The sequence below is a fragment of the Priestia sp. YIM B13489 genome, from assembly GCF_042787645.1.
In the GTDB taxonomy this organism is placed as follows: domain Bacteria; phylum Bacillota; class Bacilli; order Bacillales; family Bacillaceae_H; genus Priestia; species Priestia megaterium.
This window is the reverse complement of the sequence record NZ_JBHZOQ010000053.1, coordinates 2,294,189-2,409,531: the sequence shown is the minus strand read 5'-3', so window position 1 is coordinate 2,409,531 and position 115,343 is coordinate 2,294,189. Positions and strand designations below refer to the sequence as shown.

At 38.3% G+C, this 115,343-nt stretch carries 114 protein-coding genes (2 of these 114 running past the window's edge); 87 read left to right on the top strand and 27 right to left on the bottom strand.

What is annotated here, in order from left to right:
• Positions 1 to 1,558: the 5' portion of a PTS transporter subunit IIBC gene (locus ACFX4W_RS18090; RefSeq protein WP_025752447.1), read on the bottom strand. It extends 80 nt beyond the left edge of the window; the window shows 1,558 of its 1,638 coding nt (coding positions 1-1,558); it begins with the start codon at positions 1,556 to 1,558; its stop codon lies beyond the left edge, outside the window.
• Positions 1,559 to 1,833: 275 nt separating this feature from the next.
• Between ACFX4W_RS18090 and pgmB the strand changes: the two genes are divergently transcribed.
• Positions 1,834 to 2,541, top strand: coding sequence for a beta-phosphoglucomutase (pgmB, locus tag ACFX4W_RS18085; protein ID WP_162215113.1), 708 nt, complete (start codon positions 1,834 to 1,836; stop codon positions 2,539 to 2,541).
• 88 nt (positions 2,542 to 2,629) lie between these two features.
• Entirely contained in the window at positions 2,630 to 3,499 is an 870-nt protein-coding gene (locus tag ACFX4W_RS18080) for a Cof-type HAD-IIB family hydrolase (protein WP_043977539.1), read from the top strand.
• Between the two features lie 33 nt (positions 3,500 to 3,532).
• Here the strand turns inward: ACFX4W_RS18080 and pdxK are convergent, their stop codons facing one another.
• Positions 3,533 to 4,357: a pyridoxine/pyridoxal/pyridoxamine kinase gene (pdxK, locus tag ACFX4W_RS18075; RefSeq protein WP_280560603.1), complete on the bottom strand. Its 825-nt coding sequence runs from the start codon at positions 4,355 to 4,357 to the stop codon at positions 3,533 to 3,535.
• A gap of 262 nt (positions 4,358 to 4,619) precedes the next feature.
• Between pdxK and ACFX4W_RS18070 the strand changes: the two genes are divergently transcribed.
• On the top strand, positions 4,620 to 5,411 hold the full coding sequence (locus tag ACFX4W_RS18070) for a hypothetical protein (protein WP_043977537.1): 792 nt from the start codon (positions 4,620 to 4,622) through the stop codon (positions 5,409 to 5,411).
• Positions 5,412 to 5,473: 62 nt separating this feature from the next.
• Here the strand turns inward: ACFX4W_RS18070 and ald are convergent, their stop codons facing one another.
• The gene (gene ald, locus ACFX4W_RS18065) at positions 5,474 to 6,607 is read right to left on the bottom strand and encodes an alanine dehydrogenase (protein WP_013059863.1); all 1,134 of its coding nucleotides are present in this window, start codon (positions 6,605 to 6,607) and stop codon (positions 5,474 to 5,476) included.
• Between the two features lie 251 nt (positions 6,608 to 6,858).
• Positions 6,859 to 8,094 carry a PucR family transcriptional regulator gene (locus ACFX4W_RS18060; RefSeq protein ID WP_028409727.1) on the bottom strand — a complete coding sequence of 412 codons (1,236 nt, stop codon included), beginning with the start codon at positions 8,092 to 8,094 and terminating at the stop codon, positions 6,859 to 6,861.
• Between the two features lie 395 nt (positions 8,095 to 8,489).
• On the opposite strand from ACFX4W_RS18060, the gene gndA reads away from it, so the two are divergent.
• Positions 8,490 to 9,902, top strand: coding sequence for an NADP-dependent phosphogluconate dehydrogenase (gene gndA, locus ACFX4W_RS18055; RefSeq protein ID WP_013059861.1), 1,413 nt, complete (start codon positions 8,490 to 8,492; stop codon positions 9,900 to 9,902).
• Between the two features lie 42 nt (positions 9,903 to 9,944).
• On the opposite strand, the gene zwf is transcribed toward gndA, so the two are convergent.
• Together zwf and ACFX4W_RS18045 are read right to left on the bottom strand one after the other, a co-directional pair.
• Positions 9,945 to 11,447: a glucose-6-phosphate dehydrogenase gene (gene zwf, locus ACFX4W_RS18050; RefSeq protein WP_013059860.1), complete on the bottom strand. Its 1,503-nt coding sequence runs from the start codon at positions 11,445 to 11,447 to the stop codon at positions 9,945 to 9,947.
• Positions 11,448 to 11,752: 305 nt separating this feature from the next.
• Complete coding sequence (locus ACFX4W_RS18045) at positions 11,753 to 12,199, bottom strand: staygreen family protein (protein WP_043977531.1); 447 nt, start codon at positions 12,197 to 12,199, stop codon at positions 11,753 to 11,755.
• A gap of 177 nt (positions 12,200 to 12,376) precedes the next feature.
• Here ACFX4W_RS18045 and ACFX4W_RS18040 point away from each other — a divergent pair, with 177 nt between their 5' ends.
• The 3 genes from ACFX4W_RS18040 (at position 12,377) to ACFX4W_RS18030 (ending at position 13,859) form a co-directional block, all read left to right on the top strand.
• A complete protein-coding gene (locus ACFX4W_RS18040) occupies positions 12,377 to 13,051 on the top strand; it encodes a uracil-DNA glycosylase (RefSeq protein WP_043977528.1) in 675 nt (224 codons plus the stop codon).
• A gap of 103 nt (positions 13,052 to 13,154) precedes the next feature.
• The gene (locus tag ACFX4W_RS18035) at positions 13,155 to 13,472 is read left to right on the top strand and encodes a YwdI family protein (protein WP_043977526.1); all 318 of its coding nucleotides are present in this window, start codon (positions 13,155 to 13,157) and stop codon (positions 13,470 to 13,472) included.
• A 15-nt stretch (positions 13,473 to 13,487) separates the two neighbouring features.
• Positions 13,488 to 13,859: a DUF423 domain-containing protein gene (locus ACFX4W_RS18030; protein WP_013059856.1), complete on the top strand. Its 372-nt coding sequence runs from the start codon at positions 13,488 to 13,490 to the stop codon at positions 13,857 to 13,859.
• Between the two features lie 24 nt (positions 13,860 to 13,883).
• Here ACFX4W_RS18030 and gerQ read toward each other — a convergent pair whose 3' ends face one another.
• From gerQ to hemQ, 3 genes are all read right to left on the bottom strand, one after another.
• Positions 13,884 to 14,363, bottom strand: coding sequence for a spore coat protein GerQ (gerQ, locus tag ACFX4W_RS18025; RefSeq protein WP_043977525.1), 480 nt, complete (start codon positions 14,361 to 14,363; stop codon positions 13,884 to 13,886).
• A gap of 26 nt (positions 14,364 to 14,389) precedes the next feature.
• Entirely contained in the window at positions 14,390 to 14,812 is a 423-nt protein-coding gene (locus ACFX4W_RS18020; RefSeq protein ID WP_162215108.1) for a cell wall hydrolase, read from the bottom strand.
• Positions 14,813 to 14,989: 177 nt separating this feature from the next.
• A complete protein-coding gene (hemQ, locus tag ACFX4W_RS18015; protein ID WP_043977523.1) occupies positions 14,990 to 15,733 on the bottom strand; it encodes a hydrogen peroxide-dependent heme synthase in 744 nt (247 codons plus the stop codon).
• 276 nt (positions 15,734 to 16,009) lie between these two features.
• On the opposite strand from hemQ, the gene pta reads away from it, so the two are divergent.
• A complete protein-coding gene (gene pta / locus ACFX4W_RS18010; protein ID WP_013059853.1) occupies positions 16,010 to 16,981 on the top strand; it encodes a phosphate acetyltransferase in 972 nt (323 codons plus the stop codon).
• 33 nt (positions 16,982 to 17,014) lie between these two features.
• Here the strand turns inward: pta and lipL are convergent, their stop codons facing one another.
• Positions 17,015 to 17,866 (bottom strand): octanoyl-[GcvH]:protein N-octanoyltransferase, encoded by an 852-nt coding sequence (gene lipL, locus ACFX4W_RS18005; RefSeq protein WP_043977522.1) that lies wholly within the window; start codon positions 17,864 to 17,866, stop codon positions 17,015 to 17,017.
• A gap of 128 nt (positions 17,867 to 17,994) precedes the next feature.
• The gene (locus tag ACFX4W_RS18000) at positions 17,995 to 18,669 is read right to left on the bottom strand and encodes an RsfA family transcriptional regulator (RefSeq protein ID WP_043977519.1); all 675 of its coding nucleotides are present in this window, start codon (positions 18,667 to 18,669) and stop codon (positions 17,995 to 17,997) included.
• A 201-nt stretch (positions 18,670 to 18,870) separates the two neighbouring features.
• On the opposite strand from ACFX4W_RS18000, the gene ACFX4W_RS17995 reads away from it, so the two are divergent.
• From ACFX4W_RS17995 to ACFX4W_RS17985, 3 genes are all read left to right on the top strand, one after another.
• Positions 18,871 to 19,095, top strand: a complete 225-nt coding sequence (locus tag ACFX4W_RS17995) for a YuzB family protein (RefSeq protein ID WP_013059850.1) — start codon at positions 18,871 to 18,873, stop codon at positions 19,093 to 19,095.
• Positions 19,096 to 19,288: 193 nt separating this feature from the next.
• Complete coding sequence (locus ACFX4W_RS17990; RefSeq protein WP_043977517.1) at positions 19,289 to 20,596, top strand: HD domain-containing protein; 1,308 nt, start codon at positions 19,289 to 19,291, stop codon at positions 20,594 to 20,596.
• A 23-nt stretch (positions 20,597 to 20,619) separates the two neighbouring features.
• Complete coding sequence (locus tag ACFX4W_RS17985) at positions 20,620 to 21,129, top strand: YwgA family protein (RefSeq protein WP_013059848.1); 510 nt, start codon at positions 20,620 to 20,622, stop codon at positions 21,127 to 21,129.
• 46 nt (positions 21,130 to 21,175) lie between these two features.
• Here the strand turns inward: ACFX4W_RS17985 and ACFX4W_RS17980 are convergent, their stop codons facing one another.
• The gene (locus tag ACFX4W_RS17980) at positions 21,176 to 21,361 is read right to left on the bottom strand and encodes a 2-hydroxymuconate tautomerase (protein ID WP_013059847.1); all 186 of its coding nucleotides are present in this window, start codon (positions 21,359 to 21,361) and stop codon (positions 21,176 to 21,178) included.
• Between the two features lie 273 nt (positions 21,362 to 21,634).
• On the opposite strand from ACFX4W_RS17980, the gene ACFX4W_RS17975 reads away from it, so the two are divergent.
• Together ACFX4W_RS17975 and ACFX4W_RS17970 are read left to right on the top strand one after the other, a co-directional pair.
• A complete protein-coding gene (locus tag ACFX4W_RS17975; protein WP_043977515.1) occupies positions 21,635 to 22,279 on the top strand; it encodes a site-2 protease family protein in 645 nt (214 codons plus the stop codon).
• 19 nt (positions 22,280 to 22,298) lie between these two features.
• Complete coding sequence (locus ACFX4W_RS17970) at positions 22,299 to 22,811, top strand: YwhD family protein (RefSeq protein WP_025752469.1); 513 nt, start codon at positions 22,299 to 22,301, stop codon at positions 22,809 to 22,811.
• Between the two features lie 39 nt (positions 22,812 to 22,850).
• Here ACFX4W_RS17970 and ACFX4W_RS17965 read toward each other — a convergent pair whose 3' ends face one another.
• Entirely contained in the window at positions 22,851 to 24,917 is a 2,067-nt protein-coding gene (locus ACFX4W_RS17965; protein ID WP_043977514.1) for a transglycosylase domain-containing protein, read from the bottom strand.
• Between the two features lie 266 nt (positions 24,918 to 25,183).
• Between ACFX4W_RS17965 and speE the strand changes: the two genes are divergently transcribed.
• The 4 genes from speE (at position 25,184) to argS (ending at position 29,260) form a co-directional block, all read left to right on the top strand.
• Complete coding sequence (gene speE, locus ACFX4W_RS17960) at positions 25,184 to 26,011, top strand: spermidine synthase (protein ID WP_013059843.1); 828 nt, start codon at positions 25,184 to 25,186, stop codon at positions 26,009 to 26,011.
• Between the two features lie 75 nt (positions 26,012 to 26,086).
• Positions 26,087 to 26,965, top strand: a complete 879-nt coding sequence (gene speB / locus ACFX4W_RS17955; RefSeq protein WP_013059842.1) for an agmatinase — start codon at positions 26,087 to 26,089, stop codon at positions 26,963 to 26,965.
• A gap of 187 nt (positions 26,966 to 27,152) precedes the next feature.
• Positions 27,153 to 27,593 carry a YwiB family protein gene (locus tag ACFX4W_RS17950; protein ID WP_237075084.1) on the top strand — a complete coding sequence of 147 codons (441 nt, stop codon included), beginning with the start codon at positions 27,153 to 27,155 and terminating at the stop codon, positions 27,591 to 27,593.
• Complete coding sequence (gene argS / locus ACFX4W_RS17945) at positions 27,590 to 29,260, top strand: arginine--tRNA ligase (RefSeq protein WP_014457737.1); 1,671 nt, start codon at positions 27,590 to 27,592, stop codon at positions 29,258 to 29,260. Before ACFX4W_RS17950 ends, argS begins: the two co-directional genes overlap by 4 nt.
• Before the next feature lie 31 nt (positions 29,261 to 29,291).
• Here the strand turns inward: argS and uvsE are convergent, their stop codons facing one another.
• Complete coding sequence (uvsE, locus tag ACFX4W_RS17940; RefSeq protein WP_043977511.1) at positions 29,292 to 30,245, bottom strand: UV DNA damage repair endonuclease UvsE; 954 nt, start codon at positions 30,243 to 30,245, stop codon at positions 29,292 to 29,294.
• 24 nt (positions 30,246 to 30,269) lie between these two features.
• Positions 30,270 to 31,463 (bottom strand): cardiolipin synthase, encoded by a 1,194-nt coding sequence (cls, locus tag ACFX4W_RS17935; protein ID WP_052500286.1) that lies wholly within the window; start codon positions 31,461 to 31,463, stop codon positions 30,270 to 30,272.
• A 198-nt stretch (positions 31,464 to 31,661) separates the two neighbouring features.
• Between cls and ACFX4W_RS17930 the strand changes: the two genes are divergently transcribed.
• The 9 genes from ACFX4W_RS17930 to ACFX4W_RS17890 all read left to right on the top strand — a co-directional run bounded on the left by ACFX4W_RS17930 (position 31,662) and on the right by ACFX4W_RS17890 (position 44,920).
• The gene (locus tag ACFX4W_RS17930) at positions 31,662 to 33,773 is read left to right on the top strand and encodes a (Fe-S)-binding protein (RefSeq protein WP_237075081.1); all 2,112 of its coding nucleotides are present in this window, start codon (positions 31,662 to 31,664) and stop codon (positions 33,771 to 33,773) included.
• 102 nt (positions 33,774 to 33,875) lie between these two features.
• Positions 33,876 to 35,039, top strand: a complete 1,164-nt coding sequence (locus tag ACFX4W_RS17925) for an acetyl-CoA C-acetyltransferase (RefSeq protein WP_043977507.1) — start codon at positions 33,876 to 33,878, stop codon at positions 35,037 to 35,039.
• Between the two features lie 15 nt (positions 35,040 to 35,054).
• Entirely contained in the window at positions 35,055 to 35,909 is an 855-nt protein-coding gene (locus tag ACFX4W_RS17920; protein ID WP_043977505.1) for a 3-hydroxybutyryl-CoA dehydrogenase, read from the top strand.
• Positions 35,910 to 35,921: 12 nt separating this feature from the next.
• Entirely contained in the window at positions 35,922 to 37,049 is a 1,128-nt protein-coding gene (locus ACFX4W_RS17915; protein ID WP_162215101.1) for an acyl-CoA dehydrogenase, read from the top strand.
• A gap of 11 nt (positions 37,050 to 37,060) precedes the next feature.
• On the top strand, positions 37,061 to 38,194 hold the full coding sequence (locus tag ACFX4W_RS17910) for an acyl-CoA dehydrogenase (protein WP_013059833.1): 1,134 nt from the start codon (positions 37,061 to 37,063) through the stop codon (positions 38,192 to 38,194).
• Between the two features lie 27 nt (positions 38,195 to 38,221).
• Positions 38,222 to 38,866 (top strand): TetR/AcrR family transcriptional regulator, encoded by a 645-nt coding sequence (locus ACFX4W_RS17905; protein ID WP_013085484.1) that lies wholly within the window; start codon positions 38,222 to 38,224, stop codon positions 38,864 to 38,866.
• Entirely contained in the window at positions 38,863 to 42,105 is a 3,243-nt protein-coding gene (gene icmF / locus ACFX4W_RS17900; protein WP_280560591.1) for a fused isobutyryl-CoA mutase/GTPase IcmF, read from the top strand. The genes ACFX4W_RS17905 and icmF overlap by 4 nt, the downstream gene beginning before the upstream one ends.
• Before the next feature lie 350 nt (positions 42,106 to 42,455).
• Positions 42,456 to 42,992, top strand: a complete 537-nt coding sequence (gene rpoE, locus ACFX4W_RS17895) for a DNA-directed RNA polymerase subunit delta (protein ID WP_043977497.1) — start codon at positions 42,456 to 42,458, stop codon at positions 42,990 to 42,992.
• 320 nt (positions 42,993 to 43,312) lie between these two features.
• Complete coding sequence (locus tag ACFX4W_RS17890; protein ID WP_043977495.1) at positions 43,313 to 44,920, top strand: CTP synthase; 1,608 nt, start codon at positions 43,313 to 43,315, stop codon at positions 44,918 to 44,920.
• A gap of 39 nt (positions 44,921 to 44,959) precedes the next feature.
• Here ACFX4W_RS17890 and ACFX4W_RS17885 read toward each other — a convergent pair whose 3' ends face one another.
• The gene (locus tag ACFX4W_RS17885) at positions 44,960 to 45,490 is read right to left on the bottom strand and encodes a DUF2529 family protein (protein WP_043977494.1); all 531 of its coding nucleotides are present in this window, start codon (positions 45,488 to 45,490) and stop codon (positions 44,960 to 44,962) included.
• Positions 45,491 to 45,727: 237 nt separating this feature from the next.
• Between ACFX4W_RS17885 and ACFX4W_RS17880 the strand changes: the two genes are divergently transcribed.
• From ACFX4W_RS17880 to fabZ, 40 genes are all read left to right on the top strand, one after another.
• Positions 45,728 to 46,102 carry a response regulator gene (locus ACFX4W_RS17880; RefSeq protein ID WP_087944205.1) on the top strand — a complete coding sequence of 125 codons (375 nt, stop codon included), beginning with the start codon at positions 45,728 to 45,730 and terminating at the stop codon, positions 46,100 to 46,102.
• Positions 46,103 to 46,326: 224 nt separating this feature from the next.
• Entirely contained in the window at positions 46,327 to 47,184 is an 858-nt protein-coding gene (locus ACFX4W_RS17875) for a class II fructose-bisphosphate aldolase (RefSeq protein WP_013059826.1), read from the top strand.
• A gap of 137 nt (positions 47,185 to 47,321) precedes the next feature.
• Positions 47,322 to 47,966, top strand: coding sequence for a fructose-6-phosphate aldolase (gene fsa, locus ACFX4W_RS17870; protein ID WP_043977491.1), 645 nt, complete (start codon positions 47,322 to 47,324; stop codon positions 47,964 to 47,966).
• Positions 47,967 to 48,173: 207 nt separating this feature from the next.
• Positions 48,174 to 49,460, top strand: coding sequence for a UDP-N-acetylglucosamine 1-carboxyvinyltransferase (locus tag ACFX4W_RS17865; protein WP_013059824.1), 1,287 nt, complete (start codon positions 48,174 to 48,176; stop codon positions 49,458 to 49,460).
• Positions 49,461 to 49,985: 525 nt separating this feature from the next.
• On the top strand, positions 49,986 to 51,260 hold the full coding sequence (rho, locus tag ACFX4W_RS17860; RefSeq protein WP_013059823.1) for a transcription termination factor Rho: 1,275 nt from the start codon (positions 49,986 to 49,988) through the stop codon (positions 51,258 to 51,260).
• Between the two features lie 154 nt (positions 51,261 to 51,414).
• Entirely contained in the window at positions 51,415 to 51,615 is a 201-nt protein-coding gene (rpmE, locus tag ACFX4W_RS17855; RefSeq protein ID WP_013085477.1) for a 50S ribosomal protein L31, read from the top strand.
• 204 nt (positions 51,616 to 51,819) lie between these two features.
• On the top strand, positions 51,820 to 52,434 hold the full coding sequence (locus tag ACFX4W_RS17850) for a thymidine kinase (RefSeq protein ID WP_226897604.1): 615 nt from the start codon (positions 51,820 to 51,822) through the stop codon (positions 52,432 to 52,434).
• A gap of 138 nt (positions 52,435 to 52,572) precedes the next feature.
• Complete coding sequence (prfA, locus tag ACFX4W_RS17845; RefSeq protein ID WP_013059820.1) at positions 52,573 to 53,640, top strand: peptide chain release factor 1; 1,068 nt, start codon at positions 52,573 to 52,575, stop codon at positions 53,638 to 53,640.
• A complete protein-coding gene (gene prmC, locus ACFX4W_RS17840; RefSeq protein ID WP_043977488.1) occupies positions 53,640 to 54,491 on the top strand; it encodes a peptide chain release factor N(5)-glutamine methyltransferase in 852 nt (283 codons plus the stop codon). Before prfA ends, prmC begins: the two co-directional genes overlap by 1 nt.
• Before the next feature lie 121 nt (positions 54,492 to 54,612).
• The gene (spoIIR, locus tag ACFX4W_RS17835; protein ID WP_025752486.1) at positions 54,613 to 55,503 is read left to right on the top strand and encodes a stage II sporulation protein R; all 891 of its coding nucleotides are present in this window, start codon (positions 54,613 to 54,615) and stop codon (positions 55,501 to 55,503) included.
• 85 nt (positions 55,504 to 55,588) lie between these two features.
• Positions 55,589 to 56,035 (top strand): GNAT family N-acetyltransferase, encoded by a 447-nt coding sequence (locus ACFX4W_RS17830; protein WP_013059817.1) that lies wholly within the window; start codon positions 55,589 to 55,591, stop codon positions 56,033 to 56,035.
• A 192-nt stretch (positions 56,036 to 56,227) separates the two neighbouring features.
• Entirely contained in the window at positions 56,228 to 57,268 is a 1,041-nt protein-coding gene (locus ACFX4W_RS17825) for an L-threonylcarbamoyladenylate synthase (RefSeq protein ID WP_043977484.1), read from the top strand.
• Positions 57,269 to 57,335: 67 nt separating this feature from the next.
• On the top strand, positions 57,336 to 57,896 hold the full coding sequence (locus ACFX4W_RS17820) for a manganese efflux pump MntP (RefSeq protein WP_013059815.1): 561 nt from the start codon (positions 57,336 to 57,338) through the stop codon (positions 57,894 to 57,896).
• A gap of 230 nt (positions 57,897 to 58,126) precedes the next feature.
• Positions 58,127 to 58,555, top strand: a complete 429-nt coding sequence (locus tag ACFX4W_RS17815; RefSeq protein WP_153252778.1) for a low molecular weight protein arginine phosphatase — start codon at positions 58,127 to 58,129, stop codon at positions 58,553 to 58,555.
• Between the two features lie 80 nt (positions 58,556 to 58,635).
• On the top strand, positions 58,636 to 59,097 hold the full coding sequence (gene rpiB / locus ACFX4W_RS17810; protein WP_013085468.1) for a ribose 5-phosphate isomerase B: 462 nt from the start codon (positions 58,636 to 58,638) through the stop codon (positions 59,095 to 59,097).
• Positions 59,098 to 59,132: 35 nt separating this feature from the next.
• Positions 59,133 to 59,684: a TIGR01440 family protein gene (locus ACFX4W_RS17805; protein WP_372482335.1), complete on the top strand. Its 552-nt coding sequence runs from the start codon at positions 59,133 to 59,135 to the stop codon at positions 59,682 to 59,684.
• A 117-nt stretch (positions 59,685 to 59,801) separates the two neighbouring features.
• Positions 59,802 to 61,046 carry a serine hydroxymethyltransferase gene (locus ACFX4W_RS17800; RefSeq protein WP_013059811.1) on the top strand — a complete coding sequence of 415 codons (1,245 nt, stop codon included), beginning with the start codon at positions 59,802 to 59,804 and terminating at the stop codon, positions 61,044 to 61,046.
• A 213-nt stretch (positions 61,047 to 61,259) separates the two neighbouring features.
• Positions 61,260 to 61,889 carry a uracil phosphoribosyltransferase gene (gene upp, locus ACFX4W_RS17795; protein WP_013059810.1) on the top strand — a complete coding sequence of 210 codons (630 nt, stop codon included), beginning with the start codon at positions 61,260 to 61,262 and terminating at the stop codon, positions 61,887 to 61,889.
• Positions 61,890 to 61,911: 22 nt separating this feature from the next.
• Complete coding sequence (gene wecB / locus ACFX4W_RS17790; RefSeq protein ID WP_280560766.1) at positions 61,912 to 63,063, top strand: non-hydrolyzing UDP-N-acetylglucosamine 2-epimerase; 1,152 nt, start codon at positions 61,912 to 61,914, stop codon at positions 63,061 to 63,063.
• Positions 63,064 to 63,130: 67 nt separating this feature from the next.
• A complete protein-coding gene (locus tag ACFX4W_RS17785) occupies positions 63,131 to 65,326 on the top strand; it encodes a S8 family serine peptidase (RefSeq protein ID WP_280560587.1) in 2,196 nt (731 codons plus the stop codon).
• Positions 65,327 to 65,623: 297 nt separating this feature from the next.
• Positions 65,624 to 65,845, top strand: coding sequence for an AtpZ/AtpI family protein (locus tag ACFX4W_RS17780; RefSeq protein WP_013085464.1), 222 nt, complete (start codon positions 65,624 to 65,626; stop codon positions 65,843 to 65,845).
• 6 nt (positions 65,846 to 65,851) lie between these two features.
• Positions 65,852 to 66,223 carry an ATP synthase subunit I gene (locus tag ACFX4W_RS17775; protein WP_013059806.1) on the top strand — a complete coding sequence of 124 codons (372 nt, stop codon included), beginning with the start codon at positions 65,852 to 65,854 and terminating at the stop codon, positions 66,221 to 66,223.
• Between the two features lie 18 nt (positions 66,224 to 66,241).
• Positions 66,242 to 66,952 (top strand): F0F1 ATP synthase subunit A, encoded by a 711-nt coding sequence (atpB, locus tag ACFX4W_RS17770; protein ID WP_013059805.1) that lies wholly within the window; start codon positions 66,242 to 66,244, stop codon positions 66,950 to 66,952.
• Between the two features lie 90 nt (positions 66,953 to 67,042).
• Positions 67,043 to 67,255, top strand: a complete 213-nt coding sequence (atpE, locus tag ACFX4W_RS17765; RefSeq protein WP_013059804.1) for a F0F1 ATP synthase subunit C — start codon at positions 67,043 to 67,045, stop codon at positions 67,253 to 67,255.
• A 102-nt stretch (positions 67,256 to 67,357) separates the two neighbouring features.
• Positions 67,358 to 67,876, top strand: a complete 519-nt coding sequence (locus tag ACFX4W_RS17760) for a F0F1 ATP synthase subunit B (protein ID WP_013085463.1) — start codon at positions 67,358 to 67,360, stop codon at positions 67,874 to 67,876.
• Entirely contained in the window at positions 67,873 to 68,418 is a 546-nt protein-coding gene (locus ACFX4W_RS17755) for a F0F1 ATP synthase subunit delta (RefSeq protein WP_013059802.1), read from the top strand. The genes ACFX4W_RS17760 and ACFX4W_RS17755 overlap by 4 nt, the downstream gene beginning before the upstream one ends.
• Before the next feature lie 15 nt (positions 68,419 to 68,433).
• Positions 68,434 to 69,942 (top strand): F0F1 ATP synthase subunit alpha, encoded by a 1,509-nt coding sequence (atpA, locus tag ACFX4W_RS17750; protein WP_013085461.1) that lies wholly within the window; start codon positions 68,434 to 68,436, stop codon positions 69,940 to 69,942.
• Between the two features lie 105 nt (positions 69,943 to 70,047).
• Positions 70,048 to 70,905 (top strand): F0F1 ATP synthase subunit gamma, encoded by an 858-nt coding sequence (locus tag ACFX4W_RS17745; RefSeq protein ID WP_013059800.1) that lies wholly within the window; start codon positions 70,048 to 70,050, stop codon positions 70,903 to 70,905.
• Between the two features lie 36 nt (positions 70,906 to 70,941).
• On the top strand, positions 70,942 to 72,363 hold the full coding sequence (gene atpD, locus ACFX4W_RS17740; protein WP_013059799.1) for a F0F1 ATP synthase subunit beta: 1,422 nt from the start codon (positions 70,942 to 70,944) through the stop codon (positions 72,361 to 72,363).
• A 26-nt stretch (positions 72,364 to 72,389) separates the two neighbouring features.
• Positions 72,390 to 72,794, top strand: coding sequence for a F0F1 ATP synthase subunit epsilon (locus ACFX4W_RS17735; protein ID WP_013085460.1), 405 nt, complete (start codon positions 72,390 to 72,392; stop codon positions 72,792 to 72,794).
• Positions 72,795 to 73,068: 274 nt separating this feature from the next.
• The gene (locus ACFX4W_RS17730) at positions 73,069 to 73,305 is read left to right on the top strand and encodes a DUF1146 family protein (protein WP_013059797.1); all 237 of its coding nucleotides are present in this window, start codon (positions 73,069 to 73,071) and stop codon (positions 73,303 to 73,305) included.
• A gap of 160 nt (positions 73,306 to 73,465) precedes the next feature.
• On the top strand, positions 73,466 to 74,206 hold the full coding sequence (locus ACFX4W_RS17725) for a YwmB family TATA-box binding protein (RefSeq protein WP_013059796.1): 741 nt from the start codon (positions 73,466 to 73,468) through the stop codon (positions 74,204 to 74,206).
• Positions 74,207 to 74,237: 31 nt separating this feature from the next.
• On the top strand, positions 74,238 to 75,542 hold the full coding sequence (murA, locus tag ACFX4W_RS17720) for a UDP-N-acetylglucosamine 1-carboxyvinyltransferase (protein ID WP_013085458.1): 1,305 nt from the start codon (positions 74,238 to 74,240) through the stop codon (positions 75,540 to 75,542).
• A gap of 162 nt (positions 75,543 to 75,704) precedes the next feature.
• Positions 75,705 to 76,727 (top strand): stage II sporulation protein D, encoded by a 1,023-nt coding sequence (gene spoIID, locus ACFX4W_RS17715; protein WP_013059794.1) that lies wholly within the window; start codon positions 75,705 to 75,707, stop codon positions 76,725 to 76,727.
• A 162-nt stretch (positions 76,728 to 76,889) separates the two neighbouring features.
• Positions 76,890 to 77,720, top strand: coding sequence for a stage II sporulation protein SpoIIQ (gene spoIIQ, locus ACFX4W_RS17710; protein ID WP_016765919.1), 831 nt, complete (start codon positions 76,890 to 76,892; stop codon positions 77,718 to 77,720).
• 275 nt (positions 77,721 to 77,995) lie between these two features.
• Positions 77,996 to 78,259, top strand: a complete 264-nt coding sequence (gene spoIIID / locus ACFX4W_RS17705) for a sporulation transcriptional regulator SpoIIID (protein ID WP_013059792.1) — start codon at positions 77,996 to 77,998, stop codon at positions 78,257 to 78,259.
• A gap of 186 nt (positions 78,260 to 78,445) precedes the next feature.
• Complete coding sequence (gene mreB, locus ACFX4W_RS17700; protein WP_013085455.1) at positions 78,446 to 79,447, top strand: rod shape-determining protein; 1,002 nt, start codon at positions 78,446 to 78,448, stop codon at positions 79,445 to 79,447.
• Positions 79,448 to 79,561: 114 nt separating this feature from the next.
• Positions 79,562 to 80,386, top strand: coding sequence for a flagellar hook-basal body protein (locus ACFX4W_RS17695; RefSeq protein ID WP_162215097.1), 825 nt, complete (start codon positions 79,562 to 79,564; stop codon positions 80,384 to 80,386).
• Positions 80,387 to 80,409: 23 nt separating this feature from the next.
• On the top strand, positions 80,410 to 81,231 hold the full coding sequence (locus ACFX4W_RS17690) for a flagellar hook-basal body protein (protein WP_043977466.1): 822 nt from the start codon (positions 80,410 to 80,412) through the stop codon (positions 81,229 to 81,231).
• Positions 81,232 to 81,314: 83 nt separating this feature from the next.
• Positions 81,315 to 81,749: a 3-hydroxyacyl-ACP dehydratase FabZ gene (gene fabZ / locus ACFX4W_RS17685; protein ID WP_013059788.1), complete on the top strand. Its 435-nt coding sequence runs from the start codon at positions 81,315 to 81,317 to the stop codon at positions 81,747 to 81,749.
• A gap of 28 nt (positions 81,750 to 81,777) precedes the next feature.
• On the opposite strand, the gene ACFX4W_RS17680 is transcribed toward fabZ, so the two are convergent.
• Positions 81,778 to 82,200 (bottom strand): helix-turn-helix domain-containing protein, encoded by a 423-nt coding sequence (locus ACFX4W_RS17680; RefSeq protein WP_034648293.1) that lies wholly within the window; start codon positions 82,198 to 82,200, stop codon positions 81,778 to 81,780.
• Positions 82,201 to 82,723: 523 nt separating this feature from the next.
• Complete coding sequence (locus tag ACFX4W_RS17675; RefSeq protein WP_014457773.1) at positions 82,724 to 83,161, bottom strand: YwpF-like family protein; 438 nt, start codon at positions 83,159 to 83,161, stop codon at positions 82,724 to 82,726.
• A gap of 96 nt (positions 83,162 to 83,257) precedes the next feature.
• Between ACFX4W_RS17675 and ssb the strand changes: the two genes are divergently transcribed.
• Positions 83,258 to 83,620, top strand: coding sequence for a single-stranded DNA-binding protein (ssb, locus tag ACFX4W_RS17670; RefSeq protein WP_016765913.1), 363 nt, complete (start codon positions 83,258 to 83,260; stop codon positions 83,618 to 83,620).
• Positions 83,621 to 84,156: 536 nt separating this feature from the next.
• On the opposite strand, the gene ACFX4W_RS17665 is transcribed toward ssb, so the two are convergent.
• The 3 genes from ACFX4W_RS17665 to ACFX4W_RS17655 form a co-directional block, all read right to left on the bottom strand.
• Positions 84,157 to 85,203 (bottom strand): C40 family peptidase, encoded by a 1,047-nt coding sequence (locus ACFX4W_RS17665; protein WP_043977459.1) that lies wholly within the window; start codon positions 85,201 to 85,203, stop codon positions 84,157 to 84,159.
• A 297-nt stretch (positions 85,204 to 85,500) separates the two neighbouring features.
• Positions 85,501 to 88,131: a DEAD/DEAH box helicase gene (locus tag ACFX4W_RS17660; RefSeq protein WP_043977456.1), complete on the bottom strand. Its 2,631-nt coding sequence runs from the start codon at positions 88,129 to 88,131 to the stop codon at positions 85,501 to 85,503.
• Complete coding sequence (locus ACFX4W_RS17655; RefSeq protein ID WP_322552504.1) at positions 88,124 to 89,686, bottom strand: replication initiation protein; 1,563 nt, start codon at positions 89,684 to 89,686, stop codon at positions 88,124 to 88,126. The genes ACFX4W_RS17660 and ACFX4W_RS17655 overlap by 8 nt, the downstream gene beginning before the upstream one ends.
• A gap of 241 nt (positions 89,687 to 89,927) precedes the next feature.
• Between ACFX4W_RS17655 and galU the strand changes: the two genes are divergently transcribed.
• From galU to ACFX4W_RS17640, 3 genes are all read left to right on the top strand, one after another.
• Positions 89,928 to 90,812 (top strand): UTP--glucose-1-phosphate uridylyltransferase GalU, encoded by an 885-nt coding sequence (galU, locus tag ACFX4W_RS17650; RefSeq protein WP_016765909.1) that lies wholly within the window; start codon positions 89,928 to 89,930, stop codon positions 90,810 to 90,812.
• A 245-nt stretch (positions 90,813 to 91,057) separates the two neighbouring features.
• Positions 91,058 to 92,341, top strand: a complete 1,284-nt coding sequence (locus ACFX4W_RS17645) for a nucleotide sugar dehydrogenase (RefSeq protein ID WP_013059780.1) — start codon at positions 91,058 to 91,060, stop codon at positions 92,339 to 92,341.
• Positions 92,342 to 92,407: 66 nt separating this feature from the next.
• On the top strand, positions 92,408 to 93,115 hold the full coding sequence (locus ACFX4W_RS17640; RefSeq protein ID WP_013059779.1) for a WecB/TagA/CpsF family glycosyltransferase: 708 nt from the start codon (positions 92,408 to 92,410) through the stop codon (positions 93,113 to 93,115).
• 36 nt (positions 93,116 to 93,151) lie between these two features.
• Here ACFX4W_RS17640 and ACFX4W_RS17635 read toward each other — a convergent pair whose 3' ends face one another.
• Both ACFX4W_RS17635 and ACFX4W_RS17630 read right to left on the bottom strand, forming a co-directional pair.
• Positions 93,152 to 94,681, bottom strand: a complete 1,530-nt coding sequence (locus ACFX4W_RS17635; protein ID WP_377559850.1) for a flotillin lipid rafts scaffold protein FloT — start codon at positions 94,679 to 94,681, stop codon at positions 93,152 to 93,154.
• Between the two features lie 20 nt (positions 94,682 to 94,701).
• On the bottom strand, positions 94,702 to 95,235 hold the full coding sequence (locus ACFX4W_RS17630) for an NfeD family membrane protein (protein WP_013085444.1): 534 nt from the start codon (positions 95,233 to 95,235) through the stop codon (positions 94,702 to 94,704).
• Positions 95,236 to 95,864: 629 nt separating this feature from the next.
• Between ACFX4W_RS17630 and ACFX4W_RS17625 the strand changes: the two genes are divergently transcribed.
• On the top strand, positions 95,865 to 96,917 hold the full coding sequence (locus tag ACFX4W_RS17625) for a glycosyltransferase family 4 protein (RefSeq protein ID WP_013059776.1): 1,053 nt from the start codon (positions 95,865 to 95,867) through the stop codon (positions 96,915 to 96,917).
• Between the two features lie 38 nt (positions 96,918 to 96,955).
• Here the strand turns inward: ACFX4W_RS17625 and ACFX4W_RS17620 are convergent, their stop codons facing one another.
• Positions 96,956 to 97,954, bottom strand: coding sequence for an LCP family protein (locus tag ACFX4W_RS17620; RefSeq protein ID WP_013059775.1), 999 nt, complete (start codon positions 97,952 to 97,954; stop codon positions 96,956 to 96,958).
• A gap of 195 nt (positions 97,955 to 98,149) precedes the next feature.
• Positions 98,150 to 98,785 carry a YigZ family protein gene (locus ACFX4W_RS17615; RefSeq protein ID WP_013085443.1) on the bottom strand — a complete coding sequence of 212 codons (636 nt, stop codon included), beginning with the start codon at positions 98,783 to 98,785 and terminating at the stop codon, positions 98,150 to 98,152.
• Positions 98,786 to 99,224: 439 nt separating this feature from the next.
• On the opposite strand from ACFX4W_RS17615, the gene ACFX4W_RS17610 reads away from it, so the two are divergent.
• From ACFX4W_RS17610 to cudC, 15 genes are all read left to right on the top strand, one after another.
• Entirely contained in the window at positions 99,225 to 100,373 is a 1,149-nt protein-coding gene (locus ACFX4W_RS17610) for a sensor histidine kinase (protein ID WP_013059773.1), read from the top strand.
• Between the two features lie 77 nt (positions 100,374 to 100,450).
• On the top strand, positions 100,451 to 101,134 hold the full coding sequence (locus ACFX4W_RS17605; protein WP_013059772.1) for a response regulator: 684 nt from the start codon (positions 100,451 to 100,453) through the stop codon (positions 101,132 to 101,134).
• 422 nt (positions 101,135 to 101,556) lie between these two features.
• Positions 101,557 to 101,988: a flagellar export chaperone FliS gene (gene fliS, locus ACFX4W_RS17600; RefSeq protein ID WP_280560764.1), complete on the top strand. Its 432-nt coding sequence runs from the start codon at positions 101,557 to 101,559 to the stop codon at positions 101,986 to 101,988.
• A gap of 113 nt (positions 101,989 to 102,101) precedes the next feature.
• The gene (locus ACFX4W_RS17595; protein ID WP_043977443.1) at positions 102,102 to 102,539 is read left to right on the top strand and encodes a YaaR family protein; all 438 of its coding nucleotides are present in this window, start codon (positions 102,102 to 102,104) and stop codon (positions 102,537 to 102,539) included.
• Between the two features lie 106 nt (positions 102,540 to 102,645).
• Positions 102,646 to 103,491 carry a DegV family protein gene (locus tag ACFX4W_RS17590; protein ID WP_043977440.1) on the top strand — a complete coding sequence of 282 codons (846 nt, stop codon included), beginning with the start codon at positions 102,646 to 102,648 and terminating at the stop codon, positions 103,489 to 103,491.
• A 97-nt stretch (positions 103,492 to 103,588) separates the two neighbouring features.
• Positions 103,589 to 105,079 carry an ATP-dependent helicase ComFA gene (locus tag ACFX4W_RS17585; RefSeq protein WP_280560581.1) on the top strand — a complete coding sequence of 497 codons (1,491 nt, stop codon included), beginning with the start codon at positions 103,589 to 103,591 and terminating at the stop codon, positions 105,077 to 105,079.
• Between the two features lie 191 nt (positions 105,080 to 105,270).
• The gene (locus ACFX4W_RS17580; protein WP_280560580.1) at positions 105,271 to 105,768 is read left to right on the top strand and encodes a ComF family protein; all 498 of its coding nucleotides are present in this window, start codon (positions 105,271 to 105,273) and stop codon (positions 105,766 to 105,768) included.
• Between the two features lie 61 nt (positions 105,769 to 105,829).
• A complete protein-coding gene (locus ACFX4W_RS17575) occupies positions 105,830 to 106,243 on the top strand; it encodes a TIGR03826 family flagellar region protein (protein WP_162215092.1) in 414 nt (137 codons plus the stop codon).
• Between the two features lie 159 nt (positions 106,244 to 106,402).
• Positions 106,403 to 106,657 (top strand): flagellar biosynthesis anti-sigma factor FlgM, encoded by a 255-nt coding sequence (gene flgM, locus ACFX4W_RS17570; RefSeq protein WP_014457790.1) that lies wholly within the window; start codon positions 106,403 to 106,405, stop codon positions 106,655 to 106,657.
• 21 nt (positions 106,658 to 106,678) lie between these two features.
• Positions 106,679 to 107,140: a flagellar protein FlgN gene (locus tag ACFX4W_RS17565; RefSeq protein ID WP_241771338.1), complete on the top strand. Its 462-nt coding sequence runs from the start codon at positions 106,679 to 106,681 to the stop codon at positions 107,138 to 107,140.
• An 18-nt stretch (positions 107,141 to 107,158) separates the two neighbouring features.
• Complete coding sequence (gene flgK, locus ACFX4W_RS17560; RefSeq protein WP_230184022.1) at positions 107,159 to 108,682, top strand: flagellar hook-associated protein FlgK; 1,524 nt, start codon at positions 107,159 to 107,161, stop codon at positions 108,680 to 108,682.
• A gap of 2 nt (positions 108,683 to 108,684) precedes the next feature.
• Positions 108,685 to 109,566, top strand: a complete 882-nt coding sequence (gene flgL, locus ACFX4W_RS17555; protein ID WP_043977427.1) for a flagellar hook-associated protein FlgL — start codon at positions 108,685 to 108,687, stop codon at positions 109,564 to 109,566.
• 81 nt (positions 109,567 to 109,647) lie between these two features.
• On the top strand, positions 109,648 to 110,070 hold the full coding sequence (gene fliW / locus ACFX4W_RS17550; RefSeq protein ID WP_043977425.1) for a flagellar assembly protein FliW: 423 nt from the start codon (positions 109,648 to 109,650) through the stop codon (positions 110,068 to 110,070).
• A 25-nt stretch (positions 110,071 to 110,095) separates the two neighbouring features.
• Positions 110,096 to 110,326, top strand: a complete 231-nt coding sequence (gene csrA / locus ACFX4W_RS17545; RefSeq protein WP_013085431.1) for a carbon storage regulator CsrA — start codon at positions 110,096 to 110,098, stop codon at positions 110,324 to 110,326.
• Between the two features lie 228 nt (positions 110,327 to 110,554).
• Positions 110,555 to 111,109 (top strand): choline uptake/conversion transcriptional regulator CudC, encoded by a 555-nt coding sequence (gene cudC, locus ACFX4W_RS17540; protein ID WP_028409671.1) that lies wholly within the window; start codon positions 110,555 to 110,557, stop codon positions 111,107 to 111,109.
• A 42-nt stretch (positions 111,110 to 111,151) separates the two neighbouring features.
• Here the strand turns inward: cudC and gbsB are convergent, their stop codons facing one another.
• Positions 111,152 to 112,354 carry a choline dehydrogenase gene (gene gbsB, locus ACFX4W_RS17535; protein WP_043977419.1) on the bottom strand — a complete coding sequence of 401 codons (1,203 nt, stop codon included), beginning with the start codon at positions 112,352 to 112,354 and terminating at the stop codon, positions 111,152 to 111,154.
• A gap of 21 nt (positions 112,355 to 112,375) precedes the next feature.
• Positions 112,376 to 113,866 (bottom strand): betaine-aldehyde dehydrogenase, encoded by a 1,491-nt coding sequence (gene betB, locus ACFX4W_RS17530; RefSeq protein WP_176521338.1) that lies wholly within the window; start codon positions 113,864 to 113,866, stop codon positions 112,376 to 112,378.
• Positions 113,867 to 114,494: 628 nt separating this feature from the next.
• Here betB and ACFX4W_RS17525 point away from each other — a divergent pair.
• A protein-coding gene (locus ACFX4W_RS17525) for a high affinity choline transporter 1 (protein WP_043977414.1) crosses the window boundary here: on the top strand, positions 114,495 to 115,343 show its beginning. The gene runs 864 nt beyond the window's last position; only the first 849 of its 1,713 coding nucleotides appear in the window; it begins with the start codon at positions 114,495 to 114,497; its stop codon lies off the right edge, out of view.

The window sequence follows — 115,343 nt, the reverse complement described above, 5'->3', positions numbered from 1 at the left end:
TCAAGATTAAACCAAGGGCTCCGTTTTGTTTCCACTCACTTTCTCCTGCAACGGCATGTATATCTTTTACCGTTACACGTAAGCGAGTCATACAAGCATCAACGTCTTCAATATTGTTTTCTCCGCCAAGCAGTCCAATAATGACTGGGGCAAGCGAATCATTTTTCACCTGCTTGCTGCTTGTTGCAGTTGTTTCTTCATCGATATAGTTTCCGTTACGTCCCGGCGTTGGGAAGTTAAAACGTTTGATTAAGAAGTTTGCCACTCCAAAATTTAAGCCAAAGAATACAAGGCAGGCGATGACAAAGTTCATTAAGTCAGCCCATAGTCCGGCTTTGATAATCATTGGTGTACGTGTTAATAGTTCAATTACGCCAAAGGAGTGTACGCGAACATGAACAATATCAACAATGGCAAAAGCCAGTCCAGTCATAATTGCATATACGACATATAAAAGAGGTGCTGCGAACATGAACATAAATTCGATTGGTTCTGTTACGCCTGTTAAGAAAACAGCTAGTCCAGCTGAAAAGAACATTGAACGATATTTTGAACGTTTGTCAGGATCTACGTTACGATACATTGCTAAAGCGATTCCAATTAATGACGCACAAGATAAAATCATCTGTCCTACTTTAAATCGTGCAGGTGTAACGTCATGTAAGAGCTGTTTGTAGCTGTCCATATCTCCTGCAGCGCGGAAATTATTTAAATCTGCAATCCAAGCAAGCCACAAAGGATCTTGACCGGCAACAGTGGAACCTGCTCCAGAACCTGTTAAAATTTTGTACGTTCCGCCTAGCTCCGTGTAGTTCATAGGAACTGTCAGCATATGATGAAGACCAAATGGAAGAAGTAGGCGCTCCAATGCTCCGAAAATAAATGGTGCTAGAATAGGAGCTGTGTCTCTAGATGTTGCAATCCACTGTCCGAAGCTGTTTAATGAACCTTGGATGAACGGCCATACAATGGATAAAAGCAGTGCCGTTACAACTGAACCACCGATGACCACAAATGGTACGAAGCGCTTGCCGTTAAAAAACGAAAGGGCTTCAGGCAATTTATCATAGTTGTAATATTTATTGAATAAATTCGCACCTAAAAACCCAGCGATAATTCCTACGAACACTCCCATGTTAAGAGCAGGAGATCCTAAAATAGATGTGAAGTAGTCTTTTACAACTAATTCTTGTCCAAACAGTGATTGAACCGTTGCTTTTGAATCTGAGAGCATTTCTGCTTTAACTCCGAAAATGGCTCCTGTAATTCGATTAATAAGAATGAATGCGATGAGTGCAGCAAATGCACCTCCAGCACGTTCTTTTGCCCAAGAGCCCCCGATGGCAACAGCGAACAAAATATGAAGATTTGTAATGATACCCCAGCCTATGTCTTCCATCACGCGTGCAATTGTTTGTACAGCAGTGATGTCTCCCCCAGTCATTGCAACTAGTTTTCCAAGTGAAATCATAATACCAGCTGCGGGCATAACCGCTACTACTACTAATAAAGCCTTACCAAATTTCTGCCAAAAATCAAATGAAAAGAACTTCTTCATAGTTTTTCCCCTTCCCCTATGTATGGGTTTTCATTTTATTTTTTGATAAACTATATTTCAAAGATAGTGCAACCGTTTGCATAACCTTATTGTAATAAAAGGGCTTTCATAATGCAAGACTGTAATTTCTCTTTTTTTGAAAAATTTATTCATGAATCATAAATGATGAAAAAAATTTTATGATAAAGTGAACAGTATTAACGGTATTTTAACACGATAGAATGTAATCAAAGCATTCAAGTAATGGCATAAAGACAAGTGCAGAGGAGGATAATATGAAAAAAGAAGGGCTACAAGCGATTATTTTTGATTTAGACGGTGTTATTGCAGATACGGTACATTTATATTATAGAGCAAATAAAAAAGTAGCAGATCAACTTAACGTTTCATTTTCTGAAGAACTGAATCAGCAGCTTCAGGGGATCAGCCGAGTGAAAACTGTAGAGCTCATTGCTGCACAAGGCAACGTACGTCTCACAGTGGAAAAAAAAGAACAGCTTGCTGATGAAAAGAATAAGCATTACCAAGCATTAATAAGGGAAATGACAAAGGATCATCTACTTCCAGGAATACAATTGTTGTTAGAGGATTGCAAAAAGCAAGGCATTAAAATGGGAATTGCTTCTTCTAGTTCAAATGCAAATACTGTAATAGATTCGCTAGGAATACGTTCTTTTTTTGATTGCATTGTGGATGTGAGAAAAATAAAGAAGGGAAAACCAGATCCAGAAATATTTTTGACAGCTGCCGATCAATTACAAGTAAAACCCTATGCATGTGTGGGCATAGAAGATGGAGAGGCCGGTATAAAAGCTATTAATCAAACAGATATGGTTTCTATCGGCATTGGTAAGCATCTGAAGGAAGAGGATGTGAGTTTTCACGTATATTCAACAGCTGATTTGCATTTAAAGACGATCAAAGAGGTTTTCGAAAAAGCAAGAAAAGGAACAGATTATAACAGCGCGTATACAAAAAATTAGTAAATCTTTTACATGCAAGTAGCAAAGCGCAAAAAAACATATGCTAGAATAAAATAAGAGAGCAAAGATGCATAGGAAGGGGTACATCATGATTAAATGTATTGCGATCGATATGGATGGAACTTTAGTAAATAGTGAACAAGTTGTAAGTAAAGAAAATGCCCAAGCGATTAAGACAGCTCAAAAGGCAGGGGTGGAAGTTGTTGTTGCTACGGGACGTTCTTATGAAGAGGCCCGTTATGTTTTAGAAGAAGCAGGACTTCATACATATTTAATTTGTGCAAACGGAGCAGAGCTTCGGAATCCACAAGGAGAAAAACAATATTCAGTAGGCATGACGATGGAATCTATTCGCGAAGTAGAGGATATTTTTAAGAAGTTTCAGCTGTACTTTGAAGTCTATACAAGTGAAGGCACGTATTCAAATGACTATGAAAAAGCTTTGTCGGTATTAATGGATATTTATTTAAGCGCTAGCTTAAAAAATAATTATGAAAAATCGTTAGAAGCGGCAAAAGAGCGTTTCAATAGCGGCAGAGTAAAGCTTATTGAAGAGTATGAAGCGTTATTTCAAGATCCAAACAAGGACATTTATAAGCTGCTTGCTTTCTCTTTTGACAAAGAAAAGTTAGAACAGGCAAAAATAGAACTTGTGAAGTTAGATTCGATTGCAGTCAGTGCATCTGGTAAAGAAAATATTGAAATAAATGATGAAAATGCTCAAAAAGGAATTGCAGTTACATCATTTGTTCAAGAACGCCATATTTCTCTAGAAGAAACGATGGCCATTGGAGACAATTATAACGACGTATCGATGTTTCAGCGAGTTGGACGTGCTGTAGCGATGGGGAATGCCCCTCAAGAAATTAAAGAGTTTGCCCATATCGTAACAGGAACAAATGACGAGCACGGCGTAGCTCAAGCTATTTTAAATGCGCTTGAAACAGTTAAACAATAAGTAAACTAAAAAGCATGCCTTTAGGCATGCTTTTTAGTTTGTTACTTTCTCCTTGTTACGACGGTATGCACCGTGATTTGTCGGTCCAACATATTGATTTAAAGCAAATGAATGACGAATTGCTTCTGTAATAAATTCTTTTGCTGTATAAATAGCTTGTTTGACGTCACTGCCTTTTGCCAATTCAGCAGCAATCGCAGCTGAGTATGTGCATCCAGCACCGTGCGTGAATGTTGTTTCAATACGTTCAGACTCTAAGATCTCAAACGTTTTTCCATCATAAAGCAAATCAATTGCTTTTTCATGCGCCAATTTACTTCCGCCTTTAATCAATACATATTCGGCACCAAGGTCAAAAATCTTGACGGCTGCTTCTTTCATTTTATCGACCGTTTTGATAGGACCAAGTCCACTTAATTGACTAGCTTCAAATAAATTAGGGGTTACGACTGTTGCTTTTGGAACTAGTACATCACGCAAGCTGACAGTTGTTTCCGGGTGAAGCGCTTCGTCTTCTCCTTTACATACCATCACAGGATCTACTACGACATTTTTTAAACCATATTCTTCAATTGTTTTTGCGGCTAGTTCAATAATTTCCACTGAGCCAAGCATACCTGTTTTTAGAGCTTGTACGCCTACGCCTTTTACAATTGTTTTCAACTGCTGTTCAACAGTTGAAACTTCTTGCGGAAATACGTTATGAGACCAGCTGTTATCGGGATCCATTGTTACAATTGTTGTTAAAGCTGTCATTCCGTAAACACTCAGTTCTTGGAATGTTTTTAAATCCGCTTGAATGCCAGCTCCGCCGCTGCTGTCAGAACCCGCAATGGTTAATGCTTTATTCATTGTCATAAAAAATCCTCCCGTATTTTAAGTTCATAGAGAAAATAGAGTAAAACTTCCACCGGTCGGTTTTTAGCTGCCCAATGTGTTTTAGATAAATTTCTTCCATTCACTTTTCACTTTTTCTTTTATTTTATCGCTTTTAATGTAGATATTCAATTTCTAAAAACTGTATGAATCCTAAGTGTATACTTTTGTCTTAGCCTCTTTTACCTTATGGTACAAGCACTCTTTCTTTTCATGAATAAAATAAAGAGAAACTTAAGAAAGGGTGATTCACATAAAAAAACATTCTAATCATGACAGTTATAAAGACGATTCGTATGCTTTCAATAAATCACAACCTCGCAAAAAAAACCACAAAGATTATTATATGAATTCAAATTTAACAAATGATCACTTCAGAACTGTTAAGGCAGGCACTTTAAATGTTTGTATAATTGTATTACCAGGAGCTAAAGTTGATCGAAACTCCACAGATAATCAGTCTATAGTTCCCAATCGTGTAAAAAGAGACATAGCCGCTGCTAATAAAATATGGAAACAATATGAGAAAAACCGATTAATCCAAGGTGTTACATTTACTATTACACGTTCAGTTGTTTTTTTGGAAAACATCAGTGGCATTGTTAATAATGCGGAAAATTTTCCAATTGGAGGGGCTAGTCATCTTACAATGGTACAAGCAATGCTTAAAACTGGCCGAAAAGTTTGTCAAAATGCTGATGTGTATGTATTTTATATGAATGGAAATAGATTTGGGCCTGTTAATTTTGATTATTCATCTACTCTCGCTGTAACTTATAATTCTTTTCCGCTTATTATTATGACAAATGCAAGTACAGAGGAGTATCTTCTCGCACATGAATTAGGTCATTTTATGTTTATTACGAATCGTTTTAACGAGACGGATGATCCAGAACCTTTTCATGAACTAGATGGAAATCATAATAGAACGCCTAGTAACCTTATGTTTCCTACTCCTGAATTCTGGCCAATAGTACCGGAGATTACCAGTGAACAGATACACAAAGCTTTAAATAGTCGTGTTTTTTATAGCTAATTGTTGTTCATGTAAAATAAAAACGCCCTTAACAGCGGGTTAAGGACGTTTTTCACTATTTATTAGATAGAAGCTAATTCTTTTTCAAGAGCTACGTCTACTGATACATAATCATAACCTAAATCATGTGCAACTGCTTCGTACGTAATGGCTCCGTTTGCAACGTTCACTCCTAATTTTAACGCTTCGTTTTGAGCGATTGCTTTGTGAACACCTTTAGAAGCAATTTGAAGTGCGTAAGGTACGGTTACGTTTGTTAAAGCAATTGTTGATGTGCGAGGAACTGCTCCCGGCATGTTTGCAACTGCATAGTGTACAACCCCGTGCTTTTCATAAGTCGGCTGATCGTGTGTTGTAATGTGGTCGATTGTTTCAACAATACCGCCTTGGTCGATTGCTACGTCAACAATAACAGAACCTGGCTTCATTGTCTTCACCATTTCTTCCGTTACTAGTTTTGGAGCTTTTGCACCTGGGATTAATACTGCGCCAATCACTAAATCTGACTCTGCTACTGCATCTGCAATATTGTAAGGGTTTGACACTAGCGTATTGATTTGGTTGCCAAAGATATCGTCTAATTGACGTAGGCGTTCAGGACTTAAATCAATAATTGTTACATCAGCACCGAGACCGATTGCGATTTTTGCAGCATTTGTACCAACACCGCCGCCTCCGATAATCGTTACTTTTCCGCGGCTAACTCCAGGAACACCCGCTAATAAAATTCCTTTTCCACCGTTTGATTTTTGAAGGAATTGTGCACCGATTTGAGCAGCCATACGTCCTGCTACTTCACTCATAGGTGTTAATAGAGGCAATGTACGATTTACTGCTACTGTTTCATAAGCAATGGCTGTTACGCCGCTATCTTTTAATGCTTTTGCTAGTGCTGGTTCAGCTGCTAAGTGAAGGTATGTGAATAAGATAAGACCTGGTCTAAAATAGCCGTATTCACTTGCTAATGGTTCTTTTACTTTCATAACCATTTCAGCTTGTGCCCAAACGTCAGCTGCTGTCTCAACGATTTCAGCTCCAGCTTTTACATAATCTTCGTTTGTGAAGTTACTTCCAATACCCGCTTCATTTTCAATTAATACACGATGACCTGTACCAACAAATGATGCTACGCCTGCTGGTGTAATCGCTACTCGGTTTTCGTTGTTTTTGATTTCTTTTGGTACGCCAATAATCATGATTAATTTCCCCCTTGGTCGTTTGTGTACCTTTAGTATAAAGAAAGTTTTATGAAATTTCTTTGTCTAGAAAGAAGAATTGAAGAAGTGGTTTTTGTTTAAACACACAAATGTAAACGCTTACTTATCAGAATTTTTAATTTTTATGTAAGGTCATCTAACATCATAAGGAAATAAAAAGTAAAAAAAGAGCTATTTGTTTATTAGAAAATAAACGAATAGCTCAATGTTAAAAGAAGTTACATTATCTGTTATTTTTTATATTTCATTAACTTAATATCAATATAAAGAGTCATTTTTTGATTAACGTCCTTTAAGTTAATATCACCAATCTCTGAAATTCGCTTTAATCGATAGCTAAGTGTATTCATATGCACATTTAATTCTTTTGCTGCTTCGTTAATGTTATTATCATTATTTAAAAATACTTCGAGAGTCTCCACCAAGTTGCTATTATGACGAAGGTCGTAATCAGTTAGCTTCTTTAAAGAATGGTTTTCAAATTGATCTTGCACGCGCTTTTCTAAAATAACATCAAGAAATTGATAAATACCTAATTCCTGATAGTTAATAATCTCTTTCGTTTCTTCTGGAAACTTACTTTTCATATCTAATACGTTCAAGGCTTCTTTATAACTTTTTTCGATATGATCGTGCGATGAATAAATACTGCTGCAGCTGGCTTTAATTTGAGTAACATCAAAGCGTTCATACATGTTGCCTCTAAAATAGTCTACAAAATCTCGCTGTTCATCAAGAGGGTTTTCAACCGCATCCAAAGAAAGCAGTAAGATTAAGTCATTGCAATCAATCGTATAAAGAACGATTTTCAAGCGATGCATCGTTTTTAGCATATACGAGATTTGACGTTCAGCTTCAGGCGTAATATCTTCTTGGAAGCGGAAGATAGCAATGGAAAATGTTGATGGAGCTGTAATTTGAGCTTCATAAAACGCTTCTGAAATTTCTTGGCGAGACTTAATGTGACCAGTTAATAATTTCCAGAAAAATTCTTGTGAACGTTCCTCTCGTTTATACTTTCGAATTTGAAGCTGTAGCAATTTATTTTTTAATACATTCGCAGCTTTTTTTAATAGCTCTACTTCTTCGTCGCCTAAGGCTTTCTCAATTTCAACAGCCCAGATGAATCCTAGAACTTCTTCATTTTTCCAGATGGAAATAGCTATGCGATCTCCAAGCCCAATTTCATTTATATTTTTCACACGCACAGGTTCATTTGTCTCAAGCAGTTTAGGAATAATGCCTTCTTTCCATAAGTTGTTGATGACTTTTTCCGGAACTCTTCTTCCAATAATTGTGGCAATACGCGCCTGGTCCGTTCTTTCGTCATGGGTGCTATAAGCTAATAAGCGATGATTAGCATCTTCAATGGTAATAGGACAGTTCAATACTTCGCTAATGCGATCAGCGAATTCTTCAAGCGTATCAAAATTTTCCTTGAACGGATCTTTGATTGGTTTCGTCATATATAAAATCCCTCTTCATAAAACAAAATAAGTACTAGTACAGCTTTTTAGCTACAATAAATATAGTAAAACGGTAACAACCGTGTTGATCATCAATTCATTGAAATGATTAACTGCTTAATATTTTAACAAAAGTAATTGTTTAAGAAAATGTTAAAATGCGTCTAAAGGTAGTTAAGAATGTACGGATGATTAGTAACTGCGTTCATTTCGCTTATTTTATCGAAATTTTCTTCAAAATAATCAATGTTCGGTGAGCATGATTCTTTTCAAATGTGTATAATAAAACGTATGATTATGGTTATATCAAACTTGAATCTGTAACTTTCTTTATGATATGTTCAGTTACGATTAGGTTGACCAATTCATATTACACATGAAGGGAAGAATTTAACATGGCAAAACAACAAATCGGTGTTATCGGTTTAGCGGTTATGGGGAAAAACTTGGCGCTAAACATTGAGAGCAGAGGCTATTCTGTTTCAGTTTATAACCGCTCTCCTGAAAAGACAGAAGAGTTCCTAAAAACAGAAGCAGAAGGTAAAAATTTTGCAGGTACATACAGTGTGGAAGAGTTTATTAATTCTCTTGAAAAACCGCGTAAAATTTTATTAATGGTTAAAGCTGGTGCTGCTACAGATGCAACAATTGATTCGTTAAAACCATACTTAGAAAAAGGCGACATTTTAATCGATGGCGGAAATACATTCTTCCAGGATACAATTCGTCGTAACAAAGAGCTAGAAGAATTAGGTATCCATTTCATCGGTACAGGCGTATCCGGCGGAGAAGAAGGCGCATTAAAAGGACCTTCAATCATGCCTGGCGGACAAAAAGAAGCATATGAACTTGTAAAACCAATCTTAACAGCTATTTCAGCGAAAGTTGAAGGCGATGATTGCTGCACATACATTGGACCAAATGGTGCAGGTCACTACGTGAAAATGGTTCATAACGGCATCGAGTATGGCGATATGCAGTTAATTTGTGAAGCATACTTCATTATGAAAAACGTATTAGGTTTAGAAACAGATGAACTACATGAAGTATTTGCTGAATGGAATAAAGGCGAGCTAGATAGCTACTTAATTGAAATCACAGCTGATATCTTTACGAAAAAAGATGAAGAAACAGGTAAAGCACTTGTAGACGTTATTTTAGACACTGCAGGTCAAAAGGGTACAGGTAAATGGACAAGCCAAAGTGCGCTTGACTTAGGTGTACCACTACCAATCATTACGGAATCTGTATTTGCGCGCTTTATTTCAGCTATGAAAGAAGAACGTGTAAAAGCAAGCAAAGTATTGAGCGGTCCAAATGCAGCTGCATTTGAAGGTGATAAAACCGAATTAGTAGAAGCAATCCGTAAAGCATTGTACATGAGTAAAATTTGTTCATATGCGCAAGGGTTTGCTCAAATGAAAGCAGCTTCTGAAGAATATGACTGGAATTTACAGTACGGTGATATTGCAATGATCTTCCGTGGTGGTTGTATCATCCGTGCACAATTCTTACAAAAAATTAAAGAAGCTTACGATCGCGATGCAGATCTAACAAACTTATTATTAGACCCATACTTCAAGGATATCGTAGAAGGCTATCAGTCGGCTCTTCGTGAAGTTATTTCAATTGCGGTTAAACAAGGTATTCCTGTACCAAGTTTCTCAAGTGCATTAGCTTACTATGACAGCTACCGTACAGAAACGTTACCAGCGAACCTTTTACAAGCGCAACGTGACTACTTCGGAGCTCACACATATCAACGTGTTGATAAAGAGGGCGTATTCCATACTGAGTGGTTAAAATAAAAAACAAGAAAAGCAGCTGTATACTACAGCTGCTTTTTTTATTTACTCTTTAGGTGAGAAGTTGTCTTCTCCGACTGGCCACCAGTGGAAACCGTCTTCAGCAAGCAATGCGTCTGATTCTTTTGGTCCCATTGAACCTGATTCGTAGTTCGGGAAGTTTTGTGCTTTTGTGCTTTCCCATGCTTCTGAAATGGTATCAACAAACTTCCAAGAAAGGGCTACTTCATCCCAGTGAGTAAAGTTCGTTGCATCTCCAAGCATGCAATCATAAATAAGGCGCTCATAAGCTTCCGGTGTATTCATTTTATCTCCACAGTTATTGCAATAGTTCAAGTTAATTGGTGTGGACGATGTTGCACCCGGCGTTTTACGCGCGTTTAAGTGAAGCGTAATGCCTTCTTCCGGTTGGATATGAATGACAAGCAAGTTTGGATGAATTTCTTTATCTTTATTGAAGTACAGGTTCATTGGTAAGTCTTTGAACTGTACAACAATTGTCGTTGCTTTTTCTTTCATGCGTTTACCTGTACGAATATAAATTGGTACGCCAGCCCATCTGAAGTTATCGATCATAAGCTTACCAGAAACAAATGTAGCGGTGTTAGACTCAGGATCAACCGAGTTTCCTTCGCGGTAGCCGATCACTTCTTCTCCTTCAAGTACACCTTTGCCGTATTGGCCTCGTACAAAATAATCATCTACTTCATCTACTGATAAAGAGCGAAGAGCACGCAGTACTTTTACTTTTTCACTACGAATTTCTTCCGGTGTTAATTTAATTGGCGGTTCCATTGCAAGCAATGCCACCATTTGAAGCATATGATTTTGTACCATATCTCGAAGGGCACCTGAAGATTCATAGTAACGGCCACGATCTTCTACACCAAGCGTCTCGCTAGACGTAATTTGGATGTTTGAAATGTATTGGTTGTTCCACATCGGTTCAAATAGAGCATTTGCAAAACGGATAACTTCGATATTTTGCACCATTTCTTTACCGAGGTAGTGGTCGATACGATAAATTTGATCTTCCTTAAATGCATGGCGAATTTGTTCGTTTAGTTCTTTAGCGGAAGGATAATCATGACCAAACGGCTTTTCAATGACTAGGCGACTCCAACCGTCTGTTTGTGTTAAACCTTCATTTTTTAAATTCGAAGCAATTGTTCCGAAAAATTCAGGTGCCATTGCTAGATAGAAAATACGATTTCCAGGCACGTTGTATTGCTCATCAAGACTTTCTGTTAGGCTTTTTAATTCTTGATAAGAAGCGACATCTGTTACGTCAAACGGTTGGTAATAAAAATGTGAAGCAAACTTTTCAATGTCAGCGTCACTGTTTTTGAAACTGCTCACTGATTTTTTTACATTTTCGCGTAATTCGTCATTAGTCCAAGGTCTTCTTGCGACACCAACAACAGCGAAATCTTCCGATAGTTTGTTCGCTTTATATAAGCGGAAAATAGAGGGGAATAACTTACGTTTTGCTAAATCACCTGTAGCGCCAAAAATTACGATAATGGATTTTGGTTGTACATTTGTCATTACTTCTAGGACCTCACTTTGTCGTAGTTACGTTCAATTTTTTTCCGCTTTAACAGACAACACTTAAATGAAATCTGGGGATTCATTGCCCGTTAAACTCGGCCTTTATAAACAAACGAATGATTGCTTGTTTACCTTTTCCTTTATGTATAGAACTACTAATAAATTGTAACGATTTTAAAGGGTTAACGCAAATAGATTAAAACAATTTGTAGTTATTATTCCATGTTTTTAACAAGTTTAAAAGTATTTTGTTTCGAATACGGAGAAAAAGCTACCGTTATTTTAACAGTAGCTTTTCTCATTTATTTATATTGATACAGGGAACCGATAGATTTTTTTGTTGAAAATGGCAAGTCAGGACTATCGGCGATGATAAAAATAGGACAGTGCATTAAAAGTGGATGTTTTTCGAAAAAAGAAGCATCAGCGTGATAGATGGACGATAGAATGACAGGGAGCTGTTCTAAAAAGTGAAGGTAGCGTGTAATGGTTTCATCTGTTGATGTATGCGAACCGATGTAATAATACACAGTAAGGGAATAAAAACCTTTATCAAAGACGAAGGATGCTAAATATTCGTTCCGCTCTTTTTGCATATGATCGTAGGCAAATTCAATGCCGATTTGAATGGAAGGAACAGAAGTGTGTTGACCTGGGAAAACGGTGTATTTTCTTGGTATCATCGGTTCAACGGGTGTAACACCCAGGCTGTAGGTTACATCTATTTGGTGGGGATTGCTAATGATCATATGGAATCCCTCCTTTAATATAAAAATACACTCTTTATAAGTGTATACAAAGTTTCATTGAACATGACAATATTAAAATATGCCCAGGCTCTTAGCATATTTAAAGCAGGCAATGTTTGAGCAGGGGGCAGAGTTTACGATAAAATAACAAAAAAGATTATTATGAGGTGATAAGCGATGAGTATTTTAAAAAATGACTGGGCTTCTTTATTAGAAGAAGAATTTCAAAAAGACTATTACATACAGCTTCGAGAATTTTTAGTGGATGAATATAATCACCACACCATTTACCCTGATAAATATGATATTTTTAATGCTTTACACTATACAGATTATAAAAATGTAAAAGTGGTCATATTGGGACAAGATCCTTATCATGGACCAAATCAAGCGCATGGACTGAGCTTCTCTGTTCAACCAGGAGTAAAAACACCGCCTTCTTTAGTGAATATTTACAAAGAGCTGAAAAATGAAATGGATTATCATATTCCGAATAACGGTTATTTAGTCAAATGGGCAGAACAAGGTGTTCTTTTGCTTAACACTGTCTTAACAGTTAGAAGAGGAGAAGCGAACTCTCACAAAGGAAAAGGGTGGGAACAGCTGACGGATCGTATTATTGAATTAGTGGCACAAAAAGAGGAGCCAGTCGTGTTTTTGCTGTGGGGCAAGCATGCACAAGCTAAAAAAGAGCTTATTCATCATTCGCACCATTTAATTTTGGAAAGCCCGCACCCTAGCCCATTTTCGGCTAATCGAGGCTTTTTTGGCAATAATCACTTTCAACGAGCAAATGAGTTTTTGCTCCAACAAGGACGTCAATCTATTGATTGGCAAATTGACGATGTGTAAAAGTGAGCATTTCATGAAGATTAGCTTCAGACATAGCCTCCTATTTCATCTTTTGATAAAATAGCTGTATAAAGTCATATTGAATGTAAGATGAGGTGTCTACATGGATATAAAAATGACGCAGCTCCTTGATAAAATTAGTGCAGAAGTACAAAAAGCAAAGCACCATTCGAATAGCGCGAACGTTCGAGATCAATTGGTTGCCATAAAAGCACTATGTGAGCTTGCATTAGATCAAAATGGAGAGGTTTCAGTATCGAAACCTGTCTCGGTTTCAAAACCTGTTGTAATGTCTTCACCGGAAATGATGCAATCGCCTGAGATTATGCAGCAACAGATTATTCAGTCATCCAAACCTAATTTTGAAGGAACGAAATTGAAATCAGATGATGCAAACGGCGATAGTCTGTTTGATTTCTAAAGTGAGGAGAAAAACATGAAACTATTTTTAATAATCGGTGCAATCAATGCAATGTTAGCGGTTGCTCTTGGTGCTTTTGGAGCGCACGGGTTAGAAGGGAAAATCTCAGAGAAGTATTTAGAGGTATGGAAAACGGGAGTGCAGTACCAAATGTTCCATGCAATGGGGCTGTTTGTCATTGCGTTTCTATTAAGCAAATTTCCTCAATCTTCTTTGTTAACAGCTTCGGGCTGGATTATGTTCGCGGGGATTGTGCTGTTTTCGGGCAGTCTCTATGTATTAAGTACGTCCGGTATTAAAGTTCTCGGCGCGATTACTCCGCTAGGTGGAGTTGCATTTATTGTAGCTTGGATTTTAATTGTTGTTGCAGCTGTAAAATGGCTATAAAAAAACCCCTGAAAAGGGGTTTTTTTAACGCGGAGAATAATTGCTCAACTGCTGGCCTCCACCGCTAAACGGATAGTTATATTTAATTGGACCCTCAAAAGTGATGTAATCGAGATAAACCATAAGTAGTAAATAGCGAGTGCCAGTTTGTGGATCACTTAAAATGATATGATCGCGTCCGGCTGCTTCAATTTCCCCTCTAAAGACTTTCGCGTTCCACTGCGTATTATTTTCAAACGTCATATATACAGTCGCTATTTTTCCTCGATTTAAACGTAAAATATTTTCAATATATGATTCTTCAATGGGCAGTTGATTTGGATCTTGCGGGGCACCGCTTCCTCCAGAAGAGGTAGGGGGCGGACCTCCTTGGGTTTGCCCTTGAACCTGCTGGCCGCCTGGCTGGGGCTGCTGCGGCTGAGGCATATAATAAGGGTAGTTTGGACTCATATACGGGTTTTGCATATATTGCTGTTGCGGTTGATTAGACTTTGGTTTTTTCATAGGAACCTCCTTCAAACAAAAAGAAATTAGTAAACTCCTGGACAATCAGCTTGAGTTGGTGCAAAGAAACAGTGAGATTTAAATCGTCCTGTGTTATTTTGGTTATACCATTGAGCAGGACAGTCGCCGCTGGGCTTGAAAAACCACAGTGAGTTTTCCGCGGGGGTAAAACGTTCCCCTCTTAATACACGTCGTGCAAGTGTAATTTCAGACTGGCGGGCACGCTGATAAAAGTAGCCTTTTTGAGTTGCTTCAAATCCGCCTGGGTTTTGAAACACCATCTGACGAATGGTTCTTATATTTCTAAAATCTAAACAGGGAGCTTTAGCGCGGTTCACGCCTACATTTCCTACCAGTAACATCCCTTGTTTTCCTTCACTTTCAGCTTCAGCTCGAATGAGTCTGGCTAGGAGCTTAACATCTTCTTCGTTGTGTGCAACGACTGCCATTATCCCACCTCGCTTACTTGTGACACTGTTGTATATATATGGCCCTGTAAGTGCGAATATGCCATGGCTAGAAAATAAAAAACCTGTTTCCAAGTGGAAACAGGTTTTTTAGATAAGGCTCATTGATATTTATTGCTCTAAGCGTTACAAAAGAGATGAGCGCTTTTGAGGCTTAGTTTAAACGTGTAAAAAACGTGCAATAGCTTCTTCTTTTAATAAATTTCCGACAAAGAAGCTGCCAAATTCCCCGTAGCGAGCACTTACTTCGTCAAAACGCATTTCGTATACTAATTTTTTAAATTGAAGTACGTCATCTGCAAAAAGAGTAACGCCCCACTCATAATCATCAAAACCAACAGAACCCGTAATGATTTGCTTTACTTTTCCAGCGTATTGACGCCCAATCATTCCATGACTGCGCATTAAGCTGCGTCGCTCTTCCATGGGAAGCATGTACCAATTGTCATTTCCTTGACGACGTTTATCCATTGGATAAAAGCAAACATGACTAGCTTTTGGTAAAGTTGGATATAGTCTAGCTTGGATTTGAGGATTTTCATAAGGGTCCTCCCCAGCAGGTAAGTAGTTGCTTAATTCAACTACTGATACGTATGAATAAGTAGGAATGGTAAACTCAGCAAGCTTTGTTTTATTAAATTCTGTTTCAATTTCATTTAGTTCTTCCATAGTAGGACGAACAAGCATTAGCATAAAGTCTGCTTTTTGGCCGACAATGGTATATAAAGCATGACTGCCTTGCTTCTCAGCTTCAGTTCCTTTCCATTTCTCAATCAACCCTAAAAATTCATGGATAGCCGCTTGGCGATCGTCGCTTGATAACTGCTTCCAAGCGCTCCAATCGATTGAACGGAAATCATGAAGTGCATACCAACCGTCTAATGTTTGTGCTGCTTCTGCCATTTCGTTTCACTCCTATTGTCCGATTATGATAAATTCCAATTCTACTATATCATAGTTTGTCCGAAGAACTGGAATGAAAAACCTGTGATTTTGTGACTAAACTTTAAACAATTGTCGCAAAGTAAAAACAGGTTTCATTTTAGGTGTTAGTGGAAAATTAAGAATTAAAAGACTTTTTCGTAATCATGGATTCTTGAAGGACATGCCTTTGATTTTTAAAAAAAGTGGAGTATCCTATTATGAGAAAAGTTTTTTACATATCGAGGAGGATTTACTTTGAGTGATTTATTTACAGGTTTAAAACAAAAAGTATCAGCTAGCGATGTATCAATCGTATTCCCAGAGGGATTAGATGAGCGCGTATTAGGCGCTGTTTCTCGTTTAGCTGCCGACAATATCTTAAAGCCTATCGTTGTTGGAAACAAAGACGCTGTAGCATCAAAAGCAGCAGAACTAAACGTAAAATTAGACGGTGTTGAGGTTCTAGATCCTCAAAGCTACTCTGAATTTGATGAAATGGTAGCAGCGTTTGTTGAGCGTCGTAAAGGTAAGGCAACAGAAGAAGATGCTCGCAAAATTTTATTAGATGAAAACTATTTTGGCACAATGCTTGTTCATATGAACAAAGCGGACGGTCTTGTAAGCGGAGCTGCTCATTCTACAGCAGACACAGTACGTCCGGCTCTACAAATTATTAAAACAAGACAAGGTGTTAAGAAAACATCTGGCGTATTTATCATGGTTCGCGGTGATCAAAAATACGTATTTGCTGACTGTGCAATTAACATCTCACCTGACAGCCAAGATTTAGCTGAAATTGCTATCGAAAGTGCTCGTACAGCTGAAATGTTCGATATCGATCCTCGTGTTGCTATGCTAAGCTTCTCAACAAAAGGATCAGCAAAATCTCCGGAAACAGAAAAGGTAGCAAACGCAGTAGAAATTGCAAAAGAATTAGCACCAAGCGTAACATTAGACGGCGAATTCCAATTCGACGCAGCATTTGTTCCTTCTGTAGCTGAAAAGAAAGCACCAGGTTCAGTGATTAAAGGAGATGCAAATGTATTTGTATTCCCAAGCCTTGAAGCAGGTAACATTGGTTACAAAATTGCACAGCGCCTAGGAAACTTCGAAGCAGTAGGTCCAATCTTACAAGGTCTAAACAAACCGGTAAACGATCTATCTCGCGGTTGTAACGAAGAAGATGTGTACAAGCTTGCTTTAATCACAGCAGCTCAAGCACTGTAATAAAAAAAACTCCGTCCTTGGGCGGAGTTTTTTTTATTCGGCTAATGAACCTAATGCTTTTTCGTTGCGGTCATACATGCGCTGCAGCTGCGTCTCAAACAGCTCTTGTTCGGTAGCATTTAAAGGCATATTTATAAGAGAAGAGCTCATGCTATTCAGTGTTTGCAATAAAAGCAGCATGACATCAGATACAGTTAACTCAATCTGTAATAGTTCAGATAGAGAAGCCATTGTGTGAGGCTCGATATCTGGGTATGAAAATTTAGTTTCCGTGTTTTGGAGACCTTTTTTGTAAAACTCTTGAATAAGAGAAGCACGTTTAGAACCGCTTCCTTTAACGCATAAGTAAATTTGTACAGCTACTCCGCCGCGAACGCGTCGCTGTGAAATGCCCGCAAACTTTTGATTGCGAATGCTTAAATCAAAGCTGCCGGGACAATAAGAGCCTACGATTTCCTTCGCTTCAATTGCTGTCCCGTAAGATGCAAACATGACCTTAATCAAATCAAACATGGCTTCATATCCACGATCAATATCAATTCCTTTTTCTGCATCAGGAAAAATTAAAGAAATGTTTAGAACATCCTGATCAAGTACGACAGCGAGGCCGCCTGAATTGCGGACGATTGTTTTATATCCCTGTTCATGTAAATAAGCTGCACCTTCAGCTAAATGAGGTAGCTTTGTATCTTGGATGCCTAATACAATCGTATCGTGATGCACCCAAGAGCGCATGACAGCTGGAGATTCACCTCTTCCAACGGTTGTACAAAGCGTGTCATCGATGGCAAAAGAATGACGGGCATCAAAATGAGGACCTAGACTGGATTGATCAATAATACGCCAAGCGGGCTGTGCTAAAAGCTTTAAACTATTCTGCTGCATATCTCAAACCCCTTTATAAACAGTAAACGAACATATTATAGCATAAAGGCGTCGTGTCATTGGCTGTAAAATAGAAAAAGAAGAAAGAAGAGCCAAGTTTGACATCCCTCTTTCTTCGTTCATGTAGCTTATTCAGCCATTTTCTCAAGATTTCCGTTACGATCCATTTTAAATGTAGTAGAAGAACGTTCTTCTTCATCGAATAGAGCTAACTTTCGCGCACGGTTCATGATTTGCATTAATGTTTCATAGTCTTCTTGAATAGTAGTAGCATTTGCCTCGAGATGTTTGATTTGTTTTTCCAACTCTGTGTTTTTCTTAGCTAATTCTGTATTTTCTTGCATCAAGCGTTTGTTTTCGCTTTGCAATGCCTGTAAATTGCTCGCTTGATTTGGCATTGTTTGCAAAAAGCGAATAACGTCAGCCATTGAAAGCTCCTCACTGCTGCTTTTTTCTACTTGTGTTTCAGATAAGCTATATGTTGCTGTAGGTGCAGACATCATTTTTTCCACATGCTCTACAGATGCTGGTGGCGTATATAATAATTTCTTTTTGCCTTGCTCTTGTCCAAGTGCACGCATGCGCTGTTTTCGCTGTTTTTTGGCTAGCTGAAGTGCTTTTTCATACTGATGGCGTACCACAGCATTCCATCTGAATCCACATGCTGCTGAAGTGCGATTTAATTCATCTCCCACTTCTTCAAACGCATTCAGCTGCGTACTTCCTTCGCGGACATGGCGCAGTACTGTTTCAGCTAATAATAAGTCGTTTTCTTCTGTCCAAGCATCTTGTCTATCTTTCACTTTGTTCACTCCTCTATTTTCCATGACTCATAGTAATCATGTTTTGTAGTATCATCATGTACAAAAAATCCATATTTTATACCATTTCTTCTAGGAGTATGATAGATTTTGCTTCCTTCTTTAACTTGCATCGGACTTCAAATAGGGGTAAAATACCCCTTAGACAAAATGATGAACCAATTTTGAAAGGATTGTGTCAACATGGCAAATGAATTTAGAATTTGTGATGATTGTCAGGCAACAAACGTCAAAACGTTGTTACCTCGACTTAAAAAAATAGATGAACAAGCTGAAGTACAAATCGGCTGCCAGTCTTACTGTGGGCCCGGACGTAAAAAGTCATTTGCATTTGTAAACAACCGTCCTGTAGCAGCGCCAACAGAGGATGAATTAATCGAGAAGATTGAGAAAAAAGTAAAAAAATAGATAGTGAAACAATAAATAGCTGCTTTTCTGCTACTTATTTGTCGAACGAGCTTCTTACAAACAGAATCGCCTTGTTTGTTAGGTAAATCACCTTGGTTGCTTGACAAGGTGATTTTTTATTCTGAATAGGAAAATAGGAAGTGAGTGTCGAAAAATTATAGCAACAACAAAGTGAAGATAGAGAGGTATGTAAATGACATATCCTAATGAAAAACTCAGTGAAGAAAAAGTATTTAAAGATCCTGTTCACCGCTATATCCATGTAAGAGATCGTGTTATTTGGGAGCTAATTGGGACAGCCGAATTTCAAAGGCTGCGTCGCATTAGACAGCTAGGAACGACATACTTAACGTTTCATGGGGCTGAGCACAGCCGTTTTAGTCATTCCTTAGGTGTTTATGAAATTGTGCGCCGTATTATTGATGACGGTTTTCAAGGACGCCCTGAATGGAATGAAGATGAGCGTCTTCTTTGTCTTTGTGCTGCTTTACTGCACGATTTAGGTCACGGTCCGTTTTCCCATTCGTTTGAGAAGGTTTTCCACTTAGACCATGAAGAATTTACACAAGCTATTATCGTAGGTGACACAGAGGTAAATCGAGTGTTAACGAAAGTAGGAAAGGATTTTCCTAAAAAAGTGGCTGAAGTAATTGCGAAAACATATGAAAATAAGCTTGTCGTTAGTTTGATTTCCAGTCAAATTGATGCAGATCGCATGGATTATTTGCAGCGTGATGCGTATTACACAGGAGTAAGCTACGGTCACTTTGATATGGAACGAATTCTGCGCGTGATGCGTCCTAGGGAAGACCAAGCCGTGATTAAACACAGCGGTATGCATGCGGTTGAAGATTATATTATGAGCCGCTATCAAATGTACTGGCAAGTGTATTTTCATCCTGTTACGAGAAGTGCTGAAGTGATTTTGACAAAAATTTTACATCGTGCAAAAGAGCTCCATCATCATTACTATGAGTTCAAGCAGGAGCCAACTCATTTTTATTCGATTTTTGAAGAGGAAATATCGCTAAAAGAGTATTTGAAATTAGATGAATCTGTTATTTTATTTTATTTTCAAGCGTGGGAAGAAGAAGAGGATGAAATTTTATCTGATCTATGCCGAAGATTTATGAATCGTCAGCTTTTTAAATACATTGAGTTTAATCCGAATTCACAAATGAAGATGTGGATGGAGCTTACAACATTATTTAAAAAAGCGGGTATTAACCCAGATTATTATTTAGTCGTCGATTCTTCAAGCGACTTACCATACGATTTTTATCGACCGGGTGAAGAGGAAGAACGTTTGCCGATTCATCTGTTGATGCCAAATAATGAAGTGCGTGAATTATCACGTCAGTCGGAGATTGTTGAAGCAATTTCAGGGAAAAAGAGAACCGATCATAAATTATATTTTCCACAAGATCTCATTGATCAATTGTCGTCTAAGCGAAAAGTTAAAGATCAGATTATAAACTTACTAAAAGGAGATCAGAGTTAAATAGTATAGGAGTTGAAGGGGCTGTGTTAAACGATCACGCAAAGATTGTGAAAGTATTTTCCGCGGCGGGAGAAGTTGTTGGCAGAAAAAAGTTACAAAAGATGATATTTATCGGAAAAAAGCTGAAGTTTCCTTTTTATGAAAAGTATAATTTTCACTTTTTTGGACCTTATTCTGAAGAATTAACGCTTCGAATTGAAGAGCTATGTAACTTAGGATTTTTAAGTGAAATTAAAGAGAAAAAAGGCGGGTATATGCAGTATCGCTACGTATTAACAGAAGCGGGGGAAGGGTTTTTAAGCCACTATGACTTAGAACTTCCTCACTTGCAGGAATGTATGAAGGATATGAACGAACAAAGCTCTAAATTTTTGGAGCTTGTCTCTACGATTTTATATTTCGATAATTTACCGAAAGAAGAAGTAAAAGAAAAAGTGTTTACGCTAAAGCGTAAGCAAAACTATACAGAAGAAGACATTTCAGAAGCATACAAATATATTGAAAAACTTCAGGCAACGCTGTCTGTCCATTAAAAAAATGCCATAGGTTCACTCCTATGGCATTTTTTTTATGTAGAGGTTACTGATCGCTCATGCGCTTGCCCGCTACAGCGTAATGGTTTTTAGACATTTCTTCGATGATAATAGATACTTTTTCAGGTGCTGCACCTGTTGTTTCCACCACAGCATCCGTTACTTTTTCAACAAGAGCTCTTTTTTGATCATCTGTACGGCCCTCAAGCATTTTAACAGTTACAACTGGCATAATGTGTACACTCCTTTTTGATCATTATATGATTAGTGTACCCGTTTTCTGAATAAAATGACAGTATGAGATAGTGATGGAGGACATAATCTGTAGTATACTTTTATAATAACATCGATATAAAAAAACAAGTGTGCCTAAAGGAGGCCCATCGCTGGTCTTTGAGAACTTTTAGGGCATATTTAGAAAAAAATGTATCCTTTTTACCGCAAAAAAAGATTCATCTAGTAGATGTGATAGGTAGAAATTATTTTAAAATAAAGGAGATAAAGAGTGGAACATTTTTTAGCTTTTGCATTGCAAGACCTTCCTTACGTGGTAATGACTCTTATTGTTGCATTCACGCTGCATGAGTTTGCACATGCGTATGTAGCTTATTTATTTGGAGACCACACGGCTAAAAAGCAAGGAAGGCTAACGCTTTCTCCGCTGGCTCATTTAGATCCATTTGGAACGCTTTTGTTAATCATCGCAGGTTTTGGGTGGGCGAAGCCGGTTCCTGTTAATCGCTATTTCTTTAAAAAGCCTCGTTTAGCTGGTATTCTAGTATCGATAGCGGGACCGTTTAGTAACTTGGTGTTGGCATTTATCGGCTTGCTTATTTATTATTTGATGAATAACGCCGCAGTGGACAACGATGCGCTTTATCGTTTTGTTACATTATTTATTCAAATAAACCTAACGCTAGGTGTATTTAACTTGTTGCCTTTTCCGCCTTTAGACGGCTACCGCGTGATTGAAGACCTCGTTCCGCCGTCCACGCGAGCCAAGATGACGCAGTATGAGTCTTGGGGCATTTTTGTATTTTTAATTCTTGTGATTACACCTCTGGATCGAATTGTGATCTGGCCGCTTCTAAACGGAGCAGCAACGTTTGTTATGAATATCTTTCAGCAGATATTAGCACCACTGATTTAATGAATAGAGGAGGCTTACTATGACTCAGCCAAAAAAGAAAAGTATAGGATTTAATATCATAAAAGACGATTCAACCGACGGCCACGGCGGTTACGGTGTTGGAGCGTTAAGTTTAGAAAACATCTCACCCGTTTTTGTTTGTCCGAGCGACGAAGAAGTATTTGTAGATATCGGTGCGATGCATGCAAGAAGTGTAGTGGAAAAAGGAATTAAGTTCTTACCGAATAAAGACGAGGTGCCAAACGGCAAGTTATATTGGCTTGTGTGGGTAACGATTGATCGCAAGCAAGAAGGACCTTACTACGCAGGTATGACAGCATGCGAAATGACCGTTGATCGTGAAATTCGCCGCGGCTATAAGTCACTTCCTGAACACGTGAACAAAATGGATAAATCCTTAAAACGACGCATTATGGTAGAAGAAATGGATAACAAGTCTAAGGATTTGCTTCGTGAGTTTTTGAAGTCTCATAATGAAGAAGTTTGGACGTTATCTAATGATGACTTAAAAGAAGCGCTTCAAACATCGTAATGCTAAAAAAAGCTTAAGGCCTTGGCCTTAAGCTTTTTTTTAATCAAACCATTTGGGTAACCAGTGAAACTTTTTATCTTCTTTTTCACGCTCTTTTTTCTTCGTTTTTGCTGCATGATCGATGTGATCAGTACAATATGTTTTTGGCTGTGTTCCAGTTAAATAATAAGCTTTATATTGAACAGGGCATGATTTGGATGCTAACTTTCCATTTTGAGGATTAATGTTTACGCTCATTAATCCGTTTGGTGCTTTAAACTTTTCTTTTTTCTTCCCTTTTAAAGCCTCTTCCATAAATAATGCCCACATTTTTTTGGCGTATCCTTTTTCAGCTACATCATCCATTGTTCTTCCTTGATCATATCCAACCCAAACGCCTGAAACGAGCTGCGGAGAGTAGCCAATCATCCAGCTGTCCGTAGAGGTTGTGCCGGATTTTCCCGCGTAAGGACGAGATACATATTTAGAAATAGGCTTTCCTGTGACGGTTGTATAGCCATTTAGCTTTTGATTAAACATGCCTGTCATTAAATGGGTAGTAAGAAAAGCATAGCGCTTATCGATGACTTGTTTCTGTTCGGAAGGAGCTTGATAAACAACTTCTCCGTCATGGGTTTCAATTCGTTTAATAAATGTTGGACGAATTTCTTTTCCGCCATTAGCAAAGATGCCGTACGCATTAACCATATCAATAACTTTCACAGGCGAAGTTCCAAGAGCTAAAGATGGAACTTTCTTTAAAGGTGATGATATTCCAAGTGTTTTAGCAGTTTCAATTAAGCGGTTTTCCCCAATGAACAAATGCGTTTTTACGGCATAAATATTATCTGAAAGTGCGATGGCTTGGGCCATTGTAATAGGAGCATCTGCATAATAATTGTGATAGTTGCTAGGCGTATATGTCGAAACGCCATCTTCCAATTTGAACGTCGTTTCTTCACTTTTCATTGGAGTAGATTCAGTAAAACCATCTTTTAACGCCGCATAGTATAAAAATGGCTTCATCGTTGAACCAGGCTGTCTTATTGCTTGAGTCGCGCGATTAAACGGGCTCTTTTCATAATCTCTTCCACCAATAAGAGCTTTCACTTGTCCATTTTTAGGATTCATCGCAACAAATGCACTTTGTACGTCTGAAGAGCTGCTGATAACATCCTTCATTTTTTCTTCAGCTGTTCGCTGCATCTTTTCATCCAGCGTTGTATAAACGCGAAGTCCATTTGTGTAAATCATGGTTTCATCAATGCCTAAATCTTGCTTTAATTCTGCTAGCGCTGCATCCATAAAGTAAGAGGCATCTTCTTTATGAGGATCTTTTTCGGCAGGCGTTGCGAATGCTAGAGGTGTTACAAGCGCTTTTGTTGCTTGCTTGGCTGTGATAATTCCATCCTCTTTCATAAGAGATAAAATGATATTTTGTCGTTTTTTTGCATTTTCTTGATGAATAAGAGGAGAGTAGTAGCTAGGGCCTTTTGGAATACCTGCTAACATGCTCGCTTCACTTAATGTCAAATTTTTGGCATGCTTATCAAAATACAGCCTAGCTGCTGCTTCAATTCCATAAGCTCCATGGCCGTAGTAAATCGTATTCATGTAGCCTTCTAGAATTTGGTCTTTACTATAATTCATTTCTAAACGAATCGTATACAGAGCTTCTTGAAGCTTTCGAGTCCACGTTTTGTCGTGCTCTAAAAACAAGTTTCGTGCATACTGCTGAGTAATGGTACTCGCACCCTGTACTTTCCCCATAGCTTTTATATCAGCTACAACTGCTCCGGCGATTCGATGCATATCAAAGCCGTGATGCTCATAGAAGCGCTTATCTTCAACGGCTAAAGTCGCATCTTTTACGTAAGGTGAAATTTGATTAAGTGAAACCCAGTAGCGCTTTTGTCCATTGTGAACTTCATCAAGAACTTTACCGTTTGCTGAGTAGAAAACAGCTGTTTGAGAAACGTTTAGCGGAGGGGGGCCAGCGATTTTGGCGTAGAGAAAGATGCTTATGTAGGCAAACAATAATAAAGCCCCCGCTAATATACCAAGGACGAGAAGAATTCGGAAGATGCGTCTTGCCTTTTTTAAATGTTCGGTTAATACCGTTTCCATTTCTATTCACCACCAATATGTGTCACTATGCACCATGCATGTTGTTTTCAATACAACAAAATTCTATTAAAAGAGCGGTGCAAGTAGATTCTAAAGCTTGTATCTATCATCAGTATGAAATAGAAAAGGAGGTTTTAAACCTCCATTGCTAAAAATTTTACTTGCTTTTTTGCTGAATTCATCTATACTTTTTTCATGTTTGTATAAATTATGTTAGGGTAATCTATGCATAGGTTAATTCTCAAAATAGAAGGGAAGAGTTTGAAATGGAATTATGGTTCACAGAAAAGCAAACAAAGAACTTTGGTATTACAGCTAAAATTAATCGTACTTTACATACAGAGCAAACGGAGTTTCAAAAATTAGACATGGTTGAAACAGAAGAGTTTGGTAACATGCTCCTACTTGACGGTATGGTTATGACAACGGAAAAAGATGAGTTCGTTTATCATGAAATGGTTGCGCATGTACCGTTATTTACGCATCCAAATCCAGAAAACGTACTAGTTGTAGGTGGAGGAGACGGAGGCGTAATCCGTGAAATCTTAAAACACCCAAGCGTAAAAAAAGCGACGTTAGTTGATATCGATGGAAAAGTTATTGAGTACTCAAAAAAATTCTTACCTTCAATTGCGGGCAAACTAGAAGATCCTCGTGTTGATGTACAAGTAGATGACGGATTTATGCACATCGCTAAAAGCGAGAACGAATACGATGTCATTTTAGTGGATTCAACAGAGCCAGTAGGTCCAGCTGTGAATTTATTTACAAAAGGATTCTATGCAGGTATCTCAAAAGCACTTAAAGAAGATGGTATCTTTGTTGCTCAATCGGACAACCCTTGGTTTACGCCAGAACTTATCTCAAATGTTCAGCGTGACGTAAGAGAAATCTTCCCGATTACACGTCTATACGTAGCAAATATTCCGACGTACCCAAGCGGTTTATGGACATTTACAATGGGTTCAAAGAAACATGATCCATTAGAAGTAAGTGAAGATCGTTTCTTCGATATTGATACAAAGTATTACACAAAAGAATTGCACAAAGCCGCATTTGCTTTACCTAAATTTGTGCAAGATCTTATTAAATAAGTTATCACATACAAGTGAGGTGCCAGAGATTTAAGACTGGCATCTTTTCTATGAATAATGAAGGAGGAACAAAATATGCGTTTTGATGAAGCTTATTCAGGTAATGTATTTATCGGCAGTCACCCTGTTTTTGAAGAAAGTGAAGCGGTTCTTTATGGAATGCCAATGGACTGGACAGTTAGCTATCGTCCAGGTTCACGATTTGGCCCAACTCGTATTCGTGAAGTATCAATTGGATTAGAAGAATACAGCCCGTATTTAGATCGAGAGCTAGAGGAAGTAAAATATTTTGATGCAGGAGATATTCCACTTCCATTTGGGAATCCTCAGCGCAGCTTAAATATGATTGAAGAGTATATCGACCAGCTTTTAGCAGCAGACAAGTTCCCATTAGGTATGGGCGGAGAGCATTTGGTTTCTTGGCCTGTTATGAAAGCTATGTATAAAAAATACCCGGATTTGGCCATTATCCATATGGATGCTCATACAGACCTTCGTGAAGAGTATGAAGGAGAACCACTTTCTCATTCCACTCCGATTCGTAAAGTTGCAGAACTAATCGGACCGGAGAATGTTTATTCATTTGGTATTCGTTCAGGAATGAAAGAAGAATTTCAATGGGCAAAAGAAAACGGCATGCACATTTCAAAATTTGAAGTTCTAGAGCCGTTAAAAGAGATTCTACCAACACTTGCAGGTCGTCCTGTTTATGTAACAATTGATATCGATGTATTAGATCCAGCGCACGCTCCTGGTACAGGAACAGTAGATGCAGGCGGTATCACATCAAAAGAGCTTTTAGCTTCTATTCACGCAATTGCTAAATCAGATCTTCGCATTGTCGGAGGAGATTTAGTAGAAGTAGCTCCAATTTATGATCCGTCTGAACAAACCGCTAATACAGCAAGCAAGCTTATTCGCGAAATGATCTTAGGCTGGGTACAAAAGAAATAAATAAAGTAAAAGGCGGCCGCTGTGGCTGCCTTTTTTATTTGGAATATGTGAATGCGTCACGTACTGTAAAAAGGTGAATTCTCGGCGTATCTATCATATTTCCTTTGAAGTATTATTGAATTCTTTCTTTAGAATGTTTATACTATTTAAGTTATAACGTATTCATTTTAATAAGGAAGTGTCTTTTGTGAGTAACGCTTCAGAAGTCAAGAAACCCATTGAAGTTAAAATTGTGACGGATATCCGCGATGGTCACCGAAAAGAGACAACATCGGTAAATACAAAAGGTATGTATTATGAAAAAGGATCTAAAATTTATCTTACATACACAGAGCGCCAAGAGGAAATCGGAGATATTAGAACAATGGTGAAAATTAGCGAAGATGAAGTATCAATTAATCGAACCGGTGCTGTTCAAATGAAGCAATCGTTTCGTAAAAAGGTACAGATCGAAGGAACTTATATAAGCCCTTATGGACGTATGGATTTACTAACATTCGCTCATAACATTGAATATAAACAAATGACTCAAAAGGGTCGATTATTTTTAACGTATGATCTAGAAGTACAGGGTCAGCCTACCGGGAAATATGCGTTAACCATTACATTCAAGGAGGAGAAAAAATGAACATCGTCGAACAAGTGCAGCAAAAATTAAAAGCTGAAATTCAAGATGCTGTGGTCAAAGCAGGACTTGCTGAAAAAGCAGAACTTCCAGAAGTTCTATTAGAAACCCCAAAAGATAAAACACATGGTGATTATTCTACCAATATGGCTATGCAGCTAGCTCGTATTGCCAAAAAAGCACCGCGTGTTATCGCTGAAGAGCTTGTAGCAAACTTCGATAAATCAAAAGCATCTATCGAGAAAATTGACATTGCAGGCCCTGGATTCATCAACTTTTATATGAATAACTCTTATTTAACAGAGCTTATTCCAACGATTGTAAAAGCTGGTGAAGCGTATGGTCAAACAAACGTAGGGAACGGACAAAAAGTACAGGTTGAGTTTGTTTCAGCTAATCCGACAGGGGATTTACATTTAGGACATGCCCGAGGTGCTGCAGTTGGAGACTCATTATGTAATGTTCTTGAAAAAGCAGGTTACGATGTGTCACGTGAATACTATATCAATGATGCTGGTAACCAAATTAATAACCTGGCTTATTCAGTAGAAGCACGCTACATGCAGGCTCTTGGTTTAGAGAAAGAAATGCCTGCAGACGGCTATCATGGTGCTGACATTATAAACATCGGAAAAGAGCTAGCAAAAGAGCACGGAGACAAGTATGTAAATGCCTCTGAAGAAGAGCGTTTTGAATTCTTCCGTCAATACGGGTTAGATTACGAGTTAGCTAAATTAAAGCGTGATCTTGAACAGTTCCGTGTGAAATTTGACGTATGGTATTCTGAAACGTCTCTTTATAAAAATGATAAAATCTCAGTTGCACTTGAAACGCTGAAAAAACAAGGCCATGTATATGAAGAAGAAGGTGCTACGTGGTTCCGTTCTACGACATTTGGTGATGATAAAGACCGTGTGTTAATTAAAAATGATGGTTCATTTACGTACTTAACACCAGATATTGCGTATCACCAAGACAAAATTCAACGTGGATTTGATAAGCTAATTAACATTTGGGGAGCCGACCACCATGGATATATTCCTCGTATGAAAGCGGCGATTCAAGCGCTTGGTTATGAAAAAGATACGCTTGAAGTAGAAATCATTCAAATGGTTCAACTGTATCAAAATGGCGAAAAAATGAAGATGAGCAAACGTACAGGTAAAGCAGTAACAATGCGTGATCTAGTAGAAGAGGTAGGCCTTGATGCAACTCGCTACTTCTTTGCGATGAGAAGTGCGGATACACATTTAGACTTTGATTTAGATTTAGCTGTTTCTCAATCTAATGAAAATCCTGTATACTACGCGCAATATGCTCATGCCCGTATTTGCAGTATTCTTCGTCAAGGTGAAGAGATGGGGATTCAATCAACATCTGGCGCTGACCTTTCATTAATTAGTGCAGAAAAAGAAATGGAACTACTGAAGAAAATCGGAGAGTTCCCTCAGGCCGTAGCGGAAGCAGCAACAAAACGTATTCCGCACCGCATTACAAACTATGTATTTGATCTTGCTTCTACGTTCCATAGCTTCTATAATGCAGAAAAAGTATTAGACAGCGATAATGTAGAAACAAGTAAAGCGCGTATTGAACTAGTGAAAGCTGTTCAAGTAACGCTTCAAAACTCCTTAAAACTAATTGGTGTTTCAGCACCTGAAAAAATGTAACAAAAAAAAGAGCCTCTTGGCTCTTTTTTATTTAAAAAACAAGCGTGGCACCTCCTGTACGCTTTACTCCTCTCATTGATGCTAAATCTTCCACTAATTTTAGCAGCGCTTTATCTTTTAACTTTGCTTCTATCATTACGTCAAAATCTTGTCCAATATCTTTAGCCATTTGCAAAAAAGGTGCGATAAAATCAGTTGAGACATAATCAGAGTGACTTCTAAATTCTTTTTCAGATTTAGGAGAAGAGATATGTACTTTTGGTTTTAACCCGATATGTTTCCACGTGTCAAAGATACGAGGGAGCAATAATGCGAGAGGTTCTTCTCCTTCATTTGCTTTGTGGTGGTGATAATCAAAGAGGAGAGGGACTTTCTCTTTTTCGCATACAGCTAATGTTTCTTCAGTTGTGTATGTTTTATCATCATTTTCAAGAGTCATGCGCTTTTTAATGACAGGTGGCAGCGTTTGAATGTTTTCATGAAATCGACCGATCGCTTTTTCTTTATTGCCATAGGCTCCACCTACGTGAATATTAATAAGAGCTTGATCGGCCACTCCCATCGCTTCAAGCATTCTATAGTGATAATTCATATCTTTTACCGCATTTTCTGTAATATGTTTTTTGTCGCTTGTAAATAATGTGAACTGATTGGGGTGAAAACTCACGCGCAGCTGATGATTCCGAATCAATTCTCCTATCTCTGACCAATCGTCTTGGAACGCATCAATGTAATTCCAATCTACTTCAGGATGAGTAGCTAAAGGGACAAGAGAAGATGATAATCGATACAGCATAATTTCATGGGCAATATTAAAATGTAAAGCGCGCTTAGTATGATTTAAATTTTGTTTTGTGACGTAATGAAGCTTATCCAGCCTCTCATCTTTTTTCATTTTTTCCCATCTGGTAAACGTGAGGGTTTTCGCAGGTGAGCAGTCCCAAAGCGACAGGGCATGTGATACATAGCCAAATCTAATTTTCATTATAAATTTTCCTCTTTTCGTTCATTAAAGCAACGGAGAAATAAAGGTTGCAAATCCTTGCTTTAGTTTTTCACTCCATTTTCGGTTTTTGACATCTTCTAAAGACAAAATGGGGCATTCCCCCATACAAGCTTTAAAGCTGTTCTTTACCTCTTCAATGTATATGGCATCGTAGATTAAACAGTTGATTTCAGCGTTTAAGAACAAGCTTCTTTTATCAAAATTAGCCGTTCCTACATCGCAGATAACATTGTCTGCAATTAATACTTTTGCGTGGTAAAAACCGTAATAATATTGATAAATCATACAGCCTGCTTGAAGTAATGTAGGAAGATAGGCAAATGCAGCATGATGAACAAGCGGTTGATCTGCACGCATTGGAATCAAAATATGAACTTGTACTCCCCGTGCACGAGCTTGCAGTAAAGCATTCATCAAAGGTTCACTTGGAATAAAATAAGGAGTACCTATGTACAATTCCCTATTGGCTTGGTTGATAATCGATAAAAAGCTTTCTTCAAGTGAAAAACCTTCAGTTGACTGTAGCTGAATAACATAGTCTCCTTCAGAGGTTGGTGGAAAGTATCTTTCCACTTTACGCAGGTCTATGCCGGTAGCAGCATACCAGTCGTTTAACAGCTGCATTTGAAGATCTTGGATACCTTCACCTTCCATACGCAGGTGGTAATCTTTCCACACCCCAAGCTTGGCGTCGAGTCCTAAATATTCTCTTCCGATATTAAAGCCGCCAATGTAGCCAACTTTCCCATCAATAACGGCCATTTTACGGTGATTGCGTGCGTTGAGTGTATAAAACAAATAAGGCCACCGTAGCGTTCGACTGTAAGCAAAATGAACACCTTGTTTCTTTAAGAATGCAATTTTGTTTTTCTTGATTTTATAGCTTCCCACACGGTCTACCAATAACCGGACTTCAATATTTTGCTGTGCTTTTTGGACTAGTAAATCTAAAAAATCTTGACTAATTTCATCATTTTGTACGATGTAAAACGATAAATGGATAAACGAAGAGGCATTTTCTATTTCTTGAAATAAATCTTTATACAAGACATTCCCGTCTGCGAACAAAAAAAGAGAAGCACGGCGCTTTGGAAAAGTATTTTCAGCCTGAGAAAATACTTTCTTTCCAACGCCAAGGTCAATTGCAAGCCAAGCAATAAAAATAATAAAAAGTAAAATTACAACCATGCCGCTCATCATGTCACCTCTTTTCCCGATGTAAATACATTTTATGTTGTTCTTAGTGTCACCTTGTTTAAATAGAATATGAACAAAAGAACGAAAAGATATTGACTGAATGCTCATTCATTATATACAATGAAAACAGATATATTATCAGAAAATTTAGTCGTCAGGAGGAAAGAAAGGTAACAAACTATTCAAGGAGGGGACGAGATGACAGGGTTGCTGTGGGTGAATTTTCTCTTTTTTATTATTGTAACCGCTTACGCTGTTTCTTTGTTTGTATATTTAATTCGCACACGCATTGAGTATATTCAATTAGGGAAAAAAGTTGAATTTGATCAGCGGTTAAAAGAAAGACTGCAAAAAATTTGGGTGAACGTGTTTGGACAAAAGAAGCTGTTAAAAGATAAAAAAAGTGGAATTATGCACGTCATGTTTTTTTATGGGTTTATTTTAGTTCAGTTCGGCGCGTTAGACTTCATTATAAAAGGTTTGCTTCCAGGTAAACATTTGCCGCTTGGACCTTTATATCCCGGTTTTACATTTTTTCAAGAAATGGTGACGTTTTTGATTTTAGTAGCAGTTGTCTGGGCTTTTCACCGTCGCTACGTAGAAAAGCTTGTGCGTTTAAAAAGAGGGTTTAAATCTGGTTTAGTACTGATTTTTATTGGAGCACTTATGCTGTCAGTGCTTGTCGGAAACGGTATGTCAATCATCTGGCATAATCATGAAACGTCATGGACAGAACCGATTGCGTCATCGATTGCGATCTTGTTTAAGGGAATCAATGATATTGCCGCTATCTCCATTTTTTATGTTTCATGGTGGATCCACTTAGCCGTATTATTGACGTTTTTAGTATATGTTCCTCAATCAAAACATGCTCATTTACTGGCTGGACCGGCTAATGTATTTTTTAACCGTGTTTCTAAGCCAGGTAAGCTTGAAAAGATTGATTTTGAAGACGAGACCCAGGAGACGTTTGGGGTTGGAAAGATTGAAGAATTCACGCAGCATCAGCTTATTGATTTATATGCCTGTGTGGAATGCGGTCGATGTACGAATATGTGTCCGGCAACGGGTACAGGGAAAATTTTATCTCCAATGGATTTAATTTTAAAGATGCGCGATCACTTAACAGAAAAAGGAGCGGTTGTGACATCTAAGGCACCTTGGGTTCCTACGTATGCATTCTCCAAAACAAAAGGAAATCAGCTGGCGATGATGGCGGCCGGCCAAGGGGGAGCAGAGGCTGCAGCAACAGCGGAATATAATCCCGCTTTAATCGGAGATGTCATTACGGAAGAAGAAATTTGGGCATGTACAACGTGCCGAAACTGTGAAGATCAATGTCCCGTAATGAACGAACATGTAGATAAAATCATAGATTTACGACGTTTTTTAGTATTAACTGAAGGAAAGATGGACGCGGATGCTCAGCGTGCCATGACGAATATTGAACGTCAGGGAAACCCTTGGGGATTAAACCGAAAAGAGCGTGAAGAATGGCGACATGTAAGAGAAGATGTTCACATTCAGACTGTTAAAGAAGTAAGTAAAGCCGGTGAAACGTTTGAGTATTTGTTCTGGGTAGGTTCGATGGGATCTTATGATAACCGCAGCCAAAAAATCGCTCTATCGTTTGCAAAGCTTCTCAATGAAGCGGGTGTTTCATTTGCGATTTTAGGAAATAAAGAAAAAAATTCTGGTGATACGCCGCGCAGGTTGGGTAATGAATTTTTATTCCAAGAGTTAGCTTCTAAAAACATCGCTGAATTTGAAAAAAATGAAATCAAAAAAATTGTTACGATTGATCCACATGCTTACAATATCTTCAAAAATGAATATCCAGATTTCGGTTTTGAAGGAGAAGTGTATCATCACACAGAATTATTAGCTATGTTGGTGAAAGAAGGTAAGCTGTCACCAAAACATGCGGTTAATGAAAAAATTACCTTTCATGATTCCTGTTATTTAGGAAGATATAACGAAGTATACAGTCCACCAAGAGAAATTTTGAAAGCGATTCCAGGTGTTCGTTTGATTGAAATGGATCGCAACCGTGAAAATGGTATGTGCTGTGGAGCAGGAGGAGGATTAATGTGGACGGAAGAAACGACCGGCCAGCGCATTAATGTAGCACGCACGGAACAAGCCTTGGCCGTTAACCCAAGCATTATCAGTTCAGGTTGCCCATACTGCTTAACGATGCTAAGTGACGGAACAAAAGCAAAAGAAGTAGAAGAAAAGGTTCATACGTATGACGTAGCAGAACTGCTTGAAAAGTCAATTTATGGCGACGTGCAAGAACAGGTTTCATAAAGGAGAAGTAGAGATGGTCTTCATCTCTACTTTTTACAGAAAGGAAATTGAGCAAGCGTTCAATCGGCGAGGACAAAGAGGAAGAAAAAGGAGGAAACAATAGTGGGGAAAACAGTTATTGTGAGTGCAGTTCGAACACCTTTTGGAAAATTAGGTGGCATTGTAAGTGGACTAAAAGCGGCAGAACTAGGCGGGAAAGCGATTCAAGCAGCTTCAAAGGGACGTACAGAAATTGATTCCGTTATTATGGGGTGCGTGCTGCAGGGGGGCCAAGGACAGCTGCCTTCTAGGCAAGCCATGCACTATGCAGGTTTACCGTGGCAAGTAGAGACAGAAACCATTAATAAAGTTTGTGCGTCGGGCATGCGCAGCATTACAACTGCTGATCAGCTGATTCGATTAGGAGAAGCAAAAACAATCATTGCAGGTGGAATGGAATCGATGAGTAACGCGCCGTATCTTCTTCCAAAAGCAAGGTGGGGGTTCCGTATGGGAGATAGCGTTGTGACGGATTTGATGGTTCATGACGGTTTGACATGCAGCTTTACAGGGGTTCAAATGGGTACGTATGGAAATGAAATCGCTTCTGAAATGAATATTTCCCGAGAAAAGCAGGATGAATGGGCCCTTCGCAGTCATCAATTGGCGGTAGAGTCAGAAGAGAAAGGGAGATGGACTGCAGAAAGAATTTCAGTTGATATTCCGTCTAAAAAAGGAACGATAACGGTTCAAAAAGATGAAGGACCAAGAAAAGATACGTCGTTAGAAAAACTCTTGTCTCTTCGGCCTGTATTTGGTCACAGCGGAACTATTACAGCAGGAAATGCACCTAGCGTGAATGACGGAGCAGCTGCGCTCATGCTAATGGATGAAGATGTGGCAAAAGCAAATGGCTATGAGCCGTTGGCTACGATTGTAAACCATACTTCTCTTGCGATGGAGCCAAGGGAATTTCCGAAAACGCCTGGGTTTGCTATTAACAAGCTACTGCAAAAAACAAATAAGACAGTAGACGATATTGCGCTGTTTGAAATCAATGAAGCTTTTTCAGCGGTAGCGTTGATGAGTATGGAAATTGCAGGGCTTCCGGCTGAAAAAGTAAATGTGAACGGCGGGGCTGTAGCACTTGGACATCCGATTGGAGCAAGCGGCGCCCGTATTGTTGTAACGCTCATTCATGAATTAAGACGACGAGGCGGCGGACTAGGCATTGCTTCTATTTGCAGCGGCGGCGGCCAAGGTGATGCCATCATGGTAGAAGTGTAAAAGGGGGATACCAACTTGAATATTGAAACAGTTATGGTTATTGGAGCAGGTCAGATGGGAGCAGGCATTGCGCAAGTATTTGCTGCGAGCGGATATCAAGTTTCTTTGTATGACGTTGATCAAAAAAATACACAAAAAGGAATAGAAGGTATTGATAAACGTCTGAAAAAGCAGGTGGGAAAAGGTTCTCTCTCAGCTAAGGAACATGAAGGGATTATGGAGCGCATTCAGCTGGCAAATGAAATAACGGCAGCACAAAAAGCAGATTTAATCGTCGAAGCGGTTGTGGAAAAGATGGAAGTCAAACAAGCCATTTTTGCGGAGTTGGATTCGTTAGCCCCGAGTCATACTATTTTAGCAACCAACACGTCTTCGCTTCCTATTACTGAAATTGCAGCTGTGACCACTCGACCTGAAAAAGTAATTGGCATGCACTTTATGAATCCTGTTCCGGTGATGAAACTCGTTGAAATTATTAGAGGGCTGGCTACTACCGATGAAGTGTATCAAGCAGTCTATGAAACAACGAAAAAATTAAATAAAACCCCGGTGGAAGTTCATGATTTTCCAGGGTTTGTTTCAAATCGAATTTTAATGCCAATGATTAACGAAGCTGTGTTTGCGCTCTATGAAGGGGTAGCAAGCGAAGAGGATATTGATCAAGTGATGAAACTAGGAATGAACCATCCAATGGGACCTTTGACATTAGCAGATTTCATCGGCCTCGATACATGTTTATTTATTATGGAAACGCTTCATAAAGGATTTGGTGACGACAAATATCGTCCTTGTCCATTGCTTAGGAAATATGTAAAGGCAGGGTGGCTTGGTCGAAAAACAGGAAAAGGATTTTTTACGTACGAAACATAAAGGAGTGGCGAAATGATCTTTTTTACGTCTGAACAACACATGATTAAAAAGATGGTAGCTGATTTTAGTGAAAAAGAAGTCGCTGCGGCTGTGCCAAACATGGAAAAGGGTGAATTTCCTCGAGGTTTATTAAAGCAGATGGCTGATCTGGGCCTGATGGGCATTCCCGTTCCTCAAGTATACGGAGGGGGCGGACTGGACTTTGTGTCGTACATGATTGCCATCCACGAAATATCAAAAATAAGTCCAGCCCTCGGCGTCATTCTCTCTGTTCATACTTCTGTAGGTACAAATCCTATTGTCGTATTTGGGACGGAAGATCAAAAACAAAAATATGTAAAAAAACTGGCGACAGGTGAATATTTAGGTGCTTTTTGTTTAACAGAACCTAGTGCAGGGTCTGATGCTGCAAGCTTAAAAACAAAGGCAGAACGAAAAGGAGACCACTATCTTTTAAATGGCTCAAAGCTTTTCATTACAAACGGCGGCGAGGCGGATACGTATATTGTATTTGCTAAAACGAACCCCGAACGCGGGTCGAGAGGGATGAGCGCTTTTATCGTTGAAAAGACGATGGAAGGATTTTCAGTAGGAAAAGATGAACATAAGATGGGTCTTCACGGTTCTCGAACGGTTCAACTGCACTTTGAAAATGTGCAGGTGCCTGTAGAAAATCGTCTCGGAGAAGAAGGTGAAGGCTTTCGAATTGCGATGGCTAATTTAAATGCCGGAAGAATTGGTATTGCTGCTCAGGCGGTAGGAATTGCTGAAGGTGCCTTAACGGCAGCTAAAAACTATGCAAATGAACGATATCAATTCGGAAAACCGATTTTATCTCAGCAGGGTATTGCCTTTAAGCTGGCTGATATGGAAACGGCTGTTGAATCAGCGAAGCTTTTAATGTATAGAGCGGCTTTTTTATATGATCAAAAACTTCCTTGTAAAAAAGAAGCCTCAATGGCGAAATTGTTTGCTTCCCAAACAGCGATGAATGTAGCAATCGATGCGATTCAAGTTTTGGGAGGCTATGGTTATATGAAAGATTATCCAGTAGAGAGGTATTTTCGCGATGCCAAAGTATGCGAAATCTACGAAGGTACAAGCGAAATTCAGCGCATCGTCATTAGCAGTCAATTATAGGGGGAATAATCATGTTTTTTAAACTTTCAGAAGAACACGAAATGATTCGAAAAATGGTGCGGGACTTTGCCAAAAACGAAGTGGCTCCGACAGCTGCACAACGAGATGAAGAAGAACGTTTTGACAGAGGAATCTTTACGCAAATGGCTGATCTAGGATTAACAGGTATTCCATGGCCGGAGCAATACGGAGGAATTGGCAGTGACTATCTAGCTTATTGCATTGCTGTTGAAGAACTGTCTAGAGTATGTGCATCAACAGGCGTTACTTTGTCGGCTCATACTTCTCTTGCCGGCTGGCCAATCTATACATTCGGAACAGAAGAACAAAAACAAAAATACCTGAAACCTATGGCAACGGGTGAGAAAATAGGTGCTTATGGGTTAACCGAACCGAGTGCTGGATCAGACGCAGGAGGAATGAGAACGCTCGCTGTAAAAGACGGAGAAGATTATATTTTAAATGGTTCTAAAATCTTTATTACAAACGGCGGCGAAGCGGATATTTACGTCGTATTTGCTCGCATCGATCCCAATGAAAAACGCACGAGCGCTTTTATTATTGAAAAAGATATGCCGGGATTTTCAGTTGGTAAAAAAGAAAAGAAACTGGGCATTCGCTCTTCACCTACCACAGAAATTATTTTCGAAGACTGCCGTGTTCCAAAAGAAAATTTGCTGGGAAATGAAGGAGAAGGATTTAAAGTTGCGATGATGACACTAGATGGCGGCCGAAATGGCATTGCAGCGCAGGCTGTAGGAATTGCTCAAGGGGCGTTAGATGCGGCCGTAGCTTATGCCAAGGAACGTCAGCAATTTGGTAAGCCAATTATTTCTCAGCAAGGAATTGCGTTTAAGTTAGCCGACATGGCCACGAGTATAGAAGCTGCAAGACTGTTAACCTATCAAGCTGCTTGGTTGGAGTCCCAAGGGCTGCCATATGGCAAAGAATCAGCCATGTCAAAATTATATGCTGGGGATACAGCAATGAAAGTAACGACAGAAGCTGTTCAAGTATTTGGAGGATACGGTTATACAAAAGATTATCCAGTAGAACGTTTTATGAGAGATGCAAAAATCACGCAAATTTATGAAGGCACACAAGAGATTCAGCGTCTCGTCATTTCTAGGTATCTTGCTAAATAAAAAACTTGTTGTAGGAGAGGTGAAAAAATGAAAAAGAGAGAAGTTCTCACATCCATTAAAGATGAAAAGCTGATTGTAGAGCGTCGTAATCAAATGATTAAAGGGGCCGTCACGCTATTTAAGGAAAAAGGTTTTCACCGAACAACAACAAGGGAGATTGCCAAAGCCGCTGGGTTTAGCATTGGTACGCTTTACGAATATATTCAGTCTAAAGAAGATGTTTTATATCTTGTATGTGACAATATTTATGATGAAGTGAGAGAGCGATTAGAAGAGATGGTAGTGGATCGTTATACAATCTCTGAGCTTCAACAAGCGATTCAGCACTATTTTAAAGTTGTGGATGAGCTTCAAGATGAAGTATTAGTCATGTACCAAGAAGCGAAATCGCTGTCTAAAGATGCGCTTCCATATGTATTAAAAAAAGAGCTGGATATGGTTGAAATGTTTAAGGTTATTATCGAAGGCTGCGTAGAAAACAATCAATTTGCACTTACGGATAAAGAAATTTCGCTGTTTGCTCATCATTTATTTGTTCAAGGTCAGATGTGGGCATTTCGCAGATGGTGGCTACAAAAGCATTATTCATTAGAAGAATATACAAATATGCAGTTAGATTTTTTACTTAAAAATTTTTCATTTCAACAACTGTGTGAGGGGGAGACAGTTTGAATACAAGCAAAAGACCGCTTCGTTTTTTAACCGCTTCTAGCCTGTTTGACGGCCACGACGCGTCCATTAATATTATGAGACGAATTCTTCAAGCCAAGGGGGTAGAAGTCATTCACCTGGGGCATAACCGATCTGTTGAAGAAATTGTTAACGCTTCCATACAAGAGGATGTTCAGGGGATTGCCATTTCTTCTTATCAAGGCGGCCACGTAGAATATTTTAAGTATATGTATGATTTACTCCAAGAACAACAGGCTTCTCATATTAAAATTTATGGCGGAGGAGGAGGGGTCATTATTCCGAGTGAGATTCAAGAGCTTCATGATTACGGCATTTCTAAAATCTTTTCTCCGGAAGATGGACGAAAAATGGGGTTAGAAGGCATGATTCAATTCATGATCGATGATTGTTATTACACAAATCCCCCTGCACTGCCGAAGGATCGAACCTTAACGCCGGCTAATGACCGTTTAATTGCCCAGCTTATTACATGCGCTGAAAATGAAGCCTATGAATACACAAAAGAGCACGCAGCCGCTCTTGAAGAAATCCGAGAAAGTGTAATTGAAAGCGAGACGGATCAAAAAATACCGGTTATTGGAATCACAGGAACCGGAGGAGCGGGGAAAAGTTCGCTTACGGATGAATTAGTAAGAAGGTTTATTGAACATATTCCAGATATTCATGTAGCTGTTTTATCCGTCGATCCAACTAAACAAAAAACCGGAGGAGCGCTTCTTGGGGATCGAATTCGCATGAACATCGCAGCGTCTCCTCGTGTGTATATGAGAAGTTTGGCCACGCGCTCATCTGGACATGAGCTATCGGCGGCCATTCGAGATGGAATTGCCGTCGTGAAAAAAGCGGGTTTCGACATTATCATTGTCGAAACAAGCGGCATCGGGCAAGCTGATGCTCAAGTCAAAGATATTGCAAACGTCTCTCTTTATGTAATGACAAGCGAATTTGGCGCGCCGTCGCAGTTAGAAAAGATTGAAATGATTGATTACGCAGACTTTATTGTAATCAATAAATTTGAAAAAAAAGGTTCCGAAGACGCAAAAAAACAAGTGCAGCGTCAATATCAGCGTAATCATCAGCTGTTTGAAAATAATCTTTCTACCATGCCAATTTACGGAACAATTGCGAGTCAGTTCAACGACGGGGGAACAAATATTTTATTTGAAGATCTTGTAAATCATCTGCATCAAACATGCCGTACGTCTTGGCACGTAGAAAAATCATCAGAGCGCGTAAGTGAAAAGAAATATACCATCATTCCTAATGATCAACAGCAATATTTACAGGAGATTGTAAACAGCGTTCGCTCTTATCACCGCAATACGGATGTTCAAGTGCAAACAGCGCGTAAATTTTATCAGCTAGAGGGTGCTCTGGAAGAAGTGGAAACAGAAACAGCTAAGCAAGAGCTCACTCAGCTAAAGGAGAAATATCAAAAACAGCTAACGGCTGAATCAATTGAAAAGCTGGAAAATTGGCCGAAATTAAAAAGTCAGTACGGGCAAGAAGAACTTATTACAAAGATAAGAAATAAAGAAATTAAAACCTCTCTGCAAGTTGGTACCCTATCAGGACTGCGTATTCCGCGCGTGGCCCTTCCAAAAGTCGAAGAATACGGGGAAGTTCTTCGTTTTCTTTATAAAGAAAATGTGCCAGGTGCGTTTCCTTATACAGCAGGTGTTTTTCCGTTTAAACGAAAAGGAGAAGATCCTAAGCGCCAATTCGCAGGCGAAGGAACACCAGAACGAACGAATCGCCGCTTTCACTATTTGTCAAAAGATGATGAGGCCAAGCGTTTAAGTACAGCGTTTGATTCTGTAACGCTTTATGGAGAAAATCCGGATCCAAGGCCGGATATCTTCGGGAAAATTGGCGAAAGCGGCGTAAATGTCTGTACGCTTGATGATATGAAACTCTTGTATAAGGGATTTGATCTTTGCCATCCGTCGACTTCCGTTTCGATGACGATCAATGGGCCGGCTCCAATATTACTAGCTATGTTTATGAATACAGCTATCTGTCAGCAGGTGGAGAAGAAGGAAGAGGAGCTGAAGCGTCCTCTAACAGAAGAGGAATACGAGGACGTAAAATCGGGTACGTTGAAACAAGTGAGAGGAACCGTTCAAGCGGATATTTTAAAAGAAGATCAAGGGCAAAATACGTGTATTTTTTCCACGGAATTTGCATTAAAAATGATGGGAGATATTCAGCAGTACTTTATTGACGAGAAAGTGCGCAACTATTATTCTGTTTCTATTTCAGGCTATCATATAGCTGAAGCAGGGGCTAACCCGATTTCTCAGCTAGCTTTTACATTGGCCAACGGCTTTACGTACGTGGAATATTACTTGAGTCGAGGCATGCACATTGATGATTTTGCTCCTAATTTATCGTTTTTCTTTAGTAATGGACTTGACCCTGAATACACAGTTATTGGACGTGTAGCGAGAAGAATCTGGGCAATTGTGATGCGTGATAAATACGGCGCGAATGAACGCAGTCAAAAGCTTAAGTATCATATTCAAACATCCGGCCGATCGCTTCATGCACAGGAAATTAACTTTAATGATATACGTACGACGCTGCAAGCCTTAATGGCCCTTCATGACAACTGCAACTCTCTTCATACCAATGCGTATGATGAAGCAATTACAACGCCGACAGAGGAATCTGTACGAAGAGCGATGGCCATTCAATTAATCATTACAAAAGAGCATGGATTAACTAAAAATGAAAATCCACTACAGGGCTCTTTTATTATTGATGAACTAACAGACTTGGTAGAAGAAGCGGTATTGGCTGAGTTCCAACGCTTAAATGATCGAGGCGGCGTTTTAGGTGCGATGGAAATGCAGTATCAGCGAGGTAAGATTCAAGATGAATCGATGGAATATGAGATGCAAAAACATACGGGAGATTTACCTATTATAGGAGTAAATACGTATATTAATCCAAATGAAGAGGAAAATTCCTCAGTTGATGACATGCAGTTAGCCCGCGCATCAAAAGAAGAAAAAAATCATCAAATTAATCAGCTTCAGAAGTTTCAACAGCAGCATGAAGAAAAAAGAGAAGATGCGCTGAAAAGGTTAAAGAAAGCTGCAACAGAAGGAGAGAACATTTTCAAAGAGTTAATGGAGACCGTTAAAGTAGCTAGCTTAGGGGAAATTACGCGAGCTTTATATGAATGCGGTGGGCAATATCGCCGAAATATGTAATAATGTATCGTTAGTATATAGTGATATATTAAAAGCCGAGATGACCGTTTGTGGGTCATCTCGGCTTTTATAGACCTAACCCTAGCGGAGTCAGAATAACTGATGGTGAATTCCTTTTGATCAAAGGATGTTATTGGCGTATTAAATAGAATGTATTATAGTGATAAAATGTCTATTTTTTCGTTGTTTTATGCGAAATTCTCGAGAATTTTAGAAACGAGGCTAGCATAAATGTATTGAATTTGTTTATAATGAATGGTATGTATTTATTCGTTTCCATCATTTACACATATGATGAATTGATTTAATAGATTTTCAATATACATAGTCATAGAAAGGATGTGCCAGATTTGAGTTTAGCACAGTACTCAAAAACGGATCTAAAAGAAATGTCGATGATTGAGATTGCTTATGCACTTCTAGAAGAAAAAACAGATCGTCAAGCAATGTCATTCCAAGAAATTATTGCTGAAATTAAAGCAGCAGCTGAAATGTCAGATCAAGAATTAAAAACGAGATTAGCTCAGTTTTATACAGATATTAATATTGATGGTCGCTTTTTAACAGTAGGGGACAACCACTGGGGTCTTCGTGGATGGTATCCTTTTGACCAAGCTGAAGAAGAAGTTATTCCGGTTGCAAAACCTAAAAAGAAAAAAGCGAAAAAAGCTGTTGTTGAAGAAGTTGAAGATTTTGATGATTTAGAAGAAGATTTGGATTATGAAGATGTTGATGATCTAGACGAAGAAGAAGATTTTGAAGACATTGACGAGCTAGAAGAAGATGAAGAAGATCTTGCAGAAGACGATTTTGACGATTTAGAAGATGATCTAGACGATGATGAGGAAGACGAAGAAGAAGATTATGAGGACGAAAAAGAAAAATAATCCTTCTTGACTTTTTCAAGCGAAGTAGGTAGAATCTTTTTTGGGCTCTTTAAACAAGCATTTAAAAAGTTTTTATTTAAAATAGACTATTGCTCCCAATCCAGTTTTGGTATTGGGAGCAATTTTTTTATTTTATCTATCCATGTTTTACACCCCGATATGTTCTTATAAATCCTTGATAGAAACTTTCTTTTGGTTCTTGAACGTTTCACATTCATAAGGTTTCTTATAATTTCGCATGCACAATGAATGAATTGTGATTGTTTATGTGAAAACTTTTAATATTGTACAGTTCAAATTATTTAGAGGGGGAAGTATAGATGACAAAGTATATTTTCGTAACAGGCGGTGTTGTATCATCTCTAGGAAAAGGGATTACAGCAGCTTCTTTAGGCCGTTTATTAAAAAACCGTGGGTTGAACGTAACGATTCAAAAGTTTGATCCATACATTAATGTAGACCCAGGAACAATGAGTCCATACCAACACGGTGAGGTATTCGTAACGGATGACGGCGCGGAAACAGACTTAGACTTAGGTCACTATGAGCGTTTTATCGATATCAACTTAAATCGCTACAGCAACGTAACAACAGGTAAAGTATATTCAACAGTATTGAAAAAAGAGCGTCGCGGTGATTATTTAGGCGGAACAGTTCAGGTTATTCCGCACATCACAAATGAAATTAAAGAACGCGTTTTCCGTGCAGGTAAAGAAACAAACGCAGATGTTGTTATTACTGAAATCGGCGGAACGGTAGGAGATATTGAATCACTTCCTTTCCTAGAAGCTATTCGTCAAATCAAAAGTGATATTGGCCGTGACAATGTTATGTATATCCATTGTACACTTGTGCCATATTTAAAAGCTGCTGGTGAAATGAAAACAAAACCAACACAGCATAGTGTAAAAGAGTTACGTAGCTTAGGCATTCAGCCAAATGTTATCGTTGTTCGTACAGAAATGCCAATTTCTGAAGATATGAAAGACAAGCTAGCTTTATTCTGCGACATTGATCCAAAAGCGGTTATTGAGTGTGCAGACGCTGAAACATTATATGAAATTCCACTATCTTTACAAGAGCAGCACCTAGATCAAATCACATGCGATCACTTGAAATTAGATTGCAAAGAAGCAGAAATGACTGAGTGGAAAGCACTGGTTGAGAAAGTAAAAGGACTTTCAAATACGACAAAAATTGCATTGGTTGGTAAGTATGTAGAGCTTCAAGATGCTTATATTTCTGTCGTAGAAGCAATGAAACATGCTGGATATGCATTCGATGCAGATGTAAACATCAAGTGGGTAAATTCTGAATTTGTAACAAAAGAAAATGCTCAAGATTTACTTGGTGATGTAGATGGTATCTTAGTTCCAGGTGGATTTGGTGATCGTGGAATTGAAGGTAAAATTGTAGCAACACAATATGCACGTGAGCAAAAGGTTCCATTCTTAGGTATTTGCTTAGGTATGCAGCTGGCATCAGTTGAGTTTGCGCGTAATGTATTAGGCTTAGAAGGCGCACATTCAGCGGAAATTGCACCTGGAACAAATTATCCAATTATTGACTTGTTACCAGAACAAAAAGACGTAGAGGACCTAGGCGGTACATTGCGTTTAGGACTATACCCTTGTAAATTGTCTGAAGATACGCTTGCATATGAAGCATATCAAGATGAAGTGGTATATGAGCGTCATCGTCACCGTTATGAATTTAATAACGAATACCGTCAACAAATGGAAGAGAAAGGCTTTATCTTCTCTGGTACAAGCCCAGACGGCCGTTTAATTGAAATTGTAGAGCTAAAAGACCACCCATGGTTCTTGGCTTCACAATTCCACCCAGAGTTTACTTCTCGTCCAACAAGACCGCAACCATTGTTCAGAGAATTTATTCGTGCATCAATGGAGTCAGGCCAAAACAAATAAGTGAAATAAAAAACACGCTGTCTTTAGACAGCGTGTTTTTTATTCATATTCTTCTACGATTTCTTTTAATGTGAAAATTAAACCGTAGTACGCGTATAAAGCGACCATCATTGCTGGAAAACCAAATCTTGAGCCGTCTTCTCCAGGAATAAGCGGCTTTAACAATTTTGTATCAATATGAGCATCTGCGAGTGCTGTTAAAGAAGGTTCGGCTATCTCTTTAGGAACAGCAGCAATGCTAACAAATGGAATATCCCGTTTCTTTAAACGTTCAGCTATTTCCACTGCTTTATTATCTGTTGAAAATCGAGAGATAAGCAGTACGCGATCAACGCTAGTCAGCTGATCTAATTCATGTAAAGGCAAAGCTTTTGCCTGACTTAAAGGTTCTGCACTGCTTAGTGCTTCAAGCGTAATGGCGTGCATTTCTTCTACACCATAAATATAGATAAATCCTTCTCCGACAGAGGCCTGTGCTAAAATACGCGCGGCATCTTCAAATTGGAATTCTTCTTGTTCTTCAATTCGTTTAAAAAAACCTGAAAGTTGAGTTGTGAAAATTTTAAGCATAGAATCTCCCTTCGATTTAAGCGGCTAAAGCCGTCTATCTACACATTATAACGAAAAAAGCTATCTGTATTCTATCTTGAAATGAGCTACAATGAAAGTAAAGTGCAATGAAGTTGGATGGATGACAAAAAAAGCTATGTTTTGTAACAATTTCTCTAATAAGCAGGGATTTTTGTTTTAAAGGCGAAATACATATGTTAGTTTTGTCTGTAGAAGAGGAATATAAAAGGTGGGATTATATTGGCAGAGAAAATTTTAATTGTTGATGATCAGTATGGTATACGTATTTTATTAACGGAAGTGCTGCAAAAAGAAGGCTATACGACATTTCAAGCGGCGAACGGCTTCCAGGCGATTGATATTACAAAAGAGCAAGCACCGGATCTTGTCTTATTAGATATGAAAATTCCAGGAATGGATGGAATTGAAATTTTAAAAAGGTTAAAGCAGCACGATGAAACGATTAAAGTCATTATTATGACCGCTTATGGTGAATTGGATATGATTCAAGAAGCAAAAGATTTAGGAGCATTAACACACTTTGCAAAACCGTTTGATATTGATGAAATCCGAAAAGTTGTTAGGGAATATATACCAGTAAAGTCGAATTAAGGTTTTGGTAGGGTTTTCATCCTAACAAATTTTGAATATCAGCCTAAAAATGTTGCTGTTTTCATTGTTAGTTGGTATCCTAATTACTGTATTCATAATTCGACAATCTATTATGTAAAGATGCGCGTTGTTTCTACATGAAACACTCAATTCAAGAGCATACTATTTGAGTGTGCCTTTTGGTTAGCATCTAATCTAAGGTTGATTTTAAGGAGGATTTCAATATGCCTTTAGTATCAATGAAAGAAATGCTTATTACAGCAAAAGAACAAGGCTATGCAGTAGGTCAATTTAACTTAAATAACTTAGAGTTTACTCAAGCTATTCTTCAAGCAGCAAAAGAAGAAAACTCTCCAGTTATTCTTGGTGTATCTGAAGGTGCAGCACGCTACATGGGCGGTTTCAAAACTGTTGTAGCAATGGTTGAAGCTCTAATCGAAGATTACGACGTTCAAGTACCAGTTGCAATTCACTTAGACCACGGTTCAAGCTTTGAATCATGTGCAAAAGCAATCCATGCTGGATTCACTTCTGTAATGATCGATGCTTCTCACCACCCATTTGAAGAAAACATTGCAATTACTTCTAAAGTAGTTGAACTAGCTCACTTCCACGGAGTATCTGTAGAAGCAGAACTAGGAACTGTTGGTGGACAAGAAGACGACGTTATTGCTGAGGGCGTTATCTATGCAGATGCTAACGAGTGTGAAGAACTTGTTAACCGTACAGGTATCGATTGCTTAGCTCCAGCATTAGGATCAGTTCACGGACCATACAAAGGTGAACCAAACCTAGGTTTTGCTGAAATGAAAGAAATCGGAGATCGTACAGGCTTACCATTAGTTTTACATGGTGGAACTGGTATTCCAACAAAAGATATCCAAAAATCAGTTTCTTTAGGTACTGCTAAAATCAACGTAAACACTGAAAACCAAATTGCTTCAGCTAAAGCTGTTCGTGAAGTATTAGCTGCGCAACCTGAACAATATGATCCACGTAAATACTTAGGACCTGCTCGCGAAGCAATCAAAGAAACGGTTCAAGGTAAAATGCGTGAATTCGGTTCTTCTAACAAAGCATAATTTGAAATCTTCGGATTGCCTGTTTGCAGTTAGTTGAGTCTGAAAAATAAAACCGTCTTATTTTCATTGTAAGGCGGTTTTATTTTTACTATAATTTTCTTATCATTCTGAATACATAACACAGGGGGATGGCATTCATGAAGTTTTTTATTGATACAGCTAATTTAGACGAAATTAAGGAAGCGCATTCATTGGGTTTGTTAGCGGGGGTTACAACAAATCCTAGTTTAGTAGCTAAAGAGAACATCACGTTTGAAGATCGTCTTCGTGAAATTACAGAGTTCGTTGAAGGGTCTGTAAGTGCAGAAGTGATTGCGCTTGATGCAGCAGGCATGATTCGCGAAGGAAAAGAGCTTGCTGCGATTGCGCCGAATATCACAATCAAGGTACCGATGACTCCAGATGGCTTAAAAGCAGTAAAAGAATTTACTAGTTTAGGTATTAAGACAAACGTTACGCTTATTTTCTCAGCTAACCAAGCGTTAATGGCAGCAAGAGCAGGTGCTACTTACGTATCGCCTTTCTTAGGAAGATTAGACGATATTGGTTTTAATGGTCTCGATTTAATCTCAGATATCGCAGATATTTTTGCGATTCATGACATTCCATCAGAAATTATTGCAGCATCTATTCGTCATCCGATGCACGTAACAGAAGCTGCAAAAAATGGAGCACATATTGCGACAATTCCTTACAAAGTTTTAATGCAATTGTTCAAACATCCGTTAACAAACGCAGGAATTGAACAATTTTTGGCAGATTGGGAAAAACGAAATGTCTAAACATGTATAAATTTGTGTGGTGTTTACCATCCTGACAGGTGAATGCCATATTTTTCTTTTATCTTGTCGAAACTATACATGATTTTTTCATTTTCGTGTACACTAGTAGGTAATAGGAAAAATAACCATTCTTTTAGGTATTCTTTGTACCAAAATTTTCCTCAATTACTAGGTGAGAAACTTTCTTTCACTAGAAGGGAGCTATAAATGGAAAAGTTAAAAATACAAGGTGGCTTTACCTTAAGTGGATCCGTCCGCGTCAGTGGTGCTAAAAATAGTGCCGTTGCGCTTATTCCAGCAACAATTTTAGCCGAGTCACCTGTTACAATTGAAGGTCTGCCCGATATTTCAGACGTGCAGTTATTAGGGGATTTAGTTGAAGAAATTGGTGGGAAAGTAACTATTGATAACGACGAATTAACAGTAGATCCATCCGGAATGGTTGCAATGCCTTTACCGAACGGAAAAGTAAAAAAATTACGCGCTTCTTATTATTTAATGGGGGCGATGTTGGGACGCTTTAAAAAAGCGGTAGTTGGGCTTCCAGGAGGCTGTTACCTTGGTCCTAGACCAATCGATCAGCACATTAAAGGCTTTGAAGCTCTTGGCGCTAAAGTAACAAATGAACAAGGAGCTATTTACATTCGAGCTGAGGAACTGATTGGTGCTCGAATTTATTTAGACGTTGTTAGCGTAGGAGCAACAATCAATATTATGCTCGCTGCTGTAAGAGCAAAAGGGCGTACCGTTATTGAGAATGCTGCTAAAGAGCCTGAAATTATTGATGTAGCTACGTTGCTGACAAGTATGGGTGCCCGTATTAAAGGTGCAGGTACGGATGTTATTCGAATTGATGGAGTAGATCAATTAAAAGGATGCCGTCATTCCATCATTCCAGACCGAATTGAAGCAGGCACATATATGATCATGGGAGCGAGTATGGGAAAAGAAGTTGTTGTGGACAACGTTATCCCTCAGCATTTGGAGTCATTAACGGCTAAAATGCGTGAGATGGGTATTCATATCGAAACAAGCTCAGATCAGATTCTTGTAGCGACTCGTCAGCTATTGAAGCCCGTAGATATTAAGACGCTAGTATATCCAGGTTTTCCAACTGATTTACAGCAGCCATTTACGACGCTTCTAACAAGAGCGTCTGGTACAAGCGTTGTGACAGATACAATTTATGGTGCAAGGTTTAAGCATATTGATGAACTGAGACGAATGAATGCATCTGTTAAGGTAGAAGGGCGTTCTGCTATTATTAATGGTCCCATTCACTTACAAGGTGCACGTGTGAAAGCGTCGGACTTACGGGCAGGAGCAGCTCTCGTAACCGCTGGCTTAATGGCCAAAGGGATTACAGAGGTAACGGGTTTAGAGCACATTGACCGAGGTTACAGTCATTTAGTAGACAAGCTATCGGATTTAGGGGCAATGATTTGGCGTGAAGAGATGACTCAAGAGGAAATTGAGCAATTTCAAAATTCATAAAGGCAAATCGGTGCCACAGTCATGAAAGCAAAGTTTAGAAATGAGCTTTTTAATAAGCTACACAGGCGTAGGAGCGTTCTTCTATCTCTGTGTAGCTTATATATTTATGAATAGGGTAAATAGATAAAAAGGGAAGCTAAAAGGTAAATTTCACTTCTTATTTTAACGTCCAGTTTATTTCCTTTAATGTGAAATTATGAAAAGGTTTTCCTCGCTTCTCGTAAGCTATTAAATTTCCTTTTTTTTATTCATCTTCTAAAGTAAAAAAAGATTGATTAAAAAGATAGAAAAAGGTTAGAATATAAATTGCTACGTTAAATTTATCAAGATAATATAAATGGTTTTATGTCGGAATTATTCTTCTAAAAGTGTATAGTTAATCAATTGATTCTACTTATTATACTTCAAAGGTTATATTCTCCATTTTCACAGATTTATTCCATCCATATCATCTCTCAATTTTATATTTGAATTTAATATGGGAGGAACGGTTAAAAATTATTCATTATAAAGCGTGGTGTCCTAATGAACTTAACATTATCCAGTTTAGAAAATATGAAATTAAAAGAGCTGTATGAACATGCTCGTGAGTATAAAGTTTCGTACTATAGTAAATTAACGAAAAAAGAACTTGTCTTTGCTATTTTAAAGGCTCAAGCTGAACAAGATGGGCTTTTATTTATGGAAGGCGTTCTTGAAATTATTCAATCAGAAGGATTCGGTTTCTTACGACCAATTAACTATTCACCGAGTTCAGAAGATATTTATATCTCAGCTTCACAAATTCGTCGCTTCGATCTGCGTAATGGAGACAAGGTATCGGGGAAAGTTCGTCCTCCAAAAGAAAATGAGCGCTACTACGGATTATTACATGTAGAAGCAGTAAACGGAGAAGATCCGGAAACGTCAAAAGATCGCGTACATTTTCCAGCGCTAACGCCAATTTATCCAAATGAACAAATGCTGCTAGAAACTCAGCCAAGAAGTTTCTCTACGCGTATTATTGACTTGATTTCACCAATTGGATTTGGGCAAAGGGGACTAATTGTCGCACCGCCAAAAGCAGGTAAAACGATGCTATTAAAAGAAATTGCCAATAGCATTACAACGAATCATCCTGATGCAGAATTGATTGTTCTTCTTATTGATGAGCGTCCTGAGGAAGTGACGGACATTGAGCGTTCGGTTGACGGTGATGTTGTCAGTTCTACATTTGACGAAGTGCCAGAAAACCACATTAAAGTAGCGGAACTTGTACTTGAACGTGCGATGAGATTAGTTGAACACAAAAAAGATGTTGTCATTTTGATGGACAGCATCACAAGACTTGCTCGTGCTTATAACTTAGTTATTCCACCGAGCGGTCGTACACTATCAGGGGGTATTGACCCGGCTGCTTTTCACCGTCCAAAACGATTCTTTGGAGCGGCTCGTAACATTGAAGATGGAGGCAGCTTAACCATTCTGGCAACAGCCTTAATTGATACAGGCTCTCGTATGGATGATGTTATTTATGAAGAGTTTAAAGGTACAGGTAACATGGAACTGCATCTAGATCGTTCACTAGCTGAAAAACGTATCTTCCCTGCGATTGACATTCGTCGCTCAGGCACACGTAAAGAAGAGCTGTTAATTCCAAAAGAGCATTTAGACCATCTATGGGCAATTCGTAAATCAATGGCAGATGCTCCTGATTTTGCAGAAAAATTCTTAAAACGTTTACGTCAAACAAAGACAAATGAAGAGTTCTTCTCGATGTTAACGGAAGAGAAAAAAACACTTCTAGCAAATAAACGATAAGTTATAAAACATGTGGTTGCAAAAGCATACAACCCTTGTTATAATTTCATCATGTGTGTTGATAAAGTACACAGTGAAATAGTTATTATTTCATCACTATCTTTATCAATAAACTCTGTTTCAGAATGATTCAGGGCGGAAGGAGATGAAACGAATGAAAACAGGAATTCATCCAAACTATAAAACAGTTATGGTTAAATGTACTTGCGGAAACGAATTTGAAAGTGGTTCTGTAAAAGAAGAGATCCGCGTTGAGACTTGTTCTGAATGTCACCCATTCTACACTGGTCGTCAAAAATTCGCTGAAGCTGGTGGCCGTGTTGATCGCTTCAACAAAAAATACGGTCTTAAATAATCACATTGTCGAAACAAACAGGCAAGTAGCTTAACTTCTTGCCTGTTTTTTTGCTTATAAAAGTAGAAAAACAGTGTCTGCTTGATAAAAAAGTGGGTACTTTATCATAGGAATAAGATCTACATAGAAGACGTAGATTAAGTTAGTAGCGGTTCGCTCAGAAACGGAACGAGAAGAAGGGAGAGTCCCGCAGTGGTGTACGTAATGAAACAAAGCGGTTGGATAGAAGTAATTTGTGGCAGTATGTTTTCAGGGAAATCAGAAGAGTTAATTCGACGTGTGCGCCGCACGCAGTTTGCTAAACAAAAAGCACAAGTGTTCAAGCCTGCAATCGATAATCGATATAGCGAAGAAGCGGTCGTTTCACATAATGGTACATCTGTTATGGCTTATTCAATCTCGGCATCGCGCGATATTTTAAAGCGAGTAGATGAAGAGACAGACGTAGTAGCGATAGATGAAGTACAGTTTTTTGACACAGATATTTTAGAAATTGTTCAATCTTTAGCGGATCAAGGCTTTCGTGTGATTGTAGCGGGGTTAGATCAAGACTTCAAAGGTGAACCTTTTGGACAAATGCCGCAGTTAATGGCTATTGCAGAGTCGGTAACAAAGCTACAGGCTGTGTGCGCTTCATGTGGCTCTCCTGCGAGCCGTACACAGCGTTTGATTAACGGTGAGCCTGCTTCTTATGACGACCCTATTATTTTAGTCGGTGCGTCTGAATCGTACGAACCAAGATGTCGTCATTGCCACGTTGTGCAAAAGTCTAAAGGACAAGCTGTGTCTGTGGACTCAAGCGAAATGGTCGAAAAATAAAGCAAGAATTTCATGATGATAAAAACAGAACGCGCAGTTCTGTTTTTTTGTTCATATACGTGTATTAACAAGGTTTTGACTCTATTTTAAAGCTATACTATAATTACAATGTTATGGATAAAGAATGAGGTGAATGACGTGTTTGATCGTTTAGAAGCGGTAGAGGCGCGCTATGAGAAGTTAAACGAACTTCTGAGTGACCCTGAGATCGTAAACAACCCCTCTAAGTTGAGAGAATATTCGAAGGAACAATCAGATATACAACAAACGGTAGCGGCTTATCAGGAATACAAAGATGTAAAAGAGCAGTTATCAGAAGCGAAAACGATGCTTGAAGATAAGCTTGATGCAGATATGCGTGACATGGTAAAAGAAGAAATTGCCGAGTTAGAAACGCAGCAAGAAGAGCTAGTTGAAAAGCTACGTATTTTATTAATTCCAAAAGATCCAAACGATGATAAAAACGTAATCATGGAGGTTCGTGGAGCGGCTGGTGGAGATGAAGCAGCATTATTCGCAGCTAATTTGTACCGAATGTATTCGCGCTTTGCTGAATCACAAGGCTGGAAAACAGAAGTAATGGAAGCAACGACTACTGGAGTAGGCGGTTATAAAGAAATTATCTTTATGATTAACGGTAAAGGTGCGTACTCAAAGATGAAATTTGAAAACGGTGCACACCGTGTTCAACGAGTTCCTGAAACAGAATCAGGCGGTCGTATTCATACATCTACAGCAACGGTAGCATGTCTTCCTGAAGCGGAAGAAGTCGAAGTGGACATTCATGAAAAAGACATCCGTGTAGATACATTTGCTTCAAGTGGACCTGGTGGCCAAAGTGTTAATACGACGATGTCAGCCGTTCGTTTAACGCATTTACCAACAAATACAGTGGTATCATGTCAAGATGAAAAGTCTCAAATTAAAAATAAAGAAAAAGCAATGAAAGTATTGCGCGCTCGCGTGTACGATAAGTTCCAGCGAGAAGCACAAGCAGAGTACGATGCAACGCGCAAACAAGCAGTTGGATCCGGAGATCGCTCCGAGCGTATCCGTACGTATAACTTCCCGCAAAATCGCGTAACGGACCACCGTATTGGTCTGACGATTCAAAAGCTAGATCAAATCTTAGAAGGCAAGCTTGATGAAATTATCGATGCATTAGTCATGGAAGACCAAGCGCGCCGAATGGAAGATTCGAACTAATGAAAGTATTTGAAGCCCTTAAGTGGGCTTCTTCTTTTTTGAAAGAGGCAAAGCGAGATGAAAACGCGGGAGAACTCTTGCTTCGCCATCACTTGCAGATGACGAGAACTCATTTGCTAGGTGCTCTGCAGGAAGAACTAGAAGAAGAAATTCTAAAAAGATTTGAACAAGATGTCCATGCTCATAAAGCAGGTATGCCTGTACAATATCTAATCGGGACAGAAGAATTTTACGGGCGTTCATTTATTGTAAACGAACATGTATTAATTCCAAGACCCGAAACGGAAGAGCTGGTATACGGAATGATTTCTCGAATAAAAAAAGAATTTCAACACCAGCCTATTGAGCTTGTAGATATTGGAACGGGAAGTGGGGCAATTGCTATCACTTTAGCTTTGGAGGTTGACAGAGTGGAAGTTACAGCAACAGATATAGCTATAGAATCTTTAAGCGTAGCCAAAGAAAATGCTCAAAACCTGGACGCTGCTGTCACGTTTATACAGGGAGATCTCTTACAACCATTTCTATTATCGAATCAGAAATTTGATGTAATTGTGTCTAATCCGCCTTATATTCCAGCAGATGATGAGTTGTCCACAGTGGTAAAAGATCATGAGCCAAACCGAGCTCTTTTTGGTGGAAAAGATGGCCTGGATTTTTATCGGCGTTTCATGGAAGAGTTGCCATATGTGACGAAGTCAAATAGTATTATTGGATTTGAAGTCGGGGCCGGACAGACAAAAGATGTAGCTGAGATGCTGCAAAAAACGTTTCCGACAGCTTTTGTAGAATGTGTATATGATATTAATGGAAAAGATCGAATGGTTTTTGCACAACTTCGCGAGAACTAAAAAAATCAGAGGGAATGATTTTCCCTTTGATTTTTGAAAATCATGCATTTTTTTACTAAATTACTAGTTTAAGATATCTTGCTTTCGGCCATACTGTTCCTATGAAAGGGCGGTGGCCGAAATGAAGAAATATGCTATCATTTATTTTATTTTATTAATTATTGGAGCAAATGCTCAACTTATATATACACATAACCAAGTGCAGGCAGATCAGCCTGCAGTCATTCCAGACGAGGCAATTCGACTGCGCATTTTAGCAAACAGCGACGGTGAAAAAGACCAGTACGTAAAACGTCTGATTCGTGACCGCGTGAACGAACAAATCACAGAATGGGTAAAAGATTTAACATCTGTAACTGTAGCTCGAAAAACAATTAAAGAAAATTTGCCGGCGCTTGAAACAATTGCGAAAGAAGTGCTAAAAGAAGAAGGCGTAAATGAATCTGTTCATGTTAAATTCGGAAAAGTAGAGTTTCCTACTAAGTTGTACGGTCAGTTTTTATATCCAGCAGGTGAGTATGAAGCCGTGCTTATTACTCTTGGCAAAGGAGAGGGAGCAAACTGGTGGTGCGTACTATTTCCTCCTTTATGCTTCTTAGATTTCTCAAACGGTGAAGCGGTAAAAGCGCCGGAGCCATCTGAAGAAGAGCCAAAGGAAGAAAAAGAGAAACCAGCAGCTTCTGAATCAAAATCTGCAGACAAAACAGATGACAAATCGGCTGAAAGTAAAGAGCCCGCAGTGAAAACAGAAATTCAATCTGCAACTATTACATCAGATTCTATTGAGCAGAAAGCTGAGGAATCTTCTCAACCAACAGTATCTTCTAAAGAAGCAATTGCAAAAGATACAAGCACAGTAAAGGAAGAAACAAGTGCTAAGGCTGAAAAAAAGGAAAGTAAAGAAGCTGAAAAGTCTATTTCATCTAAGAAAAAAGCTGATTCTAAATCAAAAGAAGATTCTGTAGAAGTTAAGTTTTTTGTAGTAGAATGGGTATCGTCAGTATTTAATTAATAGAATCATTAAAAATAAAATTCAGTTCTACTTTTTTTAATCATCTCATAGATTTGTTACTAGAAAACAAGTTGAGGTGATTAAAATGAGAGAACAATTAAAAATTGCCAGTGAAAATGATTATATTCGAATTCAGCAGTTTTTACAAAAAGCGGGCATCAGCACAGCAGGTGTGGAAGAGCATATTCATCAATTTGTCATAATGGAAAATGAAGAAGGCGAGCTGCTAGCAACAGTTGGGTTTGAAAAAGAAGGTGTGGATGGAATTCTCCGCTCCCTTGTCGTGTCTCCTTCTTTAATGCAATCTGATATTCTGCTGCTATTTAAAAGCATCGTCCAGCTGGCTCAAAAGCATGGCGTGAAGCAACTATATTTACTAACAAATAAGGCATCTTCTCTACATTTTTTTCAAATGATGAATTTTCAGCAAACATCTTACAGTGCACTGCCTGAGTTGTTAAAAGAACATTCTTATTTAAAAAAGTTACCAAACCCTCAGGATGTCTATGTGATGTTTTATGCAGCTAGTTAAAAGAAAATGTGGATAAATCATTTTAAAGGGGTATCCACAATGTTATTCACAAAAATATGAGCTTTATCCACATTTTGTGGATAAAGCTTGTTTGTTGATATAATGAATGCAGGTATTTTACTATCTATGATACATATTGTACTTTTAAAGTAAAAAAAACCTAGATATAGAAAGAAAAAGGAGTTGAAGAAGATGGAAACTAAGTTATGGGTTGTGGATAATTTTACGAACGAAAAAGATATTTATCCACAGATAGAAGAAGCAGCAGATTTGCTGCGCAATCACGAAGTGGTTGCTTTTCCTACAGAGACGGTGTATGGATTAGGAGGAGATGCAACATCGGATAAAGCTGTGGATAAAATTTTTGCAGCGAAAGGACGTCCTAGTGATAACCCTCTTATTGTTCATATTGGAGATAAAGAGCAGCTTCATACATTTGTAGAGTCGATTCCTTCAAAAGCAGAGAAAGTGATCGATGCTTTTTGGCCGGGTCCTCTTACAGTAATATTACCCAAAAAAGATCGAGTTTCAGATAAGGTTACGGCTGGTTTAAGCAGCATTGCAGTGAGAATGCCATCACATCCAGTAGCCCTCGCATTATTAAAAAAAGTGGCTTTGCCTATCGCAGCTCCTAGTGCAAACCTTTCCGGCAAGCCGAGTCCCACTCTAGCTCATCATGTGATGAATGATTTAGAAGGGCGTATTAGCGGAGTTGTAGACGGAGGAGCAACAGGGGTAGGAGTAGAGTCGACTGTCCTTGATTGTACCGAAGAGATTCCTATCATTTTACGTCCGGGCGGCATTACTCAGAAAGAGTTGGAAAATGTCATTGGTCCCGTAAAAGTAGATCGAGCGTTACTAAGTGATAAAGAAGCGCCAAAATCTCCAGGTATGAAATACACGCATTACGCACCTGATGCACCGCTTGTCATTGTTGACGGCAGTTCAGATTTTTTCCAATCTATTATCGATCGCTATAAAGATCAGGGTAAGCGAGTAGGGGTATTAACGACATCTGAACATGAAGATGCGTATAAAGCGGATGCGGTTATCACATGTGGATCTCGTTCAAATTTAGAGACGGTTGCTAGCCACTTATACGAGTCGCTTCGTTCATTTAATGAGTGTGACGTAGATGTTATCGTTAGTGAAAGTTTTTCTGAAGAAGGAGTCGGTCATGCCGTTATGAACCGATTAATGAAAGCTGCAGGACATCACGTGATTAAGCAATAAAATTCATCTTCTAAACCTTTTCGAATGTGCATATTTTGAAATAGGAGCACGTCCGAGGAGGGTAAAGATGAATGTATCTCAGTTAATTAGTGAAATGATCACGTTAGTCATTATGGCGTTTGCCTTAGGAATGGATGCTTTCTCAGTTGGTTTGGGAATGGGATTAATTCGTTTACGCTTTCGCCAAATTTTCTACATTGGTGTTGTTATCGGTGTATTTCATATTTGGATGCCGCTGTTAGGCATGTTTATTGGACGACTTTTGTCTGATAAACTTGGAATGTTTGCTACCTATGGCGGTGGAATTTTATTGTTGATTCTTGGGGCGCAGATGATTTATTCCTCCTTTAAGCATGACGATACGCCGTTTATCAAACCAGTTGGCTTTGGACTGTTATTTTTTGCGCTCAGCGTGAGTCTAGATAGTTTTTCTGTTGGACTTAGCTTAGGTATTTTTGGGGCAAGAACGTTTTTGACCATTATTGTTTTTGGCGTAGTGAGTATGCTATTAACTTGGTTAGGACTGCTGTTAGGCAGAAGAGTACAAGGTTGGCTTGGTTCATATAGTGAGGCACTGGGCGGGAGCATTTTATTAGCTTTTGGAATCAAATTGTTACTACCTTTTTAACTATATATAAATAGGTAAAGGATCATGACCATGCAGGTTATGGTCTTTTTTTGCTTCTTTTGGATTGCAGTGATAAAAGAAGGAAAGCGAAGTCGTTTTTTCGAGGTGCATGAAGCGATAATGGATAAAAAATACCCGAAAAAGCTAACTGGATTTATGCAGGCAATAGAGATACAATAGGGTGGAATATCAACATAGTCGAACATAGTGAAAGCAAGGGAGGATGTATCTTGAAAAACATCTTATTTGTATGTACAGGAAACACGTGCCGCAGCCCTATGGCAGAAGCGTTGCTCAAAGCTAAAGAGATAGATGGAATAAACGTGAAGTCTGCAGGCGTATTCGCTTCAAATGGAAGTGAAGCTTCTGTTCATGCACAAGTTGCCCTTCAACAGAAAGGCATAGCTTGTTCTCATGCTTCGGCAGCATTAACGGAAGAACAATTGATGTGGGCTACTTATATTTTTACGATGACGGAGCAGCATAAAATGCTGATTTTGAACCAAGCTCCATACGTAAGTGATAAATTATTTACGCTAAAAGAATTTGCCGACGAGCAAGGTGAAGTATCTGATCCGTTTGGCGGATCATTACAGACGTACGAACAGACTTTAGAAGAGTTAGAGCGTATGATTAACAAAATAGTCGACAAATTATAAAAGGTCCCATAAATTTTTGCTGACTTAAAATGAACAGAAATTTAATATAAGACGAAGGTACGTATGAGGAGGAAACAAAGATGAAAGTAGCTATTGCATCTGACCACGGCGGTATAAATTTGCGACAGGAAATTATCTCTTTAATGGAAGAATTAAATATTGAATATGTGGATTTAGGGTGTGAATGCACAGCGTCCGTAGACTATCCGGATTATGCACTTCCCGTTGCTCAAAAAGTGGCGAGCCAAGAAGTAAGCCGAGGCATTCTTATTTGTGGAACAGGCATCGGTATGAGTATAGCAGCTAATAAAGTAAAAGGAATTCGCTGTGCTCTAGTGCATGATACGTTCAGTGCAAAAGCGACAAGAGAACATAATGATAGCAACATTTTGGCAATGGGTGAACGTGTCATTGGGCCGGGACTTGCACGTGAAATTGCGAAAATTTGGTTAATGACAGAATTTGAAGGCGGCCGACATGAAAATCGCGTGAATAAAATTAAACAGTATGAGCAGCAAAGTGATGCAACATTAACTGTATAATGTGAACGTATTCAATGAAAGAAAGGAAGAAAAACGTGTCTGAACTTACGAAATGGAAAGAGCAGTTGGAAACAGTTTTATCTGATTTTTTAGCACAAGTGCAGTTGTCTTCAGAACATACACTTGTCATTGGATGCAGTACAAGCGAGGTAATTGGTGAAAAAATAGGAACCGCAGGCGCAATGGAAGTCGCAGAAATGATTTTTGATGCGCTATCAGATTTTCGAAAAAAGACGGGTGTTCACTTAGCATTTCAATGCTGTGAACATCTCAATCGAGCACTGGTAGTAGAAAGAGAATTAGCTCGCAAAGAGCGTTTAGAAATGGTTAGTGTTGTGCCTATTCATAAAGCAGGCGGAGCGATGGCTACACAGGCCTATGGCCAGCTTAAAGATCCTGTTTTGGTAGAGTTTATTAAAGCTGATGCCGGTATTGATATTGGAGATACATTCATTGGTATGCATTTAAAGCATGTCGCAGTACCCGTTCGTTGTAAGTTAAACGCAGTTGGACACGCTCATGTTACTTTAGCAAAGACGCGTCCAAAACTAATTGGTGGAATGAGAGCGTTTTACGAACTTTCGTAATTAAATATATTAAAATAATACACATTTTTTCTTTTTTATTCTAAATAAATCATGTTACAATGTAGTTGAATCAACAAATAACGAACATTGCGAATACGAAATGAGGAGAGGATTTTGATGGAGAAACAACTAATGCAACAAGATCCAGCAGTTTATAATGCGATCAAGGATGAATTACAAAGACAACGTACTAAGATTGAGCTAATTGCTTCAGAAAACTTTGTAACAACAGCGGTAATGGAAGCACAAGGTTCAGTTTTAACAAATAAATATGCTGAAGGCTATCCAGCTAAACGTTACTACGGCGGTTGTGAACACGTAGACGTAGTAGAAGACTTAGCTCGTGATCGTGCAAAAGAAATTTTCGGAGCAGAGCACGTGAATGTTCAACCTCACTCAGGTGCACAAGCAAACATGGCTGTATATTTCACAGTTTTAGAGGCTGGAGACACAGTACTTGGTATGAATTTATCGCACGGCGGTCACTTAACGCACGGAAGTCCTGTTAACTTTAGTGGTGTTCAGTACAATTTCATCGAATATGGCGTAGATCGTGAAACACATCGCATTAACTACGATGATGTATTAGAAAAAGCTCGTACACATAAACCAAAATTAATTGTGGCTGGTGCAAGCGCATATCCACGCGCAATCGACTTCAAGCGTTTCCGTGAAATCGCTGATGAAGTAGGCGCTTATTTAATGGTAGACATGGCTCACATTGCTGGTCTAGTAGCTGCAGGACTTCATCAAAATCCTGTGCCACATGCTCATTTCGTTACAACTACAACACATAAAACACTGCGCGGACCACGCGGCGGTATGATTTTATGTAAAGAAGAATTTGCGAAAAAGATTGATAAGTCAATCTTCCCTGGTATTCAAGGTGGTCCATTGATGCACGTTATCGCTGCAAAAGCAGTAGCATTTGGTGAAGCATTACAAGATGAATTTAAGCACTATGCTCAAAATATCATCGACAATGCTAATCGTTTAGCAGAAGGATTAAAGAAAGAAGGATTTGCTCTTGTATCTGAAGGAACAGACAATCACCTTGTGTTAATCGACGTAAGTTCAATGAATTTGACAGGTAAAGTAGCTGAAAAAGCACTTGATGATGTAGGTATTACAACAAACAAAAATACAATTCCTTACGATGAGCAAAGCCCATTTGTAACAAGCGGTATCCGTATTGGTACAGCTGCGGTTACAACTCGCGGATTTGGCTTAGAAGAGATGGATGAAATTGCTTCTATCATCGGATTAACGCTTAAAAATATTGAAGATGAAGAAAAGCTAGCTGAAGCTAAAACACGCGTTGAAGCTTTAACGAGCAAGTTTGAAATGTATAAATCACTGTAAGAGAGACAGGCCTTTGTGCCTGTTTTTTTATGGAGAAAGTGGTAGCAATTCAATCATTTTTTGAATAATGCTTGAACTCAAAAACTTTTTTCTGTAAAATGAATGCAATGTATAAATTTAATTAGCAAGAGATATGTTTTTACTAGTACGTACCATTCAATTCGTTGAATGGTATTTTAATGTGTACATCTTTATATATAAGGAGAGATATCAATGGGCAAAGTATACGTATTTGATCACCCGCTTATTCAACACAAATTAACTTACATACGCGATGTAAAAACGGGAACGAAAGAGTTTCGTGAATTAGTTGATGAAGTGGCAAGCTTAATGGCTTTTGAAGCGACACGTGATTTACCGCTAGAAGACGTTGAAATTGAAACACCGGTTTGCAAAACAAAGTCAAAAGTTATTGCAGGGAAAAAGCTTGGTATCGTTCCAATTCTTCGTGCTGGTATCGGCATGGTAGATGGATTTTTAAAACTAATGCCAGCTGCTAAAGTTGGACACGTTGGCTTATATCGTGATCCAGAAACATTACAGCCTGTTGAATATTATGTAAAGCTGCCTAATGATGTAGAAGAGCGTGACTTTATTGTAGTAGATCCTATGCTTGCAACAGGAGGGTCAGCTGTAGAAGCAATCAACTCTCTTAAAAAAAGAGGCGCTAAAAACATTAAATTTATGTGTTTAATTGCTGCTCCTGAAGGCGTGGAAATCGTAAAAGAAGCACACCCTGACGTAGATATTTACATTGCGGCATTAGATGAAAAATTAAATGACCATGGATATATTGTTCCAGGTTTAGGTGATGCAGGGGATCGTTTATTCGGTACAAAATAATTTGTAGATTCGGGTGATGAACATGAAGCAGCCAATTAAAGTAATGACGATATTCGGGACAAGACCAGAAGCAATTAAAATGGCCCCTCTAGTGCTAGAGCTTAAAAAGCGACCTGAGGAGTTCGAAGCGATTGTGACGGTAACGGCTCAGCACCGTGAAATGTTAGACCAAGTATTGAGCATTTTTGACATTCAGCCTGACTATGACCTTAACATTATGAAAGATCGCCAAACTCTTATGGACGTAACGACCAGAGGATTAGAAGGTTTGGACGACGTAATGAAAAAAGTAAAGCCGGACATCGTACTTGTACACGGCGATACAACTACGACGTTTATTGCCGGACTAGCAGCTTTTTATAATCAAATTCAGGTGGGACATGTTGAAGCAGGTTTGCGCACATGGAATAAATATTCTCCATATCCGGAAGAAATGAACCGTCAGCTTACAGGCGTTCTTGCTGATTTGCACTTTGCTCCGACAGATAAGTCTGCAGCTAATTTGCAAGCAGAGAATAAAAAAGAAGAGCGAATCTTTGTGACTGGAAACACAGCTATCGATGCGTTAAAAACGACAGTAAAAGAGACATATGAGCATGAAGTGTTAACGAAATTGGGAGATGATCGTCTTATTTTATTAACGGCGCATCGCCGCGAAAATTTAGGCGAACCAATGAAAAACATGTTCCGTGCGGTTAAACGTATTGTGGATGAACATGAAGATGTGCAAGTTGTGTATCCTGTTCATTTGAATCCGGTAGTTAGAGAAACAGCAAACGATATCTTAGGAAATGACCCACGCATTCATTTAATTGAACCGTTAGATGTAATTGACTTCCATAACTTCGCTGAGCGCGCTCATATTATTTTGACAGATTCGGGCGGTGTTCAAGAAGAAGCTCCTTCATTAGGCGTACCTGTATTGGTACTTCGTGATACAACAGAGCGACCGGAAGGAATTGAAGCAGGAACGCTCAAACTAGCAGGAACGGAAGAAGAAACAATTTATACGCTAGCAAAAGAGCTGTTAATAGATGAAGACGTATATAAGCAAATGTCACAAGCATCGAATCCTTACGGAGATGGCTTAGCTTCTAAACGTATTTGTGATGCTATTAGCTACTATTTCAACCGCCGGGAAAAAAGACCGGAAGCTTTTAATCCGCTTTCGTAAGATTTCTAAACACCTTTCACATGAAAAGTGTCTCTTTGAGACACGATAGTGTGAGAGGTGTTTTTTTATGTGGATTAAATGGTTAATGCTTAGCTTTATATTAGGGAGCGGGGGAGGGCAAACGTCGCTCAATCCGACATTTCCTTCTATAAAACAAGAAATGAATCATCAGGAAAAATCAATAATTGTCATGGTTGAAAAAGAAAAATTCGCGGAATTTAAAAGTCAGCTACAAAAAAATTATCCTAATATAAAGATTAAGAGCGAGTTTCACACGGTATTTACAGGACTTTCATTAAACGGCTCCATCTCGGATTTGGAAAAACTATCTCATAATCCTTCTATTATTGGTTCACATTCTATTAAAAACTACCAGGTTGCAGAAGAAAATAGTGTAACCTTCATTGGCTCAGAACAGGTAAGAGGCTTATTTGATACTCATAATCAGCGCTTAACAGGAAAAGGGATCAAAGTAGGCGTCATCGATACGGGTGTTGATTATTCTCATCCCGATTTAAAACAAACCTACAGGGGAGGGTATGATGTAATAGATAAAGATTATGAGCCGATGGAAACCACTCGGGAGCAAGGAGAGCCTACTCTGCATGGCACTCATGTAGCCGGTATTATTGCAGCAAATGGAAATATTAAAGGTGTAGCACCTCAGGCGGAGATCTACGCATACCGAGCTCTTGGACCTGGTGGAGCTGGAACGTCTGAAAGTGTTATTCTAGCTATCGAAAAAGCAATTCAAGATGATGTAGATATTATTAATTTATCATTAGGAAATGATGTGAATGGCCCTGATTTACCAACAAGCTTAGCGTTAGATCGAGCTGTTGAAAAAGGAATTGTAACGGTTACATCCAGCGGCAATTCAGGTCCAGGTTTATGGACCGTGGGCTCTCCAGGTACAGCGGGAAAAGCTATTTCGGTTGGCGCTTCTGTTTCCCCGACAACAGTTCAATTTCTAACAATTGGATTTAACAAAGAAAAAATTATGATGGCGCCAGTAGAAGGGTCTCGTCCATGGACGTTTAATCAAACGCTGCGTGTAATAAATGAAGAATACTTCAAAGAAGAGCAAAAGCATGCGTTGGGTAACGTCATTTTGCTAAAAGCAGAAGGAAATGTGGTTGAAAAAAAGATTAAACAAGCTGAACAGGCAGGAGCAAAAGCCGTTATTTTATATAGTCCGACTGAAAAAAGCATAATCGGTAAACTACAAGAATCAGTAAATATTCCAGTGATATGGGTAAGTAAAAAAAACGGTGATACCATTAATCAATACATTCAGTCTCAACAGCCATACTTACGCACTGGCAAGCAAGTGGTGCAAGACTTGCTCACATCTTTCAGTTCAAGAGGACCTGTAACGACTACTTGGGGAATCAAGCCGGACGTCGTCGCACCTGGTTACTTCATTAATAGTACAGTTCCTGGGGGATATGAACGCATGCATGGAACAAGTATGGCTGCGCCCCATGTAGCTGGAGCGTGCGCTCTTATTTTACAAGCTCACCCGAACTGGTCTCCTGAACAAGTCAAAGCTTCATTGATGAACACAAGTAAAGTAATGCAGCAGCTAAATGGTCAAACGTATCGCGTATATGAACAAGGAGCCGGGAGAATTCAAATAGCAAAAGCTGTCACAGCAGACTCTTTATTTTATCCATCTTCTTTATCTTTCGGTATTTTTACGCGCCCATCAAAGAAAGTCTTATCATTTAAAATTGATAACCAGTCTGATAAAGCAAAAACGTATCGCTTGAACGTTCCGAAAAGGGATGAAGGAGTGAATTGGGATGTTCCATTACCCGTCACGGTGCAGCCCCATCAGACAAAAGAAATAGCTGTCACTTTATCGGTGCAGCCCCGTTTTAAAAATAAAGGTATATATGACGGATATTTGGAAATAAATGATTCACGTGAAACATTTTCGCTTCCTTATATGTACATGGTTAGCATTCCAGATTATCCCCGTGTCATGGGATTGCAAGTAGCAGCGGAAAAAGAGAAAAATACGTATAGCTATGAACTGTTTTTGCCTGAAGGAGCAGATGAGTTAGGCGTTGCTCTTTTTGATAAGCAGTCTTTACAGTTTATATCGTATTTAGATGTTGACGTTGATGTAGAAAGAGGCATGAGAAAACGGAAAATAACGATCGATGAATCGCTTGTACCGGGAGCGTACCAAATATTTGCATTTGTGAAAAAGCATAGACAAGAGCATGTTGTAAACAGTACAATAACGATTGAATGAACCTCTTTAAATGTTTTCATTTGAAGAGGTTTTATGTGTGGCAGAAATGTGAACAATAAGAAGAGATTGTGAAGTTTTTAGCTTAAACACATTGACATTAAATATACGCTATTGTATGCTTACAGGGAATATAAATGATAAGGTTTTCAACCTGTGAAAACCGTTGATATTTCTGCGTATTTTATTAGCTGTTTTTACCTTTTTTAGCAATTTTTTTTGCCTTTCTATCATATATTGAGCTATAAAAACGATAGAGAATTCGGAAAAAAGAAAATTTTGCAAAAGGGGTATGAGCTTATGAAAGATCGCAACCGTCATCCTTTGCAAGCGATGGCATTAGTGTCAATCATTCTATCACAGTTAGCAGGTTCAGTCTTAATTGGCTTATTCTCTGGAAGATGGGCTGATCAATGGCTTGACACCGAACCACTATTTTTGATTTTAGGCCTTCTTTCAGGGCTAGCAGCAGGTGTTTTTATGATGCTGCGGACAGTCCACCATTTTTTTTCAGGAGATTAATAATTCATGCAGGATTTGCAGCACGTTTTTCCAAGACTTCGTTCATACATATTGTATTTGTTAGCATTATACGTTCTCGGCTGGGGATTTACAAGTTATAAGGCTGTTTTTGCAGGTTTAATTTTAGGAACCGCCCTGAGTTTGTATAATTTGTGGAACTTAGTAAGAAAGTTTGAGCAGTTTGGACAGGCGTTGGATGAGGGGAAAAAGCCCCGTTCAATTGGGACTGTTGTAAGATTTGCAACAGCTGCTCTCGCAGTTGTGATTACCATCTCTTATCCAAAAACCTTTCATATTATTAGTGTAGTTGTGGGATTAATGACGTATTACGTTGTCATTATCATAGATTTAGTTGTTCAAAATATGCGTAGAAGATAGAAAGAGAGGTGAACACAGTTGGGTCATGAATCACCAACTATAGAGTTTCTAGGCCTTACTTTTAGTCAAAGTAACTTGCTTATGGTTACCGTAGCTTCTGTTATTGTATTCTTAATTGCAGTTTTATGTACTCGTACTCTTGCTATGAAGCCAAGCGGTGCACAAAACTTTATTGAATGGGTCTTAGATTTTGTTAAAGGACTCGTTAATAGCAATATGGATTGGAAAACAGGTGGCCGCTTTTTGACGCTAGGTGTAACTTTACTTATGTACATTTTTGTGTCAAATATGTTGGGTCTTCCATTTGCCATCGTGATTGACCATAACTTATGGTGGAAATCGCCAACCGCTGATCCAGCAATTACGCTGACGTTAGCCGTTATGGTAGTTGTACTATCACATTACTATGGTATTAAAATGCGAGGGTTCTCTGCATACACGAAAGATTACTTCAAGCCAATGGCATTTTTATTCCCGCTTAAGATTATCGAGGAGTTTGCCAATACGTTAACGCTTGGCCTTCGTCTTTACGGTAATATTTATGCTGGGGAAATTTTGTTAAGCTTGCTAGCTGGTTTAGCAACAACAGGCTTCCTAGGTACAATTGGAGCTGCTATTCCAATGCTTTTATGGCAAGGATTTAGTATTTTTGTAGGCGCAATTCAGGCCTTCATTTTCACAATGTTAACGATGGTTTATTTATCTCACAAAGTGAGTAGCGACCATTAATTTATAAAGCTTTGTTCAAGTAATACCCAATTTGGACAAAACAAAACTTAGTTAAACAAAATCATATATATTAAGGGAGGACTTTATAAAATGGGTTTAATAGCATCTGCAATTGCGATTGGTTTAGCGGCACTAGGTGCTGGTATTGGTAACGGTCTTATCGTTTCTAAGACGATTGAAGGCACAGCTCGCCAACCAGAAGCACGTGGTACATTAACTTCAATGATGTTCGTTGGGGTTGCCTTAGTTGAGGCGCTTCCAATTATCGCCGTAGTTATTGCATTCATGGTACAAGGTAAATAATAATGTGTTACATGTGGCGAAGATCATTCAAAAGAACCTTCGCCATTACTTTATGTCTTTAATAAGTAAATTATATATGTGGAGTCTCTGAAGGGAGTGAACATGGCCGTGTCGAACATGTTTGTGTTAGGAGCAGCAGGCATTAATGGTGGAGATATTCTTTTCCAATTAGTGATGTTCCTTATCCTACTTGCGTTACTTCAAAAATTCGCGTTTGGTCCTGTAATGGGAATCATGAAAAAACGTGAAGAGCATATTGCCGGTGAGATTGATGAAGCAGAAAAGCAAAATGAGGAAGCGAAGAAGCTTGTTGAAGAGCAGCGTGAAATCTTAAAGCAATCTCGTCAAGAAGTGCAAGTAATGATGGAAAACGCTAGAAAGTCTGCAGAAGATAAAAAAGAAGAAATCATTGCGGCAGCACGCGAAGAGTCTGAGCGTCTAAAAGCTGCAGCAAAACAAGAAATCGAACAGCAAAAAGATCAAGCAGTTGCTGCGTTACGTGAGCAAGTTGCTTCATTATCTGTTTTAATTGCGTCGAAAGTTATTGAAAAAGAACTTTCTGAACAAGATCAAGAAAAGTTAATTCATGAATATATCCAAGAAGTAGGGGATGTACGATGAGTCAACCAGCTGTAGCCAAGCGCTATGCACTAGCTCTTTTTCAATTAGCAACAGAAAAACAGATGATCGATGAAATGCAAGACCAGCTACAAATCGTTGAAGAGGTGTTTGCTAAAACACCTGAATTAATGGATGTATTAACTCATCCAAAAATTACAATTGAGCGAAAAAAACAGTTTGTAAGTGAGGCATTTGCTGAACTTTCACCAACTGTTCAACATACGGTTCTTCTATTATTAGAGCGTCACCGCATTCAAATTGTTAGCGAGATGGTAAAAGAGTATCGTTTCCTAGCGAACGAAGTACGTGGCGTGGCAGATGCAACTGTTTATTCTGTCAAACCTTTAAGTGCAGATGAGAAAAGAGCAATCTCACAATCATTTGCTTCTAAAGTTGGAAAACATACGTTAAATATTTCAAATATAGTAGATAAAAGCCTAATCGGCGGCGTGAAGCTTCGCATTGGTAATCGTATCTATGATGGCAGCATTAGCAGCAAATTAGAAACGATCCACCGAGGACTTCTTGCACACAGATCGTAGATAGGGGTGAAATTCATGAGCATCAAAGCTGAAGAAATTAGTGCGCTGATCAAGCAGCAAATTGAAAACTATCAGTCTGAGATTAAAGTGAGTGATGTAGGTACTGTTATCCAAGTTGGGGACGGTATCGCACGTGCTCATGGCCTCGACAATGTCATGGCTGGAGAACTGGTTGAATTTTCAAATGGTGTCATGGGAATGGCACAAAACTTAGAAGAAAACAATGTAGGTATCATTATTTTAGGACCATATACGGAAATTCGTGAAGGTGACGAAGTTCGCCGTACAGGACGCATCATGGAAGTTCCAGTAGGGGAGCAGTTAATCGGTCGTGTTGTTAACTCATTAGGTCAGCCAGTAGACGGCTTAGGCCCAGTAGAAACAACAAAAACACGTCCAATTGAAGGTGCTGCACCTGGCGTTATGGATCGTAAATCAGTACATGAGCCGCTTCAAACAGGTATCAAGGCGATTGACGCACTTGTGCCGATCGGTCGTGGACAGCGTGAGTTAATTATCGGTGACCGTCAAACGGGTAAAACATCGGTAGCAATCGATACAATCTTAAACCAAAAAGATCAAGATATGGTATGTATCTATGTAGCGATTGGCCAAAAAGAATCAACAGTTCGTAACGTAGTAGAGACATTACGTAAACACGGTGCTCTAGATTACACAATCGTTGTAACAGCATCAGCTTCACAACCAGCTCCACTATTATTCTTAGCGCCATATGCTGGGGTAACAATGGGTGAAGAGTTTATGTATAACGGTAAGCACGTACTTGTTATTTACGATGACTTAACAAAACAAGCATCAGCTTATCGTGAACTTTCATTACTATTACGCCGTCCTCCAGGTCGTGAAGCGTATCCAGGGGATGTATTCTATCTGCACTCTCGTTTATTAGAGCGTGCGGCAAAGTTATCGGACGCAAAAGGTGGAGGTTCATTAACAGCTCTTCCATTTATTGAAACGCAAGCAGGAGACGTATCTGCTTATATCCCAACGAACGTAATTTCGATTACAGACGGACAAATTTTCTTACAGTCAGATCTATTCTTCTCAGGCGTGCGTCCTGCGATTAATGCTGGTCTTTCTGTATCACGTGTAGGGGGATCTGCACAAATTAAAGCGATGAAAAAGGTAGCAGGTACACTGCGTCTAGACCTTGCATCTTATCGTGAGCTTGAATCGTTTGCTCAGTTCGGTTCTGATCTTGACCAAGCAACTCAAGCAAAATTAAATCGAGGAGCGCGTACAGTTGAAATCTTAAAACAAGGTTTACACAAACCGCTTCGCGTAGAAAAACAAGTAGCTGTGCTTTACGCATTAACAAAAGGCTTCTTAGATGATGTTCCGGTATCAGATATTACGCGCTTTGAAGACGAGTACTTAACATGGTTAGAGTCAAACCGTAAAGAAGTACTTGAATCAATCCGTACAACTGGTGGACTTCCTGAAGCTGGCGTATTCGAATCAGCACTTGAAGAATTCAAGAAAACATTTATTGCATCTGAATAATATATTGTCAGCATGGTATGTTAAGACAATCTTTCAATAAGGTGAAGGTGAACATTTGTTCACCTTTCATACCACGTGATCTTCTAAAACAAGGTGGTGAAACCTTTGGCATCATTACGTGATATACAAACTCGAATCACATCGACGAAAAAAACGAGCCAGATTACGAAAGCAATGGAAATGGTTTCAGCTGCAAAGCTGAATAGAGCGGAACAAAATGCAAAATCGTTTGTTCCATACATGGAAAAAATTCAAGAAGTAGTCTCAAGCGTAGCCCTAGGCAGCAGAGGCGCTTCACATCCAATGCTAACTGCGCGCAGTGTGAAGAAGACTGGTTACATCGTAATCACTTCAGATCGCGGTCTAGCAGGAGCATATAACAGTAATATTTTGCGAAAAGTATCTCAAGCTATTGAAGAACGCCATCAATCACCTGATGAATACGGTGTGATTGCAATTGGACGAGTAGGGAGAGATTTCTTCGTGAAACGCGGCATTCCGGTTTTGCTTGAAATCACAGGCTTAGCAGATCAGCCAGCTTTTGCTGACATTCAAGGAATCGCTTCACAAACAGTTCAAATGTTTGCAGACGGTACGTTTGATGAACTTTACTTATACTACAATCACTTTATCAATACGATTTCACAAGAAGTGACGGAGAAGAAGCTATTGCCTCTAACAGATCTTCAACCTTCTGGTAAACTTGTTGGTTATGAATTTGAACCATCACAAGAAGAGATTTTAGAAGTATTACTTCCTCAGTATGCAGAGAGTTTAATTTACGGCGGCCTACTTGATGGAAAAGCAAGTGAGCATGCTGCTCGTATGACAGCGATGAAAAGTGCAACAGACAACGCAAAAGATCTTATCAATAATCTTACATTGTCATATAACCGTGCACGTCAAGCGGCAATTACCCAGGAAATTACGGAAATTGTTGGCGGAGCGGCAGCGTTAGAATAGAAAGTTTAATGGAAAAGCAAGTTAGGAGGGAACACGATGACAAAAGGACGCGTTACTCAAATCATGGGTCCAGTTGTAGACGTAAAGTTTGACAACGGACACCTTCCGGCAATTTATAACGCCCTTAAAATTTCACATAAACCGAGCAGTGCAAGTGAAGTTGCAATCGAATTAACATTAGAAGTTGCGATTCACTTAGGTGATAACACAGTTCGTACAGTAGCAATGTCATCCACTGACGGCTTAGTTCGTGGATTAGAAGTAGAAGATACAGGTGCAGCAATCTCAGTACCAGTTGGTGACGTTACGTTAGGTCGTGTATTTAACGTATTAGGTGAAAAAATCGACTTAGACGCCCCAATCGATGCAGGTGCACGTCGTGATCCAATCCACCGTCAAGCACCAAAGTTCGAAAATCTATCTACACAAGCTGAAATTCTTGAAACAGGTATTAAAGTAGTAGACTTATTAGCTCCTTACATTAAAGGTGGAAAAATCGGTCTATTCGGTGGTGCCGGTGTAGGTAAAACAGTATTGATTCAAGAATTAATCAATAACATTGCTCAAGAGCACGGCGGTATTTCAGTATTCGCTGGTGTAGGTGAGCGTACGCGTGAAGGTAATGACTTATACCATGAAATGACAGATTCTGGTGTTATTAAGAAGACGGCTATGGTATTTGGCCAAATGAATGAGCCACCTGGTGCACGTCAACGTGTTGCATTAACAGGATTAACAATGGCAGAATACTTCCGTGACGAACAAGGTCAAGACGTATTATTCTTTATTGATAATATCTTCCGTTTCACACAAGCGGGTTCAGAAGTATCAGCATTACTTGGCCGTATGCCATCAGCAGTAGGTTATCAGCCAACATTAGCGACAGAAATGGGTCAGCTTCAAGAGCGTATCACGTCAACAAGCGTAGGTTCTGTAACATCGATTCAAGCGATTTACGTACCAGCCGATGACTATACGGATCCAGCTCCAGCGACAACATTTGCTCACTTAGATGCAACAACAAACTTAGAGCGTAAATTATCAGAGATGGGTATTTACCCTGCGGTAGATCCATTAGCATCTACATCTCGCGCTTTATCTCCTGAAATTGTTGGAGAAGAGCACTATGCAATTGCGCGTCAAGTTCAACAAACGTTACAGCGTTATAAAGAGTTACAAGATATCATTGCAATCCTAGGTATGGATGAGTTATCTGATGAAGATAAACTTGTTGTACAACGTGCTCGTCGCGTTCAATTCTTCTTGTCTCAAAACTTCCACGTAGCAGAACAATTTACAGGTCAAAAAGGTTCTTATGTTCCTGTAAAAGAAACTGTTAAAGGATTTAAAGAGATCTTGGAAGGTAAATACGATCATTTACCTGAAGATGCGTTCCGTTTAGTTGGTCGCATTGAAGAAGTTATTGAAAATGCGAAACGTATGGGAGTAGAAGTTTAATTTAAGGGACATAGGAGGTTTTTTAAATGAAGACAATCCATGTCAGTGTAGTGACTCCTGATGGCCCAGTTTACGAATCAGAAGTGGAAATGGTAAGTACCCGAGCACAGAGTGGTGAGCTTGGTATTTTACATGGCCATATTCCGATGGTTGCTCCTTTACAAATTGGAGCCGTCCGCTTGAAGAAAGCAAGCAGTACAGAACTTGTGGCTGTTAGCGGAGGATTTCTTGAAGTAAGACCTGACAAAGTAACAATTCTTGCACAGGCTGCTGAAACAGCTGAAGAGATTGACATAGCTCGTGCAGAAGAAGCGAAAAAGCGCGCTGAAATGCGCCTTGATAGCAAACAAGATGACGTTGATGTTAAGCGTGCTGAAATTGCCTTAAAACGGGCAGTCAATCGTTTAGATATTAGTCAACGTAAGTTCTAAAAAAAGCCCTCTCAAACGAATGAGAGGGCTTTTTTGCTCTATTATACAAAAAGGGAAGAGCAAATAGGATTGATCTATGATTATATATTCCATTTAACTAAGCGCATCTATCTTCTTTATTTTGCTCAATAGTGGAAAAGGATCTTAAAATAGGGAATAAAATAAATGTTTTTCATGTTACCGTTTACGAATTTGCATAAGTGTGCTTTAATATGAAAAGAAGAGACGATGATCGTCTCTTCTTTTCATATGGTGTTTAAAAGGAGTGCTTTTATTGTTTGGAGGAATTGAACAGCAAACGTTACTAACCATGATTTCACATTTGATTTTTATTGTGATTACTTGGTATGCTTTGCAAGGCTTTCAAATTGAAAAGCTGATGAAACCTAATCATGTGTTTCAAGCAAAATTAATGCTTATTTTATTGACCATTACGATTTCATCAACAGTAAGTAATTTCTTTTTGGATTATTTATTTTGGTCACAGCGCATTCCCTCATTTTTTCAATGATTGGCAAGCTATGAGTCTATGATAAAATAGGCGTTCATTCATTGAAGATATACGAATTTATACGCTAATGTATGTCGCTATGTCTAAATATGACGACCCTTTTCATGTATGTATCATCGCCTTCTGGAAAGACTGATGAGTACGGAGAGGGAGTGGCGAAATGTTTAAAAAAATTAGTGTCTTTTTGGCTATTTTCATTACTGGCTTATTCGTATATCATGGAAGTTATGTGAGCAATGCCCAAAACAATGAAACTACTATTGAGAAGATTGTTCACACCTTAAATAAGCAGCATGTTTCGTTAACTGAAGTATCGTTGTATGCAAGAGAAGAAGTAAAAGCTGTTACTGACCAAAAAACCTTTTATTCGCAAGCTAAAAGTATTAAAAGTAATTTTAGAGGTTTTAAATGGGAAGTGAAGAGGGAAAGAGACCTATGGAAAGCAATAGGTACACGCAAAAGTGAAGATGTGAACGAAGTCATTCTGTTAACTTATGCGATCGATGAACACAGCAATGCGTACATATCGTATCATGTAACGGGACAAGGTTTGAAAGAAAAAAATATGACCCATTTTCAAAATGTATTTCAGACAAATTATGAAAAAATTTTCCTATCAGAACCCATAATTTTCTCTTGTGCAACTGGGGAAATCAATGATAAGATGGAAAGTGTTTTGTCTGTTGAAATTCAAGACCTATTACGAGCTTTCAATGCTAAACCAGTGGAATCTCTAGTGGAAGAGTCATTTACCTCTGTTTCAGCATATACTGGACTGTGGAAAGAAGCTCTTCAAACGAAAAAGCAGGAAATGAACTTACAAATTGCATTACGCAAGACAAGAATGGGCGGTCAAACAACCATAGTTGTTGGCACACCTATCATTACGTCTGAATATTAATATAGAGAAAATGGACGCGGAGGGGAATACCTTGGAAAAAATCATCGTCCGCGGTGGAAATAGATTAAGCGGTACAGTTAAAGTTGAAGGAGCAAAAAACGCCGTTTTACCTATTATCACTGCAACCTTATTAGCTAGTGAAGGAAAAACAATTCTAAATGATGTACCAGCTCTCTCCGATGTATTTACGATTGGCGAAGTTTTAAGACATCTGAATGCAGAAGTAGATTTTGAAACAAATCGTGTAGTTGTAGATGCATCAAGAGAGTTAAAAACAGATGCACCTTTTGAATATGTAAGAAAAATGCGCGCTTCAGTACTTGTAATGGGTCCTTTATTGGCGCGTACAGGTGAGGCTCGTGTAGCTTTACCTGGCGGATGTGCAATTGGATCAAGACCGATTGATCAGCATCTTAAAGGCTTTGAAGCAATGGGTGCTAAAGTTCAAGTAGGAAATGGTTTTATTGATGCAAAAGTTGAAGGAAGACTAAAAGGTGCTAAAATTTATTTAGACTTCCCAAGTGTAGGCGCCACAGAAAATATTATGATGGCAGCAGCATTAGCGGAAGGCACTACAATTATGGAAAACGTAGCAAAAGAACCTGAGATTGTCGATTTAGCAAACTTCTTAAACGCAATGGGCGCTAAAGTTCGCGGTGCAGGAACTGGTACGATCCGTATTGAAGGTGTTAATAAATTATATGGTGCAGAACATGCAATTATTCCAGATCGTATCGAAGCTGGAACATTCATGGTAGCAGCAGCTATTACAGGTGGAAACGTACTTGTACGCGGTGCAGTAGCAGAGCACATCAGTTCACTTGTTGCTAAAATGGAAGAAATGGGTGTTGAAATTACTGAAGAAGGCGACGGCTTACGTGTTGTAGGACCTGAAAAGCTAAAATCAGTAGATATTAAAACAATGCCTCATCCAGGGTTCCCTACAGATATGCAATCTCAAATGATGGCATTATTATTAGCAGCAGAAGGCACAAGTATGATTACAGAAACAGTTTTTGAAAACCGCTTTATGCACGTAGAAGAGTTTCGCCGCATGAACGCTGATATTAAAATTGAAGGACGCTCTGTTATTATTAACGGACCTACTCAACTACAAGGCGCTGAAGTAGCAGCAACAGATCTTCGTGCAGCAGCAGCGTTAACATTAGCAGGACTTGTAGCAGACGGCTATACGCGTGTAACGGAATTAAAACACCTTGATCGTGGTTATGTAAATTTCCACAATAAATTAGCCGCTTTGGGTGCTGATATTGAACGTGTAAATGACGAAACAAAGCAAGTAGAACAAACTCAACAGGCTTCAGACGTCAAGTAAATATGTCATAAAAAAAGCATCTCATAGCGAGATGCTTTTTTTGTCGTTGGACGACCCTTATGGCCGGTTTGCTGTCATAAAAGGTTGTCCACCTCCATACATATGGGATATAGGGATATAGGTGTTCCTTGTCAAAATAATAGATATGGAGGCTAGGCGTTCATGAAACAAGCAAAGCCAATCGTCGTACTAGGAGTCATCTTTTTTTTCGTTGTGTTACTCATCCCAACACTTCTCGTTGTTCCTTTTACTGAAAAGACAGATGGAAAGCTACATGAAAATGTCAAACAGACCCCAAAAACCGAAAAACTACAAAAAGTGACAGCGTCTCCTCTTGACGTCAGTGTTTATCGTACGGAAACGAAAAAAGTAGAAAAACTGCCGCTCGAAGACTATCTTGTAGGGGTAGTAGCAGCTGAAATGCCTGCTACTTTTGAGCTTGAAGCACTTAAGGCTCAAAGTTTGGCAGCCAGAACCTATATTGTGCAAACTATGATGAATGGAAATAGTCATCTTCCCCAAGGAGCGGATGTGACTGATACCGTAGAGTACCAAGTATATTTAAATAAAGATGAGCTAAGAAGCAGATGGAACAAAGACTATGATTGGAAAATCAAAAAAATTCAAGAAGCAGTGAAGGACACCCAAGGTCAAATTCTTACGTATAAAAATAAGCCAATTAATGCTACGTTCTTTTCTACCAGCAATGGTTACACTGAAAACTCAGAAGCGTATTGGAAGAATTCCATTCCTTATCTAAAAAGTGTAGCTAGTCCATGGGATAAAAAGTCCCCTGAATTTACAAATCAGAAAGTAATGTCTGTTGCTAGCTTTGAACAGAGGCTTGGAGTGAAATTAACAAACAGTGGATCAGTAGGTGAAATCGTCTCTAGAACGCCGGGGCAGCGCGTAGATTACGTAAAGATAAACGGTAAAGAACTGTCGGGAAAAGATGTTCGGGAAAAACTGGGTTTATCGTCAGCCGACTTTCATTGGACAAAAAAAGGTAATGAAATTATCATCAACACAAAAGGATATGGACATGGTATTGGGATGAGTCAGTACGGAGCAAATGGTATGGCACTAGAAGGAAAAACCTATAAAGATATTGTTACTCATTATTATACAGGTGTTGCGATTACCCCTAACGATCAGTTTGTTGCACAATTGACAGCTAAACGCTAATTCAAAGACCCTTATAGCAGGGTCTTTTTTTATGTTTTTCACTTTTTTTAAATAAAATGTATATTTTAGATTCATCTGTTGAAAAATAATCGAAAAAAATTTTTTATCGCTGTGTATATATTCATTCAATTGTGTTCAGACTGATTGCTGAGGTGATGATATATGAGAGAGGAAGAAAAGAAACGTACTTCTCCAAAATCGAAAGTTCAAAAATTAGTTAGAAAGCGTTGGGTGTTCCCGGCTATCTATTTAGCGAGTGCAGCAATTATTCTTACAGCAGTCCTTTGGTTTCAAGCTAATGGAAACGATATTAGCAAAGAAGACAAAAGCGGCTATAGCCAAGACGGTACGGCTTATCGAGACGACGCTGTAGAGGTAAATGCTTCGCTTGAAAATTTAAAAATGCCAGTTGCTAGTGAAGCATCAGCTATCGTGAAAAAGCCTTTCTACGACGATCAAGCATCTGAAAAACAGCAAGAAGAAGCACTAGTTTTCTACAACAATACGTATCATCCAAACACAGGTGTTGACTTAGCTGTTAAGGGAGATAAATCATTTGATGTTGTAGCAGCAGCTAGCGGTACAGTAACAAAAGCAACAAAAGATCCTTTACTAGGTTATGTAGTAGAAATTGATCACAAAGATGGTTTAGTCACACAGTATCAATCTCTTGAGAAAGCTGATGTAGAAGTAGGAGATATTGTTAAACAAGGCCAAACGATCGCAAAAGCTGGAAAAAGCTTATATAATCAAGAAGCAAAAACACATGTACATTTTGAAGTTCGTAAAGATGGTGTAGCAATTAATCCAAGCAGTTATTTTGGAAAATCTGTTAGTTCTATCAAAGAAGTCAAAGCAGCTGAAGTAACAGAACCAAAAGACGACTCTTCTTCTGAAGAATCAAAGGATAGCGAAAAATCATCTGATGAAAAGACTAAAGAAGATAAAGATTCAAAACACCCTTCAACAGATACGTCTAAACCAAATGCATAAGGCAAGACCATAAATACGAAAAGAAGCTGGATAAAATCGAGCTTCTTTTTTTATGAATTTTTCTAAAATGAGATGCATTATGTTAAAAAAGTAAATAAAAAACACTAAATTTTCAAAAAAATATAAGAAATCACTTGTCCTTACTGACTTTTCTAGCATATATCTGCACACAAGCTAATAAACTGTTACAAACCTATAAAGAGAATGTTAGAAAAGGGATAATATATACATTCCCTTGGATACTTCTCATATCCAATTTGGGGAGGGCGAGTAGTGTGCACGATTACATCAAAGAGAGAACTATCAAGATTGGAAAGTATATTGTAGAAACAAAGAAAACAGTTCGTGTAATTGCGAAAGAATTTGGCGTTTCGAAAAGTACTGTCCATAAAGATTTAACAGAGCGTCTACCAGAAATAAATCCTGAGTTAGCAAATGAAGTAAAAGAAATTCTTGATTATCATAAATCTATTCGGCATTTGCGTGGAGGAGAAGCAACAAAATTAAAGTACAAAAAGGAAGAAGAAACTGTAAAATGAAAAAATGCCCAATATTGCCTTTTTTATAGAGGTAGTATAGGGCATTTTATTTTTTGGATAAAATAGGTATATAATAAATATTTTTGCTAATAACAACATACATATACAAATTGTGATAAAATAGTAAATTAGGAAAAAAGAATGGTTATCATGCAAAGATATGTAAATAGAAGGAGGATTTAAGGTATGTTAGCAAAAGACATTGGTATCGATTTAGGTACAGCTAACGTCTTAATTCACGTTAAAGGCAAAGGAATTGTGTTAAATGAACCGTCTGTTGTGGCGATTGATAAAAATACAAATAGAGTGCTAGCAGTAGGGGAAGAAGCGAGACGTATGGTAGGAAGAACGCCCAGTAATATTATTGCCATTCGTCCCTTAAAAGATGGTGTTATCGCTGACTTCGAAATTACAGAGTCTATGCTCAAACACTTTATTAACAAATTAAATGTAAAAGGTTTTTTATCCAAGCCTCGCATTTTAATTTGTTGTCCAACAAATATTACCTCTGTTGAACAAAAAGCCATTCGCGAAGCTGCTGAAAAGAGCGGTGGAAAAACCATTTATTTGGAAGAAGAACCAAAAGTCGCGGCAATTGGCGCTGGAATGGATATCTTTCAGCCGAGCGGAAATATGGTCGTAGATATTGGTGGAGGTACAACCGATGTGGCCGTCCTTTCAATGGGCGATATCGTAACAGCAGCTTCTATTAAGATGGCTGGTGATCGTTTTGATGCCGAAATTTTGCAGTACATTAAGCAAAAATATAAGCTCTTAATCGGAGAGCGTACAGCAGAAGAAATTAAAGTGAAAATTGGTACGGTGTTTCCTAAAGCTCGTAATGAAGAGCTGGACATTCGAGGGCGAGATATGGTTTCAGGCCTACCTCGTACGATTACTGTTTATTCTGAAGAAGTAGAGGAGGCACTTAGAGAGTCTGTCAGCGTCATTGTACAAGCTTCGAAAAGTGTATTAGAGCGTACACCTCCTGAACTTTCTGCCGATATTATAGACAGAGGCGTTATTTTAACTGGCGGTGGAGCATTGCTTCACGGTATGGATCAGCTGTTAGCGGAAGAATTAAAGGTGCCTGTGCTAATTGCAGAAAATCCAATGGGTTGTGTAGCTGTTGGAACAGGTATTATGCTCGATAATATTGATAAACTATCTCGTCGCAATATTGTTTAAATAAATGAAGACTCCTCTATTGGCTCGTTTCATACAGAGGAGTCTCTTCTTTTATCTATTATACTCTGTGAGCTGGCTATAACGAGCAACGTTTACTTGTAAGGAGGATGAAGTATGTTTAAAGGGTTTTACACGGCAGCGGCGGGTATGCTGTCTCAACAGCGTCAAACTGACTTATTAACGAATAACATAGCAAATGCTAATACGCCAGGATTTAAAGCAGATCAAGGTACGTTAAAGGCATTTCCTGATATGTTGCTGCAGCGAATGGAATCTGAAGATTTACCTACTGACCGTAGCATCTCTGTTCAGAACAAAAAAGAAATAGGTACGATTAATACGGGCGTGTATATGCAAGAAACAGTTCCAAATTTTACACAAGGTGATCTTCAGCAAACGTCTCAATCAACTGATATTGCATTGATGGAGCAAAATATGCCTACAAAAGAGGGCGGACTATTTTTTGTGGTACAAAGCCCTGATAATACGCCTCAATATACAAGAAACAGTAATTTTACATTAGGTCAGGAAGGGTTTTTAACTACGTCTACCGGAGCTTATGTATTAAATACAAATAATCAACCAATTCAACTAAAAAGTGAAAACTTTACAGTTGATTCACAAGGTAACGTAACGGAAAATAATCAGCAGGTCGCACAAATCGATATTGCTTATGCTAGTGACTTACAAACGATTAAAAAGGCAGGGAATGGATTGTATGAAACGCTGAACAATCAGCCTTTGCCTTCAGCAAGAAATAATCCAGGCATTTCTTATCAGTTAAAGCAAGGATTTGTTGAACGTTCCAATGTAGATGCTGCTCAAAGTATGACTGATTTACTAACGGCTTACAGAGCTTTTGAGGCAAATCAAAAAATAATGCAAGCTTACGATAGAAGCATGGATAAAGCGGCAAATGAAATTGGGCGTGTGCGCTAAAAGCAACAGGGGAGATGAGAAGGATGAACCGCACAATGATAACAGCGGCCAATACGATGGGACAGCTGCAGCAGCAGCTTGATGTCATTGGTCATAATCTATCTAATACAAATACGACAGGATATAAAGCGAGAGATGCTTCATTTAATGATATGCTGTATCAACAAGTAAACAATCAAGAAGATAAGGGAACAGAAAAGCGGCTTACGCCAGCTGGAATTTGGCAAGGCACAGGCGCTTATTTAGATCAAACGAGCTTGAATATGACGCAAGGTGCTTTTCAGAATACAGATAAACTATTAGATGTAGCTGCATCAAATCCAAACGTTTATTTTCAAGTTGCCGTAAACGATTCCCAACAGCCTGTACAATATACGAGAGATGGTTCTTTTCATCTTAGCCCTGAAGGCCCGAACAATGTTAAATTAGTAAACGGTTCTGGTCAGGATGTGCTGGGAGAAAATGGTCAAGCTATTATTTTCAGTAACGCGTTCAAAGATATACAAATTGATGGAAGTGGAACGATAACGGTTACTATGAATAAGGGTGTTGACCAGTTTACACTTGGATTAACAAATGTCCAAAAGCCTCAGGTGCTCGAAGCTAAAGGAGAAAATCTATTTGCCTTTCCAGCAGGGATGAACCAACCGAATATGTTTACAGATTTGACTGGAAAAGCTCGAGAAACAGCAGGCGTAGAGCAAGGGAAATTGGAACAGTCAAATGTAGATTTGAGTAAAGAACTTACTGATATGTCCATTGCTCAACGTGCGTATCAATTTAATTCCCGCTCTATTTCAATTGCAGATCAAATGATGGGCTTAGTTAATGGAATCAGAGCTTAAGCAAGTAGTTGCTTCTCAATTGAGCATTCTGTATATTGATAATAGTATCGTATGTTACATGCGGTTTGAAAGGAGACTTATTTATGCTTGATATTGAACAAATTAAAGAAATTATTCCACACCGATATCCATTTTTATTGGTCGATCGTATTTTAGAAGTGGAAGAGGGAAAAAAAGCAGTTGGTTTAAAAAACGTATCTGCCAATGAAGAATTTTTTAACGGGCATTTCCCTGACTATCCTGTGATGCCAGGGGTTTTAATTGTAGAAGCTTTGGCTCAGGTAGGAGCAGTAGCTATGCTAAAAAAAGAAGAAAATCAAGGACGTTTAGCATTTTTTGCAGGCATTGACAACTGCCGCTTTAAAAAGCAAGTAAGACCTGGTGATCAACTGCGTTTAGAGGTTGAAATTGTACGTGCGCGTGGATCTATTGGCAAAGGAAAAGGTATCGCAACTGTAGATGGAGAGTTAGTCTGCGAAACAGATATTATGTTTGCTTTAGGCGATAAAAAAGAATAGTACATAAGAGCTGCTGATGCAGCTTTTTTTATTGGCGCTGCAAAGCAGAAAAAAGTTTCTTTAATAAAGGTATAATATCCGTTAGCAACTCTTTTTGAAGTGTTGGTGACAGAGATGAAAATTGTAAGAGCACGTGTTTCAATAAGGGCTGTTTATCTATGAGGGTTAAAATGGTCTCGTCGTGTGAATCCGATTCACATTTTCTTGTTAAGTAAAGAAGTTGGAAGTCATGTAAATGATCTTGTTTATAAGAGGAAGGCTCAATAAGTTGGTCCAGCGTAATTTGAAAACAATTACATAGAGATAAAAAATCAAAAATGGAAGGCGTTTGTTTTGAACATTCCCATTTTGAAATAGTTGTACGAGAAACATTCAACTGATTTGCTAATTCTTCTTGTGAAAATCCTCCTTTTAGTCTGAACTGCTTAATTCTTTCTCCAAAATCCTTCATATGCATCACCTGATTTCGTAAAGATAAATATATGTCTTATTGTTCGAATGTAGTTCATATTCTTTGTAATATGCTAAATTCGCACAATATGAAACATATACACTTTAACTTCTGCAATAAAGGGAATAAAACCTGTTTTTATTTCTTTTTTTTCTCTAAAAAGATTCATTTTTCTGCCTGGATATAAAAAAAAGAACAAAAATAAAGGTTTTTATAGTAAAAAAATCCTATTTTTTGTTCGGTATATTGAAAAAAATGGTTGAATAACGGGGAAAAATGCATTAATATACGAATTACAAAGAAAAAGGAGTGAAAAAATGACAAATTTTTATTTGAAAAGGCAAGGCGCTCGCATAAGAGATAATCGCTTCAAACGTTCTAATTGTGCTCATTTATTTTTAGGAAAAAAAGAAAGGTACCTCTCCAGTCAGTTCTCTTTTCTTTACCCTTCTCATGCACCAACGAAAAAGACCGCAAACAATAATCCTCTCTTTTAAATCCAGACACCTTGAGATGACTTGACTTATTTTTTAGATGTACTTTTTATCGGTCTGTTTCGAAGCTGCAGTTTGAACTGTTGAAGTAAATCTTGACCTGATAACCCTTGGTTAATTAAATCCTCTAAGAGCATTTCAGCATAATGAAGTCTCCGTTCTTTTAAAACACCTTTCATCAACAAACTAATACGATTTTCACCAATTGAAGTAATGGAAGCCACGGTAGCTATAAAGGTAGCCGGATCATTTGTTTCTTTCGTAATTTTAGCTTCTACCGTCATTTTTTGTTTATCTTTCAACAAAACATGAAATTCATCGTACCATTTCTTATCGATAACTGCTTCTAAAATCCAGTTATTTTCGCCGTCTTCTTTATTAATAATAAGGCCATTAGTGAGTGAGACAGACTGACGCTTTTCTTGATCATCAACCAATTGAAATGACACAAGTTTAAATGTTTTCATTGATGTTTCCTCCTTTACGTAAATAGTAGGTTATCCATATTATAACATGAATGAGCTTAAAGATTCCCATTATTCAATCAGTTGGAGTGGTAGACTATGATTAACCATATTGTTCTTGTAGGAAGACTGACAAAAAAACCTGAGCTTAGATATACCCATGAAGGGATTGCAGTATCTACTATTACTTTAGCAATTAATCGAACGTTTCGAAATGTTGAAGGTGAATATGATGCTGATTTTGTCAACATTACTCTGTGGAGAAAAAATGCAGAAAATACGGCTGCTTACTGTGATAAAGGAGCGGTTGTAGGTGTAGTAGGGCGTGTACAAACGCGCACATTTGAAAATAATCTTCAGCAACGAGTATATATGACTGACGTTGTGGCTGATGCTGTTAAGTTTTTAAGTGGAAAGCCATCCGGTTTTTCTTCATTTGATTCAAATCAACAAGAAGAATAAAGTTATCTAGTATGAAAGGGGGTGATTAGTTCAGCTAAGGTTTTAATTCCTCTTATCTATCATAATAGAAGATAGATCCTTTTTAAGAGCAAGGCTCTTTCTATGTTCTCAAGAGAGAAAATTAAAGTATTCACTATCCCCGAACTATTCCTCTATTTCAGCCGTTAAATCATTTAACGGTTTTTTTCTGTATATAAGAGATTGAGACATAACTGAATTAATGCAATCTAAAGACAAACAAATGGGATGAGCTAGTATGGATCATTTGTTACACCACTGTTGATTTCCGTGCAAGGCTTCGCTTTCCGCGGACGGCTGATGAGCCTCCTCGTCACTTGCGCGCGGTTTCATCTATTCTGCTTTTCTCCCAGGAGTCTTCGCTTTGCCCTCCGCTCAACAGCTAGAAGCACCTACATATATGAAACCTACGTCGACCCTACCAATGAAAAAATCCGAACGAGTTTGATTCTCCATCAAGAATCAAACTCGTTCGGATCTTCCCTCAACTAAAATACTTTTGTTTCAGCTTCTATCAATTATTTAGAAAATCTTTTTGCACCTAAGTAGCGCTTGCTCCAGTAGCTGTTATCTAAGCTTGCAATGGTTACACCCGTAGAAGATCCAGCATGAATAAATTGACGATTACCAAGGTAAATGCCCATATGTGTAGGACCGCTAGAATATGTATTAAAAAACACTAAGTCTCCAGGCTGTGGATTACTGACGGGTGTTGATACACTCCAATAACCAGCCGTCGTATAGCGCGTTGTAGAAATTTGTTGTTTCGTTACGTAATAAATGAATCCGCTGCAGTCAAAACCAGAAGGAGTTGTGCCACCCCATTTGTAAGGAACACCTATATAACGTTTTGCATCTGAAATCATTTGCGATACATTTAATGTTCCGTTAGAAGTTGAAGGTGTGGATGTACTTGGTTTTGTTGTTGGCGTAGTTGTTTGGCTGCTTTTTGATACCTTTAATTGTTGATTTACATAAATCGTATTAGACGTTAATCCGTTTATTTGTTTTAGCTCACTCACGCTCATGTGAAATGTCGAAGCTATTTTAGATAGGCTATCTCCACGCTGAACTTTGTAAGTTCCGTTTGCATCCTTAGAAGGAGTTTCTGCTGGTTTACTCGTAGTTGGAGTCGATGCGCTATTGCTTCCATTTACTTTTAACGTTTGGTTAATATAAATAATGTTAGAAGAAAGAGCGTTCAAACGTTTTAATTCTTCTACGCTCATATTAAAACGAGTAGCAACTTTCCAAAGGGTATCGCCGCTTTGAACTTTATAAGTCGAACCAGTAGCAGGAGCTGAAGGCTTTTCTTCCTTATTAGATGGTTGAGAGGTTGAAGCAGAAGGAATCGATAACGTTTGTCCTATGTGAATTGTATTTGAAGATAACTTATTTACGCTTTTTAAAGCTTCTACCGTTGTATGGTATTTGGTAGATAATGACCAAAGTGTATCTCCAGCTTTTACTTGAACAGTTGAAGCAGATGCTTCAGCTGAAGCTTGATATAAGAATGTCCCGCCAACAATGGCGCCTAGAGATAAAGCGAGCTGCCTTTTTTTCATTAATAAATCCCCCTAATTATGTAAATGTTCCGTGTTTATTTTTCCAATATGTCTATTAAATTACAAAAATATTATATGTATAAATATGCTGGAATTTAAAGAGAAAGTAAAGGGTCTTTTTCGCTATAAAAATACCTTTTTATTCAAAAAAAGCTATTTATTGCGTTTTTTGTATCTTTATCAGTAGCTGGAGATTGATTTACACTTATTTTTTTGTGTCGAATGATCTAATAAAAAAAGAGGACAAGTAAAAAAGTCCTCTTTTTAGTAACGTTGTAACACATTTTATAATTTTTCTTATTCATTTCTGTATGCAAGAAGCTCTTGTAGTTCTTTATTAGAAAGTTCTGTTACCCATTGATCTCCTTGGATGAGTTCATTGTTTAGATGTTGTTTTTGATTGATTACTTCATCAATTTTTTCTTCAATCGTTCCTCTTGTAATAAACTTATGAACATGAACAAATTTATTCTGCCCAATTCGATGGGCGCGATCGGTTGCTTGGTTTTCAACGGCTGGGTTCCACCATCGGTCAAAATGAATAACGTGATTTGCAGCTGTTAAATTCAATCCAGTTCCACCTGCGCGAAGAGAAAGGATAAAGATGGCTTTTTTCCTTGCTTGAAATTGAGCAACCATTGCATCTCGTTGTTCTTTTGACAAACTCCCGTGAAGGAATAAAACTGGCTCGTTGATTTCTTTTTCTAAGGTTCTTTGCAGCATGAGTCCTGTTTCAATATACTGAGTAAAGATTAAACAGCTTTCTTGCTGTGTGCGAATGCTCTCTACGAGTTCAATAATTTTTTGACTTTTATGAGATCGCCGTACCGTTTGTTTAGCTGTACTTTCCTTTAAGTACAAAGCTGGATGGTTGCATAATAATTTTAGCTTATTTAGTGTTTGCAAAATCATGCCTTTTCGTTCAAATCCTGTTTTTTCCTTTGTTTCTTGAAGCATTCCTTGAACTAGCTCCTGGTAAAGTGAAGCTTGTTCCGCTGTCAGCGGGATATATTCTTTTTGTTCTTGTTTATCAGGCAGTGAGCGGGCGATGTTTTTATCTTGTTTTGTTCTTCTCAATAAGAAAGGCTGAATGAGTGCTTTAAGCTCAACAGTTCGTTCAGGTTTCTCGCCTTTTTCAATGCCTGCTACAAATCGGTTTTTAAATGAATTGATTGTTCCTAAGTAACCAGGATTGATGAATTCAAATAATGACCATAGTTCCAGCAGACGGTTTTCAATTGGAGTTCCAGTAAGTGCAATTTTGTGTCTTCCTTGCAGCTGACGGATAGCTCTCGCCTGTTTAGTCTGCGGGTTTTTAACATGTTGTGCTTCGTCTAAGGAAATGCTGTTCCACATAAACCCTTTCAACAATTCGACATCCAAAAGAGCAACTTGATAAGTCGTGATCACAACGTCAGTACTTTCACATATCTTCTCAAATGCGTATCCGCTGGTTCTTTTCGGCCCGTAATGAACATGAACACGAAGAGAAGGGGCAAATTTCTGTAATTCTTTTTCCCAGTTTCCAATTAAAGAAGTTGGGCAAACGATAAGAGAAGGAGAGCTATGTAACGGATGAATATTTGTTAAATAACTAATTAATTGAATGGTTTTACCTAGCCCCATGTCATCTGCTAGACATCCTCCTAAGTTAAACTTTCTCAAAAACATGAGCCAATTCAAACCTTGCTGCTGATAAGGTCTTAATGTACCTTTAAATTCAGAGGGAGGCAGCACTTCCGGCAGCCGTTCTAAATCCGTTAAGGATGTAATAAATGATTGAAAGGAAGCGGGTAGTTGGAACTCAACTTTTACCTCTTCTTCATCGGTTTTACTGTCTGCCATGTAGGTTAGCTTCGTTTTTAAAATTTCATGAATTGAGACGCCTTTTTTACTAGCTTCTTTAACAATTTTCTGCGCTTGTTTAATTAATCTAGAATCCAGTTGAATCCACTGTCCGTTAATAGATAATAATCGGCGTTTTTGTTCGACTAATTTCCGAAACTCTTCTTCTGAGAAAGTTTGATCGCCAATAGAAAATGACCAGCGGAAGCTGCTGATAGCTTGTTTACCAAATAATGCAGATGAAGTATTTTCTATAGTGCCAGATACTTTGATGGTGGCTTTTTTTAATGATTCCCACCAGCTTGGCAAATGGATAGAGACACCTTGTTTAATCAATGCTGCACTATCTTGAGTTAGAAATTCCCATACTTCCTCATCTGTTAGGACAGACTGAATAAAAGCTCCTTTTTGGTATAAAGTAGGAGCCAATGCTTTCCATCGTTCGTGTTCGTAAGCGATATATGATTCGTAGTGGTTCCACTCTTTAGGAAGCGTTCTTCCAAGTATAAAAGGTTCTTTGGCTTCATCGTGGGGAATCACGAATGTTTCAGCCGTCCATACATCTCCATCGGTCGTTGGCTCTACAATACGCAATGAAAGGTCAAAGGGAGGATTATAGCTCTCGCCTTCTATGCTTATTAAAAAGTCCTTTCCTTCTTTTTTTAACAAGTTCTCTTTAATTTGTGCTCGCCACTCTTGCTCATCAGCTTGTGAAAGCGATCCAGTCATTTGTTTTTTTAAAGGAAGAGAATGAAATTTCCCTTTGATAATCCTCTTTGCCATATCGACTGCAATTTGCTGATAAGCTTCCGCTGAAGCGGACAAAGCCGGTTTCAACACATGCTGTTGAATAGGTAATTGTATGAAAGTGAACATTTGCCATGCAGAAAGAAGAATTCCTTTTTTCCCATTAATCTCAACCTGTGTGGCTTCGCTTCCGTAATAGGTCTGTTCATGCCATAGAAACAGCGCATCTTTCCATGTATCAGGGAGCAAAATTTGGCCGCTAGGTGATACACAGTAGAGAAAAAAGTCACCGTGTACAGGTTCGACTTCAAGTGTTAAATGAAACAAATCAAACATTCAGTAAATCTCCTTTTTCTAATAGTTGTTGAAACGAGCGCTGTTTCTTTGTTTTTATCGCTAATTCTTCCATATAATGTTCCCATAGTAGAGAGCGATTCATTTGTAGATAAAGTCTCTTTAATTCTTGTAAGTAGATATAGGCTTCTTGATAACTGCTTTTCTTTTTTTCATAAATCAGCTTTGAAATCATTTGATGATAAAGAGGAATAACCAGCTTTTCATCTTTTTGTTTTAAGGCTTCTATCGTTTGCTCGTCATATTTGATGCTGTCATATTGAAGAAGCACCTGTAATTCAACCCACTTTTTCAATTGGTCAGAAGCATATAGAAAATCACTGTATTCAATAAAACTATAGGGAAGTAACGTTTGCAATGCTTCAGTATACAAAGTTTGATCGTTCGTTAAGTCTTTATAGTGCTCAAATAAATTTACAATCATGGAGACCATGTTTCGGCTTCCTTGATAAGTAGTCGGAACGGTGCGTACGTAATCTCCTATATAGGTCATTATATAAGAGCCCCACTGAGCAAAGCGGTCAGTTTCTTTTTCATGCAATAAATCATTTAACCAAGGAATAAGATAGGGAATCATTTGTAGTGTTTCATCGCTCAAACGTTCTTTTGCTTCGCCATCTTTTTCTTGAAGGAATAAAAGATAGGAAAGAGCTGTATTGTTTATAAAAGAACCGTACTTAGCTTTTAATTTGCTTTCCTCAATTTTTCGCCACTTTTCTAACGTGAAGATTTTTTGCCAAATAACGCGATAAATCTCAATACGTTCATATTGTAAAGGCATATCTTTATGCAATAATTCTCGGATGTATGGAATGCTGTCCTCTATAATAGATAATGCATCTCCATCGTATTTCATTTGCTTTAACGAATCAGCGGTAGCATAAATTTCATTTGTTATTTTGTAGACGTGACTATATACGAATGATTCCTCGATGTTAGTAGAAAGCTGATGTGCCTGTAATTGAGCTGATAGTTTATAGAATGTATGAACCGCTCCATACATACAAAATAAAGCATAAAGCAATGGGTGCTCAGGAGCCTTTTTCACTAAAGCACGGTAATAGTACTGATAATATTCATGATAAATGGAACGGTCATTTTCGTTCCGCCCCTGCATAAAAAGCGTATACTGCTCCTCAAAAGTTTGTCTCCACTCTTGAAAAGTTGCCTTCGGCTTTTTTAACACTTGTTTGGCAGATAGCATAGTCAAAGCTGCTTTTTCATGGTTTCGCCATTCTTTGAATAGAGGCGCAAGCGGTTCTATTAATGAGTACATATAAAAAAACGCTGCAAAGCAGTGTTCACAAAATCCGTTATGCTGACAAGAACAGGTACTTTCAGGGAGCAACTGCTTGTTTAGTTCCACATAAAACGAATCGATTTTAACGTTTAATATCTGTGCATCATTGTGCAAAATGAAGAATGAATGGGTACGGTAAAGGTCTAGCCCTGCTTGGGCATTTGTGCGATAGCGTGCATCACTGTACGGGAAATGCTGTATAAATTGGTGCTGTAAGTGATCTGAAAACGAACTCATAATCCCATTCCTTTCTATACATAAGTGGAGCATAAAATTATATTTATAAGTGATTAATTTTCTTTTCATTATAAATGATAAAAATAGAATTATACAAAATCTTTTGTTATGATAAAGCAGAATCCAACATGACTCTTTATAAAAAGAAATGGATTCAACATGACTTTGTGTACATACTCAATCGCAGACTTACTATACTATAACCAATAAGCACGATTGACATTGACAGGAGGAAAAGTAAGTGAAAATTCGTAAAGCTATTATTCCAGCAGCTGGATTAGGGACACGCTTTTTGCCGGCTACAAAAGCACAGCCTAAAGAAATGCTGCCAATTGTAGATAAACCAACGATTCAATACATTGTGGAAGAAGCAGTAGCATCAGGTATTGAAGATATTTTAATTGTAAGCGGTCGCGGAAAACGAGCAATTGAAGACCATTTTGATAAATCATATGAGTTAGAAGAAACATTAGCTGCAAAGGAAAAGTGGGACATGCTCGAAGAAGTGCAGGGGATTTCGAATTTGGCTAATGTTCACTACATTCGTCAAAAGGAACCTAAAGGATTAGGTCATGCCATTCACTGTGCAAGAAGTTTTATCGGAGATGAACCTTTTGCTGTTATGCTAGGCGATGATGTAGTTCAATCAGAAACACCTTGTTTGAAACAGTTAATGAACGTATACGAAAAATATGAATGCGCTGTAGTTGGTGTACAGGAGGTGCCTAGAAAAGAAACTTCAAAGTACGGAATTGTAGGTCCTAAAGGAGAGCCTCTTGAAAAAGGGTTATTAGACGTAGAAACGCTCGTTGAAAAACCGAATCCAGAAGAGGCCCCTTCAGGCTATGCAATTATGGGGCGCTATATTTTAACACCGGAAATTTTTGATATCTTGAGCAGAGAAGAGATTGGCGCAGGAGGAGAAATTCAATTAACAGATGCTATTTTACGTCTGAATGAATTCCAACGTGTTCTTGCTTACTATTTTGAAGGAAAGCGTTATGATGTTGGAGATAAATTTGGATTCATTAAAGCAACAATTGATTTAGCTCTGCAAAGAGAACCGCTGCGAGAAGAGTTAGTGAGCTATTTTAGAGAAATTGTCGAAAAAGAAGGGCATATGTAAAATATATTTACTAAGGGAACTATTGGGAATCAAGGAGATTTTCAATAGTTCTTTTGGGTTAGAGCTCGTTGTACAAAAGATGGTTATATCGTTTATTGATGAATTCTCATAAAATGTTACATAATAATAAGTAAAAGAAATTATTTCATGTTTTTATATAAATGCTATCATGAAATGACATTTTTCGATATAATATCAGATAGGTTTTATTTATTAAGCATGTCATATAAAGGAGATTTTCTGCAATGACAAAGAAATTGTGTGTAGTTGGTTTAGGATATATAGGTTTACCGACAGCTGTTATGTTTGCCAATCACGGCTTATATGTACATGGTGTCGACGTAAATGAAAAAGCAGTAGAATTAATTAAAAATAAGCAACTTCATATAGAAGAAAACGGCTTACAAGAACGTTTAGAATCAGCAGTTGACAACGGCCACTTCACGGTAGGCACAACAGCTGAAGAGGCGGATATTTTTATTATTGCTGTACCATCACCAATTAATGAAGATAAAACGGCAAACTTGAACTATGTTCGAGAAGCGACAAAATCGATTGTTCCTTACGTTCGTAAAGGAAATTTAGTAATTTTAGAATCCACAGTTCCTCCGCGTACAGTAGAAGACGTTATGCTACCTGTGCTAAAAGAAACGGGTTTAGAATTAGGCAGTGAGTTATTTGTTTCTCATTCACCTGAACGCGTTATTCCAGGAAAAGTATTTGAGGAATTAGTAAATAATGACCGTATTGTCGGTGGTATTAACGAAGAGTCTAGTCGTTTGACTGTTGAGCTTTATAAAACATTTGTAAAAGGAAATATTCACGTAACGGATGCTACAACAGCTGAAATGGTGAAAGTAATCGAAAACACATATCGTGATGTGAACATTGCGTTTGCAAATGAGCTGGCAAAAATCAGTGAAAAAATTGGTGTAAATGCGTGGGAAGCGATTAAGTTAGCGAACTATCATCCACGTGTAAACATTCATTTACCAGGTCCTGGTGTAGGCGGCCACTGTATTGCTGTTGACCCTTGGTTCTTAACGGAGCTTCAGCCAGAACTAGCAAAAATTATTTCTCTTTCTCGTCATACAAATGATTCAATGCCTGAATATACAGCATTGAAAACGAAAAGCCTACTAGATGAAAAGGGCATTCAACATGGACGTGTAGCTGTTTTAGGTTTAGCTTTTAAAGGAAATATTGACGATATGCGTGAAAGTCCATCAACGGATGTACTTCATCATTTAGAAAAACTGGGCGTTGATTACACAGCATTTGATCCTCATATCAAAGAGAATAAAATCGAACGTCAGACGCAAAGTTTGGATGAAGCTGTTGCACATGCGGATGTGATTCTTATTTTAACAGATCATAATGAGTTCAAAGAGCTTCTTCCATCAGCTGTTGAAAATCACATGCGTACAAAAGTTATTTTTGATACGAAAAACTGCATTCAGCGTGATCAATGGAAAGCAGCAGGCTTTGACGTAGTGTTACTTGGTGATTCAAAAGTTTCTACTTTATAAAAAGACGGGCTGAACAGCCTGTCTTTCGTTTGTAAAAAACTAAAAAATCAACATACGGGTGATTTAATGAAGGAAAACATCTTAGGAATAGACGTTTGTAGCGACACGTACGATGAGCTAGCGGTAAAGTTACTTCAGGATATAGATAAAGGCCGAAAATCATTTATTGTAGCAATCAACCCTGAAAAAATTATGAAAGCACAAGAAGACAGGGAATTAAAGTCACTATTAAATCAAGCGACTTATCAAATTCCAGATGGGATCGGTGTGATTTTAGCTTCAAAGCTCAAAAAGGGACGTATTCGTGAGCGTGTAACGGGTATTGATATGATGCTGAAGCTGTGTAAAGAAGCAACGAATAACGGTAAAAGAATTTTTTTATACGGAGCCAAGCCTGGAATTGCAGATGAAGCCAAAGCTAAGTTGGAAGAGATGTTTCCAGGGATTTTAATTGTTGGAACATTAAATGGCTATGAAAAAAATGAAGAAGTTATTGAACGTACGATTAATGATTCAGGAGCAGAAATTGTTTTTGTGGCTTTAGGCAGTCCAGCCCAAGAAAATTGGATTATTGCTCATAAAGAGAAACTTAATCCTTCTGTTTATCAAGGCGTAGGGGGCTCGTTCGATGTTATTTCAGGACGATTGAACCGAGCACCTGCTGTTTTTCAAAAGTTTGGTTTAGAGTGGCTTTATCGACTGTTAAAAGAACCATGGAGATGGAAGCGTCAGTTAGAATTACCTAGGTTTCTTCTTCGAGTGTTAAGAGGTTAAAAAAGCATGCGGATATAATCCGCATGCTTTTTATTTTTAGATATCTTCTTTCTTGTTTTGCTGCTTGATTTCATCCGTTAGTTCGTGCAAGCTTTGTCGCACATTTCCTTTTCCAGAAAAGTTTTCAATCAATTCCTTCACATCTATACCTGAGGATGCTTTCAGCGATTCTTGAAGAGAAGACATTAAGTTTGTTGCATAGCCAGTCACTTTATTAGCTCCGCTGTTTTCACAGTTGCTTCCTGTATCCACAACCGTAATTTTGTCGATATTTGCTAAAGGACTTGCAACTTGTTTTGCATATTCAGGAAGCATCTTGATAATCATATCTAAAATAGCCGCTTGACCGAACTGCTCGAATGCTTCAGCTACTTTTTGTTTAGCTTCAGCTTCAGCTAAACCTTTTAAGCGGATAATTTCAGCTTCAGATTCACCTTGGGCACGCTGAGCTTCAGCCTTTGCTAAACCATCAATTCGAACGCGTTCAGCTTCAGCTTTAGCCATTGCTTCAATTCGATATTTGTTGGCGTCTGCTTCAGCAAGCTGTTTTGCTTTTTCAGCTTCTGCGGATTGCTCAACAGAGTAACGATCTGCATCTGCTTTCTTTTTTACTTCAGAATCGTATTGACGCTCACGACGAAGAATTTCTTTTTCTTCTAACTCAATTTGTTTCTGACGTTCAATGATGCGGATTTGCATTTCTTGTTCTGTTACATCTTGTTTCGCGCGAGCTGTTTCTAGATCATATGCTTGGTCAGCACGAGCTTTGGCAATATCTTGTTCGCGACGATATTCAGCGGTTTTTAACTGATTCATTTTTTCAGCTTCCGCGATTTCTGTATTTCGCTCAAGCTCCGCTTTTTGGGCATCTTTATGAGCCTCAGCACGCTTGATTCTTGTTTCTTTTTCAGCTTCCGCTGTTGCAATGTCAGCATCTCGCTTAACTTGAGCAATACGAGGTTTCCCTAGAGATTCTAGATAGCCGTTCTTATCCCGAACGTCTTTAATTGTAAACGATACAATAATTAATCCCATTTTAGCCAAATCTTGTGAAGCTACGCGCTGTACTTCTTGAGAGAATTTTTCACGGTTTTTATAAATTTCTTCTACCGTCATAGAACCAAGAATCGAGCGAAGGTGACCTTCTAAGACTTCTCTAGCTTCGGTTTCGCGATCTTCTTTTGCTTTGCCTAAAAACTGCTCAGCGGCCGTTGCAATTTCTGAAATAGAACCTCCAATTTTGATGATTGATACCCCATCAGCCATAACAGGAACACCTTGTTCTGTATATACTTCAGGTGTAGATACTTCCAGTTTGCTTGACAGCAAGCTCAGAGGCTCAGCCTGCTGAAAAACTGGCAGCACAAACGTACCCCCTCCGCGAACAATTTTAATGCGGTTTCCGGATTCATCGACATGCACGTTTTTATTTCCCAGATAGCTTCCTGTTACAATTAACGCTTCATCTGGACCTGCTGTACGGTATTTTGTAATAAATACGGCAATCAGCGCAATTAATAAAAAAACAACAATTCCAACGACAACTAATATAGGTGTTGAAAACATAAAACTCCCCCTAATACTATTTATAATGAGTGATTGGTCATAACTTCTTCATAAATCACAACGAGTGCGTTGCCCCTTTGTATATCTACAACAAGCACTTTGCTGCCTAAAGGTATAGCAGTGTTTTTAAAGCTGGCAGCGGGTTTAGAGATAGTGCCGCTAACCCCTTCGATAAATACTTCTCCATAACCATCTGCAGGAACGGAAGTAATAATGGTACCAAGTCTTCCTTTTAACGAATCTTCAGTAAAAGCAAGAGATTCTTCAGCCGATGATAAAGGAATCAATACAAAAACGTTGAGCAAAATAACGAGTAGAAGGGCAATAAGAGCGGAAATCGAAATAATCCAATAATTTTGCAATGACGTATAGGCGAACAAATATCCACTGGCACTAAAGAATGTTAAAAAAGAAAAAAGAAGAGTGGGGTTAAAAAAAGGTATCGCTTCAGATAATCCATCTAACAAATCGCTAAATAAAATGTATAAGAAGGTGAGACTTCCGCAGATAATTAATCCATACAAATACACTGTTTGAACAGATAGACCGAACATAGTTCATTCAACACCCCCTTTATGTAAGATGATTGATGCTGTTCCTACTATGTATTACGAACCCCATCAAAAAAAGTTTCATTTTTTTGATAAAATTCCTTTTTTTGTTTAATTTTATCTCTATCCATTTCACTATATTTTAACTTTTAAATGATATAAGATAAGGACAACGATTCAGTGAATGTGGTTTGAAATAGTGGATATGCATAGGTCAAAAGTTTGTTCATATAATGAGTGGGGCCATGTGAAATAAAAATAAAGGTTTAAATATGCTTAATAAAAAGGAAAAAGAGTTAGAGATGAAGAATAAATTAGACGAAAAGGGGGGAGTTCGCTTATATTTTAATAAAGTATAGTAAAGAAAATGTTCTACATAAAATAACCACATAAGAATAAAGTAAATCAGCTGTTTATACACCAAAAAATACAGTTCTTTTCTATTGATAGTTTGTAAATGTGCTAATTTTTGAGAATAAATTTCTATTTAAGTAGTAGAATCATTGTGATATAATCCATTTTGGGAATAAGTAAGTAATTATTGTTATACGCAATTTGAAATACTATCCAATTATATAAAGTTGGATACATTTTTTATGGTTTTGGTTAACATAAACCTGAGGAGGGTCTCCATGCTATATTTGACCTTGTTTATTTGTTTTATTACATCTATTCTGATCACTCCGCTGGTTAAGAAGCTGGCGTTTAAAATAGGTGCAACAGATAAACCAAATCAACGAAAAGTTCATCAAAAAATTATGCCTCGCCTTGGAGGCTTGGCGATATTTTTTAGTTTTCTTATTGGATACCTCGTTTTACAGCCTGACAGTAAATATGCGCTGCCGATTTTAATCGGAAGCATCATTATCATCATTACCGGTGTCTTAGATGATATGATTGAGCTATCCGCTAAAATCAAATTAGGCGGTCAGCTAGTAGCGACATTAATTGTTGTTGTATACGGTGGAGTCCAAATTGACTTCATTAACTTGCCGTTTGGCGGAAAATTAGAATTCGGAATGTTAAGTATTCCAATTACGGTATTATGGATTGTAGGAATTACCAATGCTATTAATTTAATTGATGGATTGGATGGATTAGCTGCCGGCGTTTCCTCTATTGTATTGATTACCATCTCGGGTATGGCTATTATGATGGGCAATGTGTTTGTGACAAGCATGGGTTTCATCGTATTGGGAAGTACGCTCGGATTTTTATTTTACAACTTTCACCCCGCTAAGATTTTTATGGGTGATACAGGAGCACTATTTTTAGGTTATATGATTTCTGTATTGTCTCTGTTAGGATTTAAAAATGTAGCGGTTATTTCCTTCATTGTTCCAGTTATTATTTTAGGGGTACCAATTTCAGATACGTTCTTTGCTATTATTCGCCGAATCGTAAAAAATCAACCGCTATCGGCTCCTGATAAATCTCATTTGCATCATTGCTTGTTGCGCTTAGGGTACAGCCATAGACAAACGGTTTTAATTATTTATGGAATGAGTGCGATATTTGGTTTAGCGGCAGTTATCTTCTCAAAGGTACAAACAATGTGGGGGTCTTTTCTTGTACTAGCTATCCTCCTTGTAGCGATTGAAATTATCGTTGAAAAGATAGGACTAGTTGATAAGACATATAGGCCAATTCTCAACATGGTTCGTGGACTTCGTTTAAAAAATTAATTAAAAAGACCTCTTGGATATCCAAGAGGTCTTTTTAATTATTCTGTTGTATCTGAAGTTGATTCAATGCCTAAATGCTTGCGGAGCTTTTCACTTACTTTTTCCACTGAATCATTGTCTAGTTTAAAGTAGTACACGCCGTTAATTTTTTCATCGCTGCCGTCTAAGTTAATGGTTTCGATGTCTACTTTTTTCGAAGCATAATCATAAAACGAAAGCATTTCACCGAACATTAAATTCGTTTTCATATTATCGCCAACAGCTTCGATAAGATTTCCATATTTATTTAGTGATCCAATGGAAGCAGCTTTTTTAATCATAGCTTCAATCAACTGCTGTTGTCTTTTTCCTCGCTCAATATCGTTGTCTTGTTTTCGTGTTCGAGCAACAGCTAACGCTTCTTCGCCATTTAAATGTTGATTTCCTGGTTTTAAGACAATAGCATTATGACGATCTTTTGAGTCCTTTTCACTCATCGCATAAGGTACATCAAAATCGATTCCCCCAAGTGAGTCTACAATGTCTGTGAAAGCTTTAAAATTCACTTTAACATAGTAATCAACAGGGACATTAAACAGCTGTTCTACCGTTTCTACAGTTGCTTTTGGACCTCCGTAAGCATGCGCATGAGTAATTTTATCTTTTCTGTTCACTTCAGGTATATAAACCCGCGAATCTCGAGGTATGCTTACAAGCTTTACGGTTTTATTGGTTTCGTTAAAGGTCGCCAAAATTAAAGCATCCGTACGGGCTGATTTTCCGAATTTCCTGGTTTCACTATCATCTACGCCCATAAATAAAATGGATATATCATCTTTTTTGGGATCGATTTTACGATCACGCATAGGAGAGTTATCGCGATCTCCGAGTCCTTCATAAGAATCAGAAGCTACTGTTTTAGCTTTAACAAACAAATAAGAGCCATAAGCGGTTGCAGAAAGCCCTAAAATAAGGATAGGTAACAGAAAAAATGTAAAAAGCCTTCGTTTTCTTTTCCGTTTGTTTACTCTTTTTTGAAAACGTCTATATTGAGCCATACGGTTTCTCCTTTTATTCGTATATTCGAACACTTATTGTGACACTTAGTATGTGTTATAAATTGGAATGTATGAATCAAACTCGTCAAAGCTATGCATCTGTACGAGGTTTTTACTCATTGACAAGTAGCGCAACCATCAGAATAGTTGCGCTATTTATCAATTGTACAATGTTTTTTAATAAGAGTAAATAATTCATTCTACATCTTCTTCTAAATAGGTCGTCTCACCTGCTCGAATATCTGCTTGGCCGTTTGTTAGCTCGGTCATCCATTCAGTAAATGCTTCTGTTTGAGCTTCCTCTACAAATGTTTCAATCTCTACCATATCTGCGTAGTGGATTTCTTTTAATAGATAAACGGAACTGCGAAGCTCATTTTCTAATTTTCCAAGCCATGTATAGTCGACGGTTGTGTGCATAACCGCCATGAGAGTTCGTTTGACTGTACCTAGTTCATTTAACGCTTCGGAAACAGATTTCCCATATGCGCGCACCAAGCCACCTGCGCCCAATTTAATGCCTCCGAAATAGCGCGTAACGACGACCACCGTATCTTTTAAGCCTCTTTTTTTAAGGACTTCTAACATTGGTACGCCTGCTGTTCCACTTGGTTCTCCATCATCGTTTGCTTTTTGAAATTGATCTCGTTCTCCAATTAGGTAAGCTGAACAGTTATGAGTAGCATTCCAGTGCTGTTTTTTAATGTCTTGAATAAATTGCTGAGCTTCTTCCTCAGTTGTTACACGTTTCATATGACAAATGAATCTAGATTTTTGAATAGTGATTTCATGTGAACCTTCTTGTTTTACGGTATAATATTGTGATAACAATCAAAAAATCCTCCTTAGCGTTATAAATAGAAGAAAAACGGGTATTTACGTACTGTTTACTTGCTATTAGTATAAAATGTTTATGAAAAGACATCAATTAATCAAATTCAACATCACTTGAACAAGCTATACAGAATATACGTTATAATAAAAGAGTGTGCAGGCTTGTATAGCTAAATAATGAAATGGTTTAAACAGGCAGTTAGTCACTGTTGAAGAGTGAGCGTAAATGGTAATCTATTCAAATAACGCGAGTCAAGCGTCGATTGATGTCGAGTTTGAGGGTACTAAAAACAACCGTTACTTTTTGGATATAAAAAGTCAGATAGGGAGAAAATATGGATCTTATCCTCACAATTCAGATAGGTCATACGAATACTATATATAGCATGAACGTATAGACATTTCTCCGAATGTGAGTATAGTTTGGGGTGAGTAAATGTCGAAACATAAATTAACAAGTAAGGCACTTGATGAAATTTTTGAGAAGATTATTGGCACAGTGGGAGATAGTAAAAATGAAGTCTATCGTCTTTCTGAAGATGCCAGACAAGAATATCAGCAAATAAAAGAAGAGTTAGAAGTGTTAAAAGGGAAAGTTCTTGAGACGATAGAGCAAGGCGATAAATTGGAAACTCAGGCAAGGTTGGCTCGAAAGCGTTTGTCTGATGTGAGCCGACATTTTCAAATTTATTCAGAGCCTGAAGTAAAAGACGCTTATGAAAAAGCACACGAATTACAAACCAAGCTGCTGATGAATCAGCAAAGCGAATATCAGCTGCGTAATCGTCGAGATGAACTAGAAAGACGCTTGCTTACATTAGAAGAAACGATTAAACGTGCAGATCACCTAGTAGGTCAAATTTCCGTTGTGTTAAATTATTTAACAAGTGATTTAAAACAAGTAGGGGAAATAGTAGAAGATGCCATTCAAAAAGAGTATTTTGGCTTTCGGATTATTGAAGCTCAGGAAGAGGAACGGAAACGTTTGTCAAGAGAGATTCATGACGGCCCAGCTCAAATGCTTGCAAATGTTATGATGAGATCGGAATTAATTGACCGAATTTACCGGGAACGTAGTGCAAAAGAAGCAATGGAGGAAATTCGAGATTTACGAAAAATGGTTCGTTCTGCCCTATACGAAGTGCGTCGAATTATATATGATTTAAGACCGATGGCACTTGACGACTTAGGTCTAATTCCGACGCTGCGTAAATATCTTGATACAATCGAAGATTATAACGAGGGCAAGCCTCGGATTACGTTTATTTCCATTGGACAAGAGAAGCGAACTGCTTCAAAATTAGAAGTAGCACTGTTTCGTCTAGTGCAAGAAGCTGTAACGAACGCATTAAAACATGCAGACGCGACGGAAATCCAAGTGAAGATAGAGTTCAACAATGAACACGCTATTTTGCTTGTCAAAGATGACGGCTGCGGTTTTAATCAAGAAGAGAAAAAAGAGAATTCGTTCGGCTTAATAGGAATGAAAGAGCGTGTTGATTTGTTAGATGGGACTATTTCTGTTCATTCGAAAATTAACCAAGGCACGCTTGTTATGATTAAAGTACCGATTATAGCCGCTTAAAAAGGCAGAGATATGTATATAAATAGGGGTCAATATAGAGTAAAACATTTGTTGTTCGATTTGGGGAGGAATCAAACATGCAGACAAGAATTATCATAATCGACGATCACCAATTATTCCGTGAAGGAGTAAAAAGAATTTTAGATTTCGAAAAAGATTTTGAAGTAGTTGCAGAAGGTGACGACGGTAGCGAAGTTATTGACCTTGTAGAAGAACATCAACCTGATGTTGTAATCATGGATATTAACATGCCGGCTGTAAATGGTGTAGAAGCTACGAAAAAGCTTGTAGAAGTAAATCCGGACGCTAAAGTTATTATCTTATCTATCCATGATGATGAGACATATGTAACTCACGCCTTACAAACAGGTGCACGAGGCTATCTGCTAAAAGAAATGGATGCGGATGCGTTAATTGAGGCGGTGAAAGTAGTTGCAGAAGGTGGTTCATATTTACACCCGAAAGTAACGCATAGTTTAGTAAAAGAGTACCGTCGACTAGCAGCTCAAGGACAATCGTCTTCTTATCCGCACGAACCAATTGAGATTCGCCGTCCACTACATTTGTTAACACGTCGTGAGTGCGAAGTGCTACAACTGTTAGCTGATGGTAAAAGTAACCGAGGAATCGGAGAAGCATTATATATTAGTGAAAAAACCGTTAAAAACCATGTGAGTAATATTTTGCAAAAAATGAATGTAAATGATCGTACTCAAGCTGTTGTTGTGGCAATCAAAAACGGTTGGGTAGAAGTAAGATAAGTTCAAAAGTCCGATATACAACTAGGTATATCGGACTTTTTTTTTCTTTTTATAAATTTTTTTGAAATTGTAGGTAAAAAGTCATGTTTAATGAGAGAGTAAAACAACCGATAAGTTAAGGGGAGAAAATATCTTTTAGGAAGGAAAAGGGTGATACCTTTACACATTTACTCGTCTTTTAACTTCGCTTAAGCATAAAGGAAATCTTAAGGATCCTACAACCTTCGACGAAAGCATTCATACCTCAAAATAATGTCCATCAAGTTGATGCATGCTCTTGTAAAAAAAGGTCTTTAATACATTCAGATACATATGAGGTCTTAGAAGAATTTATTCAAACCTCAACTGGTGTCCTTTAAAAATTTATAAGTTAGCTTTTAGTGAAATAAATAGAAAACTGATTTAAAGAAGACAAGAAGGTGATGAAGCTGAATTTTATAACGGAAGAATTAATCTATCATAAATCTCCGCAAGAGCTAACAGCTATGATGTATGAAAAATTCATTCAAAATATTGATGAAGCTGTTATAGCAATTCAACACAGCGATTATTTTACAGCGAATGAAAAAATTAAACAGTGCAACGATATTTTATATCGGCTAGGAATTGGCTTAACATATCAAGCAGGTATCATTGCAGAGCAGTTAGATACCCTGTACAACTATATGTCTGAGCGATTAATTATGGCTAATTTTAAAAAAGATACGTTTATTTTATATGAAGTTCAACAAATGATGAAGAAGCTTTCTAACGCTTGGAATGAAGTGTTAAAAGCGAAGCCTAAAGTTACCTCTTCGCTCCGAAAAAACAAGCTGTCTTCTTATGAACAGCACATAAGCATCACTATTAGCTAAAGGGTAATCATCATCATATCCACGCATCAGATGCCTCTCGAAACTTTCAGCTAGCACATCTAAAAGTCTAAATTGAATGGAGTGTATACTAACAGAGAAAGGAGAGATACATAGTGGAGGTACAGCGAATTAACAGTCTTTCTTCTTCCATGAATCTCATTAGAGAAAAAGAAGTAAGTGGTTCGGTTTCATTTACAGGAGTAATGGCCAAGAAACAAAAAGAACTAACCTATGAACATTTAACTCAAGTGATAAATAAAGTTGAAGAACAGGGAAAGCAGTTAGTGAAAAGTCAAACTATTGATTCTTTGCGGAAATATAAGACGCTTGTGAAGCAGTTTATGAACGAAGTCGTTAAAAATGGCTTTGAACTTCATGAAGAAAGAGGATTTAATCATAGAGGAACGACTAAAGTATATAAGTTAGTGAAAGAAGTGGATACGAAACTAGTTGACTTGACAAATGATATCCTTCAAAAAGAAAAAGACAGTTTAAATTTACTCAAGCGGGTTGGAGAAATTCAAGGTTTGTTAATTAATATGTATACGTAAGGGAGCTTTTACTAATAGGTAAACCTCTCGTTACATGCATTTTAATCCTAAATGTTGTAGAATAGAGTGAAATTATTTTATATAACAAAGGATGGATCCCTATCTTATGAAAACAGCAATTATTACAGATAGTACCGCCTATATATCAGAGGAAATTCGATCAAACTATCATATACATATGGTGCCGCTAAGCGTTATTTTCGGTGAAGAAACATATCGTGAAGAAGTAGATATGACTGCAGATCAATATTTTGAAAAAATTAAAGAAGCAAAAAATCTTCCAACCACTTCTCAGCCTGCTATCGGAGAATTTGTAGAGTTGTTTGAACAGTTAAAACGAGATCAATTCGATGCTGCTATCGTTATTACGTTATCTAGTGGAATTAGCGGAACGTATCAGGGTGCTTTGACGGCAGGTAGCATGGTAGAAGACTTTGACGTGCACGTATTTGATTCAGAAATCAGCTGTATGGTTCAAGGCTTTTATGCGATTGAAGGAGCCGAGATGGTTCAATTAAATAAACATCCTGACGAAATCATTGCGCGTTTTGAAGAGATGAAACTATCAATGCGTGCGTATTTTATGGTAGATGATTTATCTCACTTGCAGCGTGGAGGTCGCCTAAATGCTGCTCAGGCTATTATCGGCAGTCTGCTTCAAGTAAAGCCAGTGCTACATTTTGAATCTAAAAAAATTGTTCCGTTTGAAAAAATTCGTACGCGTAAGCGAGCGTTAAAACGAATCACGGAGCTTCTTGATGAGGATGCAAAAGAAAATGTACCTATGAAAGCTGTAGTTATTCATTCTAATCGTGAAAGTGAAGCAAAAGAAATTCAACGAGACTTAGAACAAGAATATCCTCATATTGAATGGAGTCTTTCTTATTTTGGCGCTGTGATTGGCACGCATTTAGGTGAAGGTGCCATCGGTATAGGGTGGTATAAAAAGTAATCGAAAACCAAATCATTTGATTTGGTTTTTTTGCAGGAAAAAGCACCTTTTTTTGCGTATATAGATGTGTACGATAAACATCGAAAGGAATGAAGATATGCTTTTTACTGTTAAACAAGAATTGCTAAATCCCGTTCAAGTACCTAGCCCAGCTGCTTTTCCTCTCTCAAAAATCGATACGTGGAGAACTCCGCCTTTAAATCCTTCATACCCCTACTCTTTAGATCTTCAGCGCTCTCTAAGCGGAAAGCAGCTTCTACTAACTCAGAATCCCTATCCTTTATCTCTCATTCATGAACATTATCTAAACGGATATATTTCCTATCAAAAAGCACTTACCCAGAAAGAAAATGGATATAAATGCAACCGGTGTGGAAGTGATAGCCCCTTTTATTTTGCTTCATTTCCATGCAGTAGATGTCACCAGGAGTGCTACTATTGCCGAGCATGTATTGTGATGGGGAAAGTAAGTGAGTGCACACCTTTTATAAACTGGGAAGGACCAACAAGTAATGTTCTGCCAAAAAGCAGCGTGATGAATTGGAAAGGGATGCTGTCTAAAGCTCAAGAACTTGCTTCAAATGAACTCATTCAAGCTATAAAAAAAGATGAAGAGCTGTTAATTTGGGCTGTTTGCGGAGCAGGAAAAACGGAAATTTTATTTAAAGGTATTGAAGCAGCGTTGAACAGCGGAAAGAAAGTCTGTATTGCTACTCCAAGAACAGATGTAGTTATTGAGTTAAAGCCAAGAATTCAATCGGCATTCCCGGATATGTCTGTGCTGGCTATGTATGGAGGCAGCGAAGACCGTTTTCATGAATCCTCTCTTATTATTTCCACCACTCATCAACTTCTGCATTATTATCAAGCATTCGATGTGTTGATTATTGACGAAGTAGATGCATTTCCGTATTCGACGGAGCCTATGCTGCACTATGCTGTTGCAAAAGCAGCTAAACACGCTGCATCAAAGATTTATTTAACAGCGACTCCAAATGAATCATTAAAAAAAGACGTTGAGCAAGGGAAAAAACAAGTAGTCAAAATTCCAGCCCGCTATCATCGAATGCTTATTCCTGTTCCTCGGTTTGAATGGTGTGGCAATTGGAAGAAAAAAATGAAAACAGATACTTTGCCTGCTAATGTTGAGAAATGGCTGAAAAAAAGAATAAATGAAGGAAAACAATGCTTTATTTTCGTCCCGCAAATTAAGTGGATTGCTCCGATCACAGACATGATTAGGAAGCTGACGGAAAAGGTAGACGGTGTCCATGCTGAAGATTCTCAGCGAAAAGAAAAAGTAATGAAATTTAGAGAAGGGCAGCTCGTTATTTTAGTAACGACAACAATATTAGAGCGAGGCATAACGGTTCCCAATATAGATGTTGCAGTATTGGGAGCAGAAGAAACGATTTTTACTGAAAGTGCTCTTGTTCAGATTTCAGGAAGAGTGGGGAGGAGTGCTCAATTTCCAACGGGAGACGTGGTCTTTTTTCATTATGGGCAGTCTCTGTCTATGCGAAAAGCAAAAGAGCATATTGAATATATGAATGCTCTAGCTTATAAGGAAGGGCTGGTTGATCGATGACAATATGTCTGATTTGTTTTGAACCTCTTGTCTCTTCTTTCGATTGGAGGTCATTGTTAAAACCTTCTTCAACGGACAGAATTTGCACTGTTTGCTTGCAAAAATGTCCCATCATCACCAGTAGCATTTGCAGGGGATGCGGCCGTTCTCTTGCAGACCTCGCTTCTTCTCATTATGAGCTAGACACATGTATGGACTGTCAGAAATGGAATGATGCTTCTTTTTTCAACCGTTCTCTTTATACGTACAATGATTTTATGCAAAGCATAATAGAACGTTTTAAATTTCAAGGAGATTATAAAATTATCCAAGCATTCAAGGAGCAGTGGTATAAGTTCTATAAAAAAGAATGTAATCCAAAAGCTATACTAGTTCCTATACCTTTAACGGACGAGAGATTATATGAGAGAGGGTTTAACCAATCTTTAGCGCTAGCTGAACTGATCAGTGACAACATAGAAGTGCCTCTTGTTCGCTGTTCAGGAACAAAGCAATCAAAGAAAAATAGGCGAAGTCGGCTGGCAGAAAGACTGGAATTTAAAGTAGTCAATTCCTCAATGGTTACGAATCAAGAATTTCTCTTGATTGATGATATTTATACAACAGGAGCAACCGTGCGCCAAGCGGCAAATTGTTTGCAGGAAGCTGGGGCACGTTCAGTTCGTTCGCTCACTTTAATTCGTGCATGAAGATGTATAATTTAAAACTTTGACCGATAGTAAAATAAAAAACAAATGAGGAGTTTCGAATATGGGAACGTTAGATAATTGCAGGGAATGCGGTCATTTATTTGTAAAAAGTGGATCAATAAACATATGTAAATCATGTTTTGACAAAGAAGAAGCTCTGTTTCAACGTGTTTCTTCATTCTTGAAGAAGAGAGCAAATCGTACAGCAACGACTTACGAAGTAATGAAAGAAACGGGCGTTTCAGATTCGTTAATTCATCAATTTATTCGACAAGGTCGATTAGTGCTAATGAACTTTCCAAACATAAGCTATCCATGCATGCAATGCAACGCTCAGATTCGAGAAGGTAAACTCTGTCATTCATGCTCTCAAGAAATTAAACATGGGTTAGAAAAGCATAATCGTGAGATAATTCGTTCAAATGAAGAGCCGACGCGTCCCACCTATCGTTCTAACGAAAGGAAAAAAGAGTAAAAGTGTGCGGAGTGTTTGCAGATTCTCTATCTATAGACCTATGTTTAAGGTGGACTGTGAAAATGGTCTCAACTTCCTTGCCGATGCTAAAGGTTTAGGCGGAAATTCCGATATAATGAATAGAGATAACGGATACAAATATAAAAAGAGGTGAGAGAGATGAAGATTAACCCGTCGAACTTATTTGGAATAAATCCGTACAAAAAACAATCAGAAAAAACAGAACAGGTCTCTAAAAAGAATCCACAAGATCAGATTCATATTTCATCTGAGGCGAAGAAACTTCAGGGAAATGAACCATCTCCAGAAAGACTTGAAAAATTGGAGAAACTAAAACAGCAAATTAACAGCGGAACATACGAAATTAACGGAAAAGAAATTGCTAAAAGTATTGTAGATTTCTATAAAAAATAAAAGGACTGACATTGATTGAACGTGCAAGAAATTCAAACGATACTAGAAAAACAAGTAACGCTTCACAAAAGTTTGTCTGTTATTGTTAAAGAGAAAACGAACTTTATTATTAAACAAGATGTAAAGGCATTGACGGCTTCTTTGCAAAAAGAGCAATCTCATATAGCTGCTATTTCTGCACTGGAAACAAAACGTATAGAGGCGATGGAAAAAAGCGGACATGCTGCTCACTCCATTGAAGAAATGGCAGCCTCATTCTCTGAGTACTCCATCTTGATACCCTTTCAAAAACAGCTAATAGATATAATTCAAGATATAAAGTATGCAAATGACTTAAACAATCAGCTGCTCACACAGTCTTTGCAGCTGATTCATACCGAACTAGACCTTCTTGTTCCATCGAAACGAGAGGATTCGTTCAATTACACAAAAACAAATAATAGATCGTTTCAGTCCAACTCTATTTTTAATTCGAAGGCATAAAGAACGGAGGAAAGCAGAATGAGTTCAACATTTCATGGTTTGCAGGTGGCTAAACGAGGAATGGATGCCCAACAAGCAGCTCTTTACACAATTGGCCATAATGTATCTAATGCAAATACGCCGGGCTATACGCGTCAGCGAGTAAGTTTAGAAACGTTCCCAGCTTATCCAGCCCCAGGGATGAATCAGACTGGAACTGCGGGCCAAATAGGAATGGGAGTAGAAGCCAGCACGGTAGAGCGAATACGTGATACATTTTTAGATACCCAGTATCGAGATGAAACCATTAAAGTGGGGTATTGGGATGCGCGCGCTGGCGCTCTTGAAAAAATGGAGGAAATTATGAATGAACCTACTGAAGATGGACTTTCAGCTGTTTTTAATCAATTCTTTGAGTCCATTCAAGATGTAGCTTCACACCCTTCAGAAGCAGGAGCCAGGTCTGTTATGATTGAACGAGCTGAAGCAGTAGGCGATACTTTCTCTTATTTATCTACTTCTTTAAAAACGGTTCAAGGTGATTTACAAAACGAGCGTGACGTAGCGGTAACACAAGTGAATTCTTTGTTAGAGCAAATAAGTAATGTGAACCAACAAATACAAAGCGTAGAACCGAATGGCTATTTGCCTAATGATTTGTATGATGAAAGAGATCGGCTGCTAGATGAGATTTCTAAATTTATGCCGGTTTCTTTAGAGTATACAAAAAGCAGCGGGAACGCTTCTGCAACGTCAGAAGGAGTGGTAACGGTTCAGCTTCAAACGTCTCAGGGGGCTATTACTCTTTTAGATGGGAAAACTCATCAAGTAAATGCCATCAGTTTGAAAACAAATCAAGATTCCTATGTGACGGAAATTCATATAGGGGATGAGATACGGAACCCTGAGTCATTTCCTCAAGGAAAACTTAAAGGGTTAATTGAGGCTTCTGGATATATAGATAATAGTGGTAATAAAACAGGTGTTTACGCTTCAATGATTGATGATTTAGATGAAATGGCATATGAATTTGTAAATTGGTTTAATGATAAGCACCAACAAGGTGTCACGCTAGATGGTGATCCTGGTATGTCCTTTTTTAATGAGATTTCTCAGAAAGAAGGGGCTGCAACTGGAATTGTTATTGCTGATAAAATTAAACAAAACACAAACAATATTGCTGCTGCTTCTTCGGCCTCCTCTGGGGATGATGGAACTGGCCGCAAAGGAGATGGAAAAAATGCTCAGCTATTGTCTCAATTTCGTCAAAAGGTGCTTATTAATTCCGGGAATCAAGCTGTTTCCCTAGATGGCTTTTATCAATCTGTTATTGGCCAAATGTCAGTAGATGCCCAACAAGCCAACCGCTTAAAAAGTAATTCAGAAACCCTTCAGGGAGCTGTAGAGCAAAGGCGCCAGTCTACCAGTGCAGTTTCATTAGATGAAGAGATGACCAATATGATTCAGTTTCAGCATGCATATAACGCTAGTGCCCGTATGGTGACTATGATTGATGAAATGCTTGATAAAATTGTAAACGGTCTTGGAACTGGAGGAAGGTAAAGATGCGCGTCACACAAGGAATGTTAGCGGCTAATTCGTTAAAACAGATTAGCAATAGCTATAATAAGCTGGAAACACTTCAAAACCAATTATCGACTGGAAAGAAAATTACTCGTCCTTCTGATGACCCGGTAGTGGCTACTAAAGGAATGGCTTATCGTTCGAATCTTTCTGAAGTAAATCAATATAAACGTAATTTAACAGAAGCACAGTCTTGGTTTGATAGTTCAGAATCAGGACTTGAACAAGTCAATTCCATTCTTCAGCGCACTAAGGAGCTGGTCGTGCAAGGGTTAAACGGTACGAATGAAAGTGATGACCGCCAAGCGATTGCACGTGAAATCGAACAGTTAAAGCTGGATTATATGCAAGTGGGCAATACGCAGGTGGCAGGAAACTATATCTTTAACGGTGTAAATGTAGGAGCACCGCCTATAAGTGAGAATGAAAGCGGTATGATAGAATCGAAAATTAACCTGGATCCTTTTTCAGTTGAAGTATCAAAAGGTATCCAGCTGAGAGTCAATATTCATCCTGAAAACATTTTTGGACAAGGAGCATTCGACTTAATGAAGAATGTTCAAACAGCTTTTGAACAAAACGATGTAAACTCACTAAAAGATCTCTCTACACAGGTAGACACGCAGCTGTCTACGCTATTAGCGGAGCGATCTGAATTGGGAGCAAGGAGCAATCGGCTTGAGCTGATCGAAAACCGCCTTGATTCACAGGAAATTACGGCTACTAAGATGCTTTCAAATAATGAAGATGCAGATATTGAAAAAGTCATTACGGATTTAACCGTACAAGAAAGCGTGCATCGTGCTGCTTTGGGAGTAGGAGCTCAAATTATTCAGCCTACGCTGCTAGATTTCTTGCGTTAAAAAGTTCCTTCTAAACAGAAGGAGCTTTTTTATAATGAAAAAAGATAACAAGAAAAAATCAATTAGCAAAGGTGTGATGAGATGAAAATTTCAACAAGCTATCATGGAGATATAGAAATAGATAATCAGCAAACACTGACATTCAATCAAGGGATTCCAGGTTTTTTGGAAGAAACTGAGTTCGTTATTTTACCACTTCCAGAAGCCGAAGCTTTCCAAGTTCTGCAGTCTATTCAAACCAAAGAATTAGCTTTTATTATCACGGATCCATTTCAGTTTTTTTTAGATTATGATTTTCACCTAGAACCTCAGGAAATCGAAAAGCTTCAATTACAACAAGCGGAAGATGCAGCTGTTTACGTATTGCTTACGATGTCAGATTCTATGGAAAAGATAACGGCTAATTTGCAGGCTCCTGTTATTATTAATACAAAGCAACAGCTTGCTAAGCAAGTGATTTTAATGAATACAGCTTACGAAACGAAGCACAGGTTATTTGAGTAAGAGGAATAAGATAAGGAGTGAGTCCATGCTTGTTTTAACACGAAAGTTAAATGAAACAATCAAAATAGGTGATGAAATTGAAGTGACCGTCCTTGCAGTTAATGGTGATCAAGTAAAGTTAGGAATTCAAGCTCCAAAATCTGTAGATATTCATAGACAAGAGATTTATGAAGAAATACGTAACGAAAATAAAAGTGCTTCTCAAATTACATTACATGCTATTGATATGCTGAAACAATTACCGAAAAAGAAATAAAACGATCGGTTTGAAAATAATCAAAAATATACGGTATAAATAATATCTAAATCGGGAAAGATAAACATATAGTATTCCCCACTATGTCTTAAGCCTTTCTCTTTAAGAGAAAGGCTTCTTTTTTATCAAAAAAATTGAACTGAATTTCTGTTTTTTTCCTTTTTATCGTGTATCATTAAATTTATTAAGTATAATTCAAATGAATTTAACAAAAGAGGAGAAGAGTAAATGAGTGATGTTCAAGAGTATCATGATTTATTAAAAGAAGCAGAAGATGTAGTTGTCAGCGCTTTAGCTGATACGATGGATTTATATGGGGTCACACCTTCAGTAGGAAGGCTGTATGGTATGCTTTATTTTATGGATGAGCCTGTTACATTAGATCAAATGAGTGAAGAATTGGGTATGAGTAAACCAACGATGAGTACATCCATTCGTTCACTGCAAAATATTGATATGGTCCACAAAGTGTGGAAAAAAGGTGTTCGAAAAGACTTATATGAAGCAGAAAAAGATTTTTCTAAGTCCTTTTTTTCATTTTTCTGTAAGAAGTGGCAAAGAGAAATTTCAGTTAATTTAGAGGCAATCGAAGAAGCGGAAAACAAGCTGCAGATTCTCTTAAATGATGAAGATGTGCCTGAGGAGATCGCAGTAAAAGCAAAGCGTAATTTAGCGCAGATTATAGAGTCCAAACATTATTATCATTTCTTGAAAAAAGTAGTGAAAGTTTTTGACGACCGAAGAATCATCGATATTTTAAATGAAGAATTAGCGAAAGAGTAAATAAAAAAGGCTGTTGAAAAATCAACAGCCTTTTTATCATTTTTATACAGTTAATGGTGTAGCTTCGAAGCAGCGATTATAAATCCATTCGTAACTTTTTACAGTTAAATCACGAGGGTTACCAACTGTTTGTGGATCATTAAATGCTTCTTGAGCTAAGCGAGAAACCGCTTCTTTTGGAACACCTTGTTCTTCTAAAGAAGGGATTTGTACATCTTTAACTAGTTGATATACTTCACGAACAGCTGCTTGAGCTGCTTCTTCAAGCGTTAATTCGTGTGTATTAACTCCTAAAGCTTGAGCTATGCGCGCAAATTTTTCAGGCTCGCCCATCCAGTTATATTCCATTACAGGACCTAGCATTGCTGCTACGCAAGGGCCATGGGCAATTGGATAAATGCCTCCTAATGTTTGAGCCATCGCGTGAGCTGCTCCTGCAGATTCACTTCCATATGAAAGGCCAGCAAGCATAGCTGCATGCGCCATTCCATAGCGTGCTTCGATATCCTGTCCATTTGCAACTGCACGTCGTAAGTATTTTCCAACGTACTCAATAGCCAACAAAGCAACAGAGTCTGTCATTGGTTGTGCAAAATGACATGTATAACATTCAATTGCATGAGCTAATGCGTCAATTCCTGTACCGGCCGTAATATGTGAAGGCATAGATACGTGAAGTTCTGGATCAATAATTGTTAAGTGGGCAGCAATTAAAGGTCCACCTGTATTAAACTTAAACTCACGAACAGGATCCGTAATGACAGCCCATTGTGTGACTTCACTTCCTGTACCCGCAGTTGTAGGAATGGTTGTTAAAGGAGGGATACGTTTTGTTAAAGGTTTTTTTCCTTCAGCTGCTTCATAATCTAAGACGGGAGCATTATGAGCTACTTCTACACCAATAGCTTTTGCCGTATCCATTGAGCTTCCGCCTCCAACAGCTACTAGTCCGTTGCATCCATTTTCTTTGTACATTTTTGTGCCGTTTGCTACCACGTGAATAGAAGGGTTGGCTTCTACTTGATCAAATAGAATAACGTCTACGTCCGCTTCTTTTAAACTAGCGATTACAGGATCTGCTAAACCTACTTTTTTTACACCAGGATCTGTTACTAGTAAAACCTTAGATACACCTAGGTTTTTTACTTCTTCTCCAGTATGCTTAACAGCACCAATTCCATGTTTTACAACCGTTGGCATCTCAAAACTTTTTAAACGTTCCATTCTTTCAAATCGCATAAACATCTTTACATTCCCCCTTGAATTTTATTGAAACCAGCGCATTGGCTGTGGATTTGTATTCGTATAAATATGTTTAATTTCCGTATATTCTTCTAGCCCAATGTGGCTAAGCTCTCTTCCAATCCCAGATTGCTTATAACCTCCCCAAGGAGCCTGCGGGAAGTAGGGATGATAATCGTTAATCCAAGTTGTTCCCATACGGAGTGCTTTCACTACACGTTCAGCTCGATTCATATCACTTGTCCAAACGGCTCCAGCTAATCCATAGATTGTATCGTTAGCAAGTGCCACCGCTTCTTCTTCAGTACTGAAGCGCTCAATGGTCATAATTGGACCAAATGACTCTTCTTGGACAACTTTCATATCTCCATGACAGTCTGTAAAAATAGTTGGTTCAATGAATAAACCTTTTTGTAAAGACTCTTGAGTTGGACGTTTGCCTCCTAAAATAAGGGAAGCACCTTCTTGTTTCCCAAGTTCAATGTAATGTTCCACTTTAGCTAGGTGTTCTTTTGAGATGACGGGTCCCATTTGAGTGGCCTCATCCATGCCGTCTCCTAGCTTAATTTTTTTGGCTTGTTCAATAACTGCTGAAACAAATTTATCGTGAATATCATCTTGAACGAGTAATCTCGCACCAGCTGAACAAACTTGACCGGCATGAAAGAAGACCGCATTTAATGCATAGTCAACCGCAGTGTCAAAGTCAGCGTCAGCAAAGACGATATTCGGATTTTTCCCACCGAGTTCAAGAGCGATTTTTTTAAAGTTGCCTGCGGCAGCCTGCATGACTTTACGTCCAGATACACCGCCGCCTGTAAAGGAAACTAAATCTACTAAGTGACTTTCTGCCATTTCTTGTCCAACGGTCGCACCCGGGCCGAGTACAATGTTAATGACGCCTGATGGAAAGCCAACTCTTTCAAAAATTTTCATCATATGAATAGTTGTTAAAGGGGTGATTTCGCTTGGTTTAATAACAATTGTATTCCCAGCAGCAAGTGCCGGAGCCAATTTCCAAGAGGCTTGCAATAAAGGGTAATTCCAAGGAGTAATTTGGCTGCATACACCTACAGGTTCGCGGACAACGCGGCTAACAGAATCGGGATTAGGTGACTCAATCATCTGTCCACCATCTTTATCTGCTAATCCAGCATAGTATTGAAAGACATCAGCAATTCCATCCATGTCTGCCAGGCTTTCAACGAGGGTTTTTCCAGTATTCAAGGTTTCAAGTTTAGCGAGTTCTTCACGATCATTACGAATTTCTTCCGCTACTTTAAATAGTAAAGAACCTCTTTGGGCCGCTGTAAATTTAGACCATTCACCTGCATCAAAAGCTTTTCTAGCTGCTTCAATAGCTTCTACAGTATCAGCACGATTTCCTTCTGTAACGACAGCGATAACCTCTTGGTTAAAAGGATTTATAATCTCTCTTTTCTCGCCGCTGCGTGCTTCAACCCATTCGCCGTTTATGTGCATTTTTTCAAGCGTAAGTGTTTGTTCCAATAGCATCGACCTCCAAATAATAGAATTTGTTAAATTTATATTTAACGTTCTTAACAATTCGAATTATAGCATCGGTTATTTAATTTAGTCAAACCCAAAAACCCCAAATGTTCAGAATTTATTAGATTATCTTCTCTGGAAGAGACTAATCATTCGGATATTAAGAAAAAATTTAACAAAAAGTAATAAAAAATCACTGATTGCTATGTCCCTTGATACAAAAGGTTTTTTTATGTACGAGCTATGAGAATATTATTCTTTTTTTATATGAAAACACTCAAACTTTTTTGACAATATCCTAAACATTCAGATATATTAACCATAGTACTATATCTGCTTGCATACAAACCTCGAGAAACAAAGGATTTTGAATGTGGAAATTAAGAAAGGAGTTTAGATAGAAGATGAAAATAATTATGAGTTCTTAGCAAAATAATAAAAAAAATAAATTTAAATTATTTTAATATAATTATATAAACGTAATTTCTCCCCTTCGCATTGGTATTTATAATCCAACTATTTATATTTTATTCTGAAAAATCTATTTTTAGGTTTAATTGTATGCTGGTAGGAAAAAGGAATAGAGGACAATTATGTCTTTAGATTTCTTTATCAATTTAAAGGATGTGAGACGATGCAAAATGCTAAAAAGCCATTTCGTTCAGACACACAACAAGCCAGGCCTGAAAAGTCGAATGAGACTTCTGACTTTTCAGGGAAATCAAGCAGGAACAACCGTCTACTAACCCCCTTATGGACAACTATTATAGGATTTTCCATCTTTATGGTTGTCGCATTTATCTATTCTCTCTATAATCCAGATCTCTATTGGCCAGGCCTCATTTTAATGTTCATTATGTATGGTGTTATTTATTTTATTGGTGCTCGAGCCGCTGCAAGTAAAAAAGGAAAATCAGATGATATGCTTGTTGCAGGAAGATCTATGCCGCTATGGATTTCAATGTTCACAATGACCGCCACTTGGGTAGGTGGAGGGTATATTGCTGGAACGGCCGAAACCGTTTATTCCTCAGGGCTGACATGGACTCAAGCGCCATGGTGTTATTCAATCAGCTTGATTTTAGGCGGTATCTTTTTTGCTAGAAAGATGAGAAGGTTTGAGTTTATGACAATGCTCGATCCTCTAGAATCTCGTTTTGGTAAGAAAATGGCTACGGTTCTTTATTTTCCAGCTATACTGGGAGAACTGTTTTGGAGCGCAGCTATCTTAACTGCTTTAGGAACGACATTCGGTGTGATTTTAGGCCTCAGTTTTTCAATTTCCATCATTCTTTCCGCACTTATTGCCATTGCATACACCGTGATTGGCGGCTTGTGGGCAGTAGCACATACCGATATCTTACAGCTTTCTATTATGTTTTTAGGACTATTTCTGGTGCTTCCCTTTGCATTTTCGAATACGGGAGGGGTGGGAGCCGTTTTTTCTACTTATTCAGAAGGCATGACTGGTTCTCTTCATTTA

Excerpts from the sequence above, each read along its gene's own strand:
- atpD (WP_013059799.1), top strand. The coding sequence starts at position 70,942 with ATGACAAAAGGACGCGTTACTCAAATCATGGGTCCAGTTGTAGACGTA.
- ACFX4W_RS17725 (WP_013059796.1), top strand. The coding sequence starts at position 73,466 with ATGTTTAAAAAAATTAGTGTCTTTTTGGCTATTTTCATTACTGGCTTA.
- ACFX4W_RS17865 (WP_013059824.1), top strand. The coding sequence starts at position 48,174 with ATGGAAAAGTTAAAAATACAAGGTGGCTTTACCTTAAGTGGATCCGTC.
- ACFX4W_RS17910 (WP_013059833.1), top strand. The coding sequence starts at position 37,061 with ATGTTTTTTAAACTTTCAGAAGAACACGAAATGATTCGAAAAATGGTG.
- ACFX4W_RS17760 (WP_013085463.1), top strand. The coding sequence starts at position 67,358 with ATGGCCGTGTCGAACATGTTTGTGTTAGGAGCAGCAGGCATTAATGGT.
- ACFX4W_RS17780 (WP_013085464.1), top strand. The coding sequence starts at position 65,624 with ATGAAAGATCGCAACCGTCATCCTTTGCAAGCGATGGCATTAGTGTCA.
- ACFX4W_RS17965 (WP_043977514.1), bottom strand. The coding sequence starts at position 24,917 with ATGGAAACGGTATTAACCGAACATTTAAAAAAGGCAAGACGCATCTTC.
- rpiB (WP_013085468.1), top strand. The coding sequence starts at position 58,636 with ATGAAAGTAGCTATTGCATCTGACCACGGCGGTATAAATTTGCGACAG.
- ACFX4W_RS17590 (WP_043977440.1), top strand. The coding sequence starts at position 102,646 with ATGAAAACAGCAATTATTACAGATAGTACCGCCTATATATCAGAGGAA.
- mreB (WP_013085455.1), top strand. The coding sequence starts at position 78,446 with ATGTTAGCAAAAGACATTGGTATCGATTTAGGTACAGCTAACGTCTTA.
- wecB (WP_280560766.1), top strand. The coding sequence starts at position 61,912 with ATGAAGCAGCCAATTAAAGTAATGACGATATTCGGGACAAGACCAGAA.
- ACFX4W_RS17980 (WP_013059847.1), bottom strand. The coding sequence starts at position 21,361 with ATGCCAGTTGTAACTGTTAAAATGCTTGAGGGCCGTACAGATGATCAA.
- spoIID (WP_013059794.1), top strand. The coding sequence starts at position 75,705 with ATGAAACAAGCAAAGCCAATCGTCGTACTAGGAGTCATCTTTTTTTTC.
- ACFX4W_RS17665 (WP_043977459.1), bottom strand. The coding sequence starts at position 85,203 with ATGAAAAAAAGGCAGCTCGCTTTATCTCTAGGCGCCATTGTTGGCGGG.
- gerQ (WP_043977525.1), bottom strand. The coding sequence starts at position 14,363 with ATGAAAAAACCAAAGTCTAATCAACCGCAACAGCAATATATGCAAAAC.
- atpA (WP_013085461.1), top strand. The coding sequence starts at position 68,434 with ATGAGCATCAAAGCTGAAGAAATTAGTGCGCTGATCAAGCAGCAAATT.
- ssb (WP_016765913.1), top strand. The coding sequence starts at position 83,258 with ATGATTAACCATATTGTTCTTGTAGGAAGACTGACAAAAAAACCTGAG.
- fsa (WP_043977491.1), top strand. The coding sequence starts at position 47,322 with ATGAAGTTTTTTATTGATACAGCTAATTTAGACGAAATTAAGGAAGCG.
- cls (WP_052500286.1), bottom strand. The coding sequence starts at position 31,463 with ATGAGCGGCATGGTTGTAATTTTACTTTTTATTATTTTTATTGCTTGG.
- uvsE (WP_043977511.1), bottom strand. The coding sequence starts at position 30,245 with ATGAAAATTAGATTTGGCTATGTATCACATGCCCTGTCGCTTTGGGAC.
- ACFX4W_RS17695 (WP_162215097.1), top strand. The coding sequence starts at position 79,562 with ATGTTTAAAGGGTTTTACACGGCAGCGGCGGGTATGCTGTCTCAACAG.
- ACFX4W_RS17830 (WP_013059817.1), top strand. The coding sequence starts at position 55,589 with ATGAGAGAACAATTAAAAATTGCCAGTGAAAATGATTATATTCGAATT.
- betB (WP_176521338.1), bottom strand. The coding sequence starts at position 113,866 with ATGCTATTGGAACAAACACTTACGCTTGAAAAAATGCACATAAACGGC.
- spoIIQ (WP_016765919.1), top strand. The coding sequence starts at position 76,890 with ATGAGAGAGGAAGAAAAGAAACGTACTTCTCCAAAATCGAAAGTTCAA.
- ACFX4W_RS18060 (WP_028409727.1), bottom strand. The coding sequence starts at position 8,094 with ATGACGAAACCAATCAAAGATCCGTTCAAGGAAAATTTTGATACGCTT.
- cudC (WP_028409671.1), top strand. The coding sequence starts at position 110,555 with ATGAGTGATGTTCAAGAGTATCATGATTTATTAAAAGAAGCAGAAGAT.
- rho (WP_013059823.1), top strand. The coding sequence starts at position 49,986 with ATGAACTTAACATTATCCAGTTTAGAAAATATGAAATTAAAAGAGCTG.
- gndA (WP_013059861.1), top strand. The coding sequence starts at position 8,490 with ATGGCAAAACAACAAATCGGTGTTATCGGTTTAGCGGTTATGGGGAAA.
- ACFX4W_RS17990 (WP_043977517.1), top strand. The coding sequence starts at position 19,289 with ATGACATATCCTAATGAAAAACTCAGTGAAGAAAAAGTATTTAAAGAT.
- atpE (WP_013059804.1), top strand. The coding sequence starts at position 67,043 with ATGGGTTTAATAGCATCTGCAATTGCGATTGGTTTAGCGGCACTAGGT.
- ACFX4W_RS17630 (WP_013085444.1), bottom strand. The coding sequence starts at position 95,235 with ATGTTCGGTCTATCTGTTCAAACAGTGTATTTGTATGGATTAATTATC.
- zwf (WP_013059860.1), bottom strand. The coding sequence starts at position 11,447 with ATGACAAATGTACAACCAAAATCCATTATCGTAATTTTTGGCGCTACA.
- ACFX4W_RS17905 (WP_013085484.1), top strand. The coding sequence starts at position 38,222 with ATGAAAAAGAGAGAAGTTCTCACATCCATTAAAGATGAAAAGCTGATT.
- ACFX4W_RS17820 (WP_013059815.1), top strand. The coding sequence starts at position 57,336 with ATGAATGTATCTCAGTTAATTAGTGAAATGATCACGTTAGTCATTATG.
- fabZ (WP_013059788.1), top strand. The coding sequence starts at position 81,315 with ATGCTTGATATTGAACAAATTAAAGAAATTATTCCACACCGATATCCA.
- ACFX4W_RS17995 (WP_013059850.1), top strand. The coding sequence starts at position 18,871 with ATGGCAAATGAATTTAGAATTTGTGATGATTGTCAGGCAACAAACGTC.
- lipL (WP_043977522.1), bottom strand. The coding sequence starts at position 17,866 with ATGCAGCAGAATAGTTTAAAGCTTTTAGCACAGCCCGCTTGGCGTATT.
- ACFX4W_RS17640 (WP_013059779.1), top strand. The coding sequence starts at position 92,408 with ATGAAGGAAAACATCTTAGGAATAGACGTTTGTAGCGACACGTACGAT.
- ACFX4W_RS17735 (WP_013085460.1), top strand. The coding sequence starts at position 72,390 with ATGAAGACAATCCATGTCAGTGTAGTGACTCCTGATGGCCCAGTTTAC.
- ACFX4W_RS17890 (WP_043977495.1), top strand. The coding sequence starts at position 43,313 with ATGACAAAGTATATTTTCGTAACAGGCGGTGTTGTATCATCTCTAGGA.
- ACFX4W_RS17915 (WP_162215101.1), top strand. The coding sequence starts at position 35,922 with ATGATCTTTTTTACGTCTGAACAACACATGATTAAAAAGATGGTAGCT.
- ACFX4W_RS17800 (WP_013059811.1), top strand. The coding sequence starts at position 59,802 with ATGGAGAAACAACTAATGCAACAAGATCCAGCAGTTTATAATGCGATC.
- ACFX4W_RS17605 (WP_013059772.1), top strand. The coding sequence starts at position 100,451 with ATGCAGACAAGAATTATCATAATCGACGATCACCAATTATTCCGTGAA.
- argS (WP_014457737.1), top strand. The coding sequence starts at position 27,590 with ATGAACATCGTCGAACAAGTGCAGCAAAAATTAAAAGCTGAAATTCAA.
- ACFX4W_RS17635 (WP_377559850.1), bottom strand. The coding sequence starts at position 94,681 with ATGTTTTCAACACCTATATTAGTTGTCGTTGGAATTGTTGTTTTTTTA.
- ACFX4W_RS17625 (WP_013059776.1), top strand. The coding sequence starts at position 95,865 with ATGCTATATTTGACCTTGTTTATTTGTTTTATTACATCTATTCTGATC.
- speE (WP_013059843.1), top strand. The coding sequence starts at position 25,184 with ATGGAATTATGGTTCACAGAAAAGCAAACAAAGAACTTTGGTATTACA.
- ACFX4W_RS17675 (WP_014457773.1), bottom strand. The coding sequence starts at position 83,161 with ATGAAAACATTTAAACTTGTGTCATTTCAATTGGTTGATGATCAAGAA.
- ACFX4W_RS17585 (WP_280560581.1), top strand. The coding sequence starts at position 103,589 with ATGCTTTTTACTGTTAAACAAGAATTGCTAAATCCCGTTCAAGTACCT.
- ACFX4W_RS17875 (WP_013059826.1), top strand. The coding sequence starts at position 46,327 with ATGCCTTTAGTATCAATGAAAGAAATGCTTATTACAGCAAAAGAACAA.
- spoIIR (WP_025752486.1), top strand. The coding sequence starts at position 54,613 with ATGAAGAAATATGCTATCATTTATTTTATTTTATTAATTATTGGAGCA.
- ACFX4W_RS17610 (WP_013059773.1), top strand. The coding sequence starts at position 99,225 with ATGTCGAAACATAAATTAACAAGTAAGGCACTTGATGAAATTTTTGAG.
- ACFX4W_RS17885 (WP_043977494.1), bottom strand. The coding sequence starts at position 45,490 with ATGCTTAAAATTTTCACAACTCAACTTTCAGGTTTTTTTAAACGAATT.
- ACFX4W_RS17970 (WP_025752469.1), top strand. The coding sequence starts at position 22,299 with ATGACTCAGCCAAAAAAGAAAAGTATAGGATTTAATATCATAAAAGAC.
- ACFX4W_RS17645 (WP_013059780.1), top strand. The coding sequence starts at position 91,058 with ATGACAAAGAAATTGTGTGTAGTTGGTTTAGGATATATAGGTTTACCG.
- ACFX4W_RS17620 (WP_013059775.1), bottom strand. The coding sequence starts at position 97,954 with ATGGCTCAATATAGACGTTTTCAAAAAAGAGTAAACAAACGGAAAAGA.
- ACFX4W_RS18040 (WP_043977528.1), top strand. The coding sequence starts at position 12,377 with ATGAGTATTTTAAAAAATGACTGGGCTTCTTTATTAGAAGAAGAATTT.
- ACFX4W_RS18080 (WP_043977539.1), top strand. The coding sequence starts at position 2,630 with ATGATTAAATGTATTGCGATCGATATGGATGGAACTTTAGTAAATAGT.
- flgK (WP_230184022.1), top strand. The coding sequence starts at position 107,159 with ATGAGTTCAACATTTCATGGTTTGCAGGTGGCTAAACGAGGAATGGAT.
- ACFX4W_RS17825 (WP_043977484.1), top strand. The coding sequence starts at position 56,228 with ATGGAAACTAAGTTATGGGTTGTGGATAATTTTACGAACGAAAAAGAT.
- csrA (WP_013085431.1), top strand. The coding sequence starts at position 110,096 with ATGCTTGTTTTAACACGAAAGTTAAATGAAACAATCAAAATAGGTGAT.
- fliS (WP_280560764.1), top strand. The coding sequence starts at position 101,557 with ATGAAGCTGAATTTTATAACGGAAGAATTAATCTATCATAAATCTCCG.
- ACFX4W_RS17575 (WP_162215092.1), top strand. The coding sequence starts at position 105,830 with ATGGGAACGTTAGATAATTGCAGGGAATGCGGTCATTTATTTGTAAAA.
- prmC (WP_043977488.1), top strand. The coding sequence starts at position 53,640 with ATGAAAGTATTTGAAGCCCTTAAGTGGGCTTCTTCTTTTTTGAAAGAG.
- ACFX4W_RS17775 (WP_013059806.1), top strand. The coding sequence starts at position 65,852 with ATGCAGGATTTGCAGCACGTTTTTCCAAGACTTCGTTCATACATATTG.
- ACFX4W_RS17680 (WP_034648293.1), bottom strand. The coding sequence starts at position 82,200 with ATGAAGGATTTTGGAGAAAGAATTAAGCAGTTCAGACTAAAAGGAGGA.
- hemQ (WP_043977523.1), bottom strand. The coding sequence starts at position 15,733 with ATGGCAGAAGCAGCACAAACATTAGACGGTTGGTATGCACTTCATGAT.
- rpmE (WP_013085477.1), top strand. The coding sequence starts at position 51,415 with ATGAAAACAGGAATTCATCCAAACTATAAAACAGTTATGGTTAAATGT.
- ACFX4W_RS17655 (WP_322552504.1), bottom strand. The coding sequence starts at position 89,686 with ATGAGTTCGTTTTCAGATCACTTACAGCACCAATTTATACAGCATTTC.
- ACFX4W_RS17755 (WP_013059802.1), top strand. The coding sequence starts at position 67,873 with ATGAGTCAACCAGCTGTAGCCAAGCGCTATGCACTAGCTCTTTTTCAA.
- ACFX4W_RS18035 (WP_043977526.1), top strand. The coding sequence starts at position 13,155 with ATGGATATAAAAATGACGCAGCTCCTTGATAAAATTAGTGCAGAAGTA.
- ACFX4W_RS17785 (WP_280560587.1), top strand. The coding sequence starts at position 63,131 with ATGTGGATTAAATGGTTAATGCTTAGCTTTATATTAGGGAGCGGGGGA.
- upp (WP_013059810.1), top strand. The coding sequence starts at position 61,260 with ATGGGCAAAGTATACGTATTTGATCACCCGCTTATTCAACACAAATTA.
- ACFX4W_RS18030 (WP_013059856.1), top strand. The coding sequence starts at position 13,488 with ATGAAACTATTTTTAATAATCGGTGCAATCAATGCAATGTTAGCGGTT.
- flgM (WP_014457790.1), top strand. The coding sequence starts at position 106,403 with ATGAAGATTAACCCGTCGAACTTATTTGGAATAAATCCGTACAAAAAA.
- ACFX4W_RS17850 (WP_226897604.1), top strand. The coding sequence starts at position 51,820 with ATGAAACAAAGCGGTTGGATAGAAGTAATTTGTGGCAGTATGTTTTCA.
- ACFX4W_RS17690 (WP_043977466.1), top strand. The coding sequence starts at position 80,410 with ATGAACCGCACAATGATAACAGCGGCCAATACGATGGGACAGCTGCAG.
- pgmB (WP_162215113.1), top strand. The coding sequence starts at position 1,834 with ATGAAAAAAGAAGGGCTACAAGCGATTATTTTTGATTTAGACGGTGTT.
- flgL (WP_043977427.1), top strand. The coding sequence starts at position 108,685 with ATGCGCGTCACACAAGGAATGTTAGCGGCTAATTCGTTAAAACAGATT.
- ald (WP_013059863.1), bottom strand. The coding sequence starts at position 6,607 with ATGATTATTGGCGTACCAAAAGAAATCAAAAACAACGAAAACCGAGTA.
- ACFX4W_RS17660 (WP_043977456.1), bottom strand. The coding sequence starts at position 88,131 with ATGTTTGATTTGTTTCATTTAACACTTGAAGTCGAACCTGTACACGGT.
- ACFX4W_RS17930 (WP_237075081.1), top strand. The coding sequence starts at position 31,662 with ATGACAGGGTTGCTGTGGGTGAATTTTCTCTTTTTTATTATTGTAACC.
- gbsB (WP_043977419.1), bottom strand. The coding sequence starts at position 112,354 with ATGTTTATGCGATTTGAAAGAATGGAACGTTTAAAAAGTTTTGAGATG.
- speB (WP_013059842.1), top strand. The coding sequence starts at position 26,087 with ATGCGTTTTGATGAAGCTTATTCAGGTAATGTATTTATCGGCAGTCAC.
- ACFX4W_RS18045 (WP_043977531.1), bottom strand. The coding sequence starts at position 12,199 with ATGATCATTAGCAATCCCCACCAAATAGATGTAACCTACAGCCTGGGT.
- ACFX4W_RS18020 (WP_162215108.1), bottom strand. The coding sequence starts at position 14,812 with ATGGCAGTCGTTGCACACAACGAAGAAGATGTTAAGCTCCTAGCCAGA.
- fliW (WP_043977425.1), top strand. The coding sequence starts at position 109,648 with ATGAAAATTTCAACAAGCTATCATGGAGATATAGAAATAGATAATCAG.
- pdxK (WP_280560603.1), bottom strand. The coding sequence starts at position 4,357 with ATGACAATGAATAAAGCATTAACCATTGCGGGTTCTGACAGCAGCGGC.
- ACFX4W_RS17580 (WP_280560580.1), top strand. The coding sequence starts at position 105,271 with ATGGACTGTCAGAAATGGAATGATGCTTCTTTTTTCAACCGTTCTCTT.